Source organism: Mesorhizobium sp. WSM4306 (assembly GCF_007003975.1).
In the GTDB taxonomy this organism is placed as follows: domain Bacteria; phylum Pseudomonadota; class Alphaproteobacteria; order Rhizobiales; family Rhizobiaceae; genus Mesorhizobium.
This window is the reverse complement of record NZ_VFTC01000001.1, coordinates 1-110126: the sequence shown is the minus strand read 5'-3', so window position 1 is coordinate 110126 and position 110126 is coordinate 1. Positions and strand designations below refer to the sequence as shown.

The window sequence follows — 110126 nt, the reverse complement described above, 5'->3', positions numbered from 1 at the left end:
AATCCCTCAAATCTGCCGGCGCCTGATGCGCCCAAGGGAAAACGTCAGAGTACGGCGCTTGGTTCCGGCTCGGCGATGGGCTGCGAACCCCAAGGTCAATTGGCGGCGGTGAAGCCGGCCACCATGGCCTCGACATCCGCGCGTGCCGAATCCAGCGCCTCCTGGCTGCGGGCGCGCACGACCAGCTCCGTCCAGAATTTGCCGTCGCCATATTTCGGGTAGGAACCGATGATCGTGTCGGGATGCGCCTTCTGGATGTCGCCCAAGGGACCGCCGATCAGGCCTTCGCCGAACGGGCACTGGACGGTGGCCGACAGCATCTTGGTGCCGGCCTTGAGCGTCGGCACGACATTGTCGAGCATAGCCTGAAAGATTGCCGGCACGCCGGCCATGACATGGACATTGCCGATGCGAAAGCCGGGCGCGACGGAGACCGGGTTGTCGATATGGTCGGCACCGCGCGGCATGCGCGACATGCGCTTGCGCGCCTCGGTGTATTCGATGCCGCGCGCGGCATAGCTCTCGCCCAGCATGGCATAGGCCTTGGCGTCGTATTCGCAGGGCACGCCAAAGGCCTTGGAGATCGAATCGGCGGTGATGTCGTCATGCGTCGGGCCGATCCCGCCGGTGGTGAAGACGTAGGTGTAGCGCGCGCGCACGGCATTCACCGCCGCGACAATCTCGTCCTCCTCGTCGGGAACGATGCGCACTTCCTTCAGGTCGATGCCGATGGCCGTCATGATGTCAGCGAGATGGCCGATATTCCTGTCCTTGGTGCGGCCGGACAGAAGCTCGTCGCCGATGACGAGCATGGCGGCAGTGACGATTTCGGGCATGGAAGGCTCCGGTGGAAGGTGCCTCAAGGCAGACGGGTCGCCTGGGCAGACAAGATTGCCTGAGATAGCGCGACATGGGACGGGCGGCAATGCCGTCAGAAGCCGGCGGGCTGCCTTGCCGTGCTTCTGGCGGTGGGTGATGGTGCGCGTCGGTCCGCTCCGGGTGAAACATGCTGGTATCGATTCTGTTATGGCTGCTTGGCGGTCTGCTCCTGCTGGCTCTCGTCATCGCCGCCTGTCTGGTCGCAGCGACGCTGTGGATCGCGGCCAAGGCCGAAAGACTGGTGCCGGCCAGCGGACAGTTCGTCGAGATCGACGGCAACCGCATCCACTATGTCGAAACGGGCAAGGGGCGGCCGATCGTGTTCGTGCACGGACTTGGCGCGCAACTCCACCAGTTCCGGCACACGCTGTTTGACCGCTTCGGTCCAGGCTACCGGTTGATCGCGCTCGCTCGGCCGGGATCGGGCCATTCGGTGCGGGCGAGAGGAGCGACAGGCCGTTTGCCTGACCAGGCCGAGATCATCAGGCGCTTCATCGAAACGCTCGGCCTGGAAAGGCCGCTTGTGGTCGGGCACTCACTGGGCGGCGCCGTCGCGCTGACCCTGGCGGTGGAACATCCCGAGGCGATTTCCGGCATCGCCTTGCTGGCGCCGCTGACGCATCTGGAAGCCGGCGTGCGCGAAAAGGCGGGCCTGCTCTACATCCGGTCGCACCTGTGGCGCTCGATCATGGCCTATACGGTCGCGATACCGACGAGCCTCCGATATGAGCGGCCGACAATGGAGTTCATCTTCGCGCCGCAGGCCGTTCCCGCCAATTACATGGTCGATGGAGGCGGATGGCTCGGGCTGAGGCCAAGCCATTTCCATGCGACCTCTACCGATTTCGTGGCGGTCGAAGAGGATCTTGGCCGCATTGAGCAGCGTTACGGCGAGATCGCCATGCCGGCCGGTATTTTCTTCGGGAGCGCCGACCGCGTCATCGCCATGCGCACCCATGGAGAGCCGATGAAGGACAGGATCGGAGGGCTCGATTTCGAGGCCGTCGATGGCCTCGGCCATATGCCGCAATTCGTCGAGCCGGACCGCGTCATCGCCTTCATCAAGCGTGTCGCCGAGCGGGCATTCGCAGGCCCGGATTGATCTTGTCGGACCGCGCTGGCGCGACTAGTCGGAAACTTCGGTCTGTGGCCGGTCGCGGCCATCGGCCAGTTCGTCGTGCCACTTGCCGTCGGCATCCTCATACTGGATGCCGTCCGTGGTGCCGGCGACCTGCTGCTCGGCCGAGGCGATCTCGGCGGCGCGCAGCGCGTCCTGATGGGTGGGGAATGTCTCCGAGTATGTCGAACCGACCTTGTAGGCCCAACCCCCGTCATGCTCGACGATCTGGTACGTCAGCTTCGCCATGGAATCCTCCGGTTCGTCCGTTCGTTCAACGCGGCCCGTTCTTCAATGCAATTTGGCGTCGGGCAGCCGGTCTTCAGGAACCAGCACTTCCGATTCCTTGGCCGCTTCGATCAACGCCCGGCGCGCATCGGCCGTCGAACGATAACCTTCCAGCACTTTGAGGCAAGTGTCGAGAGCATCACGATGGCGCGGGCCCCGATTGAGCGGCCAGACCGTCATCAGGCACTCCGCCGCTTCCTGGGCGCTGCGGATCTGGCGGTATTTGCCGACGTGGCCGAGTTCGACCACGACGGGCGTTTCAAAAGGTTTGCTATCCATGATGGCCGCAACGCAAAGCAGCCAATTTGGTTGCAAAAGTGGCAGTGAGCCTGCGCCCAAACGTCTCAGTAGCCGCAATCGTTGCGCAGCCAGCGTGCATTGGTCCAGCCTGTCCGGCCCTTGAAGTCGATCTGGTACCAGTTGCCGCGGCGGTCGAAGATTTCGGTGTGATCGCCGTTGAACAGCTGGCCGATCATGCGCGACGACGAGTTCGGCCGCACCCGAACGGCGAGAAACCCGCTGCCCGTATCCAGATCGTAGTGCCTGGACAGGCCATGCACCGTACCTTCGCAATATTGCGCGCCAACCGGAGATGACGCAGCGAACGACAGCGCGACCACCAGAGCGGCGGCCGCGGGATAGATTGCCCTTGATGCCATGACTTTGCTCCCAACCCAGCCGCCAAGGCGGCCTTACCCCCAGGGACTATTGCGGGGCGGATTAAAGCGAAGCTGCGGCAACCTGTCCAGCGGATGCGTTTTTGCGCATCCGTCGGTGCAGGCTCTCAGCCTTTCATCCAGTGCTGCATCGTCGTTACCGAGCGGGCAAGCTGCGGCGCCGGATGGATTTTCTGGTCAAAGGTGGCGGCGGCGCGCCAGCCCCAGCGCGGGTCGGCAAGGAAAGCGCGGGCCAGCGCCACCATATCGGCGCGGCCGTCGGCGACGATCGCTTCGGCCTGGGCGGGATCGTCGATCAGGCCGACGGCCCGCGTCGGGATGTCGGCGCCCTTGCGCACCGCTTCCGCCAGATGCACCTGGTAACCGGGGCCGATCGGCAGCTTTTGCAACGGCGAATTGCCGCCGCTCGAGCAGCAGAGATAGGCGATGCTCAGCGCTTTCAGCGCCTTGGCCACTTCGATAGCATCCTCGACGTCGAAGCCGCCATCGACCCATTCTTTCACCGACAGGCGCGTGCCAAGCATCAGGTTTGGAACCGCCTTCCTCACCGATTTGGCGATCTCGAGCAGAAAACGCATGCGGTTTTCCAGCGAGCCGCCCCAGCGGTCGGTGCGTTGGTTGGAGAGCGGCGACAGGAACTGGAAGATCAGATAGCCGTGCGCGGCGTGCAGTTCGAGGAAGTCGAAGCCGGCGCGCTCGGCCCGCTTTGCGGCTTGAGTGAAGCGCTCGACGAGCTGCAGGATTTCATCCTCCTCCAGCGCATGCGGCACGTTCCAGCCGGTGTCATAGGCGATGGCCGAAGCCGAGACGGTCTGCCAGGGATCTTCGCCCGGCTGCAATGGACCGCCGCCTTCCCAGGGCTTTCGGTTCGACGCCTTGCGCCCGGCATGGGCAAGCTGGATGCCGAATTTCGTCTCCGGGGCGGCGACGCGCCTGGCGGCATCCAGCGTGCGGCGGGCGGCCGCCTCGTTGTCGTCGGAATAGAGGCCGTGGCAACCATGGGTGATGCGGCCGCGCCGCTCGACATCGGTCATTTCTACGGTGACCATGCCGGCGCCCGACATCGCCAGGTTCATCCAGTGATAGAGATGCCAGTCGCTGGCCGAGCCATCGTCGGCGGAATATTGGCACATCGGCGCCACTGCGATGCGGTTCGGGAAGGTCAGGCCATCAAGGGTGATCGGCTGGAAAAGCGAGGTGGTCATCAGAAAACTCCGGGAAGGATGCTGTTATCTAGGCAATGGCGACTGCCGGCGCCAGACACGAGGCGGTGAAACCGCTGCTGGACCAATCGCTGGCCGGATTGCGGAAACAGCGGTTCGCGGCTACGCCTTGCCGCCGGCACCAAGGAGTTCATCATGGAAGATCGCATTCGCATCCGTTCGGAGGAAGTCCTGTCCGACGACTGGGCGGTCCTGAAGAAGACCGTGCTGGACTATCGCCGGCGCGACGGGCAGTGGGAGACGCAGATTCGGCAGACCTACGATCGCGGCGACGGCGCCGTGATCCTGCCCTTCGATCCCGAGCGCCAGACGGTGCTTCTGGTGCGGCAGTTCCGCTATCCCGCCTATGTCACCGGCCACCGCGAACCGCTGATCGAGGCCTGCGCCGGTCTGCTCGACGAAAACGATCCGGAAACCGCCATCCTCAAGGAGGCCGAGGAAGAGCTCGGCTATCACTTAGAGAACATCGAGCGGCTGTTTGCGCCCTATATGAGCCCGGGCAGCGTGACCGAACGGCTGTGGTTCTTCGTGGCGCGCTATTCACCTGCCGACCGCATCTCGGCCGGCGGCGGCGCACCGGAAGAGGGCGAGGACATCGAGGTGCTCGAAATGCCGCTCGACGAGGCGCTCGCCGGCATAGCCGACGGCCGCATCATCGACGCCAAGACGATCATCCTGATCCAGCACCTGAAACTGTACCCGCTGAAGGCTTAGCTCCGCGAAGCTCGGCGGGCCTCACTCGGTGGGCTGCGGACAGGGTGGCACGTCTACTTCGCGGATGAAGTTGCGCAATTCCTCCATGTCCCCGGACAGAGGCCGGTCGTCGGAATAGTGCGCGATATTGTCCCGGACCACGCGGTAGATGGCGTCGGTACCAGGTGCACGTGCACCGCGCTCGGCCAGAAAATCATGGGCCTGCGCGGCGGCCATGAGTTCGATTGCCAAAATGTATTCCGCGTTGTCGATAACGGCGAGCAGCTTGTTGGCTGCCACCGTTGGATGCGCCAAAAAATCCTCTTGCAGGCCGGATGTGACGCCGCCGTCGGTCGCCGCCGGAGCGGCCAGGCGCCGGTTGACGTTGCTGAGCGACGTGGCGGTGTATTGGGCAATCATGAAGCCGGAATTGGCTCCGTCCTCATCGGCAAGGAAAGGCGGCAAATTGTTGACCAGGGGATTGACGAGACGGTCGATGCGACGCTCGCTCATTCCAGCCACCTGCGCCAAAGCGATGGTCAGGCCGTCGGCGGCCTGCCCGAGCGCCGGCGCCACCGCATGCGCCTCTGAAACAACCTGAGGATCGTTCAACGACCCGAATACCGCGGGATTGTCAGTGACGGCAGCCAATTCACGGTCGACCAGCTGAGCAGACCGGTCCAACACCTCGCGGGCGGCGCCATGAACATGCGGCACGGCGCGAAGACTGAGTGCGTCCTGCGTGCGACTGCCGTGAGCAAGCGCGATGAGCGCGCTGCCGTGAAGCCAGCCGCGCAGCGCTTTGCCCACATCCTGAATGCCGGGTGAGGGCCGCATCGCCAGGATGGTTTCGCCAAAGGCCGGCATTTGCGCGCCTGCGGCTTCAAGCGTCAAAGCAGCCGCGGCATCAGCCCATCCCAACAAGCGCTCCGCGCGCTGCACGGCGATGCTGGTCAAGCCGGTCGCGCACGCCGTGCCATTGACGAGACTCAAGCCTTCTTTCGCGCCAAGCTCCAGGGGCTCCAGACCCATTTCGGCAAGCGCTTCCAGCCCGCTCATCGAGCGACCTGCCACGGTTGCACTGCCTTCACCGATCAAGACCAGTGCCACATGCGCGTTGTGCGTCAAATACCCGGCCGATCCCCTGGACGGCACGTCGGGAATGCAGTCGCACTCGATAAAGGTGAGCAAGTTGCGGACGATCCGAGGGCTTACACCCGAATGGCCATGCGCGAAATTTGCCACCTGGGCGGCAATGATGGCGCGCACGCCGCGTCTCGGCACCAGGTCACCGACGCCGCATGCGTGGCTGCGAATGATATTGCGCGACAGTTTCTTTTGCAGCGCAGGCGCCACCACCTTGCTTGCCAATGCGCCGACTCCGGTATTGACGCCATAGGCGCGGATGCCTTTTTCGACGATGGAAGCGACGAGCTGGTTCGCAAAAGCGATCCGCTCCCATGCTGCTTTGCTCAGCGCCAGGGATTCGCCTTCGCTCACTTGTGCGATGTCGCGCCAGCTGGCGTTTTTGTCGATCGTTACTGTCATTGGTCGTTCCGAAATAGCGTTGCGGATGCGCAAGCGCTGTTGGGTCGCGCGGAGGTGGCTGAGAAACTTGCTCTCGGCTCCGTACCGCACAACCGCCATGCATAATGGCGATGGAACCGGCGACTGATGCGACTGGAGCGACGTCGTGGGTAATAAAACTCTGATCCAGCATCTGAAGCTCAATCCGCCTTCGGGTTGAACCACGGCTCCATTTCGGCGCTTGCATTATCCGGTTTGACCGGCGAATCCCGGTCGCCTAGTCGTCCGGAAGTTGCAAGGACACCGCAGCCAAGAATACGGGCCACCTGGATCGCGATCGGCGCCCGCTCAACATCGTCCAGGCGCGATCGACTCGAGCCTGGAAATCCCCCTCCGAAGTGCCTCGCCCGGATGATCGAGGCAGCCGAGGCGCTTGGCAGCGAATTCGACATGGTGCGTGTCGATTTCCACGAGGAGGATGGAGAACCGATCTTCGGAGAATTCACGGCTATCCCCACAGCGGGTTGCTGCAATTCGACCCGGCCAGCTTTGATGGCGAACTAGGTGCGCGCCTCCGCCTACCTCTGCCGTGTGCCCAGCCGATTTGCCGGACGATACAAGGCTATGCTTGTCGCTGCCGGCTATCTCGACATTTGAGACAGCTGCCTCGGGTAACCCGCGAGCCGATCTATAGCGGTTGCTATGGACAGCTTGGCCAGCTCGTCCTCGACCTGCCTGGCTGCAGAGTCGGTGCTTTCGAAGTGTTGCATCAACTGATACCGCAGTAGCGCGAGTTGCGCCGGGCGATAGATGGGCCCACTTCTCGCGATTTCGGGGTTCAGGGTCGCGATCATCGGTCAATTTGCCTGATGGGGTCGATCTTCGTGAGCCGCTGCCGAGCCTCGAACACGCGCCGTTGCGCAGAGCGAATTCGGCAACACAAGGCGAGGTTCACGGCGACGCCGCACTCTTCATCGAGCAAGTTTTCAGCGCGTTCGAGATCCAGCTTTGCACGACCGACACGCTGTCGTGCTCTGGCCAGTTCCAAGTTCATCAGGTCCATTATTCCGCTTCCTTTGGGTTGCGGTCCCTTCGGAATACCAACCCTGCCGAAAGCTTTGGTTCCTGCGACGTATTGGCTGACGACCGCTAAGGCCGCCGGCAACCCCTCCCACACCATCCGCAGTGGGTCGCGATCATTGTGCGAATTCTTTCGGGCTTGTTGGGTCGATTGTCGCCAGACGCCCTCCGGGCTTCATGACACGCCGCCTCGCAGATCGTATCCTGCTGCACATGGCGAGGTTCTCAGCCACCATTTCCTCGCTGCGTACAAGCGCGAGCTCGGTCTGTTTGATGCGCTGCAGGGCATCGGCGAGTCGCATCGTCTGAAGATCGGCTGCCATTCCGGGTCCTGGGTCTGCGGGATTCATGGGCGTCTAACACATGGCGGGCGAAATCGTTCCCTATTGTCGGGCGAAACCGGCGCCGCATCAAGGGGGCTGAGGTTGAGTGCCACGAACGCAGACGGCGTTTGGGCCGAGCGCAGAGAGACGACGACGAGCGGGAGCAATCCGATCACTTCTGATTAGGTTGCCAAGTCGGCGACTTGAAGCCCGCCGCCTCACGGTGGCGGGCTGTTTGGAATGGTCAGCCTCGCTACAGCTTTGGCAGGTATCGTCACGGCCTCACCAAGCGGAGGTATCAATGGTCTCGGCGATTGGAAATCAACATCGGCAGGTACCGGAAACGAAACCCGCAAAGACAGAACCGGGCGAAGTATTTGTGCCAGGCAAAAGCGCAGACAGCGTAGGACATCGCGCCAAGGCGATGGTGGCAGAAAGTGGCGACACAGATCCTGGTGCGCAGGGGCGCGCCGCATCGACAATCGCCAGAATGGATATTACCGTTTTGACTCCACCGAGCGAAGAGCCGCCTTTGGAGTAGCTCGGGCGGCCGTGCCGGATGCCTCACGGTGGCGGGCTTCAGTCTTTGTGCAGCACGATGTAGCGACTGCTCACCGCATTCGCGCCCATGCCGCGCGTGACGACAACCGACCTATATCCCGCGGGAAGGGAACCTGTAGCGGATGGGTCGACCGGACTGCATCGCCCGACGATCTCGCCGTTGGGGGCGCCTGCGAGCCTGTTGGCCAACGCAACCTGGCATTCGTCAAGGGATACGAACATCCTGGCCGGTGACGGATCGAGCGGTTTGCAGACAGCCTGGCTTGGGCTGCACGACAGCAGAACCATCATTGCTGCAGTTGCCGGATCCATTTGCGAGTTTCTCCCCTTGTGGACGAAATCCAACGCGGGAGCGGGGACTTTGTTTCGCAGCTGCTAAAATATCGGAGCGTCGGTGGGAACCAGAGAGTGGCTATGTCGGTTCTTTGAGCATGCGAGGCAAAATCAAAGATCCGCCGCCGAAACCCAGCCCGAAGAAGACGCCTGTCCGTCCAGACCAGGACGCATCGCCGGAGCCTCAACATGTCGACCCGCCACCGCGAGATGTGCGCGAGGCGCCGGCGCCAAATCCAAACGGCGATAAAAAATCCTGACGGCCGACCTGCCAACCGACCCCACTTTATCTTCCCCGAAATCTTCGAGAGCCGCCACTATGGCGCCAATCGCTCCGGAGCGCCTTCAGCCATCCACGATGCGGGTGAAAATCTCCAGGCAGTCAATCCCAGATTCCATGGAACGTTACCGCAGAAGATTTCGTTCCCTCGGTCAGCATCGATATGGCGGCGGGCTCGCAACTGACGGAGAAATTGCCATGAAAGTCGGTAACCGCATGACCAGGAATGTTCAGGTCGCCAATCCTGAGCAGTCAATTCGCGACGTAGCGCTGATGATGGGCAAACTAGACGCTGGAGTGATGCCCGTAGGCAATAACGACCGGCTGGTCGGTATGATCACCGATCGCGATATCGCCATCCGCGGCGTGGCGTTGGGCAAGGGACCTGACACCAAGGTGCGTGACGTCATGAGCGCAGAGGTCAAATACTGCTTTGACGATGAAGAAATCGAGGATGTTTTGGAGAACATGGGCGACTTGCAGGTTCGACGGCTCCCTGTTCTCAACCGCGACAAGAGGCTCGTCGGCATCATCTCCCTTGGCGACCTTGCGACAAATGGCGAAGCGACAGAAGCAGCCGTGGCTTTGAGCGGCATCTCGAAGCCGGGTGGCGAACATTCGCAGACCGCTCCTGGCTGAAGGCCGCGGCAAACCTCGGGCCAAAGCCTTGTTTTGCGGAGCGCCGGCCGACGTCGGCGCCCGCCTTCGGTCGCGACGCCTTCACGCCGACGCTTTCTGGCCATAGGGCGTGAATGTCTCGGCAACGCTGATATCGTTGCGACGAACAAGGCAAAAGGAAGCCGAGGCTCCTGCACAATGCGTTCGGCTGTTTGGATAGTGGTCCGCTTGGGGGCAAATGCTTTAGAGCCGCATGACCTTGTCCAGGCCCAAGCGCTTCCGCTGGCCTTCCGCATAGACAAGCGCGAGGGCTTCAAGCTCGAATGAGATGTTGCTTGCCTGATCGCCCTCGACCACATGGACAAACCATTCGCCGCAGGCTTCGACCACCTCAACCGCCTTCTGGCGGGTATCGCTTTCCTGGATTACATCCATGGCAAAATTGCCTCGCCCGTAGATGACAATTTTGGATTTATATGGCCGCCGAAATCGGGCCTTCAATTAAAAAAGATGGTACGGATTCATACCAAGCCATTGCTGGAAAACTGACCGGCCCTAGCTAGCCGACGCGGCTTTCCGAACTCGCCGCAATGACCGACGCGATGGACTCTCCTCATGCACCGCACCGGCCATTTGCTGGCCACGCTCGTCTGGATGCGTGGCCTGTTTTGCCCGGGCAAGACTTGGTAAAACTCTGGCCCGCGCGCCGCAAATCACGCTGTGGTTGCGCTCCTCGCTCCGGCCGCTTCGATGCAAATTTGGGCGACAATCCCTGGGTTCGAGATGTCAGCGCGACGGATCCGAGCCGCCTTCGGATGCGACGCTTGGAACCTCCGACGTATCCGGCGGATTATCTACCGAGGCGAATTACCATGGAAGACAAACCGGCGGCCAAATTTTCAGGAGGAACTCTCGTCACGGTGCTGGTGATTTGCCTGCTCATCATAGGCCTGTTTTTTATTGGCTTCCGATACTCGGAGCGCGATCAAGGGGCGCTGATCATACCTGGCGCCGTGCAGCAAGGAGGCGCTGAACGACCTTAGGGAGGCGGAAACCCAAGGCATTCCGGGGCAGGAGATCGATGAAGAAATTGGCCTGATCTTCGAAGCCATCATGCGGGGGTTGCGCTAGGAACTCGGATTGCAGGGAGCGGCTCGGGAGCCCAACTTTTGATATTGAAAACCGCCGCTGGCCGGTCTTATAAAATTCGACGTTGCCATTGCTTTTCGTAGGGAGGCGGTGATGGATAACGTGGTTCCCTTCCGCAAGGCCTTGCCTTGCATCGAAGTGGTCGAAGCATGCGGCGAATGGTTCGTCCGCGTGGTCGAGGAAGACCAGGAACTTAGCCGCTCATTCGATCTGGAATCGTTGGCGCTGTCATTTGCGGAAGGCCAGCGGATACGCCTGCATCTCGATAAGATCGTTCGGCTCTAGCTTCTCTTCGGTACTGCATGCGTTCTTCCCTCGCGGAATGTCTATCCGCGCGGAACCTAATAAACGTCGTCAGCTTATCTTCTGATGAGCGCCCGCGGCACCGACTTTTTGTATAAGTGGATTTCGGTCAACGTTCCCGAGACCGTCGGCGCCGACATCATCTCAGTTGCCGAGCTCACTCAAAAGCTATTCGCCGACGCCAAGGCGATCGGCATCAGCAGTGTTGAAATTGAGGAAGAAACCGGGAGTGTTTACGAGGCTATCCTAGACGCAATCGTGCACCACGATGCCGGCTTATCTGAGTGAAAGCATCGATGACCAGCGTCTGGGTCGCGTTCTGTTTCGTCGGCATCGTGGTGGCACTGGTGGTGTTATGGTCGATGAGGTTGTAGCGGCTGAGAGAGCCATCGGCAGCGAAAACGTTCTTCCCTGAAACCTTTAAGCTGTCGCCGAATTGTGCCTGATGGCTGACGAAGAAAAAGAAAAACCTTTGGACCCGAAAGTCGAGTTCGTGCGTAAAGTTGCGCGTGAAACCGGTGTTTCTGAAGAACAGGTGCGAGCGCTCGTATCGTTGCTGGGCTACGATCTCTCATCCGTGATGCGCGAAGCCCGAATTCTAAAGAGGGGCCATGAGCACCCGCGGCATTAACTTCCTCGGTCCTCCCAAGCGGGGTGCCCGAGTGTAATCGACCGCAATCGAGGTCGACTGGGCCTACCCTTTGAAGAAAAGAATACAATCACAATAACCACCACCAAACCCACCGGAAGCGCGGGAGCGCCCTGCATATTAGCGATCGGGAACATACGGCTTCTGCGGGCGTTTATCGGGTGATCGGCCTTCTGGGAGGTTGCCATGAGAAAACTGTTACTTGCTTCGGTGATTGCCATCGCCTCCGCCGCAGCCACGGTCGTGCCTGCGGATGCACGATTCTTCGGTCCTGGGATCGGCTTCTTTGGTCCCTTCGGCGGCTTCGGCCCGTTCGGCGGTGGCCCCTTCTACGGCGGCGGCCCCTTCTACGGCGGCGGCCCGTTTTACGACTATGGCGGCCGCTATTACGGCCCCCGGTATCACGATTATTATCCCGGCTACGTGGCCCGCTACCCACATCGCTACTATTACCGGCATCATCGTCATTGCCACGTGAAGTGGGTGAGGCACTGGCACCATCACCACCGGGTGCTGGAACGGGTTCGGGTTTGCCGGTACTGACAAGCCGGACATTGGCTGCCGTTGCGCGGTGGGCGGTGGAAGGTGCTGCGGCCGTTCATAGGAAGAGTCGCTAGCGTTCAAGCACGTACACCCATACCGGCCATTCGCGCTACTGGTAGCACCAGACGCCCATATCATCTCTATTATCCTTCGAACCCGCGCCGGTGGCCTAGAGGTTGCGCCTGGTGGAAAATTAAATGCTACCTAGGTGAGTGAGTGAGTTGCTCGGCGTGGAGCGCGAGCAGGGCAAGCCGGCGTTCGCTCTCATGGCAGAGCGAGGCACGCTATGTCGGCGCGGCCTTCATCACCTTGAACCGGGAAATGCGCGAACGGCTCTGGCCCCGCGTCCAGGAGCACGCAGGGGCCGCCCCCAAGGGGATGAAGAGGCTGGCAACGCAGCCGGGGCTGGTGGGCCGCGTGAAGCATCTTCGCGGCGAGCACGACCTTCGCCATGCCTCGTTGCAGGATTTCCGCGAAGATGGAACCCAAGCGACTTCAGCTCTTTCCGCGGAAGCCGGCGGTAACCTCGTCTTTGTGCGCGGCGAAGGCTGCCAGAACCTCGTCCTTCTCGGGCTTGGGAACCTTAAAGTGGTCCAGGGTACGCCCGAGTTCCGCCGCGACCTCATCGAATTCCGCAGGCGAGATTTTCAGGCGGCGGTGGGCCTCCTCAAGGCCGAGCGGCGTCGTGCCCGGCTTGGTGGCCACAAACTTAAAGGGGCCACCCGAAACGTCGCAGACCCATAGCGTGCGCATGAACTTGAGGCCAGGCAGCCGTTCGAGGTTCTTGGTGTGCCATTCCCGTAGTTGCGGGTTCTTGGACTTCTGGCCGACAATTGGATTCTTCACGACGGCGTCGCTGAAATAGTCCACCACGGCAGCTATGGCGAACACGCCACCCAGCCGCTCATACAGACTTTTCTCAGGCGCGGCTTGCTTGGTCTGCGCAAGTGCATTGTGGACCGGCAATACAGCCGCTGACGCGGCGGCCGCCGCCAACACAGCGACAGCGACGACGCCTCGTCGTGTAAAAGGGGTCGAAACAACCGTTTTCATCTCTGATCTCCTCCCAGCGAAGCTCAGGGCCAGATCGAGCGACAGTCGGATCTGGCCGCTTCAATTGAAGGGACAACTAGGATCCCTTTTGCCTTACCCTCTGTCGGCTAAGATTCTAACGATTCCCCCGCTCGACTTATTCCCCGATGGGAGAAAGCCAATGTGTCGACCCTTGCTCGTAAGGCGGCCAGAACCTTCGACGCACTCTGCCAGGGGCTCGGCGATATCTGCCGCCTGTTCGAGCCAGCCGAATGCAGAAACTTCTTCAAGGCTGCCGGATATGAGGCCAATTAATAGCGACACGCTTTAGGGGCAAGTCATGTTTTCTACAATGATTTCAACGTGGTGCGGACGACGGGAATCGAACCCGTACGATCAGAGATCGAGGGATTTTAAGTCCCTTGCGTCTACCAATTCCGCCACGTCCGCAGGCTGCGATTTCAAGCACTTAAGCGCATAAAGGTCCAGCCATGCTAGCCCAGTTGGGACCGGATTGGCACCGAAAGGCCGGATTACTGTTCTGCGCCCGTTCTCATCGCAGCTTCGATCGCCGCCACAGCGCCTTCGTCCGACCCTTGAACAGGTGGGCGTAACCGACAGCGTGACCACTGGTGACGCATGCCCTAGACGCCGGCTGATTGCAACCACGTCGAGCCCGCTGGCGATGCGGGCCGTGATCGCCGGCCGGCGATCTTCACATGCATTCCAGACTACGAAGGCCAGCAGCAAGCGCGCAACCGTGACTGGAAGCCGACCTTGAGGCGAAGCGATGAAACGCCGGCATGATGCCAAAACCATGAACGACGTCCCAGTGCGGGCATCAGTCAAGCGCTTGCTAATATTCGACTGGAGGCGCAAACTTTCTGACACATGAGGTTCATTTTGATCGCGCTTGCCGTCGCTCACAGCTAGGCGCTCGGAAAGCTCTTAGATCGAATATGTTGGTCAACCGATGGGAGAGCTTCGATGATCAAGAAACTCACTCGGCACGTCCGAGCGGATAGTATGCGCGGTTTGATCCTTGGCCTGGCTGCCCTCGTGGTCACGTCGTCATTTGCGCAGGCAGGCGACAGCACCGCTGGCCGGAAAGTCATGGAGCAATGCCAAATGTGCCACGGCAAGGATGGCCTCGGCAAAATGTCGTATACGCCCAATATCGCCGGGCAGAAGTACGACTATCTCGTCCACGCGCTGATGGCTTACAAAGCCGGAGAGCGCAAGAGTCAAATGATGTCGCTGGTCGTCAAGAAGCTGAACGACGAAGACATTGCCAATGTTGCGGCCTACTATGCCGCAATCAAGATTACCGTCGAAGTTCCGCAGTGACAAGTAACCCAAGGTCGGCGACCCTGCATTGTTGTGTTTGCTGTTCATAGTTCCCTCCACCTGTGCCTGCAAACACGAGAGCATCTTTCCCAGGCTTCCCCAACCCCAGGGCGATGCGCTGCTCAAGCTGGCGCTTCCTGTGCCTTTGGCGCATCGATGACGCTCGTCGGCAACGGTATGGTGCGGATGCCGTCCTTCGACTTTGGAACCTTGAACCTGAGCCGTGTCGCTCTTTCCTCTAAGCTCTGCAAATTCGACGGTTACCGCATCCGGATCATCAAGGACGAAGGCGGCATTCGCTTCTACACCAAGAACGGTTTCTGCGGCTCAGGGCAGACTCGATGCGGTCTTTCACTCACGACGACGGCTTGGCGGCTAACCCAGGCCGCGCTATTCGCAATTTGAATTCGGTCAACTGTGGCGGAAATACAACTGCACGTACCGGCGCGCTCTGCTACGAAAGGGTAGGTTACAAGGGGGTTGTGATGAAGAAGCTGCTTCTTGCTTTGTCGTTCTCGCTGCTGGCGTCTTCGGCCTTTGCTGCCGATGCCATCATTGCAGAAGCCGCGCCGGTGTTTAGCTGGACGGGCGGGTATATCGGCCTTCAGGCAGGCTATGCTTGGGGTGATGGCAACATCGACCAGATCGGTGGACCGGGCTTTGTCGAGACAGACCCTGACGGGTTCCTTGGGGGTGTTTACGCCGGTTACAACTATCAGATGTCGAACAACATCGTGATTGGTGCGGAACTGGACTTCGTGTCTGCGAATGTTGATGGCAGCGGCCAAATATTCCTCGCTCCTGGTGTCCCAGCCCCGGGCGGCGTCACTGCCACCGAAGAACTCAATTGGAGTGGGGCGGCAAGACTCCGTCTAGGCTATGCCGCTGATCGCTTTCTTCCTTATATCGCCGGTGGCGTTGCATTTGGCGACATCGACATAAGCAATAATGGCGGTGGGCCATCGTTCGGAGATACGTTCACAGGATGGACGATAGGCGTGGGCTTGGATTATGCCATGACCGACAATCTGCTGCTGCGCGCCGAGTATCGCTATACTGACTTCGGCAACGAATCATTTGGGGATTTCGGTGCGGAAGTTGACCTGAAAACCAACGAGGTTCGCCTCGGCATCGCCTACAAATTCTAGTCCTCTGAAGTCTCATAAAGAGCCTGTCGCAAACCGCGGCGGGCTTTCTCTTTGCGCAGAAATCAGAAAAATATCCTGGCGATGCGTCGTCGCAAAACAGCAGCCCGGACTTAATCTGACCGCGTCTCGGCCAGCCCTTTTCAGACGCCGGCGAAAACCCGTCAAGCCATCTTTTGCCGAGTGTCGCCACTCGAATTCATAAAGGTGGTTCGTGATTTTAAAGCGCGTCGCGCTGAAACGGATTCAAGCGACGCGCTTTAAGTCTTTGTCTTGATGCGTGTCGTTGTCCCAGAACCGCAGCACACTTCTGGGCGACATGCACTAGAACAATGGGTTGTGGCCAGAATCTCAGTCGCTGAGCACGCTCAGAACTTGTAGCTGAGGTTGATGCCGACCGTGTTCAGCTTCACGTCCTGATCGCGGTCGTTGAAGGGTTCCGGCACGTCATAGTGCTCGGAGCCGAAATCATAGTAGCGATACTGCGCGCCGACGATGAACTTGTCGGTCAGCGCGTAGTCGACGCCGGCACCCACGGTCCAGCCGACGTTCGTGCGCGTGCTGGCGAATGACGCCCCCGCGACTTGCGACGTTTCGATGCCGGCAAAAGCGACGCCGCCAACGCCATAGACCAGCAGGCGGTCCATGGCGAACCCCGCCTTGGCGTTGACCGACCCGAACCACTTGATGTCGGTGCCAAATATGCTTCCAAGGCCAGATTCCGCCTTGCCGTCGATCGAGGAATAGTTGAGCTCCGCCTCGGCGCCGATAACCGCCTGGTCGAACTGCCAGAGGCCAGCGACATGGCCGCCGACGAAACCGCCGTCAATGTCGGGCGTGATGGCAAACGGCGCGTCTTCCGTCACTGATATGTCGGATTGGCCCCAGCCATAGCCGGCCTGCAGGCCGGCGTAGTAGCCGGTCCAGTCGAAGCCCGGTTCGGTCATCGGCACTGCCATAGGGTCGGCGGCAAAAGCCGGCGCGGCCAGAACAATCAGCGCACTTGCGAACGTCAGGCGACGCATTGAGTTCTCCGAAATGGCGGTTCAGAAGACGTCTTGCCGGAAGGTAACCCTATTCGCCGCAAAACGGAACCCATTGTTCAACAATCGAAATACGCCTGTTGCTGCGCGCTATTCTCTATTTGGCGTCGATGAAGTCCAGCGCCGCCTGACTGTATTCGTCCGGCGCCTGCAGCATGGCGAAATGACTGGCATTGGGCAGGATGATGAGCTTGGCGCCCGGAATGACGGAGGCCATGTATTCTGTGTGTTCGCGCTTGATCGCCTCGTCATGATCGCCGGCAACGATCGCGGTCGGCGTGGTGATCTTGCCGAGCTGTTCCTTGGTCCAGGCCGGCTCCGACTCCCACATATGGCTGATCTGCGCCACGAAGGCATCGTACTGGTCGGGAGTCTTCGACATCTTCTTGTAGTCGCGGCCAGAACGGTCGATGTAGGCGGCAAAGGTCTTGTTGGTCATCACGCCGGGATCGACGCCGTCGGTGGTGACATTGGCGGCTTGCGCAAAGAGCCTGGTCAGCCGCTCCGGATGATGCAGCGCGATGTCGATACCGATAATGCCGCCATCGCTCCAGCCGACAAGAGCGGTCTTGTCGATCTTGAGGTAGTCGAGCAGGGCCAGATAGTCGGACGCCATCAGGTCGTAGCCGTAAGGCTGTTCGGTGCGCGTGGATCGGCCGTGGCCGCGGGTGTCGGCGATAATCACCTTGTGGGTCTTGGACATCGTCGCCACCTGGCTTGCCCAGATATCGGCGTGGCCAAGACCGCCATGGATCAGGAGGATCGGATCCCCGGCGCCGAAAACGGCATAGGACATCTGGATGCCGTTGACCGGCGCATAGCCGCTCTGATCCGGTTTGGGCATCGCCGCCGGCTCCGGCAGCGTCAGCCAGCGCTCCTCGGCGGATGCAAAGCCGGCCGAGATCAGGAACAGGGTGACGAAGACGAACGCTTTCAGGAACCGGGCCATGACTTCACCTCAGGAGGTTTCGTCCTCGGGTCGTTTCGGCCTCGGACGATTGCGAAGGTCGATTTAACAGTTTTCCCGTCTGCGGAGTCAACGAACGGGGTTTCGGGCTGGCGGCGTGAATTGAAAATTCAATCCGTGCCGCCCGCCGCAACGCGTCCGGTTCCGCCTGTGACGGCAATCGCAACAAAAAACCCGCCTCGCGGCGGGTCATTGGCGCAAATCAGCACCATGTAAAAAACTATAGCATAAGTGCCGGCACAAATATACCTCGCCGAACGGATTTCGCCCGCAATCGCTGGTCAAAGCCATGCCGGCTTGGCACAGTCGGGCAAACAGGAGTCTCCTATGGCAAAGACCGCGCACGCGACGAAACCCAGGCCTTGGACCGAGATGGCAACGCATCTGGTCGATGTCGCGACCGGCCGCAAGCCGGCCGATCTCGTCATTCGCAACGGCCGCTGGGTAAATGTGCATTCGGGCGAGATCATCGCCGGCACCGACATCGCCATTGCCGGTGGTCGCTTTGCCTATTGCGGGCCGAATGCCAGCCACGCCATCGGCCAGGGCACCAAGGTGGTCGACGCCGGCGGCCGCTATCTCGTACCCGGCCTTTGCGATGCGCATATGCATGTCGAGAGCGGCATGGTGACGGTGACCGAGTTCTGCCGGGCCGTCATCCCGCATGGCACCACCTCGATGTTCATCGACCCGCATGAGATCGCCAATGTGCTGGGGCTTCCCGGTGTGCGGCTGATGCATGACGAAGCTGTCGCCATGCCCATCAACGTGCACGTCCAGATGCCGTCCTGCGTGCCGTCGGCACCCGGGCTGGAACATGCCGGCGCCGAACTGACGGTTGCCGACGTCACTGAAGCGATGACCTGGGAGAACATCATCGGGCTCGGCGAGGTGATGAATTTCCCCGGTGTCGCCGCCAACGATCCGGTGATGTCGGGCGAGATCGCTGCGACGGTCAAGGCCGGCAAGACGGTCGGCGGCCACTATGCCTCGCGCGATCTTGGCCTGCCGTTCCACGGCTATGTCGCCGGCGGTCCGGAGGACGACCATGAGGGTACGCGCGCCGAGGATGCGATCGCGCGCGTGCGCCAGGGCATGAAGGCGATGCTCAGGCTCGGCTCGGCTTGGTATGATGTCGCCTCGCAGATCAAGGCGGTGACGGAGAGCGGGCTCGACCCGCGCAATTTCATCCTGTGCACCGACGACAGCCATTCCGGCACGCTGGTGCATGAAGGCCATATGGACCGGGTGGTGCGCCACGCCATCCAACAGGGGCTGAAGCCGGTGACGGCGATCCAGATGGCGACGCTCAACACCGCCCAGCATTTCAAGCTTGAGCGCGAGATCGGTTCGATCGCGCCGGGACGGCTGGCCGACCTGCTGATCGTCTCCGATCTCGCCGCCATGACCATCGACGAGGTCTATGGCCGCGGCGCCAGGCTGGCCAAGGCCGGCAAGCTCGAGATCGACATTCCGGCCTATGACTATCCGAAGACGGCCAAGAACACGGTCAAGCTCGGCAAGAAGCTCAAGGCAGGCGACTTCGATATTGTAGCGCCCAAGGGCGCCAATGAGGTGAGGGTGCGGGTCATCGGCGTCATCGAGAACCAGGCGCCGACGCGGGCGCTGGAGGCAGACCTGCCGGTCGAGGACGGGCTGGTCGCCATGGACCGCCGCAACGACATCTGCCAGATCGCACTGGTCGAGCGCCACAAGGGTACGGGCGGCGTCACCAACGCCTTCGTCTCCGGCTTCGGCTATATGGGCGACTGCGCCATGGCCTCCAGCGTGGCGCATGACGCCCACCACATCATCTGCGTCGGCACCAACAAGGAAGACATGGCGCTGGCCGTCAACCGGCTGGGCGAGGTCGGTGGCGGCGTGGTGCTGTTTTCAAAGGGCAAGGAACTGGCGCTGGTTGAAATGCCGATCGCCGGGCTGATGTCGGACGAGCGTGCCGAAATCGTCGCCGCCAAGGCCGAGAAGCTGACCGACGCGATGCGCAAGATGGGTTGCTCGCTCAATAACGCCTACATGCAGCACTCGCTGCTGGCGCTGGTGGTCATCCCGGAGCTGAGGATTTCCGATGTCGGGCTGATCGACGTGACGACGTTCCAGAAGGTCGACCTTTTTATCTGACGGATCCGGCTGTCATCCGCCGGTGGCGATGGTCAGCACCTTGAACGGGGTGGTGATGACGACTTCGGCGACAGAGCCAACGGCCTTGCCGAGACCCTGGCCGATATTGTTGAGCTGGGCCGGATCGGGTTCATCAGAGGCGAGGCCGGCCGGCGTGCGCAGGCGGTTGCCGAGCAGTTGCACCAGGATCGGATTGTCGGCGAATTTGGCGTGGTTCAGGCGGTCGCCGCCCTTGGTCTGGCTGAGGTCGACCACCGACACGCCATAGCTGGCGAGGTCGGCGGCGTTGCCATAGTCGCCGACGCGCGGCTTGTCGCCCGAAATGATCGAAGACAGTTTTAACGCGCGATCGTCGGCGGAGAGCAGGATGGCGAACGGCTTGTCGGGTTTGCCGTAGCGGATCATCTGCTTCTTGAAGACGTCGACATCGATGTCGGGTGAGGCGAGGACGACATAGCCGAGCTTGCCGCCGAGATCGCGGTCGCCGGTGATGGCGAGCTGGCGCAGCGCCTCCATCGTCACCCAGGTGCCCATCGAGTGGGCGATGACGTCGATGCTCTTGACCTTTGTCTTGGCCAGCATCCTGAGCGTCGCCTCGAGGTCGTCGCGGGCGGCGTTGGCGCTTTCCTTGTCGTAGATATACCCCGTGGTCTTGCCGCTCGAAGCCCAGGAAAACAGCACCGGCGTGCCCGGATATTTGGTGTCGTGGGCGATCTGCGTCAGCCGGTAGACGCCGTCGTCGAAACCGTTGTTGAAACCGTGCACGAAGACCAGGGCGCGGTCGCCGTTCATAGCGATGTTGGCGCCGACAGCCTTGGCGAATTGCGAGGCGTCGCCATAGTGGACGACGTCGGTGGCGGTGAACTGCCTGGCCGGGTTGGAGTTGGCCGAACCCTTGGCGCGCTCGATGGCGCCGAGCTGGTGAACCTTCGGCACGGTGACGTCGACGCGGGCGTAGTTGGTGGTCAGCGAACGGTCGCCGTCGAACACCTGGCGAGGATCCTTGGTCGCCGGCTGGCGGGTGGTCGCAACGAAGATTTCGTGCGTGGCCGCGATGTCGGAGGCAGGCACCGACACCATTGTCTTGTTCAGGAGGTCATGCGTGTTCTGGCCGGCGCAGCCGGCCACAGCGAGCGCGAACGCAAGGACGAGGACGGTCTTCCAACGCACGTTCACGCGGGCTCCTCCCGCTGGCGCATGGCGCCGATTTCAATGTCGATAGAGGCAGAGACCGGCCCGGTCCAGTTGAAAGTGATCCGGGCGCCCCGCATTTGCGAACTCACGCGGCAACAGTAGCCGCAGGGCAACAGCCTATTGTCCGAGCGCGCTGATGCGGTCGGTCACCGTCTGGTCGCTGGCAAAGCCGTCATCCTCGCGCAGCCGCTGGCCGATCATCTTCACCAGTTCGGGATTGTCGGCGAATTTGGTGTGATTGAAGCTGTCAACTCCCTTCACCTTGGAGAGGTCGACCACGGTGACGCCGTAGGCAGCGAGGTCGGCGGCATCCTTGTAGTCGCCGACGCGCGGCCGCGAGCCGGCGATCAGGCCGGAGAGCCTCAGCGCGCGGTCGTCGTCGGACAAAAGCAGGATGAACGGCTTGTCGGGCTTGCCGTAGCGGCGCATCTGGCTCTTGAACACGTCGACATCGATGTCGGGCGAGGCCAGCACCACATCGCCGAGCTTGCCGCCAAGATCGCGGTCGCCGGTGATGGCGAGCTGGCGCAGCGTTTCCATGGTGACCCAGGTTCCGAGCGAATGGGCGACGATGTCGATGCGCCGCGCGCCGGACTGCTGCAGCATGCGCAACGTCACTTCCAGCTGGTCGCGGGCAGCACTCGCACTTTCCTTGTCATAGACATAGTCGGTGGTCTTGGCGCCCGAGGCCCAAGAAAACAGCACCGGCGTGCCGGGATAGCCGGAATCGTGGACGATCTGGGTCAGGCGGTAGACGGCGTCGTCGAAGCCGGTGTTGTAGCCATGCACGAAGACCATGACGCGGCCGCCGCGCGCGGCGATATCGGCGTTGAGCGCGGCGGAAAATTTCGGCTGCGCATCGTAGCCGATAACCTCGGAAGCCATGAAATACTTCGCCGGGTCGTTGGACTTGCCGCGCGAGCGGCGTTCGATCTGGCCGGTCTGGTGGATGCCGGGAACGGTGACGTTGACGCGCGCATAGTTCAGCGTCGCCGAGCGCTCACCGTCGAAAACCTTGTTGGGATCGTCGGATTTCTTGCGTGTCGTGGTGATGAAGATCGAGTGATTGCCCGAAATTTCGGTCACCGGCGTGGACATGACGGCACTGCCGAGCAGTTCCTCGGCTTTGCGGCCGCCGCAGCCGGCGATCAACAGGGCAAGTGCAAGAATGCAAATCGTCTTCAAACGCACGTCAAAAGTTCCAATCGAGCCCAAAAAGGGCCGTACACCCTCCGCGACACCTCCCGGACAGTGAGAGTGCGGCGGAAGTAAGTCGTGTCCAGCCTAAATGCGTTCAGCGCCGGGTGACGGCCATCGCACTGTTGCGCGAAAGCCAAAATGGCGGCAGGAACGCCGGGATGTTGGAGAAGGGCAGCACTTCGGGCTTCAGCCTGATGCCGAGCACTTCGCCCATGAAGGCGCGGCGCGCCTCGATCCGGCGCCAGGCTTCGGGATAGCGGGCCGCGATTTCCTCGCGTAAGGCCTGGTCGGCGAGCGCAATGCCATCCTCGATGTTGGTGGTGAAATAACTGGTTCCGGTCGCCGGAATGATGTCGACCTGCAGCGCCATGCCCGATCGCAGCTTGATGTCCGAACCGGAAAACACCGGCGAATGCATCCATTCGTCGATATGGACGAGATGGCCGGGATTGAGCGAGACGCCGAAGAATGGATCGCCGATGCGGTCATGCACGGCTTTCCATAGGGCACCGCCGGCAACGCCAATGCCGACAGTCTCGTACCAATCGACGACGGCGGCGAAATAGGGCGCGACCAGTCTGTCGACATAGTCGCTTATTTCCTTGGGAAGCTCCGCCGCACTCTCGACCAGGAAGCCGGCACGAGCGTTGAGCGAGCCCTGGATGCCATAGGCCATGGTGATGGGGTCGCCGCGCTTGATAATGTCGAGGCGGGGGCTCGGCAGTCCATAGGCCGCGCGCTTGCCGGCGGACAGCATCGGGTGGCAGCACAGGGGCAGGCCGTTGATGCCCATCAGTCGGGCCGCCTGCAATTCGCTCATGCCAGGTTCGATGCCGCTGAGCACGTTGCGCAGGCCTTGCGAGGAAAAGGTCGCGGCGAATTCGAAGGATGCCAGCTGGTCGGCCTCGTTGATGGCGCGCAGACCATCCGTCGGGTTCATCAGAAGGTTGGCGGCATTGACCACCGCGCCCTTGTCGCCGGCCAGTGTGCGCAACGTGTCGGCGATGAAGGACGGCAGGTCGAGCGTCGTCTCGCCAAACCCGCCATCGCCGGGGCCGAACGGCTTCCAGCCGATGGCGCCGATCTTCTGGCCGGTCGTCAGGCCGCAGGCGGCAAGCGTGTCGGACAGGGAGGCGGAACGGTCGCGTGGCTGCGCCGGCAAAGAGAAGGTCTGGTAGAGAACGCGCTCATAGGGCCCGTCGCAGATCTCGGCATATCCCCAGCCCTCATTGCCGACGAGAAGTTTTGGCTGTTTTCCGGGAACGATGACCAGCAGCGTCTCTTCGAAACGCGGGTCGTAACCACTGAGATAAGCGACATTGGCCGCATGCTCGCGGTCGCCGTAGACGGCGAAGGCGTCGAGCCCGGCCTCGGCGCCGCGCGCCAGCAGAGCCTCGATGCGCGCCTCGCAGGTTTGCCGCGCTAGCAGCGGCATGGTGGTCGGCTCGCCGAATTCAGGCAGCGCGACGGTCTTCAGGGCGACAGCCAAAACAGGCATGAAGATGGCTCCAATGAATTTCTTTCGGCGCGTCAAAGCGGCCGCGCCGCATCGGTGGCCGCAAACGGCGAATTGTGCAATAGGCTTGGCATTCCAACCACGTGATCACGGGCGCCATGAACAGTTTCTCCTCCCGCGTCGCCATTGCTGCCGCAGCGATCCGCGAAATCTTTCCCGAAACGCCGCTGCAGGAAAACGACTATCTGTCGAAGAAGACCGGGGCGCGAGTGCTTCTGAAGCGCGAGGATCTTTCGCCGGTGCGATCCTACAAGATCCGCGGCGCCTTCAATTTCTTCCGCAAGGCGCTGGCCGCCGGCAACCAGGCCGAGCTGTTCGTCTGCGCCTCGGCCGGCAACCATGCACAGGGCTTTGCTTTCGTGTGCCGCCATTTCGGCAAAAAAGGCGTGGTCTTCATGCCGGTGACGACACCGCAGCAGAAGATCGACAAGACGCGGCTGTTCGGTGGTGATTTTGTCGAAATCCGGCTGGTCGGCGATTTCTTCGACGATTGCTACCGCGCCGCCTTCGAATTCACCGAAAGTTCGGGCGCGCATATGGTGCCGCCCTTCGACCACAAGGATATCATCGAGGGGCAGGCCACCGTTGCCTATGAGATCGCCGACCAGATGCCCGGTGCGCGCATGCCCGACATCATCATGCTGCCGGTCGGCGGCGGTGGTCTCGCCGCCGGGGTGACGCACTATTTCGCCGACCAGCAGCGCGAAGCCCGCTACGTCTTCTGTGAGCCTGCCGGGGCGCCGAGCCTGCATGAGAGCCTGGCCAGCGGCAAGCGTATCAAGCTCGCCAATGTCGACAATTTCGTCGACGGAGCGGCGGTGGCCGAGATCGGCCGCGAGCCGTTGCGCCACCTCAAGGAGTTCGCCGCTGACGCCGTGCGGCTGATCCCGGAAAACCGACTCTGCGCCACCATGATCGAAATGCTCAACATCGAAGGCGTGGTGCTGGAGCCGGCCGGCGCGCTGGCGATCGATGCGCTGAAGGATTTTTCGCGGAAGGAGATCCGCGGCAAGACCATCGTCGCCGTGGTGTCGGGCGGCAATTTCGATTTCGAGCGGCTGCCCGACGTGAAGGAGCGGGCGCTGCGCTTCGAGGGCCTGAAGAAATACTTCATCATCCGTTTCCCGCAGCGGCCCGGCGCGCTGCGCGACTTCTTGGAAATGCTCGGTCCTGACGACGACATTGCCCGCTTCGAATATCTGAAGAAATCGGCGCGCAATTTCGGTTCGGTGCTGATCGGCATCGAAACCAAGGACCGGCGCAATTTCGACCTGCTGAAGGCGAATTTCGAGGCCGAGGGCGTCCACTATCAGGACATCACCGACAACGAGACCCTGGCGGGGTTCATCATATGAGCGCCACGGTCTTTGTTGCGCTGTTTTCCGGCATCAATGTCGGCGGCAACCGCATCGTCAAGATGGCGGAGTTGCGGGCGTTTTTCGAAGAACTCGGCTTCACCGACGTCGCCAGCTACGTGCAGAGCGGCAATGTCGTGTTCCGCGCCAAGAAGGGCGATGCAGCCGCGCTGACGAAGCAGATCGAAGCTGCCTTCGAGAAGAAATGGGGCTTTCATTCGCGCATCATGGTGCGCGACCTCGGCTGGTTCGAACGGCTGGTGAGTGAAAATCCCTATCCGGAAGTTGCCGGCGATCCGACCAAGCTGCACGCCTACACGCTGGAGCGCCAGCCGACGGCGGACGAGATCGCCAGGCTTGCCGAAAAGTGCACCGGGCCTGAAAGCTTCGAGGTCAAGGGCGACGTGCTTTACCTCAAAGCGCCGGACGGACTTGGCAAATCGGTGTTCGCCAACCTTATTCCACGCGTGCTGAAAGTGCCGGGCACCGCGCGCAACTGGCGTTCAGTGCTGGCGCTGCTGGAGATGGCCGGCCAGGCCGGCGCAAAATAGAGTTATGCCGTCGGCGCGTGCTTCCAGTCGAAGATGAGCTCTTCGCGGAAAGCAAAACGCTTGATGTGATCGGCAACCACGCTTTCCAGGCGCTCCAGCGATCCAGCTTCATCCGTCGACACGGTGATATGCAGCGCTGCCGCATCGGCATCGAGAACCGTGCGGCCGAGCGACAGATCGATGGTGCCATGGTTCGGATCGAACTCGACGGGAAATTTGTGTGCCCAGTGCTTGCACAGCTGCTGCAGATAGCGGCTGGCATAGGCGGTGGTGACATCGACACGGCTCGTCGGCATGAATGAATTCTCCCGGACGGAGCGCTGGCTTTGGCTGGCTGGCGCATCAGGCAGGTAAATAGGTGCGGTCGCTCGAAATGGCAAAGGCGGCCGGCTTGGTCGCGCGGCCGCCTCGCTCAAGATGGCGTGATCGCTACCAGGTGCCGGTGTTGGGCATCGAGGCCCACGGCTCGGCCTTGGGCTTGGCCGGTCCCTTCTGCAGCAGCTCGAACGAGATGCCATCCGGCGACTTGACGAAGGCCATGTTGCCGTCGCGCGGCGGCCGATTGATGATGACGCCATTGTCCATCAGATGCTGGCAGGTGGCGTAGATGTCGTCGACCTCATAGGCGAGGTGGCCGAAATTGCGGCCGCCCTTATATTCCTCCGGATCCCAATTGTAGGTCAGCTCGATCAGCGGTGCCTTTTCGGCGATGCCGCTCTCTACGTCCTCGGAGGCGGCGAGGAAGATCAGGGTGAAGCGGCCCTGCTCGTTTTCGTAGCGGCGCACTTCCTTCAGGCCGAGCTTGTTGACATAGAAATCGAGCGAGACATCGACGTCGGCGACACGGACCATTGTGTGGAGGTAGCGCATAGGATTTCCTCGGGGATGTTTGGGTTGCGAGGCAACATAGGGTCCACCCCGCCGAAGGGCAACGAGCATCGGACCGAAAAGGCGGTCGCCGGTTTTGGAAAAGTCAGATTGCTCTGACAAAAGCGTCGGGCGCAAGTGGTTGCCGATTCTGGCCAAATCCTGCGCAAATTGCCGACCGGTTGACGCCTGGACAGATCGTCATTGCGGCCGGCAGCAACGCCGGCAAACAACAAATCAGCTATTCTTGTATCCAACCGTGAAAAAAGGCACGTCAGGTCTTGCACACCCCGGAAGCGGCGGTGTTAATCTGATGTCAAGAATCACTTGCGGTTTTCTTAAAAAAAGGGGGCGTTCTTATGGGGGATAGGGCCTCTTTCACGAGGCGGGATGAGAACCTTGACGACGCCCTGAAGCGCGACAGCGGCGGCGATACCGCCGATCTGGTCGAAATCGCCGGCGCCATCAAATGGTTCGACGTGGCCAAGGGCTACGGATTCATCCTTCCCGATGATGGTTCTTCGGGCGACATCCTCCTCCATGTGACCTGCCTTCGAAAGGACGGTTTCCAGACGGCGTTGGAGGGCGCGCGTGTCGTGTGCCTCGTCAAGCATGGCGACCGCGGCTTGCAGGCGTTCCGGGTGCTGTCCATGGACACCACCACCGCGATCCATCCGGCCGAGATGCAGGAACAGCGCACCCACGTGTCGGTGACGCCGGAAAGCGGTCTCGAACGGGCGCTGGTGAAGTGGTTCAACCGCACCAAGGGCTTCGGCTTCCTGACCAGGGGCGAGGGCACCGAGGATATCTTCGTCCATATGGAGACGCTGCGCCGCTACGGCATCACCGAACTCAGGCCCGGGCAGGTTGTTCTGGTGCGCTTCGGACGCGGTGACAAAGGCCTTATGGCTGCCGAGATTCACCCTGATATGGGCACTTTGCCGGTCGCGCATTAGGACGTTAGCCATCCCGAAGGATTCGGGACGGCTCTCTTTCCTTGTTTTCTTGGTTTCACCACGATCTTATCCGAATACCTGAGACCACTTTTTTGGGATCAGGGTTTCCGGTCGAGGATTTCAGATGGCGCACAGGAACTGGCTGACTGCGGGCGCGCTCTGCGTCATCGTTGCGGTGGCCGCCGGCGCCTATTTCTATTCGGGGCGGCCGACCGCATCCCAGCAGGCTCCCGCCGGCGACAGCCAGGCGATGATCCTTCCCGTCGATCCGACACCCCTGGTGGTGGCGACGAAAGGCGGAGACAAATCCTTCACCATCGAAGTCGCGAACACCGAAGCGGAGCGCGAGGCCGGCCTGATGTATCGCCAGGACATGGCGGACGACCATGGCATGCTGTTCGTCTTCGAGATGCAGAAGCAGGTCGGCTTCTGGATGCGCAACACGCCGATGCCGCTCGACCTGATCTTTGTCGGCCAGGACGGCAAGATCCGGGCGGTCAAGCATGGCGAGCCTCAATCGGACGCGGTCATTTCACCGGGTGTACCGGTGCGCTTCGTGCTTGAGCTCAAGGCCGGCACCGCCGCCAAAAACGGCATCGAATATGGCGATCTGCTGCGCCATCCGGCCGTTGGCACGGTGCCCGGGCCTGGCATGCCGCCAGCGGACAAGGGCGATTCGCCCACGCCCGGCGCCGGCTGAGCGGCGTCGATGCAGTTCTTTTCGCATGACGGGTTCGATCTCGCCTTCCTCGACCGCCAGCCGGCGTCGGGCGAGGGCGATCCGGTGCTGATGATCCACGGCTTCGCCTCCAGCCACTATGTCAACTGGGTTTCACCGGGCTGGTTCAAGACGCTGAACGACGCCGGCTACCGCGCCATCGCTTTCGACAATCGCGGCCATGGCTCGTCGTCGAAGAGCTATGACGAGGCCGATTACACGCCGGCCAAGATGGCCTCGGATGCGGCAGCGCTGCTCGACCATCTCGGCATCGATCGTGCGCATGTCATGGGCTATTCGATGGGCGCGCGCATCTCGGCGTTCCTGGCGCTATCCGATCCGGACAAGGTGGCGACGCTGGTCTTCGGCGGCCTCGGCATCGGCATGGTCGATGGCGTCGGCGACTGGGACCCGATCGCCGAAGCGCTGCTGGCCGATGATCCGGCCGCCACCAGCCATCCACGCGGACGCTCGTTTCGCGCCTTTGCCGATCAGACGCGCAGCGACCGCCGGGCGCTGGCGGCCTGCATCGCAAAGTCGCGTGAATTGCTCAGCGAAGATGACATGACGCGCATCGCCCGACCGACGCTGATTGCGGTGGGGACGACAGACGATATCGGCGGTTCGCCCGACGAGCTTGCCGCGCTGATGCCGAACGCCAGGGCGTTTCACATCGAGGGCCGAGACCATATGCTGGCCGTCGGCGACAAGACCTTCAAGCAGCGCGTGTTGGAGTTTTATGCCGAAAATCCGCTCTGAGGCGGATGGCAAGGGGGAATTTGGTGCAATGGGGAAGGGGCGCGGCCGCCGTTCCAAGCGAGATCGTGCAGACAAAGCTCGGCAAACGTTCAGTCATACTGGCGCTGGCTGCCTTTGCTGCCGGAGCGGTTGCGATCGCCATCATGGTGGCGATGCCGAGCGACGCATCGCAGCTTACGCAGGGCGTTGCGACGGGCTTCTTCATGCTGGTGTTTCTGCTGGCAGCCCCGGTGGCGCATGTCGCCGGCATGGTCTTTGGCGTGATGGCGCTGGCGCGCTCCAACGACAGTCGCGGGCTTGGGCTGCTGGGGATTGTTCTCAACGGGCTTTCGGTGGCGGGTGGGCTGGCGCTGCTGGCGGCAATGGCGTCGACGATCGGCGCTTTCACGTGATAGCGCGCGAACTGCCGCCTTGCTGCTTTTCGCGGTATTGGCGCCGCTTTGGTTGATCTTCTCGTCACCTATATGGAAATGCGCCAGGCCGATCCGGCGCCCGCCCGCGTCAGCCCGGCAGCCTGCGCCTCGGTTGCGCTGGAGAGGCTGGACAGCGCCAGTTACATCAGCCTCTACCGCGCCGTCGGCGAGCCTGTGCAGTGGGACCAGTGGCTACGCATGGCGGCTGAAGACCTCGAGCGCCTTTTGGCGCTACCGTCAACACGCATCCATGTGCTGCGCGTCGAGGGCGTGGCCGCCTGCCTGTGCGAATTCAACGGCGTCGGCCAACCTGACGTCGAGCTGGTTCATTTTGGGTTGGTTCCTGCTTTCCAGGGCCGCAAGCTCGGGCCGTTCCTGCTCGACCAGGCGCTTCGCGCCGTCTGGTCACATGCGCCGCAGAGGGTCTGGTTGCATACCGACACCTATGACCATCCTGCCGCGCAATCGGTCTATGGGCGGGCAGGTTTCAAGCCGTATGAGCAGCGCATGGAAACTTTTCCAGACTAGCCGGGCCTCCCTCCGGAGTTTCTGGTCAGTCAACCGCGAGAGCTTCGATCGAGCGCGCGATGTTCTGCCTTGCCTGCGGTTCGAACCGGCGCCGGAATTCATCGGTGTGGAAGATGTGGTCGCGAGCGAGAAAACTCTTCAGGACGGCGCTGCGGCCGGCGCGCCACATCGGCTCCTCGACCCAGGCATATTCCTGTCGGACCGCGCGCTCGTAGGCGTCGAACGCAGTAGGCGCGGCGCCCAGGATCGACAGATCCATGTCGAGGAAAAGGCTGGCGTCGCGCAGCGCCGCTCTGTCGTCAAACGACGGCAACTGGTGCGTTGATGTGGCGAGGATCATCGCCCTGATACGGCTCAACCGTTCCGGTGCAGTGCGTCCAGCCAGGTCTTTCTCGGCAAGGGCCGCACTTTGCGCCTCATTGTTCTTGGCCTTGCTGTCATAGATGGCGTCGTGGAACCAGATTGCCGCTTCGACGGCTTCGGGGTCATGCAGCAATGCGCGATAGTCCTCGGCCAGCGCCAGCATCGCCTCGATATGTCCGAGGTTGTGGTAGTGGCGGTCTTCGGCCCGATAGAGGCCTGAGAGTTGCCGCTTCAGCGGTTCGTCGATCAAGGGCCGATCTTTCAAGTTTGTCATCCGTCCAGTTAACCGATCTCAACCCCTCGGAGTCAAAACCAATCATTTCGAACCTTGCGCGGGCCGGGGCTCTGGGGAATGTTGCCATTCCACTTCAACTGAGGAGGCTGACATGACGAATACCGTGCCGGGACCGATCGACATGAAGCTGGAGGCCGTCATTATTGCGGTTGCGGACGCGGAACGTTCCAAACGCTTTTATGGTGGCCTGGGTTGGCGGCTCGATGCCGACTTCGTCGTCGGTGATGCGTTTCGGGTGGTGCAGTTCACGCCGCCGGGTTCGCCATGCTCGATCCATTTCGGCAAGGGTCTGACGACAGCCGCGCCAGGCTCGGCCAAGGGGCTTTATCTCGTCGTATCCGATATCGTGGCGGCGCATGCCGAACTCGTGGCGCGCGGCGTCGAGGCGAGCGAGGTGTTCCACCGTACGGGCCCCGGGCAGCCGCCGGTCAGCGGCAGGCATCCGGAAGGGCGCAGCTATTCCTCCTATGTCACGTTCAGCGATCCGGACGGCAACAGCTTCATCCTGCAGGAGATCACCCAGCGCTTGCCGGGGCGCGTGGACGCCGGCGACACGATATTCACCTCGTCGGGCGAACTTGCCGCGGCACTGCGGCGCGCGGCGGCGGCACATGGCGAGCACGAGAAGCGGACCGGCGGGAAACACGATGTGAACTGGCCCGACTGGTATGCCGAATATATGGTGGCGGAACAGGCGGGAAAGCCGCTGCCGACCTGAATAGCGCCCTAGGCTCGCCGCGCCACCAGGTCGCTGCGCCGTCCAGACGGGCAGATGCGGAAGGCCCGTTTTCCGGTCCCCGGCGAGCAAGGGTTCGTTTTCCATGGCGGCTTGAATCCGCGTGAACCAAATCCATTTGATGAAGCACTAAGGAAAATTGAGTTCAATCGTGCTATGATCTGGCCTATATGTGCGGCCGGATAACAAGCCGGCAGGCCGGAGACGTCGATGAACAGCATTACGATTGCCCGCCCCACAATGGTGCAGCCGGTCGATCCGATCTGGCGCTCGATCCGCGACGAAGCGATGGAAGCGGTCAACCGCGACCCGCTTCTGGCGGCGTTCCTCTATTCGACCATCCTCAACCAGGAGAGCCTGGAAGAGGCGGTCATCCACCGGATCGCGGAGCGGCTTGCGCACCAGGACATCGGTTCCGACCTCATCCGCCAGACCTTCAAGTCGATGCTGGCCGACGACAAGGAATGGTCGTCGACCGTGCGCGTCGACATCCAGGCCTATTACGACCGCGATCCGGCCTGCGACCGCTTCATCATGCCGGTGCTCTATTTCAAGGGTTTCCACGCCATCCAGACGCACAGGCTGGCGCATTGGCTGTGGAATCAGGGTCGCAAGGATTTCGCGCTCTATCTGCAGAGCCGCTCTTCCTCGGTGTTCCAGACCGACATCAACCCGGCCGCCCGTATCGGCAAGGGCATCTTCATCGACCACGCCACCGGCCTCGTCGTCGGCGAGACGGCGGTGATCGAGGACGATGTGTCGATCCTGCATGGCGTGACGCTGGGCGGCACCGGCAAGGCCGGCGGCGACCGCCACCCCAAGATCCGTTACGGCGTGCTGATCGGCGCCGGCGCCAAGATCCTCGGCAACATCGAGGTCGGCCATTGCTCGAAGATCGCGGCAGGCTCTGTGGTGCTGTCGCCGGTGCCGCACAACAAGACGGTTGCCGGTGTGCCGGCCCGCGTCGTCGGCGAGACCGGCTGCGACCAGCCTTCGCGCCAGATGGACCAGCTTTTGCCGTCGCAGTCGATGGACCAGGTCGTCAGCTTCGACATCTGATTTGCACGATCCGCTGTGCCGGGCTGAAGTCCGGCTGCCGGCGCTGTTGCCCTTAACTTCGCGTTCTATCCAGCCGGCTTGCCTTTACATCGCCATTGTCGACGTGCCAGAAGCGCGTTCCAACGAGCAAGCCCGACGATCGGAGAAGACTTTTGAAGCCGGACGAAATCAGAAAGCTGGACGCCTATTTCAAGCGCGTCTTCCAGAATCCCAAACTCGAAGTGAAGGCGCGGCCGCGCAAGGAAGATTCGGCCGAGGTCTATGTCGGCGACGAGTTCCTCGGCATCGTCTTCAAGGACGAAGACGACGGCGATTACAATTTCTCGATGGCGATCCTCGACATCGATCTGGCCTGAGCCCAGAAGGCTACAGACTTCGGCGATTGGCGGCAGCAAGCCGCACCATCGTCATCCCAGGGCGAAGCAGCGGCGTTGCGGAGACCCTGGGATCCATGCCGGGGCATCGGCCCAGGACGCGGCGGTCCAGAACTGCCTTTGCACTCCTCATCAGTAAATTCTGCAAACGCTGTGCCGCCTGAAGGGCACGGAATGGATCCTCGGGTCTGCGCGATCGCTTCGCGCCCGCTCCGCCCGTGGATGACGAAGGGTCGCTATCTCGCTGCCTTGAGGACGCGCGTGGCCTCGGCGACGATTGCCGCGTCAAGCGTCGGCCAGTTGCCCAGAAGTTCGCGGGGAAAGCGGTAGGTCAGGCTGAGGCTGTCGCCGACCTGGATGTCGCGCTCGCAGGGCGCCAGCGATTCCTCGGCACTTGGTCCGCTCAGGCAGCGGGCGACGAACGGATCCTTGCCGGCGCGGCCGGCAACCGCAAGCACCTCGTTGAGATAACCTGATTTTTCGCTGAAGCCGTAAATCATCGTGCCGCCGGGGCCGGGCGTTCCGGGCTGGCTGATCAGCGCGCTGTAGATCGGTGCGAAACGGCCGCTCATATCGCGCGACATCATCTGCGGTTCGAACGACAGGAAGATGATGTTTTTGGCTGTTCCCGTGTGGTTGAAGTCGTCGCGGGCGGCTTCGCTGTAACCTTCCATCTGAGGATAGCGCAGATAGAGGTCGAGGCGCGAAGCGATGCCGTCGCGGCGCGCCTGCAGGAAGCGGATGGCGTTGGCCGGCACGGCAATGACATTGTTGCCGATCACCACCCGATGGACCGTGGTGTCGTCGGTATAGCCGGCCATGGCGATCGAGCGGCCGAACCATTTGCCGCCAAGGCTGATCGCCAGCGACAACAAAGCCAGTGCCGCAAAGGCATAAAACACCCGCTTCATCAGCACGGAATCGACGACGTTGAATTCTTCGGCGGTCGCTGCCTGCTTCATCGCAATCCCCATAATCGCCGCTCCTGTCCTTGGACGGCACACATGCCGCGGCATGGCTCTTGCAACGCGGCTGTCGGGTGCGACTGTGCGATTTCATGGTAAACGGAAGGTAAAGATGAGCCTGCTGCTGCCCGTTCTGTTCGCTTTTGCCGTCGGGCTCACCGCCTGCGGGCTTACCGGATCCGTAATGGAACTGGCGGCCGGCCGCCGGCTGGCCTTTGCCGAGCCCTATGTATCGCCGGCACATGTCATGCGCTCGCTGGCCGCGACCGCTTGCGCCGGGCCGTTCATGCTCGCCAACGATGCGCTGGATGCGCGGCGCGAAGGCCGCATTTCGACGCTGATGCTGATGTCCTGCGGCTGCACCGTGATGGCCTGGGCGCTGGCGCTGGGCATCGTTCTGATCGCCATTGCCTCGTGGGGCGTCGGCTCTCCTGGAGCGGGTCAGCTTTTGGTGGAATCGCTGGCCCGGTATTTGTCTTGAACTGAAAACTGTTACGCGGTTTTCCCAGGAGAAACCGCTACGCGATTTTCCCGGGCTTGTTTTAGGGTCCGTAGATTTCCGGCCCAGGACGAATCGGAGACGAAAAATGCCGACCTATGCGATCGACGGAAAGGCGCCTCGTTTCGAGGATGCCGACAGCAACTGGATCGCGCCGGACGCCACGTTGATTGGCGACATCAAGGTCGGCCGCAATGCCGGATTCTGGTTCGGCGTGGTCATCCGCGGTGATAATGAGCCGATCGTCATCGGCGCCGACAGCAATGTTCAGGAACATACGGTGATGCACACAGACCCCGGCTTTCCCCTGACCATCGGCCGGGGCTGCACCATCGGCCACCGCGCTCTGCTGCATGGCTGCACGATCGACGACAACAGCCTGATCGGCATGGGCGCCATCGTCCTCAATGGCGCCAGGATCGGCAAGAACTCACTGGTCGGCGCCGGCGCGCTGGTCACCGAAGGCAAGGAATTCCCCGATAATTCGCTGATCGTCGGCTCGCCCGCGCGGGTGATCAGGACGCTGGACGAAGCCGCGATCGCCAGGCTGCGCGCCTCGGCCGCGCACTATGTCGCCAACGGCAAGCGGTTCAAGGCCGGGCTGAAAGAGACGTAAAGCCCAGCCGGCCAAGCGTTGTCGCCGGCGGTAAATTGCGCCCAACTCACCGTCTGTCGGAGCCGCGCCCGGCCATTGCATCGCGCAGCAATGAAGCGCCGGCCTCAAAGCCGGCATTGTCGGCTTCCTCGAGGGGCGTCGTATAGTCATCAATCCGCGTTTCGAGCGCCGGGTCGGCGCCTGCCGCCAAAAGAAGGCGGATCGCATCGACACTGCGGATGGCCACCGCATAGTGAAGCGGCGTCCAGTCGTTCACGCCCCGCATGTTGGGGTCGGCGCCGCCGTCGATCAGCACCCTGACGATTTCCAGCCTGTCGGTTCGGTCGGTGGACAGCGCGGCAATGATTGCCGGAAACCCGCCGTGATCCTGGTAATTCGGATCCGAGCCGGCATCCAGCAAAGTCGAAATGAACCCGACCGGGCTCCAATAAATCGCATATTCCAGCGGATGCCCGAGGCCGAGCTCGAACGGCATGCGCTCATCGAACCAGCGGTGCGAGCCGCCCAATGCTACGCCGAGCCCCTCGAAATCGCCGGCCTTGAAGGCGTCGTCGATCGCCTTGAACAGGCGGTGCCGCTCGCAGCGGTCTTCCGGGATTTCGAGCATCGCCACGGTCCAGGGGGTGAGACCAACGGGATATAGTGCTTCGATCTTGTGTGCGTGAAAAGCCGTGTCGCGATCGTCAGGTGCGCCTGTGCTTCTGCCTTGCGATGGAAATGGTGGAGCCGGCCCGGGGACGGGGCCGGCTCCTAAAACCCGGTCGTTGGGGACGGGGAGGGTGGGGACTCGACCGGGCTTTCTCGTTGCGCCCTGAGCGGACGTGATTCTTGTTTGGCGTCCTAACGGACGTGATTCTCGTTTCGGCGTCCTAACGGACGCTGGCAACCGCGTCGGCGCGGCCGTCGTTGATCGTCACCCAAACGCCGGAATTCTGGTCGGATTGCCGCTTCAGGTAAGTGTAGTCGGTATCGGTCCAGGACAGCACCTTGGACTCCAGATTGTCGAGGATGAACTCACCGAGGCTGGTGCGCACGGTCAGCACCGCATGGCCGTCGCCGTTCGGCTGGCGCGCTACGGTCATCAACAGGTTGCCGGCTGGAACGCCGAGCGCCATCAATTCGCGGCGCTTCTCAAGTGCATAGTCCTCGCAATCGCCGAAGCCGCTGTCGGGGTAGGACCAGACTTCTTCCTTGCCCCACATTTCCATGTCGGTGCGCGGCACGATCCGGATGTTGACCGAATTGTTGATGCTGACGATCGACGCCCACAGCTTGCGGGTCAGTTCGACCGGCGCCTGCTTGGGTGTGCGCTGCGCGCATTCCTGCGGCAGCTTCTGGCAGAATTCGTAATGACCGACCGGCTGTGTGGTGCGGCCGCCAGTGTGCATGTAGGCCGGCCCCGCTGCTTCCGCCGTTCCCCAAGCGGAAAGCTGCATCGCCATTGCCAAGAGCAACAGCTTGCCCCACGTCTTCGCCATTTGGTCAGTCTCCCCGTTTGAGGAGACAATGACACGGGTCGATTTATTTCACGCAAAAACCCGAAGTAGACATTGAGTAAAACCCCAATAGAATAAGCGTAAAATTTGATCTATTTTAATATAAAATCGTTCAGGTCTCTGCGCAAAAACCACGGTGTCGGGGCGCGGATTTCGGCCGGAGCCGTGGATTTGCGACGTGCCGCACCGCTGCAAGAAAAAGCAGACGGAATGCCAGGTGACAAAAAACCGGCCGCGAAGGGCCGGTTCGTTTTTTACTGCATGTTGCCGATCGTTCAGGCGCGCGGAGCGTTGAACTCGGAATCGAGCGTTTCCGGGCGCTGGATGACAGCGAATTCGATGGCGACGCCGTCCTCGAAATGACGCACCACCTGGCCGCGCATGGTTCCAAGCATCACCTGGATGCCGATCGCCGGCTTGACGTCGATCTCGACCGCCGCGCCCGACAGGGACAGGTCGATAATGCGGCACTGATACTGGCGCCCATCGGTGAGCTGCAGCACGCTGGTCGGGTTGCGCGGCGCCACGCGTTCGTGGCGGCGATCTTCCGGCAGGTCGAGCTCATGCTTGTTGGCAAGCCAGGTCAGCTGAGCGGCAAGCTTGTCCTTCTTGCGGTCCGAGGCAATGACGGTCATGGCAAAGCCGTCCTGCAAGGTGCGCGTCACCACGCCCTCGATGCGGCCGATATGATCGATATAGGCAATGACTTTTTCGCCCGGCATGCCGACGCGCTCGGTGCGCAGCGCGACATTGCCCGGCGACATGTCGACCACCTGGCAAGGGTGTTCGGTGCGGTCCTCCAGCATGAACCGTCCGTAGATCTTGACCCGGACGCGCTGAAAATTACGCCTTTCGGCGCGGGACGGCGCATATTCGACCGCCGCTGACCTCATGACTGCCTACACCCCGTTGGCATTCCCGCGTCGCGCGTGGAACTTCACGCTGAAACGCTACAGCAAATCAGGTTAACAAAGGGGAAAAGCGGGCCGCCGATACTTAAGGTCGGAGCCTGGATTTGAGCCTAAAGCGCGTCGTGTTTGAACGCGTTCAAGCGATATGCATTATTCGCCACGCCCTCCCTCGAAGACGACGAGGTGGCGGATGCGTCGCGACCGACCGAGCGCCGACATGGTCTCCGGCGCTTCGAGCTCGGTAGGAGCCAGCGAAGGAACGGATATTTCCGGCCGGTTTTTCAGGAACATCGGTTCCTTGTCGGGATCGATGACACGGATGGCATCGATCAAGGCGTCGGTAATCGGGTCTGCGCCCAGCCAGAACGGCTTTTCGACGGCGCTGACGACGCCGAGGCAGCGCGGGTTCTCGACACCGCCGTCGAGCGGCAGCGCAAGCAGTTCGAAGCGGTTCGAACGGCCGTTGCGGCTGAACCCCTCATAGGTGATGAGCACGACGGATTTCTGCTCGAAGACGCCGTGAATGAGCCGCGACACCAGCCGCTGGTCCTTTTCGCGCCACAGCGACGGGAAGGAAAAGCCCTTGAGCTCGCGGCCATAGCCGGCGCAAAGCCTGGTGCCGGCAAGCCGGAACACCGCTTCGCCGCGCGTGTCCCTTTCCAGGATGAATGTATCGGCCAAAAGCGCCTTGATGTCGGCCGGTTCGACTTCCGATCGCTTCGGGGCAGGGCGCCTATCACGCAGCCGGTTCCAATATTGGAACAGCGTGATTGATCCGTTCTGGTTCATGATATGCGGCTCCGCGCGATCTGTCTTTTGGTGTCCCATCGGTGAACAGAAAGGGCGCTCTCCGATGACCTACATGCGGTGCCTCGCAGGATGCGTGCCAGCGTCGTTAACACTTGTTCACGGGTCGGGGACGTTAAGGTTAACAAGTGGTTTACGTTGCGTGCGCGAGGCCGCCATGGCACACCAAAACCACTCCAGAAGCGGTCGTTTCGCGACGATCGGCAGCACTTCAGTCAAGAGTTTTAGGGGGAGCAGGGTGCTCGACCGGCCGTTCAAGGGAAACCTTGGACGGCTTCTTTTTGATTCGCGCCCGGTGATTCGCGCGCCTCGAAAACGGTCGAGGATCTCGACGCCAAGCTTCCTGCCGCCGGCGAGCATCGAGCGCGCCGCCACCAGCTGGATCCCTCCAACTGATCCCTCGCTTGCGGCCAGGGATATCGTCGGGAGGGTGGGCTACCTGTTCCCTGGCCTAACCGCCGCTGATTGCCGTTAGGATAAAAACCTCGGTGCCGGGCGCGAGCCTGGTTTCCAGGGTTGCCTTCTCGCCATCGACGAAAACGTTCATATGGCGGCGGATGGCAGGGCGGGAATCGCACATCCGGTCGCGCATGCCGGGCCAGAGCGCGTCCAACCCGTCGATCATTTCCTTCACGCTCGAGGCCGGCAGTTCGACCCGGCGCGGCGCGCCAGGAAACAGGTCGATGAGCACGCCCGGGAGCCGCGCGATGACATGATGCACACTGCGGGCGGGGTCGTTCGACATTTGCACTACTCGCCCACCACCATCGTCTCGACGGACAGAATCGCGGGCAGGTGCTGAGCGATCTCCGACCAGTTTTCGCCTTCGTTGGCACTGGCAAAGAGCGAGCCGCCGCTGGTGCCGAAATAGACTCCGGCCGGCTCGAGGCTGTCGGTCGCCATAGCCTGCCGCAACACGCCCGCATAGCAGTTCTCCTGCGGCAGACCCTTGCGCTCGTCGAGCCATGTGGCTCCCGCATCCTGCGTCTTCCAGACCGCCGCCTTCGCGTCAGGCACGTAACGGCCGGCGCTGTCGCCGTTGAGCGGCAGAAGGAAGAGCGTGTCGGCGTCGCGCGGATGCGTGGCCGCGGGAAAACCGAAGGTCGACGGAAGGCCCTTCTCGATGCTCTGCCAGTTCTTGCCGCCATCGTCGGAGCGGTACATGCCGCAATGGTTCTGCTGGTAGAGCCGGTCGGGCTTGCCGGGCGCCATCACAAGGCAGTGTACGCACTGGCCGAATTCTGGATAGTTCTGTCCTTCGGGCAGGAAGTCGGCGCGGGTGCCACGATTGCGCGGCTCCCACGTCTTGCCGCCGTCCCAGGTGTAGAACACGCCTGCGGACGAGATGCCCACCCAGATTTGCTCCTCGTCTCTGGGGTGCGTGACGATGGAATGGAGGATGAGGCCTGCGCCTCCTGGGTTCCAGTCCTTGCGGCTTGGGTGATGCTGCAGGCCCTCGATGTGGCTCCAGGTGGCCCCGCCGTCGTCGGAGCGAAACAGGCCGGCCGGCTGCACGCCGGCGTAGAGGCTGCCGTTGCGCCTGGCGAGGCTCCACACCGCCTTGATCGGTTCCTCGCCAGGCGCATAGGCCAAGCCCTCGCTGGAATGCGTCCAGGTCTGGCCAAGGTCGTCCGACTTCCAGACCGCCGGACCGAACCATTCGTTGCCGCCGGCGCCGTAGATCGCCCCGGTCTCGGGGTCGCCGACGACATGGTTCATCGGCCAGTGCTCGCAGAACGGACCGCGCAGCTTCCACGACCCGCGCTTGCCATCGCTCTCGGCGATGAAGGCGCCCTTTTTCGTGCCGATGAGCACGAGGATTTTCTCTGGCATTTTCTCCTCCCGATTGCGTCCCTTTCATCAAGGACGGCGGAGCGCGGGCCCAGCCGACAGGGTCAACGATTTTTTCTCAGTCTAAGCCCGTCGAGGCCAAGGTGAGAAGATCTGCCGCCTCCCTGGCCCTGGCATCGGGGACAGTGCGATCTGTGCTGTCATCACCTGACGCCGCGCTGGAGAGGTGTCAGAGGATGCAGGCCAGTTTCAACCGAAGCGTCCTTGCTCTAAAGCTCGCGGAACGAATCCCTGGACCCACGTGAATGAGCGAACCGATAGGCCCCGCCGAAACCGAACAGACCGAAGAGGCGCCGCCGCCGCGCCGCGAGCCGGTGTTCAACCTGCCACCGGTGGTGCTGGCGGTTATTGGCATTTGCGTCGCCGTGTTCCTGCTGCAGCAATATGTGCTGACCGAGGACCAGCAGATAACATTGCTCACCGACGGGGCCTTCATTCCCGTCCTCTACACCGGCCAATACGGCTTCGACTGGTTCCTCTTCACCCGTCCTTTCACCTATGCCTTCATGCATGGCGGCCTTGCCCACATTGCCATCAATATGGTTGCGCTGGCCGCCTTCGGTTCGCCGCTGGCCAACCGTCTCGGCTGGTTCTGGTTCGCATTGTTTTTCGCCGCCTCCGGATTGGCCGCGGTGGTGCTGTTCTGGGCTGTGCATCCATACGGCGAAGCGCCGCTGGTCGGCGCCTCCGGAGCGATATCGGGCATGATGGGTGCGGCGGCGCGTTTCGGGTTCCGTACCGACCGCTCGTCCGGCAGGGCTGCCTTTGCAGGCCCGGTGCTGCCGATCGCAATCATTCTGCGCATGCGCGGCGTCGTCAATTTTCTCGGCGCCTGGATGATCATCAATCTCGCCACCGGCCTTTACGGTCTCGGGCTCGGCGCGCCCGGCCAGATCGCCTGGGAGGCGCATATTGGCGGCCTTGTCGCCGGCTTCTTCGGATTGCGCTGGTTCGACCGGCGCCGGCAGGCGCCTGAATGGGAAATCGCCGACGACCAGCACACCCCCGACTAGCGCACCCCATTGGCACACTTGAAATGCAACCGTTCACGGCGCACGATGTTCACTCTTATGTGAAGCCGGTCAGGGGGAGCTGGCTAGCCAAGCAGGAGGAGGAGGACGCCATGACGGTTAAGGCAATTCTCGAGAAAAAAGGCCATGACGTGTTCACGCTCGGGCCGAATGAAAAGCTGAGCGAAGCCATTCGCCTTCTGACCGAACACAAGATTGGCGCGCTGGTCATAACCAATGGCGATCACAAGATCGTCGGCATTCTTTCCGAGCGGGACGTGGTGAGGGTTCTCGCCAAGGAAGGCGCGGCTGCACTCGATATCGCGGTGCGTTCGGCGATGACGCCGAAGGTGAAGATCTGCAACGAAAACCACACCGTCAACGAAGTCATGGAGATCATGACCAAAGGCCGCTTCCGCCATCTGCCGGTGGAGAAGGATGGGCTGCTCAACGGCATCGTGTCGATCGGCGACGTAGTCAAGCGCCGTATCGAGGATGTCGAGCGCGAGGCTGAAGAGATCCGGGCCTATATCGCAACGGCTTGACCCGACAAAGAAAACCGTCGACCGGAAGGCCGGCCGACGGTATTTTACACTATCGGTTGTCGAGTTCGGAGCGGACGAGTTGCAGTCCGCGCCTTGTGATGCGGTAGGGGCCGCCATCGCAAGACGAAACCGCCTTCCTCCGCCTCAGTTTCCGAAACAGATCGAGGTCGACGCCTGGATAGTGCCAGCCGTCTCGCGTCATGCATTTGACGTTGGCGATGCGTTTCTTATCGTTCTTTTCAATTTCGATGCGCCCGCCCTGCGCGAGCAGGTGCAGGATGCGCTGTTCAGTGCGCGAAATGTCCATTGGAGAAGTTCCCGGGAAAACGAAAAATGCCGCCGCCGCGAACCTTCGCGGCACGGGGTTTCAGGTCTTCTTGCCCTGCCTCGCTACGAGGTCAGGGCCTTACCGGGACTGAGCGTAAGTGGACATCCACTCTCCATTAGGATGGCGTCCTATAGGCGAAAGCGGCTGAAAAGGCCAGACTGCGGCTTTGGCCTTGTCTCTTTTGGCGGTTTGCACTAGCGAAGTTTCACATCCAAATATGCGTTCGCGCATATTCCAAAGTTTCCAATTCGCAGGCCACCATGACCCTCATCGACACCCGCACGCCCGACGCCAAGCGCCTGATCCCCGGCGCCACCGGTGATTGGGAGATCATCATTGGTCTCGAAGTGCACGCGCAGGTCATCTCGGAAGCAAAATTGTTTTCCGGCGCTTCGACCGCTTTCGGTGCGGCCCCCAACGCCAATGTCAGCCTGGTCGATGCGGCCATGCCGGGCATGCTGCCGGTGATCAACGAGGAATGCGTCAAGCAGGCGATCCGCACCGGTCTCGGGCTGAAGGCGCAGATCAACCACAAGTCGGTTTTCGACCGGAAGAACTATTTCTATCCGGATCTGCCGCAGGGCTACCAGATCTCGCAGTTCAAGCAGCCGATCGTCGGCGAGGGCACGGTGATCGTTTCTGTCGGCCCCGACCGCCAGGGCGAATTCGAGGACATCGAGGTCGGGATAGAGCGGCTGCACCTGGAGCAGGATGCCGGCAAGTCGATGCACGACCAGCATCCGACCATGTCCTATGTCGACCTCAACCGATCGGGCGTGGCGCTGATGGAGATCGTCTCCAAGCCTGACCTGCGTTCCGGGGACGAGGCAAAGGCCTATGTCACCAAGCTGCGCACCATCATGCGCTATCTCGGCACCTGCGACGGCAACATGGACGAAGGCTCGATGCGCGCCGACGTCAATGTCTCGGTACGCCGGCCCGGCGGCGAGTTCGGCACGCGCTGCGAGATCAAGAACATGAACTCGATCCGCTTCATCGGCCAGGCCATCGACTATGAGGCGCGCCGCCAGATCGCCATCCTGGAGGACGGCGGCAAGATCGAGCAGGAAACGCGGCTGTACGATGCGGTCAAGGGCGAGACGCGCTCGATGCGTTCGAAGGAAGAGGCGCATGACTACCGCTATTTCCCCGATCCCGATCTTTTGCCGTTGGAATTCGACAAGGCCTATATCGATGCTTTGGCCAAAGGACTGCCGGAACTGCCCGACGACAAGAAGGCGCGGCTGGTCTCTTCGCTCGGGCTGTCGACCTATGACGCCTCGATCCTGGTGTCGGAAAAGCCGATCGCCGATTATTTCGAGCAGGTGGCCTCCGGGCGCGACGGCAAGCTTGCCGCCAACTGGGTGATCAACGATTTGCTCGGCCAGCTCAACAAGGCCGGCAAAGACATTGAAAATGCTCCGGTTTCGCCGGAGCAGCTCGGTGCCGTAATCGACCTGATCAAGGAAGGCACCATCTCCGGCAAGATCGCCAAGGATCTGTTCGAGATCGTCTGGAACGAGGGCGGCGATCCGCGTCAGCTGGTCGAAAACCGCGGCATGAAGCAGGTCACCGACACCGGCGCCATCGAGAAGGCGGTCGACGAGGTGATCGCCGCGAACCCCGACAAGGTTGAACAGGCGCGCGCCAAGCCGACCATGGCCGGCTGGTTCGTCGGCCAGGTGATGAAAGCGACCGGCGGCAAGGCCAACCCGCAGGCGGTCAACGACCTGGTCAAGGCCAAGCTCGGCATCGAGTAGGTCATGTTCGTCCGCACCGCCAGCGAGCGCGACCTTGCCGCCATCCGCGCGCTGCTGGTCGAAACCTGGCATGCGACCTACGACGCTATCTACGGCACTGAGCGGGTGCGAGAAATCACCGACGACTGGCATTCAATCGCCTCGCTCAAGGCGCGGCTGATAAGGCCGAATTCAGAATTCCTGGTCGCCGATGACGGCAAGCGCATCGGCGGCATGGCTTTCGCCGCCGCTACGACGGATGCGAAGATCGTGCTGTTGAATCAGCTCTATGTCCTGCCCGCCTGCCAGCGGCAAGGCATCGGCCAGGCCTTGCTGGACGAGGTCGAGGCCAGCTTTCCCGAGGCAAACACCTTGCGCGTCGAGGTGGAAGAGGCCAACGCGCCGGCCATTGCCTTCTACCGTTCGAAGGGATTCTTGCCGGCCGGCAGCGCCGGCGATTGCGGCGGCGGTTGGGGATTGCCGGCGCTGATCTTTGAGAAGCCGCTGGGATAGATAGCTGACGGCGCGTGTCAGGCCGAGCGCAGCGGCGGTGTCAATTCGCGCATCAAGAGTTGGAGCTCGCGCTGGTCGCCGGTGGAGGTCTTGTCGAAGATCGTCGCCAGTTGCGACTTGATGGTGCCGTCCGAGATGCCGCTGGCGGCGGCGATTTCGCGGCGTGTCAGGCCGGTCGCGACATGGCCGGCGACGCGCTTTTCGGCCGCGGTCAGTCCAAACAGTGCGGCGATCGCCTCCAGCGCCGGCACCGGGGCTGCGCCGGCGGCGGCGATGAAGATGGCGGCGGCGGCGCGTTGCGACATGCGAGCCGAAATGTCGCGCCGCGCCAGCGGCATGACATGCGCCACCGCCGGAACCATCGACCGGACCAGGGGGATGTTTATGCCGGACGGCCCGAGCGCGAACTCGTTGCGCGTGCCGAGCTCGACGGCGCGGCCGATAGCGGCGTCGGCGTTGCCATAGGCGAACGAAAGCTGGCCCCGCACCGAGGTCACGGAGGTGTTTTGCGCGAGCAGCGCTTCGGCTGCCGGATTGGCGAAGATGATCTGCATGTCGTCAGCGACGATTAGCACCGGATGGTCGAGGCTCTCGACGATCGAGGCAAAGATGTCGGCCTTGCGCCGCTCGGCCTCGAACAGGTCGCCGATGGTCACCGCGCGCCGCACATGAGGTGCGAGCGTCGAAATCAGGTCGAGATCCCTGGCCGAAATTTGGGGCCTGTCCTTGTCGGTCACCACCATCATCGTGCCGGTGCGAGTAGGCTGCTTTATCAGCGCCACCCAGAAGAAATCGTCCAGACGGTTGGGTTCCACCCACTCACGTACGATGCGGCTTTCGATCCAGTTCTGCCGCGCGTCGGGGCCTTGCAGCGCATAGATGCTATCGACCGTGAACGGCATGTCGATGTCCATCTTCGGCAGCGCCTTGAAGAACGGCACTTCGGAGGCATAGTCGCGCTGCAGCGGCTCGAGCAGGGCCGGGTCGCCGCAACACATCGAAAACCGCGCCGAATTGCTTGATGTGTCGACGACCGCCAACATGGCAAGCCGGCCGATCGCCAATTTGCAGATAGATTCAAGGGTCGACTGCCACCGGCCGACATCGGCAATCGAATCGTAAATTGCCTCCACGATCTGCGGCAGAGCGCGACCGTTGATGTTGGGCTGGATAGACATAGAGCCTCGTTTGCATCGCAGCGTAGTGCCGGGTCACACATTATCTCTGCCTGAGGTAACACAACATTGCCGGGAACGCCGCGTCTGTGAAACATCTCACAGCGACGTTTTGGTGTGTTATCGCTATCAGACCAGCCGATATAACCCTGAATGACCGCTGTTTATGGGCGCTCGTGCCAAACTGCGATACAAATCAAAGTGAACGGATTTGGAATTTTTCAGGGAATAAATGATGAAACTTCCACATTGTCGATCAACCTGGTCTTGCCAAGCCACGCCGCGGCGAGCAGGCGGCCGTCACGGTCGCGCTGCCACGGGGCGAGCGTCAGGCTCTCGCGCGCCGCGACATAGTCGACGCTGTCGAAGCCTGTCTCGAGAAGCGCGGCGGCAGCCTTGGCGGTAACGCTGCTTTCGTCGCTGCCGGCTGCAAGTGCGGCCGCCGCCTGGCGCAGGATGACGTTGAGCTGGCGTGCCACATCGAGCTCGGCGGCGCCGAGATAGGCATTGCGCGACGACATTGCGAGGCCATGCGCGTCGCGCACGGTTGGCGCGCCGACTATGTCCACCGGCAGGTCGAGATCCCGGCAGAGTTTTCGGACGACGCAAAGCTGCTGGTAGTCCTTTTCGCCGAAGATGGCGCGATCGGGCAAGGCTTGCAGAAACAGCTTGGCCACGACGGTGGCGACGCCCTCGAAGAAGGTGGGCCTGAAATCCGATTCCAGCCCCGACGACGGGCCGGCGACCGAAATCCTGGTCGCGAAACCGGCCGGGTAGATTTCGGAAACCGCCGGCGTGAAGGCAAGATGGGCGCCGGCCTCTGTCAGCCGGTCGAGATCGCGCGCCAGCTGGCGCGGATATTTGTCCAGGTCTTCGGTGGGGGCGAACTGGGCAGGATTGATGAAGATCGAGACGATGCAGCGATCGGCCGTCGAAAGCGCGGCCCTGACCAGCGAGATATGGCCGTCATGCAGCGCGCCCATGGTTGGCACCATGGCAACGCTGAGGCCGTCGCGCCGCCAGTCGCGGATTGCGGCGCGAAGGGCAAGCACAGTGTCGACAACGACAGGCTGGTTCATGCGTTATCCTTGCCCGTTTTGGCTGAAAAGACATGGCCTGGTCCGGGAAAGGTGCGACTGCGCACCTCTGCCGCATAACGCGCGGCGGCATCGGCGACCACGCTGCGCAAATCGGCATATTCCTTGACGAATTTCGGCACCCGGTCGACGGTCAGGCCTACCATGTCATCGATGACCAGGATCTGGCCGTCGCAATCGCTGCTGGCGCCGATGCCGATGGTCGGAATGGCGATGCGCCGGGTCAGGTCGGCGGCGACAGTCTCGACCGTGCCTTCGATGACCAGCGAAAACGCGCCGGCCCTTTCGACCGCATCGGCGTCGTGCATGAGGGCTGCGACATTCTCCGGCGTGCGGCCCTTGATCTTGTAGCCGCCGTCCTTTTCCACGGATTGCGGCTGCAGGCCGATATGCCCCATCACCGGAATGCCGGCGGTAACGATGGCCGCGATCTGGCGGGCCACGTCAACGCCGCCTTCCAGTTTCACCGCCTGGCAGCCAGTTTCCTCAACAATGCGGCGCGCAGAGGCAACGGCTTGTGCAGCCGAAGTCTCATAGCTGCCGGCCGGCATGTCGACCACCACGCAGGTCTTTGCCGAGCCGCGCATCACGGCCTGGCCATGGGCGATCATCATCTCCAGCGAGGCGCCGAGCGTGGTCTTGTGGCCGTGCAGCACCATGGCAACGCTGTCGCCGACCAGGAGAAGGTCGACATGGTCGTCGAGCAGGCGGGCGACGGGATAGGTGTAAGCGGTCAGACAGACGATCGGCACGCCGCCCTTGCGGGCGCGAATCGTCTCCGCGCTGATCCTGACGACAGCTGGGGCCATTCCTCACCTCCCGCAGCCGGCGTTGACTACAGCGCCGCGCGTCCTGTTAGACGCGCAAAGGACGCTGTAGCACTTTGGTTTTGCGCATGATCCTTTGCGAAAATCGATTCCGATTTTCGGGGTCATGCGGCAGCGCTGGCTGCGCAGAGCTTTAGGAAGACGCAGCCGGCTTGGCAAGCGTGGTGCTCGCAGTTGCGAAATGGATCGACCGATGCCCATGCTTTCAGCGTGCCGTCAGTGCCGCAGTCGCCGTAAAACCCTTGCCTTCGCGATGACCTGACGCCATAAGCAGGGAAGCAGGCACCGCCGCGCGCGCCGCGAGGATTTTTGATGAAAACCTTCCTTACGCAGTTTTTCACCTGGTGGAACGGTCAGACGCTCGGGACGCGTTTCAACACTTGGCGTCACGGCAGCAAGGTCGGCCAGGATGCAACCGGCAATGTCTACTATGAGGGCGGCGTCGATTCGGAAGGCCGCACCCGCCGCTGGGTCATCTACGCCAACTACGCGGAAGCCTCGGCTATTCCCCCGGGCTGGCACGGCTGGATCCACCACCGCGTCGATGTCGCGCCGCCGAGCGACGACTATCGTCCGCGCGAATGGGAAAAGGCGCACGAATCGAACCTCACGGGAACACCGGCCGCCTATCGCCCGAAGGGTTCCGTGCTCACCAATCAGCACCGTCCGCAGGTCACGGGCGACTATGATGCGTGGACGCCTGGTTCTTGACCACCGGGCGGTCTTTTGTCGCCACAATTGGCGTTTAGCTGCTTGTTGGTATGACAACGGCGAATAGCCTTGGGCGTGACAGAATCACCCAGGCCCAAACCACCGGTATATCAGCATGAACATTTTCAGCCTGACATCGATGGCCGGACTGACGGCAGTTGCCGCTGTTGCCATCTGGCCGACCGCGTTTGCGGCAGCCCAGGCGCCTGCCGCGGCGCCCGCAATCTCGGATCGTATCACCAACCCGGTCGCCGAATTCGCCGGCATCGACAAGATCACCGGCCGCATCATCACCTTCGATGTCTATATCGACGAGACGGTGCAGTTCGGCGCTTTGCAGGTGACGCCGCGCATCTGCTATTCGCGGCCCGAGAACGAGGAACCGCAGACCGATTCCTTCGTCGAGGTCGATGAGATCACGCTCGACCGCAAGATCCGCCGTATCTTCACCGGCTGGATGTTCGCCGAAAGCCCCGGTCTCAATGCCGTCGAGCATGCCGTCTACGACGTGTGGCTGAAGGGCTGCAAGCAGAAGTCGGATGTGCCGCCGCCGGACGCGGCCAAGGCCGAAACGCCCAAAGTCGATACCTCCAGGCCAAAGCCCGCCGCTGCTCCGGCTGTGGAACAGCCAGACCCCACGGAGCCTGACGCGACCGACACCAACTGATCCTCCGGAACCGTCGTGGCCACCACGCGTTTGGCCATGAACGACCGCGCATTTATGCGCTTGGAGGATTTTGCGATGTCAGACAGCAAGCGGATCACTGCCAGCAAGAAAGAACTGCTCGACCTCGAAAAGGGGTTCTGGACGGGCGACTCGGCCTATTTTGCGGCCAACGCCGACACAGAATGCCTGGTGGCATTTCCTGAGATGGCAAAGGCGATGGACAATGCCGACCTCGCCAAGACCGCGACCAAGCCCAACCGCTGGCGCGATCTGCAGATCGACCTCAAGGGCATCATCGAGCCCGGCAGCGACATTATCATGCTGACTTATGAGGCTCATGCGACACGGGAAAACGGCGAAGCCTACGCGGCTCTGGTCAGCACCGGCTATGTTCATCGGGTCACCGGATGGAAGATGATGTTCCATTCGCAGACGCCGATGGAGACCGCAGCGAAAAGCTGATCACTCAAGGCGTCGACGAGTGAGCCGGGCACGTCCGGTCTCCCGTTCAGGGATAGAAAACGGCTTCCCCCTTCAGGGCGTCGGCCAGCATCTTCTCGTATTTGCCGCGCGGTACGTCGACCGCGCCGAAGCGCTTGAGGTGTTCGGTGGTGAACTGGGTGTCGAGCAGCGCGAAGCCGCGCGCCTTCAGCCGTTCGACGAGATAATAAAGGCAGGTCTTGGAGGCGTCGGTTTCCCGGGCGAACATGCTTTCGCCGAAGAACACCCGGCCGAGCGAGACGCCATAGAGGCCGCCGACAAGCCGTTCCTCGCGCCAGGCCTCGACTGAGTGGCAATGCCCCAGCCGGTGTAACTCGATATAGGCTTCGCGGATCGGCGCGTTGATCCAGGTCGAGCGGCGCTCCTCGCGCTTTTCGGCGCAGCCATCGATCGTCGCCTCGAAATCGAAGTCGAAGCGGATGTCGAACGGGTGCTTGCGGATCGTCTTCTTCAAGCTCTTCGGCGTGTGGAACGCCTCGAGCGGGATGATGCCGCGCGTCTCCGGCCGCACCCAGAACACTTCCGGGTCCGAAGCGCTCTCGGCCATCGGGAAGACGCCCGAGGCATAGGCCTTGAGCAAAAGGTCGGTCGGAATGCGATAGCCGGGCGCGTAGGGGCGGGTCATTGCGGCATCATAGCGGCAATTTGGGCGCTATTCCTCTTCGGCCAGATACTTTTCCAGCCAGTGGATGTCGTAGTCGCCATTGGCGATGTCGGCATTGCCGACCAAGTCGCGAAACAGCGGCAGCGTCGTCTTGATGCCGTCGACGACGAATTCGTCGAGCGCCCGGCGCAGCCGCATCATGCATTCGACGCGGTTGCGGCCATGCACGATCAGCTTGCCGATCAGGCTGTCATAATAGGGCGGGATCTTGTAGCCGGAATAGACGCCGGAATCGACGCGAATGCCGAGGCCGCCCGGCGTGTGGAAATGCGTGATCGTGCCGGGCGAGGGCGTGAAGGTGCGCGGATCCTCGGCATTGATGCGGCATTCGATGGCGTGGCCGTTGAACTTGATGTCTTCCTGGCGCACCGAAAGCCCGCCGCCGGAGGCGACGCGGATCTGCTCATGCACGAGATCGATGCCGGTGATGGCTTCCGTCACCGGATGCTCGACCTGCAGGCGCGTGTTCATCTCGATGAAGTAGAACTCGCCGTTCTCGTAGAGGAATTCGATGGTGCCGGCGCCGGAATAGCCGAGGTCGGCGATGGCCTTGGCGCAGATACCGCCGATGCGGGCGCGCTCCTCGGCGTTGAGGGCCGGCGAGGGCGCCTCTTCCCAGACCTTCTGGTGGCGGCGCTGCAGCGAACAGTCGCGCTCGCCGAAATGCACGCCGCGGCCGGCGCCGTCGCCGAACACCTGCACCTCGATGTGGCGCGGCTTTTGCAAGTATTTCTCGATGTAGACGGCGTCGTCGCCGAAGGCGGCGCCGGCTTCCGTGCTCGCTGTCTGCAAGGCGATCTCAAGGTCAGCCTCGGTAAGAGCGACCTTCATGCCGCGCCCGCCACCGCCCGCCGACGCCTTGATGATCACGGGATAGCCGATCTCGGCGGCAATGCGCCTGGCTTCCTTCTGATCGGTGACGGCGCCGTCCGAACCCGGCACGACCGGGATGCCGAGACGCTTCGCGGTGCGCTTGGCCTCGATCTTGTCGCCCATGATGCGGATATGGTCGCCGGACGGGCCGATGAAGGTGATGTTGTGGGCGGCCAGGATGTCGGCGAACTTGGCGTTCTCCGACAGGAAGCCATAGCCAGGATGCACGGCGTCGGCGCCGGTGATCTCGCAGGCGGCGACGATCTGGTGGATGTTGAGATAGCTGTCGCGCGACGGCGGCGGGCCAATGCAGACGCTCTCGTCGGCAAGCCTGACATGCATGGCGTCCGCATCGGCGGTCGAATGCACCACCACGGTCTGGATACCGAGTTCCTTGCAGGCGCGCAGCACCCGAAGCGCGATTTCGCCGCGATTGGCGATGAGGATCTTCTGGAACATCCGGCCCGCTCTACTCGATCACGACGAGCGGCATGCCGTATTCGACCGGCTGGCCGTCCTCGAACAGGATAGCCGTCACCGTGCCGGGGCGCGGCGACGGGATCTGGTTCATTGTCTTCATCGCCTCGATGATCAGCAGCGTCTGGCCTTCCTTGACCTTCTGGCCGATCTCGATGAAGGCCTTGGCGTCGGGCGAGGGGGCGAGATAGGCGGTTCCGACCATCGGCGAGGGGACCGCGTTCTTGGACGGATCGGCCACTGCTGGTGCGGCAGCAGCACTTGCCGCGGGCTGCGCTGCCGGCGCATAGCCTGCTTGAGGTGCTGCAATGGCGTGGACGGCGGCCGGCGCCTGGCGCGATACGCGCACCTTCAGGTCGCCCAGCTCGACCTCGATCTCGGTGAGGTTGGTGTCGTTCAGTATGCCCGCCAGATCGCGGATCAGTTGCTGGTCAACACCGGTCTTCTTTATCGACATTTTCGAGCCTTCTGTTTGTGGGTCGGTCATAGGCGTGCCGCCAGCGCCTGCAGCGCCAGCGAGTAGCCAAGCGGCCCGAACCCGCAGATCATGCCGACAGCGACCGGCGCAACCATGGAGACGTGGCGGAATGGTTCCCGCGCGTGGATGTTGGAGAGGTGAACTTCGGCGACGGGCAGCGGCGCGATGGCGCGGATGGCGTCGTGAATGGCTATCGATGTGTGGCTATAGGCACCCGGATTGATGACAATGCCGGCAGCCTTGTCGCCGGCTTCCTGGATCCAGTCGACGAGGTCGCCCTCATGGTTCGACTGGCGAAAATCGATTTCGAGGCCAAGTGCGGCGCCCGCCTGCTTGCAGTCGTCAGCGATCGCGGCAAGCGTCTTGCCGCCATAGATGCCGGGCTCGCGTTTGCCGAGCGCGTTGAGGTTGGGACCGTTCAGGACGAAAATCGTTTTCAAAAATGCCGACCTTTTCCCAGCACCTGCCTCAAGCCGGCGCGCAGGGCCTTCTATAATGGGCATAGTCGCCCGCGGAAAGAGCGCAAGTGCGATCTTTCACTGTCCACAACAGGCCGAAATGTGCCCGTGAGAGGTAGGCTCGCGCACAAGATCAGAGCGCGGCTTTCGCCGCCTCGATCTTTTCGGCCAGCACTTCCTGGCCAAGCGCACCGAACACTACCTCGTTGCCGACCACATAGGACGGCGTTCCGGTGATGGCCAGCTTGTTGGCGAGGTCGAAGGTCTTGGAGAAAGCCTCGGTGATGGTCGGGTCCTTCATCTTCTCGCGCAACTCCGCCTCATCGGCGCCGAGCGACAGCGCCACCTTGATGGCCGCCGCCTCGGTCGCGCGGCCCTGGCCGCCGAGCAGCGCATTGTGGAACTCGCCGTACTTCTCCGGCTTCATCAGGTGGAAGGCCATCGAGACGACGCTGGCCTTCTGCGAATCCGGGCCGAGGATCGGGAACTCCTTGAGCACGAAGCGCAGGTCCGGGTCGGACTTGGTCAGCGCCCGCATGTCCTCGATGGCGCGTTTGCAGAAGCCGCAATTGTAATCGTAGAACTCGACGATGGTGACCTTGCCCTTCGGATTGCCGACGACGCCGTCGAAGGCCGAGTTGAAGATCTCATCCTTGGCCTTGGTAATGACGCCGAGTGCGGCAATGCGCTGCTCTTCCTTCTGCTTGGCCTCCAGCGCGTCCTGAACTTCGAGCAGCACTTCCGGGTTTTTCAACAGATAGTCGCGGATGATGCCCTCGACCTCGGCCCGATCGATCTTGGTGTCCGAGGATGCGGTCTGGACGATCGCGGTATCGGCCTTTGCCACCTGCGGACTGCCGGCGACGAACCCGAAAGCCAGCATGGCAAGAGCAGCCGCCACTCCCGTCGTGCCTAGCAATATTGTCTTGTTCATCGTCTGATCCTCTTACCGGTTCCGGTCTATCTTAGTCGCTGCAAGCGACCGGAAGGTTCACTTCTTGAGTTTGCCTGAAGGGTTGTAGTTTATGATGTCCTGCGCGCGAATCCAGCCGGGCTCGCCGCGCTTCAAGTCCTTTTGTGCGCGCATGGCGAAGATTTTCGCATTCTTGTAGTCGCCGGAATAGAAATGGCCTTCTGCAGTCGCAAGCTCCGCCGAAGGGATGTTGCCGAGCTCGCCATAGGCCTGGGCCAGATAGCGGTACCCGGCGGTGTTTTCCTTGTCGCGCCCAAGACCGCTGTTGATCTGCACCACCGCCTTCTTCAGTGAATCGGGCGTGCCGATGGCCATCAGCGCCTGGCCGAGGGACACGGGCAACAGGCCCGACTTCACCGGATCGAGGCTGACCGCCTTGGTATAGGCATCCGCCGCGTCCTTCGGCTTGTTGGCCTTCATCAGGATGTCGCCACGCAATTCCTGGAAATAGGGGTTCTTCGGCTGTTCCTTGATCAATGCGTTGGTCTTGGTGAGTGCCGCACCCAGATTGCCGTAGAGATAGGCCATCTGCGCCTCGCCATAGCGCGATGGGAGGCTGCCCGGGGCCTTGCGCATCAGCCGCGTCGCGGCGGCCTGGCCGCCCATATAGGCGGCGATCTTGATGCGCATCATGTCGTGGCGCTGCTGCAGCGCGGGCGGATCGACCTTGTCGACATTGGGGCTTTGCTTGACCAGCACTTCGAGATTGGCGATGCGCTCCTGTGGCATGGGATGGCTGATCCGGTAGGGATCGACCTGCGTGCCGGACAGAGACAGCGCGTTCTGGAAGCGGGCGAAGGTCTTCAGCATGCCCATGCCGGACTGGCCGGTGGCGTTGAGATAGGTGATGGCCGAGCGGTCGGCGGTCGACTCTTCGGTGCGCTGGTAGGCAAGAATGCTGCGCTGCGCCATCTCGCCGCCGCCGGCGGCGACACCCATGCCGGCACCGGCAAGGCCGCGGCTGTTGGTGGTGGCGCCGGCAACGATGGCGCCGGCGCCGAGCAGGGTAGCGATAATCGCCATCGTCTTGGCGCGCTCGAGCTGGTCGCGCAATTTCTGCTGATGGCCGCCGGCGATGTGGCCGGCTTCGTGGGCGATCACGCCGATGATCTCGTTGGGCGTTTCGGCCTGCATCAGCGCGCCGGTGTTGATGAACAGCCGGCGCCCGGTGACGAAGGCGTTAAAACTCTGATCGTTGACCAAGACGATATCGACGCCGTCATTGGCAAGACCGGCCGCCTTGAAGATCGGCCGCGCATAGTCGCGCACCAGCGCCTCGATCTCGGCATCGCGCACCACCGGCACCGCCTGCGCGAATGCTGTCACCGTGCCGGAGATCGCAACAGTGGCGGCAAGCAAAAGCGTCGCGAAGCCGCGCGCTGTCTTCCCGATGGAATATTTTGAAATCGTCGATTTGGGTCGGCTCAGCATGAGGTCCACTGGTAAACGAGCGGGCGAACGATGAAAAGAGTCGGCACCGAAACTAGGCTAACTTGTGATCCTCACATCAATCGGGCATTTGTGCGGCGCTGCCATCGGGGGTTGCTGGCCTGGAGCGGCAGGATTGGACGGAAGAGGTGAGGTCAAATGGTTGTTTCGCTGTCGCGCCGCGGTGAAGTCGAGCCGTTTCACGCCATGGACATCCTGGCCGAGGCCAACCGGCTGAAGGCGACAGGCGTGCCTGTCGTGTCCATGGCCGTCGGCCAGCCATCCGATCCGGCGCCGGTGGGGGTCAGGGAGGCCGCCGCAAATGCGCTGAAGATCGGCCGCATCGGCTATACCGATGCGCTCGGCCTGGTGGATCTGCGCAAGGCAATCGCCGCGCACTATGGCGATCATTACGGGATCGATGTCGCGCCGAACCGGATTGCCGTGACGACGGGATCATCGGCAGCCTTCAATCTGGCCTTCCTGGCGATGTTCGATCCGGGGGACCGCGTCGCCATCGCCGCGCCTGGCTATCCCGCCTATCGCAATATCATGGCGGCGCTCGGCATCGAGATCGTCGAGATCGAGCTCGGCCTGGACGCCTATCTGCATGCCGACCATTTGAAATCCGCGCATCGCGAAAAACCGTTGAAGGGCGTGCTGTTTGCGAGCCCCGCCAATCCGACCGGCGCGGTCATTCCCGCCGACGAGCTGTCGGCACTGGTGAGGACTGCCGAAGAACTTGGCATCGCGGTGATATCGGACGAAATCTATCACCGGCTGGCCTATGCGGCGCCCGACACCACGGCGCTGGCCTACGGCTCAGGTGTGACGGTGATCAACTCGTTCTCGAAATACTATTGCATGACCGGCTGGCGTATCGGCTGGATGGTGCTGCCGGACGCCCTGGTGCGGCCAATCGAGCGGATTGCCCAGAGCCTCTATATCTCGCCGCCCGAACTGTCGCAGATCGCGGCGATCGAGGCCTTCAAGGCAACGGAAGAGCTGGAAGCGGTGAAGGCGCGCTACGCCTGGAACCGCGAGCTGTTGATGCAGCGCCTGCCGGAGCTCGGATTTCCGCTGGCAGCCCCCATGGACGGCGCCTTCTACGCCTTTTGCGATGTCACCCGGCACACCAATGACAGCATGGCCTTTGCGCGCAAAATGCTGGCCGAGGCGCATGTGGCGGCGACGCCGGGCCGTGATTTCGATCCGCTGGCCGGACACCGAACGATGCGTTTTTCCTATGCCGGCAGCCATGACGACATGGTCGAGGCGATGGCGCGCATCGAGCGCTGGCTGAAATAGCGGGAACGACAATGCCGGAACTCGAACAAGCGCTGGCCGATGTCGCCGCCGAGATGGCGGAACGCACCGATCGTGGCGAGGTCGCCACCTACATCCCGCAGCTCGGCAAAGTCGATCCGAAGAAATTCGGCATTGCGGCGGTGACCAATGACGGCCGCGTGCTTGTCGCCGGCGATGCCGACCAGGCGTTCTCGATCCAGAGCATTTCGAAGGTGTTTACCCTGACGCTGGCGCTCGGCAATGTCGGCGATGCGCTGTGGCAGCGTGTCGGACGTGAGCCGTCGGGCAATCCGTTCAACTCGATCGTCCAGCTCGAGCATGAGAACGGCATTCCGCGCAATCCCTTCATCAATGCCGGCGCTATCGTCGTTTCCGACATCCTGCTCGCCGGCCACCAGCCGCGTGAAGCGATCGGCGAGATCCTGCGCTTCATCCAGTTCCTCGCCGACGATGAGACCATCATCATCGACCGCGAGGTCGCGGCGTCCGAACGCGCCACCGGCTACCGCAACTTTGCGCTTGCCAACTACATGAAATCCTTCGGCAATCTTCACCATGCGCCGGAGCTGGCGCTGGGCGTCTACTTCCATCATTGCGCCATCGCCATGAGCTGTCGGCAACTGGCGCTGGCCGGCCGCTTCCTCGCCAATGGCGGCAAGAACCCAGCGACCGGCCATTCCGTGGTGTCGGCCGAGCGCGCACGCCGCATCGGCGCCATGATGCTGACCTGCGGCCACTATGACGGCTCCGGCGATTTTGCTTTCCGCGTCGGCATTCCCGGCAAAAGCGGCGTCGGCGGCGGCATATTGGGGATCGTGCCGGGCGTCGCCTCGCTCGCCGTGTGGTCGCCGGGTCTCAACGCCAACGGCAATTCGAAGCTGGGGTCGATCGCGCTGGAAAAGCTGGCCAGGATGATGAACTGGTCGATCTTCGCTCCTTAAAGGCCCACCATTCCCCAGATAGGAAAATCCCGCGCCCTCTTTTCGAGGAACGCGGGATTTTTATTGTTCAAGAAGTCAGTTCAACTGTCTGAAATTCTTAGAAAAAGCCCTTCCGCTGCCACCAGCCGGCACGCTTCGGCTTTTCTTCGGCCTTTGCCTCGTCGGCAACGCTGGAGGAAACCACCGGAACCACCGGGGTATCCGCCGCCACGGCCTTGCGCCGGGTCGGTCGAGCAGGCGCTTCCTCCTCGACTGGAGCGGCAGGCGCAGGCGTCTCGACCTTGGACGATGCGACTTCCTCGACCGGGGCAGTAGCCGGCACTTCGGCCACCGTCTCGGCGGAGACTTCGGTTACGGCTTTCTTCGCCCTTGAGGCGCGCTTCTTCTTCGGCTTTTCGGCTGGCGCGTCGTCGTTCGCCGCGGCAGGAGCCGCAGCTTCTTCAACCGCTACCGCAGCGACCGGTTCGCTTGCGACCGTTTCGGCTTCAGCGGCATCGGCCACCGAAACGTCAGCCGTTTCGCCTGCCTCGGCCTCAGTGCCTTCACCGTCCTCGCGCCGATTGCGCTTGCCACCGCGCTTGCCGCGCCGGCGCTTCTTGCCCTGGGCGTCATCCGACGCTTCCACGGTTTCGACGGCGCCAACCGGGGCGTCGCTCTGCGGTGCCGCATCGTCATCGCCTGGTTCAGAGGCAAAGTCGTCGCTTGCCGCGGGGACCGAAGCGCCCTCGACGGTTTGGCCATGCTCGCGCTCGCCGCCGTGCTCGCGGTCGCGATCCTTGCCGCCACGCCGCCTGCGGCGCTTGCGGCGCTTGCGGTCGCGGCCTTCGCCGTCCTCAGCCGATCGCGGCTGCTGCTGCGACTGCGGCTGCGCCTGGCGCGGCTGCTCGGCCTGCACCACAACCTCGTCGCCTTCCTCCTCGATGACGATTTCGTCCTCGGGCTCTTCCGGCTCGACATAGGCGGGCAGGCTGCGCTGCTCGACAAAGCCTTCCGGCTTTTCGGCAATAGCGCCGCGGAAGATGGCATAGTGCTGCACACCGACCGTGTCATCGGCTTCGATGGTGATGGTCAGGCCGAAGCGGCTTTCGAGTTCCACCAAGGTGCCGCGCTTGTGGTTGAGCACATAGAGCGCGGTTGCAGCCGGCGTCCGCACCGTGATGTGGCTGCGCGAGTCCTTGAGCAGGAATTCCTCGATCGCCCGCACCACCATCAGCGCCACCGACGAGTCGGAGCGGACATGGCCGGTGCCGCCGCAATGCGGGCAGGGCTTCATGGTCGATTCCAGCACGCTGGCGCGGATGCGCTGGCGCGACATCTCCATCAGGCCGAAATGCGAGATACGGCCGACCTGGATGCGAGCCCGGTCGTTCTTGAGGTGATCCTTCAGCCGCTTCTCGACGGAGCGGTTGTTGCGATTCTCCTCCATGTCGATGAAGTCGATGACGATCAGGCCGGCGAGATCGCGCAGCCTCAACTGCCGGGCGACTTCCTCGGCGGCTTCAAGGTTGGTGTGGAGCGCGGTGTCCTCGATCGAGTGCTCCTTGGTGGAGCGGCCCGAATTGACGTCGATGGCGACCAGCGCTTCGGTCTGGTTGATGATGATGTAGCCGCCGCTCTTCAGCGTCACCTGCGGCTGCAGCATGCGGTCAAGCTGTGCCTCGATGCCGTTGCGCACGAAGATCGGCGTCGTGTCGCGGAACGGCTGAACCACCTTGGCGTGGCTCGGCATCAGCATGCGCATGAAATCCTTGGCCTCGCGATAGCCTTCCTCGCCGGAGACAAGAATCTCGTCGATATCCTTGTTGTAGAGATCGCGCACTGAGCGCTTGATCAGGCTGCCTTCCTCGTAAACGAGGGCAGGGGCGGTGGATTGCAGCGTCAGACTGCGGACGTTTTCCCAAAGCCGCATCAGATATTCGTAGTCGCGCTTGATCTCGGCCTTGGTGCGGCTTTCGCCGGCGGTGCGCAGGATCACGCCCATGCCCTGAGGCACTTCGAGATCGGCAACGACTTCCTTGAGGCGCTTGCGGTCGACCGCGCTGGTGATCTTGCGCGAAATACCGCCGCCGCGCGCCGTGTTGGGCATCAGCACCGAATAGCGGCCGGCAAGCGACAGATAGGTAGTGAGCGCCGCGCCCTTGTTGCCGCGCTCTTCCTTGACCACCTGCACCAGCAGGATCTGCCGGCGCTTGATGACTTCCTGGATCTTGTACTGGCGGCGCACCGGCTTGCGGCGGTTGCGCACCTCTTCCAGCGCATCCTCGGCGCCCACCGATTCAATCTCGTGGTCGTCGGGATGCGAGGACTGCACCTCTTCCAGCATGCCGCGATCATTGTCGGAGGAGGTGGCTTCGCCGCTGTGATCGGCCGAAACAGCTTCACCGCTTGCCTCGCTGGACGCGGTGTCGTCGCCGGCCTCAGCCGGCGGGACGGCTTCGGAGATCACATCCGCTTCGACGCTTGCCGCGATCGATGTCGGGCCGCCTTCTGACGGTTCGGTCTCGGATGTCTCGGTCTCGGAGGTTTCGCTGTCGCCATGCGCGGCGTGATCTTCATGCCCGGCGGTATCAGCCGCGGCATGCTCGGAAGCAGGCTCTTCGGCAACGGCATCGCCGCCGGTGTCGCCATGTTCGCCGCTTTCATCATCAGTGCCGGCGTCGCGCTTGTGTTCGCCACGCTCGCGGCCTTTGCCGCCGCGCCGACGGCCGCGCCGGCCGCGATCACGGCTCTGGCGGTCGTCCCCGTCATTGTCCTCGTTCTCCTCGTCCTCGGCTTCCTGAGCTTCGGCGCGCAGCAGAGCCTGACGATCGGCGACCGGGATCTGGTAATAGTCGGGGTGTATTTCACTGAAGGCGAGGAAACCGTGACGGTTGCCGCCATATTCGACAAAGGCTGCCTGAAGGGAAGGTTCGACGCGCGTTACGCGGGCGAGATAGATGTTTCCTTTGAGCTGCTTCTTGTCCTGGGATTCAAAGTCGAATTCTTCAATACGGTTACCGCGGATAACGACAACGCGTGTTTCCTCCGGGTGGGAGGCGTCTATCAGCATTTTGTTGGGCATTATTACGTTTCCTCCCGGCAGCCGCCAGCCGCAGCTTGCGAGGCAAAGCTCGCTGCTGCGTGTCTGTCACGTGGGTGCCGGATGTCTGGATGGTTGCTGGCCGCCGCTTGAGCGCCATGGCGGTGCCGCCCGCAGCCATAATGGCGCGGTTTGATGCGGACCTTTCCATGATTGCGCTTGAAGCCATCGTCACCAGCAGAACCTTTTGAACCAAAGCCCGGGCGAACCGGACCAGCTTGTTTGCTCATACAGAGCCGGCACGGGAACAATCCCGGCCGTTTTCCTCACGCAGGCGATTCCCCCGCCACGGGCGCACACCTGCGAAATTCGTCGCGATCACCTGAAGCCTTTTCGCTGGAAGCGAAAGGAGCCGCCTTTCATCTGACCTGTAGCAGGAAGCTGCGGGAGAAGCGGTTCCAGGATTGCAGTGATCCACCATCGCTTTTATGATTTGACGGGGTGGAAGGCAACCCCGATTTCGGATGCCGGCAAAAAGCAGTGCCGTAACGGAAGCACAGGCCTTGATCCTCAATGAAAAGGCTTGGTTAACCTTCTCTGGATACCAATCGTTAATCGAGTCTGCGGCCTGACCGGCATTTCGACCAACCACGCGGGCGCGAGGCGCCAAACCGGGAGCGACTGCAAAGAGATGGGACTGGCGGGCACCACAGACAAGGGCCATGGCCGTGCAGGCCTTTTGCTGCGCGCTGCGATTGTGCTTTTGCTGCTGGCGCTCTGCTTTGGTTTTGCGCCGGGTTCACACGCGGCTGATGCGCCGCTCGGCGCCACCGCCTACAAGATGGCGGGCGACGCCACCAAGATGCGCATCGTCATCGATTTCGACCGCGAACCCGATATCAAATGGTTCCTGTTGCGCGGCCCCAACCGGCTGGTCGTCGACCTGCCGCGCACACGATTCGCCATTAGCGCGAAGGACGCCAAGGCGCGCGGCCTTGTCAAGGCGGTGCGCTATGGCGATCAGGGCGAGGGATCGCGGCTGATCCTGACCGGCAAGGGGCCGTTCTCGGTCGACAAGCTCGACGTGCTCAAGAATGATGACGGAACCGGCTACCGCATCGCCATCGACATGTCGGCGGCCTCCGACCGCGAGTTCGACGAAGCCCTTGCCAACCAGGCGCTGACCACCGGTTCGACCGTCTCCACCGACAAGGGCGCCAGGGTCGGCACCGGGCCGGTCTCCAATCCGGGGCATCGCTTCACCGTCGTCATCGATCCCGGCCATGGCGGCATCGACGGCGGCGCCGAAGGCCTCAACGGCACCATCGAGAAGAACGTCACGCTGGCCTTCGCCACCGAATTGCGCGACAAGCTCGCCGCCGTCGGCAACTACGACGTGTTCATGACGCGCGAGACCGACGAATTCCTGCGGCTTGACGACCGCGTGCGCATCGCCCGTCAGCACGAGGCGGACCTGTTGATCTCGATCCATGCCGATACGATCAGCGTCAAGGGCATCAGAGGCGCCACCGTCTACACCGTCTCCGACAAGGCATCCGACCCGGAAGCGCAGGCGCTGGCCGATCGCGAAAACCTCTCCGACCAGTTCGCCGGCATGGTGATCAAGGACGACAACAAGGAAGTCACCGACATACTGATCGACCTGATCCGCCGCGAGACGCATAATTTCTCGATGAGCTTTGCCCACACTCTAGTCGGCCAGCTGTCCACCAGCGTCGGCCTGATCAACAATCCGCAGCGCTCGGCCGGCTTCAAGGTGCTGAAGGCGCCCGATGTTCCGTCGGTGCTGGTCGAACTCGGCTATCTCTCCAACGCCAAGGACGAAGCGCAGCTGCTCGACGCCGACTGGCGTGGCAAGGCGGCGCAGAGCATCACCAACGCCGTCGCTTTGTTTGCCTCCGCCAAGATGGGAACGGGAACCGGAGGCTGAGATGGCAGACGCCGCCCACAACCAGAGGCAGCGTTGCACGACGACAACACCGGGCGCTTTTATTTCCGGTGGGGGATGCAGAAATCGGACGCTGCCCCATTTTGTCCACATGGTGGCGACATGGGTTTTCCATCACGGATCGGGACCGTAGCGAAGGCTTGCGCGAAAGGCGGCTTCGTCTAGGAAACTCCCCGAACCACGGACTGGAGCGGGCATGATTCGTCTTATTGGCTATTTCTTTGGTATCGGCACGACGCTGGCGCTTCTGGTCGCCGCGGGCGTGGCGATATACATCAGCCACCTGTCGAAGGACCTGCCCGACTACGAAGTGCTGGCCAAGTACGAGCCGCCGGTGACGACCCGCATCCATGCCTCCGACGGCTCGCTGATGGCAGAATATGCGCGCGAACGGCGGCTCTATCTGCCGATCCAGGCGGTTCCGGACCGGGTCAAGGCGGCGTTCCTGTCGGCCGAGGACAAGAATTTCTACAACCATCCCGGCATCGACATCACCGGGCTTGGCCGCGCCATCTACGTCAACCTGCAGAACGTGGGCTCGGGCAGGCGCCAGGTCGGCGCCTCGACCATCACCCAGCAGGTGGCAAAGAACTTCCTGTTGTCCTCGGACCAGACCTACGAGCGCAAGATCAAGGAGATGATCCTGGCCTTCCGCATCGAGCAGGCCTATTCGAAGGACCGCATCCTCGAGCTCTACCTCAACGAGATCTTCTTCGGCTTCGGCGCCTATGGCGTCGCGGGCGCGGCGCTGACCTATTTCGACAAGTCGGTCAACGAACTCACCGTCGCGGAAGCCGCCTATCTGGCGTCGCTGCCGAAAGGTCCCAACAACTACCATCCCTTCAAGCATGCCGACCGCGCCATCGAGCGCCGCAACTGGGTCATCGACCAGATGGTCGAGAACGGCTACGTGACGCGTGAGGAGGGCGACAAGGCCAAGGCCGAGCCACTCGGCGTCACACCGCGCCGCAACGGCTCATACCTGTTCGCGGGCGAATACTTCACCGAGGAAGTGCGCCGTCAGATCATCTCCCGCTATGGCGAGAACGCGCTCTATGAGGGCGGCCTGTCGGTGCGCACGACGCTCGATCCGAAGATCCAGCTCATCGCCCGCAAGTCGATGCAGAACGGCTTGCTCAAATACGATACGCTGCGCGGCTATCGCGGACCGGTGAAGCACATCGATGCTTCCGGCGACTGGGGCGTGGCGCTGGGCGCCGTCAAGGGGCTGGAGGACGTGCCGGAATGGTCGCTTGCCGTCGTGCTCGACAGCTCGGATACCGGCCTTTCCATCGGCCTGCAGCCGACGCGGCAGATTTCAGGCGATATCGTCAAGGAACGCGTCGAAGGTACCGTCAGCAAGGAAGACATGAGCTTTGCCATGCGCCATGTGGTCGACGGCAAGACGGTCAAGGCGAAGTCGCCGGCCGACGTGCTGCAGCCGGGCGATGTCATCTTCGTGCAGAAAAATGAAGGTTCGGAAGGCGCCTATACGCTGCGCCAGGCGCCGGAAGTGGAGGGCGGCCTGATCGCCATGGATCCGCATACCGGCCGCGTGCTGGCCATGGTCGGCGGCTTCTCCTATGCGCAGTCGGAATTCAACCGCGCCACGCAGGCGATGCGCCAGCCGGGCTCGTCATTCAAGCCGATCGTCTATTCGGCAGCGCTCGACAATGGCTATACGCCGGCCTCGGTGATCATGGACGGACCGATCACCATCCAGAGCGGCAACACGACCTGGACGCCGAAGAACTATGACGGCACGGTCGCCGGCCCCGCGACCTTGCGCTCCGGCATCGAAAAGTCGCGCAATTTGATGACGGTGCGGCTGGCCAACGACATGGGCATGAAGCTGGTGGTGGAATATGCCGAGCGTTTTGGCGTCTACGACCATCTGGCGCCGTATCTGCCGATGGCGCTAGGCTCCGGCGAGACGACCGTCATGCGCATGGTGTCGGCCTATTCGATCATGGCCAATGGCGGCAAGTCGATCAAACCCTCGCTCATCGACCGCATCCAGGACCGCTATGGCAAGACTGTGTTCAAGCAGGACGAGCGCGGCTGCGAAGGCTGCAATGCGTCCGAATGGAACAACCAGTCCGAACCGGAACTGGTTGACAATTCCGAGCAGGTGCTCGACCCGATGACTGCCTACCAGATCACCTCGATGATGGAAGGCGTCGTCCAGCGCGGTACCGGCGCCACCATCGCGGAACTTGGCCGTCACATTGCCGGCAAGACCGGCACGACCAATGACGAGAAGGACGCCTGGTTCATCGGCTATACGCCGAACCTCGTCGTCGGCCTTTACATGGGCTACGACACACCGCGCGGCCTCGGCCATGGCGCGACCGGTGGCGGTCTGGCGGCGCCTATCTTCAAGGACTTCATGCGCGTGGCGCTGGACGGCACGCCCAATGTCGACTTCAAGGTGCCGGAAGGCATGAACCTGGTCGCCATCAACCGCAAGACCGGCATGCGTGCCGCGTCGGGTGATCCCGGCACCATCATCGAAGCCTTCAAGCCGGGCACCGGCCCCGCCGACAGCTATTGGGTTATCGGCATGGGCGCCGACGGCTCCAATGGCGCCGGCGGACCGCTGTCGCCGGAGGCTTCGCAAGCCATCCAGGCGCCCGGCGGCGGGCTTTACTGAGATCTGATTTCTCATGTTGAGTGGGCTGGCTTGTTGAGCCGGCCCATTTCGCTTTACAGGCAGCAATGCCGTCCCTATGTATCGCGCCGACCCAAGCGCCACTTCAAAAACAGGACAGAACAACCAGCCATGCGCGCGGAAACGCAGAACATTGTCGACGAGATCAGGCAGGCGATAACCCTGCTGAGGAGGCATCTTTGACTGGGATCAGGCCATAAAGCGGCTTGAATACCTGAATGTGCGGGCTGAAGACGCCAGCCTCTGGAACGAACCGCTGGAAGCGCAAAAGCTGATGCGAGAACGCCAGGGCCTCGAAGAAGGCATCGCGGCGGTCAAGGGCCTGACCCAGGCGCTGGAAGACAATATCGGCCTGATCGAGCTTGGCGAGGAAGAGGGCGACGAAGGCGTCATTGCCGAAGCCGAAGCTGCCATCCGCTCGATGCAAGGGGAGGCCAAGGCCCGCCAGGTCGAGACGCTGCTGTCGGGCGAAGCCGACGCCAACGACACCTATCTCGAAGTTCATGCCGGCGCCGGCGGCACCGAGAGCCAGGACTGGGCCTCGATGCTGTTGCGCATGTATACGCGCTGGGCCGAACGGCGCCGGTTCAAGGTCGAGGTGTTGGAAGTGCATGACGGCGAAGAGGCCGGCATCAAGTCCGCCACGCTGCTGATCAAGGGCCATAATGCCTATGGCTGGCTGAAGACCGAATCCGGCGTCCATCGCCTGGTGCGCATTTCGCCCTATGACAGCAATGCGCGCCGCCATACCTCCTTCTCCAGCATCTGGGTCTATCCGGTTGTCGATGACAGGATCGAGATCGACGTCTCTGAATCCGACGTGCGCATCGACACCTATCGCTCGTCCGGTTCGGGCGGCCAGCACGTCAACACGACGGACTCGGCGGTCCGCATCACCCATATCGCCACGGGCATTGCGGTCGCCTGCCAGGCCGAACGCTCGCAGCACAAGAACAAGGCCAAGGCTTGGGAAATGCTGCGCTCGCGGCTCTACGAAGAAGAGCTGAAGAAGCGTGAAGCGGTGGCCAATGCCACCGAGGCGTCGAAGAGCGACATCGGCTGGGGCCACCAGATCCGCTCCTACGTGCTGCAGCCCTACCAGCTGGTGAAGGACCTGCGCACCGGTGTCGAAAGCACCAGCCCGTCGAGCGTGCTCGACGGCGATCTCGACGACTTCATGGAAGCCTCGCTGTCGCAGCGCATCGAAGGCGGCGCCGGCGAAGCGGTTGCGGATCTAGACTAGGATATGTCCCATATTCAGGTGAGGCCGGCCTGACCTGAATCTGAATATATCCTTGGGTGGGGAGCGAAGGAGAAATTATGTCTCGCAAGCTCACTGGAAAATGCTTCTGCGGCGCGGTCCACTATGAGGTGGCGGACGAATTCGTCTATGCCGCGAACTGCCATTGTTCGAACTGCCGGCGCACCACGGGTTCGGCTTTCAAGCCGTTCGCCGGCATCGAACGCGACAAGTTCGCCCTTGCCGAAGGGCATCACGGGCTCATCCATTTCGGCGACGACAGCGGCTACGATGCGCATTGCAGCCGCTGCGGCTCGCTGCTCTATTCGCTGGTCCGCGACGGCGCCTATGTCCATGTCGCCATGGGCACGTTGGTCGACGATCCCACCATCCGGCCGACCGCGCATATTTTCGTCGGCTCCAAGGCGCCGTGGTTCACCATCGCCGACGACCTGCCGCAATATGAAGGACACGCCTCCGACGGCTAACGCCTCTTGGACGCCGCGTCGTTAACCTCTCATTAACCAAGCCGGCGCACCCTTTTGGACGGCAGATGTCGGCGCGCGGGGTGCGGCACTGTAGTACCTGTGCACTTCTTGCGCCGACCAAGGAATCAGCTCAGCATCCCGGGCTGAGGAAAAGCATTTATGGCCGGACGCGGCGTATCTGCGAGCTGACGATTCGGCCACTGGGAAGACACGTTCCAAGAACGGGCAAGCAAACGCTTGATGCTCGCTTGAAAGGAACGTTTCCATGTCTGCTGCCATAGTCCGATCGGCCAGAGCCGTTCAACCGGCTGGCCGACTTCTGTTTTCCCTGTTCGTGATCGGCGCGATCGCGGTGCTGACAGCACCCGGCTTCGCCCATGACGCCAAGCCGACCGCGGCGAAGCCGCAAGGCTGGAGTTATCCCTTCGCCTGCTGCGCCAACTATGACTGCCGCACCACCCATACGGGCGAGGTGCTGGAAAAACCCGAGGGCTATGTCATCGCCGGAACGGGGGAGGTCGTTCCGATGAGCGACAAGCGGGTCAAGGACTCACCCGACGGCGATTTCCACTGGTGCGCGCACCAGGCTGGTCTCGACGCCGGCAAGACGATCTGTCTGTTCGTACCGCCGCGTTCCTACTGACGGCTGTTGACAAAGTTCATCGGAAGGCAGGCCGTAGTTCCAGAACATTTTTGCTGAGAAGGCTGGCATGTGACGTGAGGCCATCCATGGCACTGGCAAGCGCTTCTCAGCCTTAGGTGTTTTTGTGCTTGCGTCACACGGGAGCAGCGACTGCTGAGGCGAAGTCGCGATATGAGCGCAGTGGACGGCCCAGAAGCGCCGTCAGGCGCTCGACGTCGCCGGCCTCAGGCAGCATCCCGTCGGTGGAGAAGCGTTCGCCCATCAGGCGCATGTCGTAGGCCATCCAGGCGGGCAAGAACTGCTTGAGATTTTGCTCAAAGCCCTCTGTATTGTCGCCGCTGTAGCTGATCGGGCGGGCAAGCACGTCTGACCAGATTGCGGCAATATCCGTCCCGGTCAGTCTCTGCGGACCGACGAGGTTGATCCGGTCGAGCGCAAGCGGCTCCTCGGACTGTTCGCGGCGCAGCAGCTCAAGAGCGGCGATCTCGGCGATATCACGGGCGTCGATCATGGCGAGACCCTTGGCGCCGATCGGCATTGGGTAGGTGCCATAGCCGGTGATGATGTCTTCGACCATCAGATCGTTCTGGATGAAGTAAGCCGGGCGCAAGATCGTAGCCTTGAAGTCCATCTGCTCGATCATTCGCTCGACGCCGAACTTGCCCGCGAAATGCGGCACGTTCACATAGACGTCGGCGTGGATCACCGACAGATAGACGATCCGCTCGATGCCGGCCGATCGGGCGACGTTCAGCGCGATCAAAGCTTGGGTGAATTCATCCGGTACCACGGCGTTCAAGAGGAACAGCGTGGAAACCCCAGACATGGCTTTGCGCAGCGAGTCGACGTCGAGAAAGTCCCCTTGCACGACGGATACGCCTGCCGGGAAGCTGGCCTTCGACGGATCGCGCACGAGAGCACGGACGTCGGCGCCGCGCTTGACGAGGTGTTCGACGACTTGGCGGCCAATATTGCCCGTGGCGCCGGTAACGAGAATGGTCATGAAATTTCTCCTGTTGGATTGCTTGACACCTCCAATATGAGTGGCTCACAAAGCCCCCGGTAGACGGAAATTTTAGACACATCGTCTCACTAGCGGGACACTTCATGGATCTTCTTGCCCTCACCGATTTCAATCTCGTTGCCCGCCATGGTGGCTTCGGCAAAGCGGCAAGGGCCACCGGCCGGCCCAAGGCAACGCTGTCCCGGCGCGTTGGAGACTTGGAAAGCAGTCTTGATCTGCGTCTGTTTGAACGGGGTGCCCGTAACCTGAAGCTTACCGAGGAAGGACGGGCGCTCTTCGAGCGGACGGGGGCGTTGCTTGCCGAGCTGGACGAGACGGCTTCGGCGATTGCCTCGGGCGGTCAGAGACCCAGGGGCAGATTACGGATCAGCGCGCCTTTGCATTTTTCGCAGACCGCAATGGGGAGGATCGCTGCCGGGTTTGCCCTCAAGTATCCGGAGGTGAGGCTTGAAGTGACGACTGAGGACCGGCATGTGGACATGATCGAGGAAGGCTACGATCTGGTAATCCGGGTCAATCCAGATCCCGACGAAAGCCTGGTCGGGCGAGCGTTTCTCCGCGACCGCCTGGTCGTTGTGGCGAGCCCCAACCTTCCTCGTACGACCGCTGGGCTCGCCGCTCCTGGCGTTGCGCGCGGGACAGCTGAGCCGCAAACTTGGCAGGTGAAGACACCAGGTGGCCGGTCAACAATTAGAATCGAACCTGTCCTCGCTTTATCAACGCTCATCATGGTCCGGGATGCGGTGCGAGCCGGCGTCGGCGCAGGACGGCTTCCCATTTCGTTGGTGGCCCACGACCTGGCTGACGGCACATTGGTGAATTGGGGGGATATTGACGGCCCCGAGATCTCTCTATGGACGCTCTACCCATCTCGGCGGCTGCTCAGCGCGCGAGTGTCGGCATTCCTGGATTTTCTAAAGCAGGCTTTCCCAAATGGGACGCCGGACGAACTAGCCGCCTATATTGGCAGGTGACGACGGACCCGCTTCAGCCAGAACGCCGCTCGGCTCTGTCGATCAGAGCCTGCTGACAGACAGTTGTCAGGAGCCTTCCTTTATGGTGCCTTTGCCACATAGGGGGCAACGCAGAGGAAAGCTTTTCATGACCATCAAGGCCAGCTGTCACTGCAGGGCGACGACATTCGAGGTTTCGCAGGCGCCCGAGACAGTAACGCAATGCACCTGCTCGTTCTGCTCCAAGCGCGGCTCGCTGTGGGCCTACTACGTTCCGTCGCAATTCAAGCTCACCAGCCCGGCAAAGAATGTCTCCGTCTATCAATGGGGATCGAAGACCGTCAAACACGGGTTTTGCGCCATTTGCGGCTGCGGCACCTTCACCGAAACGCCGGACTGGTCGACCGGCAAACCCGACTTCGACAACCCCAAGATATCGGTCAATTCGCGGCTGTTCGACGATTTCGACCTCGACAAGGTTGAGGTGGTCGTCATCGACGGCAAGAATCTCTGGTAGTCGGCCCCATCCACCGAAGCCGAAGAGCGGCGCAAGCGGGGGAAAAGCCGCTTTCGCCGTTCCGCTTTTCGCCGTATTTCATGGTACAAGACCCATGGAAGGGCTGATGATATGCGCGGGCCGCAAAGGCCGCGGTTTGGAGAGGGACGTTATCTCATGAAAAAGACTGTGCTCGTCGCCGTTGCGACGGCTGTGCTGGTGAGCGCCTGCACGACCACTGATCCGTATACCGGCGATCAGAAGATTTCCAACACCGCCGCGGGTGCAGGCCTTGGTGCCTTGGCCGGCGCCAGCCTTGGTCTGCTTGCCGGCGGCAATGACCGCCGCAATGCGCTGATCGGGGCCGGTATCGGCGCGCTGGCCGGCGGCGCCATCGGCGCCACGATGGACCAGAACGAGGCTGAATTGCGCCGCCAACTGCAGGGCACCGGTGTCAGCGTCACCCGCACCGGTGACCAGATCATCCTCAACATGCCGTCCGACATCACCTTCAACGTCGACCAGGATGCGGTGAAGCCCGGCTTCTACCAGGTGCTGAATTCGGTGGCGCTGGTGCTGAACAAGTTCCGCCAGACCACGGTCGACGTGTTCGGCCACACCGATTCGACCGGTGGCGACGAGCACAATTTCGATCTGTCGCAGCGCCGCGCTCTGGCTGTCGCCAACTATCTGTCGGGACAGGGCGTCGATTCGCGCCGTTTCGCCGTCACCGGCTTCGGCAAGACCCGCCCGATCGCATCCAATGCGACGACGGCCGGCCGAGCGCAGAACCGGCGCGTCGAGATCCAGCTTTCGCCGCTTACCTGATCAGGTCAGCATCGAAATGCGAAGACGGTCCCGCAAGGGGCCGTTTTCATTTTGGCTCCTGTGATCCGCCAAACGATCTAAAGCATTAGATTTTTCTAATATTGTCTTCCCGCAGACCTTGGAAAGGACTAGCATCAGCGCTGTTCCAAAGGGGATGGGGCGGTACAATCGGCCGCGCAGTCAGCATTCTTTCCGCCCCGGTCCTGCACGGCCAGATTATGAATCTGGGAGGAATGCATGACAAGAACAGCTCGCCTCGGGCGTTGCGGCGCCGTCGTTTTGACAGGTCTAGTCTCTGTTTGGTGCGCGGCCGCCACGGCTCGCGCCGAAGATGCCAACAAGGCCGACATCGAAGCCTTGAAGAAATCGCTCGCCAAATATGAGGACTACACGGTCGCCATCCGCGACCTTTATCTGTCGACCGTCGGGTGCGTCTACTACTCCGGGGAAAAGATCGCCGGCGCAATGGACTATCCGAAGGGCGCTATGGGCATCCATTTCGTCAACGTCCCGAGTGTCGGTCAGAAACTCGATCCGATGCGTCCCAACGTGCTGATCTACGAGCCGACCAAGAAAGGCTTGAAGTTGGTTGGCGTGGAATGGCTGGTGCCCCTGACGCCAGACACCAAGGAAGCTCCAAAACTCTTTGGCCAGACCTTCATGGGACCGATGGAAGGGCACTATCCGCTCATTCCGAGGGAGTTTGTCCACTACGACCTTCATGCCTGGCTGTTCAGGGACAATCCGAACGGCATGTTCAGCCCGACGAATTCGAACGTGAAATGCAGCAAGGCCGAGTTTCCGATGCTGGAAAAACCGACCAAGATGATGCCCGGCCCGATGTGACGGCACAGATGTGATCGCGGCAGGCAAGCCGGGTGATCGGCTTGCCTTGCGAAAACGAAACCGGAAATCAGACCTTGGCGACGATCTTCATGAAGGCCGGCATGTCATCGCCGAAGCCGACGGTGCCGTCATTGTCGTCGCCGCCGCGGTTGTTGCGGGCAGGGCGGCTGTTGTTGGCACGCTGCGGCCTGGTGTCGCCGCGTTCGGGAGCACGGTTCTCGTTGTTGCGATCGGAGACCTTGCGCTCGCTGTTTTCGGAGCGGATCGCTTCCTTGCGCTGACGCCGTTCGCCAATGTCGGCGACTGCGGCTTCGGCTACGACCGGCTGTTCCTCGCGCGCGGCATCCGCCGGGGCGTCATCGTTGCGCTTCGCGTGGTGCTCGCGTGGTTTGCGTTCGCCGCTGTCTTTGCGATCGTGGGCCTTGCGGTCTTCATCCTTGCGACCGGCGCGGCGCGGGGCGCCACGGCCACGGCGGGGCGCTTCGTCCTCGCTGCCTTCGCTGGCGACCACCGTCGACAGGTCGCCGTCATGCCACTCGATCTTGTTGCCGATCAGCCGCTCGATGGCGTCGATGTATTTGGTGTCCGACTTGGTGGCGATGGTGAAGGATTTGCCCGAGCGTCCGGCGCGGCCGGTGCGGCCAATGCGGTGGACATAGTCTTCGGCGTGGATCGGCACGTCGTAATTGAAGACGTGGCTGACATCGGGGATGTCGAGGCCACGCGCGGCGACGTCGGACGCTACGAGATAGCGCAGCTTGCCGTCGCGGAAATTGGCCAGCATCTGCATGCGGGCGCGCTGATCCATGTCGCCATGCAGGGCCCCGGCATCGAAATCATACTTCAGAAGCGAGCGGAACAGTTCCGACACTTCTACCTTGCGGTTGCAGAAGATGATGGCGTTCTTCAACTCGGCGTCTTCGGCCTTCATCAGATTGCGCAGCGTCTCGCGCTTGTCCCACGGCTTCGAGCCGGACTTGACAAGGCGCTGGATGATGCTGGTGGCGGTCGACGCGGCCTTGGAGACCTCGACGCGCACCGGCGCATGCAGAAACTTTTCGGTGAGCTTGGTGATCTCCGGCGGCATCGTCGCCGAGAAGAACAGCGTCTGCCTTGTGAACGGGATCATTTCGCAGATGCGCTCGATGTCGGGGATGAAGCCCATGTCGAGCATGCGGTCGGCCTCGTCGATGACGAGGATCTCGACGCCGTTGAGCAACAGCTTGCCGCGTTCGCGGTGGTCGAGCAGGCGGCCGGGCGTGGCGATCAGCACGTCGGCGCCGCGCTCCAGCTTCTTGTCCTGCTCGTCGAAGGAGACGCCGCCGATCAGGAGCGCAATGTTGAGCTTGTGGTTCTTGCCGTATCGGATGAAATTCTCTTCGACCTGCGCGGCGAGCTCGCGCGTCGGCTCGAGGATCAGCGTGCGCGGCATACGGGCGCGGGCCCGGCCTTTTTCGAGGCGGGTCAGCATCGGCAGGACGAAGGAGGCGGTTTTGCCGGTGCCGGTCTGGGCGATGCCCAGAATATCCTTGCCGAGCAGCGCATGCGGGATGGCGCCGGCCTGGATCGGCGTCGGCTGGGTGTAGCCGGCATCGGTGACTGCGGAAAGGACCTTGGGCGACAGGCCGAGGTCTGAAAAGGTCAACGCTTCTGGAGCGGTCGTGGTGTCTGAGGACAAGTGTTGTTGTCTTTGGCTGGTTCGGGGAAGCGCAACGGCATTCGTCGCGGCAAGCACAGCGTGCCTGCAAGATTGGTATTGCGATTAGGCGCAAGCCCGCGATTTGTCAACAGAAACGGGCGGGATTGGTGCGATTGTGAAACGTAAGCTTAATCGCGATGCTTAATCAGGTAGTGTCTTTTTGCGCCGGCTCAATAGCGAAACTGCTCGGCGAGAATGCGTTCGTTCCACGAATGGTTGGGGTCAAACAGCAGCGTCGCCGTCGCGGTCGGCGATTCCCGAACCGTAACGGAAGTCACCGCCTTGACCTCGGTGTGGTCGGCGGCGGCGTTCACCGGCCGCTTTTCCGGCTCCAGAATATCGAAGCGAACGGTCGCCTTGTTGGACAACAAGGCACCCCGCCAACGGCGCGGCCGGAACGGGCTCACCGGGGTCAGCGCCAGCAGCGGCGCGTCGAGCGGCAGGATCGGCCCGTGCGCCGACAGATTGTAGGCGGTGGAGCCGGCCGGCGTCGCGATCATCACGCCGTCGCAGTTCAGTTCCTCGATCCGGACCTGTTCGTCGACGGTGATGCGGATTTTTGCGGTCTGATAGGATTGGCGCCACAGCGCCACTTCGTTGATGGCAAGTGCTGAAACCGTCTCGCCCTCATGCGTCACCGCCAGCATCTCCAGCGGCCGGATGGTTTCGGCGACGGCGGTAGCGATGCGTTCGGTGAGGCCGCCGACGCGGTATTCGTTCATCAGGAAACCGATGGTGCCACGGTTCATGCCGTAGACCTTCTTTCCCGTGCTCATCGTGTCGCGCAAGGTCTGCAGCAGGAAGCCGTCGCCACCCAGCGCCACCACCACCTCGGCGTCCTCGAACGAGGCCTGGCCATAGCGGGCCGACAGGCTTTCCATCGCCGCCCTGGCATCGGCGGTGTCGGACGAGACGAAGGCGAGACTGGGGTTGCTCATGATTTCCCGATGGCGCTCGGCGGCGGTTGCGTGGGGTAGCATGGGCAGGCGCATCTGCAAAGGGAGGCAGCGTCCAGTCCTGCCCGGCTGCGCCGGAGCAAAAAATCAGCTTCTCTCGCTTCATGTCGCCGGAGAGGCGAATGTGATGGTTAAGAGCGAGCTTAAACACTCGTAAAGCCCGATCGATCATGTTAGCCGGCAGAGGATGGGTGGCTGGGGGGCTAGCCAGTTGAGACCTGTCTATTGCCGGTGACACGCCTGATTATCGTCTTCCTCGTGCTGGGAAGTTTCGCGCTTCTCTTCGCCGAACTTGTGCGGCAGTCCGAGGACATGAGTTCCAGGCCGAGGCCGACAGCCTCACGCTGCGGCGACGCCGGCATGCCATGCCCGCAAAACGCATTGTAGGCTGAAGCCGCGCAAGCAACCTCGCGACGACGATCCATCATCACTGCCTGACAATGGAGTTCGGCGGCATCGACAACGGTCGTCGATGCCCGAGCAGATGCTGTCATCGTGTCGGCAAAAAGATATTGACTGTATGTTTAGTAATTAATACCGTTGTGGACATACCGAGTTGGTCAGCCGGCATAAGCCGGTGAATGACCACCAGGACGAAGGGAACATACGGACTCGAGGCGGCAATCCCGCCGGTCCCGACAATGGGAGACAATAAGCATGCAGCTGAAATCCACCGCGACGGCGCTCGGCCTGTCGCTGCTGGCGATGACCGGCTTTGCCCGGGCCGACGGCGAACTCCAAATCTACAATTGGGGCAACTACACAAGCCCGGACCTGATCAAGAAGTTCGAGGAGACCTACAAGGTCAAGGTCACCGTGACCGACTACGATTCCAATGACACTGCCTTGGCCAAGGTCCGCCAGGGCGCTTCCGGCTATGACATCGTCGTGCCCTCGGCCAGTGTCATGCCGATCTGGATCAGCGAAGGCCTGCTGCTGGAAACCGATCCCAACACGATGGAGAATTTCAAGAATGTCGATCCGAGATGGGTCGATGTGCCTTTCGATCCCGGCCGCAAATACTCAGTGCCGTGGCAATGGGGCACAACCGGCGTCTCGGTCAACAAATCGGTCTATGCGGGCGACCCGAACACCTCGGCGATTTTCCTCGATCCGCCGCCGGAACTCGTCGGCAAGATCAACGTGGTGCCCGAAATGGGGGACATCATGTTCCTGGCCATTGCCTATGAGGGCGGCAAGTATTGCACCGACGACAAGGCGCTGCTGAAGAAGGTGCACGACAAGCTTGTCGAGGCGAAGGGCAAATGGCTGTCGCTCGATTACGCTGCCGTCGATGGCCTCGGCCGAGGCGACATTGCCGCCGGCGTTAACTGGAACGGCATATCGCTGCGCGAGCGGCTTGAGAACGACAAGATCGTCTACGGCTATCCCAAAGAAGGCTTTCCGATCTGGATGGACAATGTCGCGGTGCTCAAGGACGCAAAGAACGTCGAGAACGCCAAGCTTTTCCAGAATTTCATCATGGACCCGAAGAACGCCGCGCTGATCTCGGCCTTCGCGCACTACGCCAACGGCATCAAGGGCTCCGAGCCCTTCCTGCCGGACGACATGAAGGGGGCGCCCGAGGTGGACGTTCCGGCCGAATTTGCCGACAAGGGCCAGTTCATGCCGGCCTGTCCGACCGACGTCCAGGCGCTCTACACCAAGATCTGGACCGATCTGCAGAAATAGCAGCGCCGCCAACCGAACCTGACCAACATCATCCTTCGGGCCGCACCCTGCGGCCCGGCCATTCTTCATGCCAGATGCGGTCCGGCCGCCGCGGGAGATTTTTGATGTCCGATCTCGACCTTTGCTACATGCCCGCCAGCGAGGCGTTGCGGCTGTTCAAGGCGAAGAAGCTTTCGCCTGTCGACCTGATGCAGGCGACGATCGACCGCGCGGAGGCGACCAAGGCGACGATCAACTGCTTCACTTTCGAGCATTTCGACGAGGCGATGGCTCTCGCCAGGAAGGCGGAAGCCAAATACGCCAAGGGCGCCAAAACCGGGGCGCTGGAAGGCCTGCCGATCGGCATAAAGGATGAGAGTTACATCAAGGGCAAGCCGACCTCGCATGGCTCGCTGCTTTCGAAGGACGCTATCGGCGGCCATACATCGACGATGAACGAGCGCGTCATGAAAGCGGGCGGCATCGTCCACGCCCGCACGGCGACGCCCGAATTCAGCTGCGCCGGTTACACCTGGTCGAAGCGCTGGGGCGTGACGCGCAACCCCTGGAACCCGGACTTTACCCCAGGCGGCTCCTCGGGAGGTTCGGCGGCGACGCTGGCCTCGGGCACATCCGCGATCGCCACCGGCTCGGACATTGCCGGGTCGATCCGCATTCCTGCCTCGGCCTGTGGTCTTGTCGGTTTCAAGCCGCCTTACGGCCGCAACCCCGACGAGCCGCCCTTCAACCTCGACTTCTATTGCCACACCGGGCCGCTCGCCCGAAATGTCGGGGACGCGATCCTGCTGCAGAATGTCATGGCCGGACCGAGCCCGCTCGACATCGCCACGCTGCGCCCAAAACTGCGCCTGCCCAACGACTACAAGCCGATCAAAGGCTGGAAGATCGCTTTCTCCATGGATCTCGGGTCGTTCGAGATCGACCCTGAGGTGCGCAAGAACACGCTCGCTGCCTGCGACGTGTTCCGCTCGCTCGGCGCTACCGTCGAGGAGGTCGACCTTGGCTGGGGCGACGAGGTGCTCAAGTCGGGCATGGCTTATCTCGAACATCTCTTCGGCGCCTCGCTGGCGCCCCTGCTCGCCAAGCACGGCAAGGACATGACCAGCTATGCCAGGCAATTCGCGCAGGATGGGCAGAAGTCGAAGGCGACGGATTTTGTCGCGACCCTGGACGTGGCGGCCAGGATGTACCAGACGCTGGGGCCGTTGCTGGAAAAATACGATGTGCTGATCTGCCCGACCAATGCGCTTCCCGCGGTGCCGGCGGAATTCGATCAGACCAAAGGCAAGGTCGAGATCAACGGGAAGCAGGTGAACCCGTCGCTGGGCTGGGTGATGACGACGCCGTTCAACATGCTGAGCCGCTGCCCGGTTCTGTCCGTGCCGTCGGGCCGCGCCGCGAACGGCGTGCCGACCGGCATCCAGATTGTCGGTCGCACCTATAGCGATGCCGATGTCTTCCGGGCGGCGATGGCCTATGAGACGGCTCAGGGTCAATGGTACATGAATGCCGGAACACGCCCGTCGCTCTGAGTCCGCGAAGAGCCGGCGTGCCAAAGCAGCGGCGGATGTTTTCGCCGGGGAAAGGCCTGACGACAATGGCGCAACGCAAAGCCACCGCTGAGACGGAAAAAAGCAAGGCGACCAAGGGTGCAGCGAACGACGCCGCGCCTAAGGACCGCCGGCGCGAGCGCGGCGAAGCGAGCATCCAGCGCATCCTCGATGCCACCATCGAGCTCATCGCGGAGGAGGGCTTGGCCAGCGTCACCATGCAGCGCATTGCCGAGCATGTCGGCTCGTCCAACGCGCTGGTGGTCTTTCATTTTCGCAGCAAGGAGAACCTGTTCCGGGCCGTCCTGCAGTATCTCAGCGATCAATATGACGCGCTGTGGATCACGCTGGTGCGGGCACCCGGCCTGTCGCCGGTGGAACGGGCCTTGGGCGCGGTCGATTGCGCGCAGCGCTTTGCCCGCCTGCATCCGAAATGGGTTTCGGTGTTCGTCGTCTTCTCCAGCGACCGCAAGAGCATGCAGATCTACAATGAAATCGGCTTGCCCAGCGATCTCGCCTACACCGCCGAAGCCCGCGATCTGCTGATAGAAATCGCCCGTGACGGCGGCTACACCGGCGTCGACATAGACACGCTGTCAGAGAGCCTGAACTATCTGGTTCACGGCGCCTGGTATTGGGATCATCTCAACCCGTCCAGCCGCGACACCGACGTGCTGCGCAAGACGATGCTACTCCTGCTGCACCAGGCGTTCCCGCGGCATTTTGTTGGGTGAGGATGAGCCAAATTTGCGAGCGGCGGAAAGGGTCGTCCGCGATTTAAACTCAAAAGTCTCCGGGATGCCTTGATCCCTGCAGAAATGCCTGTACAATCCAGAGGTGTATGTTAAACAACCCAGAGATGCATTCAAAGGGACAGGCAAATGTGGCATTGGGCGATACTTCTCTTGCTGATTGGCGTGCCCGTTTTCTTCGCCGTCCGGTCGTCACGCAAATCCCCACAGAGCCCGGAAGACCTGGTGGGATTTGGCGGCTGGTTGATCCTGCTGGCGATCAGTCTGTCCCTTTCGCCGCTACGCACACTTGTCGACATGGCCAGTATGGTCAAAACCTACCAACAGCTTGCTACCGTGCCTAACGGAGCCTTGGCTGTTTATGGCGAGGCCGCCCTCAATCTGGCATTTCTGGTGCTTCAGCTGGTCGTGCTTGTTTCGATGCTTCGGCGAAGCCATCGCTTCCCGCAACTGTTTATATGTCTTTGGTTTGCGATACCTCTCTTATTCGTACTGGACACCGCTTGGATATCGACTGTGCTTGGTGTTCCGGTAAACCGTTTGCTTGCCGGAGGGGCGCTGGTTGCACCTTTGGCATCCTTCATAGTCACCGGGGTCTGGGCCGCTTATGTCTACAGATCGGTGAGGGTGAGAAACACGTTCAGTGGCGATACGGCAGCCACTCAGGCTGCGACGTTCTCTTAGAAGGTCGGCTGGGTCGAAGGTTGCGAGTTGGCCTGCTGTGGTGCCGATCATCCTCCTTCGCCGAGGCTTCGGAGGACGGCTAACGAGCTTCGGGTGGCCCGCCATCCGAAGCTCGAAGGGCGAAGGATGGTGCCCCCGGACGGAATCGAACCGCCGACCTTCGGTTTACAAAACCGCTGCTCTACCAGCTGAGCTACAAGGGCACGGCGCTCCGGTTAGCATATTTGCCGCGCCAGTAAAGATAAAACTCCGTTTTCGATTGCTAATGGACCCGCCGGGCCGGCTGGCGCCGCCATGCTGAAAACCGCCAATTCCGTTCCTACATCTCATCAAGGTGCAATCGCCTGTTAGGGGGCTCGCATGATCAGACTTGTCATCATTCTCCCGCTCGTCGTCATCGCCTGGTTTCTCGTGGTGAAGCTCATCAAGGACGTGAAGAGCGCCAATATCGACTGGACCGGCATCGCCACCATCGTCGGTTTTATCGCTATGGCGTTCTGGCTGCGACATGTCACGGGGATGGGGTGACAGAGAGTGAGTAGGGAATAGTCAGTAGTGAGTAGTGAGTAGGGCTAGGACAGGGTCCAACCTAATCCCTACCGCCTACTCACTAATCGCAAAACCCTCGAACCTTTCGCTGTGGCGCCAAGGTCCACCGAGCGACGAGATCCTTGCCTCAACAGCATTTTTGCCGGCCGAGAAAAAAATCAAAAACCCTTCGAACCTTTTTCGGCGCCGCAACGACAGATGATCAAGAGGCGGATGGATCGCCTCTAGCAACGAAACAAGGAGATCATCATGTTCACGCGCAAAATCGCTTCGGCACTCATTGCCAGCACCGTCGCCGCCACCTCGCTGGTCGGCACCGTCCAGCCCTCGGCCGCCCACAGCCATCACCACAACCGCGAAATCGGCATCGGCATCGCCGCCGGCGTTGGCGGCTTCGTGCTCGGCAGCCTGCTCAGCCAGCAGCCGCACACCGTCTATGTCGACGACGAAGGTGGCTCCTGGCACGTCCGCCGCTGCGCGAACCGCTACGCCAGCTACGATCCGTACTCCGACACCTATGTCGGCTACGACGGCTATCGCCACTACTGCCGCCTCTAACAGGTCGGTTTCAGGCAATGAAGAAGGGGCTCCACAGCCCCTTTTTTCATTCACGCTAGGATTTCTGTGCGTCGATCGGCAACCCTGCCGCGCGGCAGGCATCCGCGATCGCCCCTTGCGGCGTGTTGCCCATTGCAGCGAGTTGGAAGCTGTCGTCGGCATCCGGGTAAATCCTGCCAAGGAAAGGCTCGTAGTCAGCAGAGCCGCCGGCAGCGTTCCTGTCATCTACAGAGCCGCATACCACGATCTCTTTGCGGCCGTTCACCGTGCGCTCACCGGCAAGTATGGGTCCGAACCTCGCCGTCACCGGGTTTTTCAAGTGCTGGCGCACGCCGATGGTGATGGTCTCCTCCAGGGCGAGCGAGACCGCAATCGGATCGGCGCGCTGGCTCGCGGCGGGTTCAGGTGATGGCGGTTTCGTCGCCACGCAACCGCAAAGGCAAGCGAAGAGCAAAAGCTGGATCGTTTTTTGCATGCTCGCCCTTTTGCATGCCTGCGAAAGCCGCGGCAAGGCGGGCAACGTCCATGCGGCCGGCGATGTACAGCGATTTTGCGAAAGTCTAGTCTGCCACCCGAGCGCCAATTGAGGGGAGGGTGGCTTGGACGAGCAGGACCCGAAGGAAGATCTGGTCGAAACGGCTTTTCGCAACGGCACCGTCACCACCGTCGGGCTCCTGCTCGCCTTTTCGCTGGGTTTCATCACCCACTGGGCCGCCAATCCCATTCCGTGGCGGGCCTACCACCTGGTCGCGGTCGTGCCGATCCTGGCGGGCATCGCCTTGCAGATGCGGGCGCTTGCCATATTGCTCGACATCGCGTCGCTGCAACGACGCATTTTTGAGCGCGCCAATCGCATCTTCATCACCGGTCTCATCTTCACCGCCTGCGGCGTCGGCGCGGCGATCCTGCTCGATTTCTTCGAGATTTCGGTGCGAAGCGCGGTGCCGGGCGCATGACAGCGAGAACCGGGAACCGATTTCCCGGGTCATGTCCAAATCGAAAATGCTGTTGATCAGGCTGCGTCGACGCCGCCGATCATCTTGGTCACTTCCGCGGCGGCATCACGCACCAGCGGGCCGATCTCGTCCAGCCGCTCCGGTGTCACCCGCACGGTCGGGCCGGACACCGAAACACCGCCGATCGGTTCGCCGAATTCGTTGAAGATTGCGGCGGCCACGCAGCGCATGCCGGGATGGCGCTCTTCGTCGTCGACCGACCAGCCGCGATGTTTGATGACAGCCAGATCATGGGCGAGCGCCGAAATGTCGGACAGTGTCTTGTCGGTGAAGCGCTGGAGGCCCGATTTTCGCAGAATGGCGGCGACGCGTTCCGGCTCGAGTTGCGCCAGCACCGCCTTGCCGATGCCGGAGGCATGGAAGGAGCTGCGTGTGCCCGGACGGAAGAAGGCGCGGATTGCCTGATGCGTCTCGACCTGGCTGACGAAAACGACGCAATCGTCCTCGGCGACGCCGAGATTGGCGGTTTCGCCGGTCTTTTCCATGAGCTCCTGCATGACAATGCGGGCGCGGTCGACCAGCTTGCGGCGGCGCAGGAAGGCCGCACCCATGCGGTAGGTCTCGACGCCAATCGACCATAGCTGGTCCGACGTATCGAACTCGACCATGCCGTGGTTCTGCAGCGTCGTCAGCATGCGGTAGGCGGTGGAAGCGGCAAGGCCGCTTTGCGCAGCAATCTCGCTGAGAGACAAGCCACTGCCGTCAGCGACAATCGCCAGAATGCGCAAGGCGCGGTCGAGCGACTGCACCGAGCCGGCCTCGGCCGGCCCATTGAAGGCGCGCGGCCGGCCGCGCTGGCGTTTTTCGCTGGTTTCCATCGCTGTAGTGTCGCCGATTTCTCCAAAAGCACAATGAAAAAGTTTTTCACTGATTTTGAAGCGGATTCATGGAAAACGAAAAATCCAGTGAAATCAGTCAATAGGAGCTGTTTTCTAGAAATGAAAAATTATTTTGAAAAAATTGAAAAATGGCCGGCACACTGGCATTGTCAGCCAACCAACAATCTTGCGGAGGCTGGACATGGCCAGGATGCGCGCTGTCGACGCAGCGGTTCTCGTTCTCGAAAAGGAAGGCATTTCCTGCGGCTTCGGCGTGCCGGGCGCGGCGATCAATCCGTTCTATTCGGCGCTGAAGGCGAGGGGCTCGATCCGCCACATCCTGGCGCGCCATGTCGAGGCGGCGTCGCACATGGCCGAAGGCTACACGCGGGCCAAGGCGGGCAATATCGGGCTGTGCATCGGCACCTCCGGTCCGGCCGGCACCGACATGATCACCGGGCTCTATTCGGCGGCGGCCGATTCCATCCCGATTCTGTGCATCACCGGGCAGGCGCCACGCGCGCGGCTGAACAAGGAGGATTTCCAGGCCGTCGACATCGCCGCTATCGCAGCCCCGGTCGCCAAATGGGCGGTCACCGTCATGGAGCCCTACCTGGTGCCGATGGCGTTGCAGAAGGCGTTTCACCTGATGCGCTCGTCGCGGCCGGGTCCGGTGCTGATCGACCTGCCGGTCGATGTGCAACTGGCCGAGATCGAGTTCGACATCGACGCCTATGAGCCGCTCGTCCCGTTCAAGCCGGCCATGTCGCGCGCCCAGGCCGAAAAGGCGCTGGCGATGCTCAACGCGGCGGACAAGCCTTTGATCGTCGCGGGTGGCGGCATCATCAATGCCGACGCGTCCGATCTTTTGATCGAATTCGCCGAGATCACAGGCGTGCCGGTTATCCCGACGCTGATGGGTTGGGGAGCGATCCCCGACGACCACCGGCTGATGGCCGGGATGTGCGGGCTGCAGACCTCGCACCGCTACGGCAATGCCACCATGCTGGAAGCCGATTTCGTCTTCGGCATAGGCAACCGCTGGGCCAACCGCCACACCGGTTCGGTCGATGTCTACACCAAGGGCAAGAAGTTCATCCATGTCGATATCGAGCCGACGCAGATCGGCCGTGTCTTCGCGCCGGACCTTGGCGTGGTCTCGGATGCGGGTGCGGCGCTGAAGATGCTGCTCGACGTCGCCACCGAGTGGAAGACGGCGGGAAAACTGAGCGACTGGTCGGGCTGGGCGAAGGAGTGCCAGAGCCGCAAGAAGACGATGAAGCGCAAGACGCATTTCGACCAGGTGCCGCTGAAGCCGCAGCGCGTCTATGAGGAGATGAACAAGGCGTTCGGCCGCGACACCACCTATGTCACCACGATCGGCCTGTCGCAGATCGCAGGGGCGCAGTTCCTGCATGTCTACAAGCCGCGCAACTGGATCAATTGCGGCCAGGCAGGCCCGCTCGGCTGGACGCTGCCGGCAGCGCTTGGCGTTCGCGCCGCCGATCCGGACCGCACCATCGTGGCGCTGTCGGGCGATTATGATTTCCAGTTCATGATCGAGGAGCTGGCGGCCGGCGCGCAGCACAGATTGCCTTACATCCACGTCGTCGTGAACAACGCCTATCTCGGCCTGATCCGCCAGGCGCAGCGCGGTTTTTCGATGGATTTCGAGGTTAGCCTGGCCTTCGAGAACGTCAACCGCACCAACGATCCCGAGGCCGGCTATGGCGTCGACCATGTCGCGGTCGCCGAAGCGATGGGCTGCAGGGCGGTGCGGGTGCGCAAGCCGGAAGAGTTCGCCGGCGCGTTCAAGGAAGCGCAGCGGCTGATGAAGGAGCACCAGGTGCCGGTTGTGCTCGAATTCATCCTCGAACGCGTCACCAACATTTCCATGGGCACGGAAATCGACAAGATCACCGAATTCGAGGACCTTGCCGAAAGCCATGAGGATGCGCCGACGGCCATCGTCCTCCTGGATTAAGCTTTGGCGGGAAGAAGGAGAAAAGAATGCCGCGTTTTTCTGCCAATCTGTCGATGCTGTTTGGCGAGCATGAATTCCTGGATCGTTTTGACGCCGCCGCCCGGGTCGGCTTCAAGGGCGTCGAATATATCGGCCCGTATGATCATGCGCCCGACGTGGTCGCGGCGCGGCTGAAGAAGACCGGCCTCAGCCAGGTGCTGTTCAACCTGCCCGTAGGCGACTGGGCAAAGGGCGAGCGGGGCATTGCGGTGCTGCCGGACCGGGTGCCTGAGTTCCGGCAAGGCATCGCCAAGGCGATCTCTTACGCTCACGCACTAGGCTGCGAGCAGGTCAATTGCCTCGCCGGTGTCGCGCCGCAAGGGGTGGATCGCTCGGTGCTGGAAAATACCTTCGCCGAGAACCTGGCGTTTGCCGCCGAGAAACTGGAGCAGGCCGGCATCCGGCTGCTGATCGAGCCGATCAACACGCGCGATATCCCGGGGTTCTTCCTCAACTATTCGGACCAGGCGCTGGCGCTGATCGACCGCGTCGGCTCGAAGAACCTGTTCCTGCAATACGACATCTATCACATGCAGATCATGGAGGGGGATCTCGCCCGTACCATCGAGGCAAACCTTGGCCGCATCGCGCATATCCAGCTTGCGGACAATCCCGGCCGTCACGAGCCGGGGACGGGCGAGATCAATTATCCCTTCCTCTACGAGCACATTGACCGCATCGGCTATTCCGGCTGGATTGGGGCGGAATACAAGCCGAAGGCGGGCACGGAGGCTGGGCTGGGGTGGTTCCGGGAGCTTAACGGGCAGGGGAGTGCCGCGGCTTAGCGGTCGAAAATTTCTCAGCGTTGGCGCTGCCCCTCACCCTTACCCTCTCCCCGTATAGAGACGGGGAGAGGGGGTCGCCAGCGTTGCGGCCATCTCCCTTCTCCCCGTCACTATACGGGGAGAAGGTGCCGGCAGGCGGATGAGGGGCAGCGCCAACGTTGCCGATCAGCGTAGACAACGACTTTCAGGAGAAACCAAAATGGAAACCATCGGCTTTATCGGCCTCGGCATCATGGGCGCGCCGATGGCGGGGCACCTCTTGGATGCCGGCTACGCCGTCATCGCCAGCGACCACCGCTCGAAACCGCCGGCAGATCTCGCCGCCAAGGGGCTGAAGTCAGTTACCGGCCATGCCGCCGTGGCGAAAGCCGCTGACATCATCATCACAATGGTGCCTGACACGCCTCAAGTCGCAGAGGTTCTGTTCAGCGACAATGGCGTTGCAGCCGGCCTCTCCAAGGGCAAACTGGTCATCGACATGAGTTCGATCTCGCCGATCGAGACCAAGGTTTTCGCCCAGAAGATAAACGACCTCGGCTGCGACTATCTCGATGCGCCTGTGTCGGGTGGCGAGGTCGGCGCCAAGGCGGCGTCGCTGACCATCATGGTTGGCGGTGAGGAGAAATCCTTCGAGCGCGCAAAACCCGTGTTCGAAAAGATGGGCAAGAACATCACGCTTGTCGGGCCGAACGGCGTCGGCCAGACCACCAAGGTCGCCAACCAGATCGTCGTTGCGCTGACCATCGAAGCCGTTGCCGAGGCGCTGGTCTTTGCCTCAAAGGCCGGCGCCGATCCGGCCAAGGTCAGGCAAGCGCTGATGGGCGGACTGGCGGCATCGCGCATTCTCGAAGTGCATGGCGAGCGCATGGTCAAGCGCACCTTCGCGCCGGGCTTCCGCATCGAACTGCACCAGAAGGATCTCAACCTGGCGCTGGAAGGCGCCAAGGCGCTGGGTGTTTCGCTGCCGAATACGTCGACCACGCAGCAGCTGTTCAACTCATGTGCGGCCAATGGCGGGGCGAAGGAGGATCACTCGGCGCTGGTTCGCGCGCTGGAGCGGATGGCAGGACATGAAGTGGGTGAATGGTGAATGGCAAGCCGCTCAACCATTCGCAATTGACTATTCACCATTCACTTTCCCAGGAATTTTCGCGCTGCATACAAACTCACCGCCGCCGCGTTCGACACGTTGAGCGAACGAATGGCGCCGGGCATGTCGAGGCGGGCAAGTGTCGTCACCGTCTCGCGCGTCTTCTGGCGCAGGCCTTTGCCTTCGGCGCCGAGTACCAGCGCGATCTTTTCGCCTGAAAAGCTCTTTTCAAGTTCCGCAGGCCCGTCTGAATCGAGGCCGATGGTCTGGAAGCCGGCTTCGTGCAGTAAGCCCAGCGCGTCGGCAAGGTTCTTCACCTCGATCTGGTCGATATGCTCCAGCGCGCCCGACGCGGATTTCGCCAGCACGCCTGATTCCTGCGGGCTATGGCGGGCGGTGGTGATCAGCGCGCCGGCGCCGAAGGCGACGGCCGAACGCAGGATGGCGCCGACATTGTGCGGGTCGGTGACCTGGTCGAGCACCAGCACCAGTTTTGTATCGCCAAGTGCGTCGAGGCGTTTCGGCTTCAGCGGCTCGGCCTCGATCAGCACGCCCTGGTGGACGGCGTCCGAACCGGTGACCTTGTCGATCTCCTTCGGCTCGACCAGCTCCGCCTTGAACGGCAGCGCGGCCAGGTCGGCAATCGCAAGCCGCTCGGCGGCGTTGCGCGTCACCAGCATTTTTTTGATCCGCCGGCGCGGATTGTCGAGCGCGGCCCGCACCGTGTGCAGGCCATAGAGTCGCACCAGTCCGTCTGCGGCGTTCTCGCCCGGGGGCACCGGCTGGCGCGGCCGGAAGGCAGGCGCGCCGCCGGCCTTCTCGTCGCGGTGGGCGCGGCGCAGCTTGGCGTAATGGGTGTCCTTGGCGGTCTTGGGCGTGTTGTCATTGCTCATGGCCGGCTTCTATAGCTGCGTCGCTGGGCCGTGGATACAGGCAGAAAGCCTGCTTGCCGGGCAGGCTGTCAAATTCCGCGCATTTTGCCCAGACGTGCGGTTGACACCCACTGGCCTTGCCGCCATAAGGCGCTTCGCTGATTTCGGACAAAACCTTGGTTTCGACCGGATCGGCGAGAATGCCTCGTTGCAAGGCTTCGACGGCAGGCTGGAGAGGTGCCCGAGTGGTTAAAGGGGACGGACTGTAAATCCGTTGGCTTAGCCTACGTTGGTTCGAATCCAACCCTCTCCACCACTGCCGGCCCGTCAGCCCTGAAGCGAAGCGGGTATAGCTCAGTGGTAGAGCAGCAGCCTTCCAAGCTGAATATGCGGGTTCGATTCCCGCTACCCGCTCCAAATAACCTATTGATAGATTTGCGAAATATCGGCTCGGCTCGATCTTGCCGTGTCACCGCCGTGTCATTGAAGCCCGATTCTTGCGCCTATCACTCACTCGATTTGGCGTGGAGATATTCAGCTAGTCAGGCTGAAAAGGTGTCGGAAGCGTGTTCGCCTTCAACCGCCATTTGGTTGCCGCCCGAACCTATCTGCCTAAATATCGCAAACGAATGCTCGCCGCATGTCTTCCATGTCGACTTAGTAGATACTTCAAGCTACACAACGCACGATAGAAATTCCCTAAGACGCGGGATGAGGAGCTGTCTCGTGGTTGTGTTACTCTTTTCTCGTGAGTGGACGGCGTGATTTCCGACGCCGACCTCAAAGAGATCGAAACAAAACCGCCGACCTGTGCGCCTTCGCCGGAGCACGTTCATACCGGTGTGCCGATTCCTAAGGTTATGCGTGTCAGGCTTTTTAGCCCAGATGCATGGGAGGAGTTCATCGAAGAGTGGGCAAATTCCCTCAAAAGTAACTACGTCAAGGTCCGGCGCTTCGGTGGCTCAGGCGATCTTGGCGTCGATATCGCCGGGTTTTGCTCAAACAAAGGTTTCGAAGGCGAGTGGGACAACTACCAGTGCAAACGGTACGACCATCCATTACGGCCCAATGATATCTGGGTCGAGATCGGCAAGATCATCTACTACTCCCATATAGGCGAGTACGCTCCTCCACGACGGCACTATTTCGTCTGTTCGCAGGATATCGGAACCAGCCTTGAAAAGCTGCTGAACAAGCCCACCGACCTACAGGCTAAGGCGGCGGAGAACTGGGACAAACATTGCCTCAACGGCATTACTTCAACTATGTCGATTCCCCTGGTAGGTGCGCTGGCAGACCACTTTAACTCCTTTGATTTTTCGGTCTTTTCTTCGCGCTCTCTCGTCGAGCTGATCGAAGGCCATAGCAAGACCGGCTTTCACGCAGTTCGTTTCGGGGGTGGGTTGCCGCCGCGCCCCGGTTCTGCACTTCCGCCTGAGACGCCTGCCGACAACGAAAGTCGCTACATCCGCCAACTTCTCGACGCCTATGGCGATCATCTCGGCATAGGTTTGGCAGATCCCCTAGCGCTTGATCCGCACACCAAACTCAAGCGTGACTACCTCCGCCAACGCGAACGGTTTTATCATGCTGAATCCCTGAGGAACTTTGCGCGGGACACTGTCCCTGAGGGGACATTTGACGCACTGCAAGACGAAATCCATTCCGGCGTAATCGATGTCTGTGAGGGCAGCTATGCCGATGGCTTCGAGCGCATGAAAGCAACAGTTGCGCAGGCATCGAGTGTCGCCGCAACCTCGAATCCACTGGTGTCCGCTGTAAAAGCGCAGGACCGCCAGGGCATCTGCCATCAGCTTGCCAACGACGACCGCTTGAATTGGATGCCCCAAGGATGACTACCGTGCCGCGTCTAAGCCCTTTCAACAGCACACTCGAAACGGGCATGCGTTCGCTGGCTATTCTTGTCGCGGCGTTCCCAGCTATGTTCGATTTGCACCGCCTCGTGGAGATGGACTACCTTGTCGTTCACTCGGGAGACGCGGACGGGCCTGAAAGTCTGCACACACCGCTACCACTTCGGGCAGGAGAGCTTCTTGTCAGGCGTGGGCTGATTGAAAAGGGCCTGTTACTGATGATGAGCCGGGGGCTTGTGAAGCGCATTCCTTCGAATGACGGTTTCAGCTTTGTCGCGACGGAAACGGCGTGGCCGTTCATCTCTTCCCTGACGGCGGATTACTCCCGCCGGCTCAGCGAGCGGGCCGAATGGGCGGTTGATCGGTTTCAGGATGTTGCGACAGAAGACATCCGGCGGATCACGCATCGCCTGTTCGAGCGGTGGTCGAGTCAGTTTCAACCTATTCAGTCGCCTGGAGGAAGCCAATGAGTGACGGCTACCTCCAGATTCGCAGGCTTATGTTTAGGGGGCCGAAATCAAGTTCCGGCCTTGATTTCACTTCGGGCGTAAATGTCATTTGCGGCGCGTCCGATACCGGAAAATCATTCCTAGCCGAATCTATCGATTTCATGCTGGGCGGCACGGAGCTTCGGGAAATACCGGAGCGGACGAAATACGGGGAAATCGAACTCGATCTAAACGTCAGTGACGGTGGAGACTGGCGTTTGCGTCGGTCTACGGCGGGCGGGAATTTTAAGCTCATCGACTTGGACGATGTTGATGTCAGCGAGAGCGTTCTGAAGCAGAATCATGCTCACGGGAAGACTGACAATCTGTCTGGTTTTCTGCTTGAGAAGGTAGGCTTGCTTGGCAAGCGAATTTTGAAAAGCAGCACGAAGGGCACCACTCAGAGTCTGAGCTTCCGCAATCTTGCGCGCCTCATAATCGTCCAAGAAGGCGAAATCCAGCAACGGGGCTCACCATTCTGGAGCGGACAATACACGACCAAGACCGCAGAGCTTGCAACGATCAAGCTCTTACTGACGGGGATAGATGATTCTGCCGTCGTACCAACCGTCGAGGAAGGCCCTGACAACGCGAAACAGATTGCACTTATCGATGAATTGCTTGCCGACATCGCCAGCGAAATCGAGGACATCGGTGAGGAGCGGAGTGACCTTGTTTCCCGGCTCGAACGCCTGGAAGCCTCGATTGGGGAACGCCGCGAGTCATTGAGCGCAGCACAACGTCAGCTGGACGATCTGCTCACACGTAGGCGCGAAGCGCTCGATGAACGGGCGGCCATACTTAGCCGCCTTGATGACATTTCTGACTTACTCGCACGGTTCAATCTGCTTCGCGATCACTATGCGGTAGACATCGAGCGGCTTGCAGCCATTCGCGAAAGCGGCTCCATGTTTGCGCATGTTGACGCCGTGCCATGCCCTCTGTGCGGCGCACTACCCGAAGCCCAACATCTGGAAAAGACTTGCGAGGGCGACGTTGATGCGATCATTTCGGCAGCCTCAGCAGAAATCGACAAGATCGAGAGACTTCGGAGCGAGCTAGACGGTACCGTAGCTGATCTACAATCTGAGGAAGAGGGGCTGAAGATCTCGCTCGTAGAGAAGAGCACTGCATGTGATCAGCTCGACAGGACAATTCAGGAGACCGTCGCCCCGAATGTCAGCGACGTCCGCGCATCATTCTCGGAGCTTGTGGAGGAGCGCGCCAGCGTCCAAAAGGCAATGGAGCTTTTCGCAAGACGTGAGAAGCTAGAGGCCCGCAGGCACTCGCTGCTCGACGAAGACGAAGAAAGTACGGAAGGGGGGACCGTAGCAGCCGGTATCCCGGAATCCGTCGCCCATTCGTTCTCTCAGAAAGTCTCCTCAATCCTCAAGGCATGGAACTTTCCGGGCGACTGTCTCGTCCATTTCGACAAGCAATCCACTGACTTCGTCATTGACGGCAAACCGCGCGGGAGCCGGGGCAAGGGATTGCGCGCTATTACGCATGCGGCAGTGACCATCGCGCTACTCGAGTATTGCCAGGAAAATGGCCTCTCGCATCCGGGCTTTGTGGTACTCGACTCACCCTTGCTCGCCTATTTCAAACCGGAAGGCGACGACGACCTTGAGCTTAAGGGGACCGATCTCAAGGAAAAGTTCTACGACTATCTGATCACCCACCACGGCGCGGAGAGCCAAGTGATTGTTATTGAGAACCAGCATCCTCCGAAGGACATTGAGGACCGGCTCGAGATGACCGTTTTCACAGGAAATCCTAACGAAGGACGTTTCGGATTACTCTAGAGATCGCAACCGCGGATCACCTTACTCCACAGCCGTCAACAGTCTGGCGCTCTCGGACCCGCTGCAGTGCGGTATTTCCAATCGACAAAGAGAGGCGCTGAGTGACACGCATCTTTGAAATCATTTAGTTTTTATGTCGTCCAAGCTGAATATGCGGGTTCGCTACCCGCTCCAGATTTCCCATCCGCACGATCAGAATGATGTAGCAATGCGCGCCCATGGGCGCGCATGCTCAGTTCGTCCTAGCCTTACCGCCCCTAGCTGTTGAAAGCAGACGCGACCTGGTGCTGCTGCGGCACCTGGCCGTTCGGCGTCAGCTTGTCGACAATGCCGGGCAGGGCGGTGGACAATTGCTTGAGCAGTTCCTGCTCGTCCAGCCCGGTCCTTTGCGCGATCTCGCGAATGACCTGAGGACCGATCGCCTTGCCAAGATCATTGGCGTTGATCGGCTGGTTCTGCCCGGTGCCGACCCATGAATCGGCAACATTGCCGTGGCCGGCGTCTTTCAACTTGTCGAGCAATCCGCCCAGTCCGCCGAGCAGGCCGCCGTCGCCGGAAGCGGTGGTCCCGGTGGGGGCGGGCGTTTGAGGCTGGGCGGCGGGCTCGTCGGTCTGTTCGGCACTTCTGCCGCTCAGCATCTTTCCGACCAGCAGCGCGCCAAGCGCGATCATCAGCGGTTTGGTGATGTTGCCGCCGGGTACGGCGTTGTCAAAAAGTCCCATAGGTCCAATCCTCCATAGCGACCAAGCCCCGTCCCATTGGCTAGAATGGAGCGCGGGGGCCGAATTTCAAGTTGGCTTGAGCTTTTGACAATCATGTGACCATGATCGGCCAGCGGGAGGAATGGAGAGGAAAAATGGGCATCATCAGCTGGATCATCCTCGGCGTCATCGCCGGCTTCATCGGCAGCAAGATCGTCAACAAGACCGGCCAGGGCCTGATCATGGATATCGTGCTCGGCATTGTCGGCGCCATTGTCGGCGGTGTGATCTTCAGCGCCTTCGGCGCTTCCGGCGTGACCGGCCTCAACATCTGGAGCCTGATCGTCGCCGTGATCGGCGCGGTGGTCGTGCTGTGGGCCTATCATCAGATCAGCGGCAGGCGGGCGCTTTAAGCGCCAGTTCTGTCGATCTGACTGGCTGCCGAGACGTTGCCATAAGGGTCAGGCGACGACGGTCAGCCTGCGTTTGCGTTCATCCAGCGAGACGATGGTCAGTCCGCTCGCGACCACCAGCAGGATCCCGCAAACCGCCAGGGCGTTCGGGAACTGCCCGAACACCAGCACGCCTGAAATGACTGCCCAGACGGTGAAGCAGTAGTAGAACGGCGCCACGACGCCGGTCGGGCCGACGCGATAGGCCATGAAGATGAAGAAATGGCCGAAGATCAGGAAGAACCCGGCGCCGGCCATCAAAAGCAGATGACGGGCTTCCGGCATCACCCAGCGCTCGGAAACGAGATGCGCGGCACCCGCGCCGATCAGCACCACCACGACGGCGGAAATGGCGACGATCATTCCCGGCACCTCCGCCGGGACCCGCCTGCCGGCGAGATCCCGCGCCGCCGCCAATGCCGCGTTGCCAAGCGCCAGCAAGGCATAGACCGAGATGCCCTCCATGGTCGGCTGGGCAACCATGACTGCGCCGACGAAGCCGAGCCCGATCAGCGCCATGCGCACGCCGCCGATCCGCTCGCTAAACAGAATAGAGGAGCCGACCAGCATCAAGAGCGGGGTAATCTGTCCGAGCGCGGTTGAATCGGCGATCGGCATGTTTGCCAGCGCCACCACGTAGCAAAGGATCGCGGCCAGCTCGAGCAGGTTGCGGCGCAGCACGCGCTTGTCGAAGATCAGCGGGATCTGCCTGCCATAGCCCAGCACGAACAGCAGCGGCACGCCCCACAGCGTGGCCGCGACCCCGCGCAGGAACAGCACCTCATAGGACGGCAAGCCTGCGGTGGCGAGCTTCATCATCGTGTCGTTGACGAGGTAGGACCCCGTCGAAACGATCATGAACAGCGGGCCGCGTATGGAGGTGGGGATGAAATGCATCGGACGAGCAAATCAGACCGGCGCCGCAGCGGCAATGGGCCACGCGCTGGCTGCCAATCCGGCAGGGAAGGGCCAGAGAGTGTTCCGGTATATCGAAGCCGGCTGCCCCATTTCATTTCCCGTGGGGCGTTCCTATATCAGCGCCATATCCCCGCAATCGGATCATCGGTTCGGACCGAGTGGACAGCGCACCCGGCCACAAGGCACTTGTGTTTTTCGGCCGTAGTCGCTAATCGCCCCGCATTCGACTGAACTGAAGGTCAAGGCCGTCCAAGGAAAGAGACTATGGCAAAAGGTAAATTCGAGCGCACTAAGCCTCATGTGAACATCGGCACGATTGGTCACGTTGACCATGGCAAGACGTCGCTGACGGCGGCGATCACGAAGTATTTTGGCGAATACAAGCGCTACGACCAGATCGATGCGGCGCCCGAAGAGAAGGCCCGCGGCATCACCATTTCGACGGCTCACGTCGAATACGAGACGGCCAACCGCCACTACGCCCACGTCGACTGCCCCGGCCACGCCGACTACGTGAAGAACATGATCACCGGTGCCGCGCAGATGGACGGCGCGATCCTGGTGGTTTCGGCCGCCGACGGCCCGATGCCGCAGACCCGCGAGCACATCCTGCTTGCCCGTCAGGTCGGCGTGCCGTCGATCGTTGTGTTCCTCAACAAGGTCGACCAGGTCGACGACGCCGAGCTGCTCGAACTGGTCGAGCTCGAGGTTCGCGAGCTTCTGTCGAAGAACGAGTTCCCCGGCGACGACATTCCGATCGTCAAGGGCTCGGCGCTGGCTGCTCTGGAAGATTCGAACAAGACCATCGGCGAGGACGCGATCCGCGAGCTGATGGCTCAGGTCGACGCCTACATCCCGACGCCGGTTCGTCCGCTGGACAAGCCGTTCCTGATGCCGATCGAGGACGTGTTCTCGATCTCGGGTCGTGGCACGGTGGTGACCGGCCGCGTCGAGCGTGGCGTGGTCAAGGTCGGCGAGGAACTGGAAATCATCGGCATCCGTCCGACGACCAAGACGACCTGCACGGGCGTTGAAATGTTCCGCAAGCTGCTCGATCAGGGCCAGGCTGGCGACAACATCGGCGCGCTGCTGCGCGGCGTTGACCGTGAAGGTGTCGAGCGCGGCCAGGTTCTGGCCAAGCCGGGTACGGTGAAGCCGCACAAGAAGTTCGTGGCCGAAGCCTACATCCTGACCAAGGACGAAGGTGGCCGTCACACGCCGTTCTTCACCAACTACCGTCCGCAGTTCTACTTCCGCACGACCGACGTGACGGGCATCGTGTCGCTGCCGGAAGGCACCGAAATGGTGATGCCCGGCGACAACATCACGGTCGATGTCGAGCTGATCGTGCCGATCGCCATGGAAGAGAAGCTGCGCTTCGCCATCCGTGAAGGCGGCCGCACCGTCGGTGCCGGCATCGTCGTCACCATCAAAGAATGATCGAGCCCGGCATCCGCCGGATCGACACAGACAAGGGCGGCCCTCGGGCCGCCCTTTTTCTTTGGCTCACGGCCGGATGTCCCTGTTTTGGTGTCTCAATCTCTGTTGCAAGTCTCAGAGCCTATACTAGTATAGATTGCAATTGAGGGGCTTGGTCGGATGGTTCCACGGCACCGTTTTCAGGATTGGGCGTGCTGGGCACTGGGGCTGACCTGCCTGGTGTCGCTGCTTGCCGTGGGCAGTGCCGCCTTTGCTGCCGAAACAAAAAACTCCGAGCCGGACTCGGATGCGCCGATGCGGTTCGTCGTCGTGCGCAGCAACGCGCCGGGTTGCGAGCCGACCTGTCCGGAATGGATATCGGCCGAGGGGGCGATAACGGCCAAGTCGCCGGCACTGCTCAAGGCCGCCCTGAAAACACTTGGCCGCCGCAAATTGCCGATCGTCGTCAACTCTCCCGGCGGCGATGTCGATGCGGCCATCGCCATGGGCCGTATGATACGCAAGAACAAGCTCGACATTGCGGTCGGCCGGACGTGGTTTGTCGGCTGCGACCCGGGGGTGAAAAACTGCAAGGAGAATGACGCCAAAGGCTCGCACTATATAGGCAACCCCTATGTGCTCGGCAGCTATTGCGCGTCCGCTTGCCCGATGATGCTGGCCGGCGGCACCAGTCGCCTGGTCGGGCCGCTGGCCTTTCTTGGCGTCCATCAGATCACGACCACGGTCGTGCAAATGAACGTGCAATATGAAGTCCGCTATCGCGTCGTGAAAGGCAAGAAGCGGGTCATCAGCAAGAAGGTCGTCAGCCGCAAGAATGCCGGCAGCTACAAGACCTACGAAATGAGCAAGAAGGTCGAGCGCAAGCTGGCCACCTATTTCCAGGAGATGGGTGTCGACCTCAGCGTGCTCGAAACGATGAAGAGCACGCCGGCCAGCGACATCCAGCAGATCGACCTCAGCGACATGCTGGCGATGAAGCTGGTCACCAGCGAAGACTCTGTAAGTTTGCTCACCAATGCGAGCCTGTGCACGCTGGTGCCATTGGCCTCGAATTGCCGGGAAATACCGGCGAACAAGCCAGCCGGCGACCAACCGGCCGTGGCAAAGGCAGCGCCGCTGGTGAAGCCCCAGATCGCACAGCCCGATGACGGCATGCGCTTTGTCGTGGTTCGCGGCAGCAACCCGCTCTGCAACCCTGACTGCCCGGAATGGATTGCGGCACAAGGCGCGATTACGCCTCAGACGCCGCAGAAGCTCAGCCAATTGCTCGCCACACTTGGCAACCGACGGCTGCCCGTGGTGATCAGCTCGCGCGGCGGTGACCTCTTCGGCGCCCTGGCGGCTGGCCGGATCATTCATGAAAAGAAGCTCGACGTTGCCGTTGCCCGCACCGATTTCGTCAGCTGCGACCCGGCAGAGTGGAACTGCCTGGCCAAGGACGGCGCCTATGCCGGATTGAGCATCGACGGGGAAGGCGACTGCGATTCGGCCTGTGCGCTCATGCTGGCCGGTGGCGCCAGGCGGCTTGTCGGGTCAGAGGCAAGGCTCAGCCTCTATCTGATGGGGCAGAAACAGACGGTCAAAGCCTATCTCGACGAGATGGCCATAAGCCCGGCTCTGTTCACTGCGCTTCAACGCAGTTCGGTCGAGCGCCAGCTTGAGCCCGACATGATGCTGAAAGTCGGGCTGACGACGGGGCGTCAATCGGTGGATGCGCTGACGGGTTCCAGCATCTGCAAGTCGGCGCCGAAACCCGGGAATTGCCGCGTGGTGGCGTCGTCCAACGGGCAGGCCGAAGCGCCCGCCAAATTGTAGGCGCTCGGTTTCGGGAACTCGCCATCGAGGCAGGTTGAGTGAGACACGATTTCCGCTATCGTCACCGCCGGCGCTGGGGGGCTGGCGGAGGATCGAGCATGAGCCAGGATATCCCGACGCTCTACGAATGGGCCGGCGGCATCGAGGCCCTCAACCGGCTGACGGAACACTTTTACGACAAGGTATCTCGCGACCCGGTCGTCGGACCGGTGTTCAAGCACATGTCGCCTGATCATCCCGCCCATGTCGCGGCGTTCATCGGCGAGGTTTTCGGTGGACCGAAAACCTATAGCGAAAAGCATGGCGGCCATCGCGAGATGGTCATGCACCATCTCGGCAAGCATTTGACGGAAGAACAGCGCCGCCGCTGGATCGGCCTGCTTGCCGACGCCGCCGACGCGGTCGGCCTGCCCGACGATCCCGAATTCCGCTCCGCCTTCATGGGTTATGTCGAATGGGGATCGCGGCTGGCCAAGATGAACTCCGTCCTCGGCGAGACCTGCGACCCGCAGACCGAACCGATGCCGGCCTGGGGCTGGGGCGTGCCGGGCGGGCCGTACAAGCCGCCGGCCGGGGGGTGAGCGCCGGCAAGCGGCGTCAGGCGGAAAATCGCGATCGACAGGGAAGGCCTGGCGACTACCCAGCCGGATTTCCGGCAAAGGATATGAAAGCGCGACAGACCACTCTTTACAGCGCGCCCGGAAGCTTTTAGGAAGCGCCTGCGCCGACAAGCGCATCGTACGGGCATAGCTCAGTTGGTAGAGCGGCGGTCTCCAAAACCGCAGGTCGTAGGTTCGAGCCCTGCTGCCCGTGCCATTTTCTCAAATGGCGATTCACGAACGAACTCGGTCCCGTCCCCCGCATTGAAAAATGGCAGGTGGCTTGCCATATTAGGGAAACTGAGGCATAAGGCCCCGATAGCCGGGACGGAACGACTGGATGGTTCCGAGGCGGCGTTTGGTCATAAAGCGGACACTTGCCACTTGCGTGGATCAAGAATCGGTTTTATGTAGACACAACAGACACGCGACGCGTGGAGCTGGGAAGCCGGCTTTACGCGTCCGATTTGCATGGGCGAAATGGTTGCGCTGATTCGGCGCCGACTTGAAACCCAGGCGGCACGTCCCGGCCAGCGGGATCATCCAGGAGACCCGGCCAACGGGTCTTGAAGACAGAGCGGCATATGGCTTCGAAAACCACAAATCCTTTCGTCTTTCTCCAGCAGGTCCGCGCGGAGACCGCCAAGGTGACTTGGCCCTCGCGCCGGGAGACGATGATCTCGACGGTGATGGTGCTCGTGTTTGCGGTCATCGCGATGATCTTTTTCTTCACCGCCGACGTGGCCATGGGCTACGCGATCGAGCGGTTATTGAGCCTCGGCCATTAAGTCCGGCGATTACGGAGAAGTCTTGAAATGACCGCGCGGTGGTACATCGTCCACGCCTATTCGAACTTTGAAAAAAAGGTCGCCGAGGACATTGAGAACAAGGCCAAGCAGAAGGGCCTGTCCGCCGATATCGAGCAGATCGTGGTGCCGACCGAGAAGGTCGTCGAGATCCGCCGCGGCCGCAAGGTCGATGCCGAGCGCAAGTTCTTTCCGGGCTATGTGCTGCTGAAGGCCAACCTGACTGACGCGGTGTTTTCGCTGGTCAAGAACACGCCGAAGGTTACCGGCTTCCTCGGTGACTCCAAGCCGGTGCCGATCACGGAAGCCGAGGCGCAGCGGATTCTGAACCAGGTCCAGGAAGGCGTCGAGCGGCCCAAGCCCTCGGTCACCTTCGAGATCGGCGAGGCGATCCGCGTTTCGGACGGGCCGTTCGCGTCGTTCAACGGTTTCGTCCAGGAAGTGGACGAGGAGCGCGCGCGGCTCAAGGTGGAAGTTTCGATCTTCGGGCGCGCCGTGCCCGTCGATCTGGAATTCGGACAGGTCGAAAAGGGCTGATCCGAAAAACCCCACGCCGGTTCGCCGGCAAGGGGAGGCGGCGCGAAAACGCGTGGCCGGAACGGGTGGGAGGCGAATGTGGCTTTAGCCGGCCGCGCGAACCGCACCACCAGACTGCAACCGCCGGCATTCCCCGATAGTGGGGCCGGCATGAGACAAAGGCAGGAAAGAGATGGCTAAGAAAATTGCAGGCCAGCTCAAGCTCCAGGTTGCCGCGGGCTCGGCTACGCCGTCGCCCCCGATCGGCCCGGCGCTTGGTCAGCGCGGCATCAACATCATGGAATTCTGCAAGGCGTTCAACGCGCAGACCCAGGAAATGGAAAAGGGATCGCCGATTCCGGTCGTCATCACCTACTACCAGGACAAGTCGTTCACCTTCGTCATGAAGACGCCGCCGGTGAGCTACTTCCTGAAGAAGGCTGCGAACCTGAAGTCGGGCTCCAAGGAGCCGGGCAAGGTCAAGGTCGGCACGATCGGCCGCGACAAGGTGCGCGCCATCGCCGAGCAGAAGATGAAGGATCTGAACGCAAACGACGTCGAAGCGGCCATGCGCATGGTCGAGGGCTCCGCCCGTTCGATGGGTCTGGAAGTGGTGGGCTGAGATCATGGCAAAACTTGCAAAGCGTGTATCGAAGACCCGCGAAGGCATTGACCCCAACAAGGCTTATGCCCTGGGTGAAGCGCTGAAGCTGCTCAAGGACCGTTCGACGGTGAAGTTCGACGAGACCATCGAAGTCGCGATGAACCTCGGCGTCGACCCGCGTCACGCCGACCAGATGGTCCGCGGCGTGGTCAACCTGCCGAACGGCACCGGCCGCTCGGTCCGTGTCGCCGTGTTCGCACGTGGCGACAAGGCTGAGGAAGCCAAGGCCGCCGGCGCCGACATCGTCGGTGCCGAGGATCTGGTCGAGATCGTCCAGAAGGGCACGATCGACTTCGATCGCTGCATCGCCACGCCGGACATGATGCCGCTGGTCGGCCGTCTGGGCAAGGTGCTCGGCCCGCGCGGCATGATGCCGAACCCGAAGGTCGGCACCGTCACCACCGACGTCGCAGCCGCCGTCAAGGCATCGAAGGGCGGCGCTGTCGAGTTCCGTGTCGAGAAGGCCGGCATCGTGCAGGCCGGCGTCGGCAAGGTCTCGTTCGACGTCAAGGCGCTGGAAGAAAACATCCGCGCCTTCGCCGATGCGGTGACCAAGGCAAAGCCGGCTGGCGCCAAGGGCAACTACGTCAAGAAGGTGTCGGTCACCTCGACGATGGGCCCGGGCCTCAAGCTCGACGTCTCGACGCTCGCAGCGTCCTGATACGAACATCTGGATCGGCCGCTAAAGCGCTGATCCGCAAGTGAATTCCGGGCCTCCGACTTGTCGGCGGCCCGGTACCGGAAACCGAGAGGTTTCCGGACATCCTGTCCGAGATTGCAGGCGGCCCAGAAGCCTTAATTCAATTGGGCCTGCATGAGACGGGTGAAAACCTGACAACGGAGCGACAGGCTCCAATGAAAGGTTCGAACCGTGTTTGCCTTTTGTCTGCGCATCGCCGGCTTGCCGTCGATGTGGCGAAAGGGGGCAGGATCCTCGAGCGTCGTTCGGGAGATCCGTTACTGGATGGCCCGGCCGGCAAAAAGGCAACCCGACGCCTGTCCTATTAGTGGGGCAGGGGTCAACTGGAGATAGGCAGTGGACAGAGCGGAAAAACGCGAACTCGTCACGGGCCTGAATGGTGCTTTCGCAGGCGCTGGTTCAGTCGTCGTGGCCCACTACGCCGGTATCACCGTCGCGCAAATGAACGACCTTCGGTCGAAAATGCGCGCTGCCGGTGGCACCGTCAAAGTCGCGAAGAACCGTCTCGCCAAAATCGCTCTTCAGGGCACGGACTCCGCATCGATCATCGACCTGTTCAAGGGACAGACGCTGATCGCCTATTCGGAGGATCCGATTGCGGCGCCGAAGGTCGCGTCCGATTTCGCCAAGGGAAATGACAAGCTTGTCATTCTCGGCGGCGCAATGGGCACCACCTCGCTCAACGCCGACGGTGTGAAGGCACTCGCCACACTTCCGTCGCTCGATGAGCTGCGCGCCAGGCTGGTTGGCATGATCGCCACGCCGGCAACCCGGATCGCCCAGATCGTCAATGCGCCAGCGGCCTCGGTCGCGCGCGTCATCGGCGCTTACGCCCGGAAGGACGAGGCGGCATGAGGCCGTTCCTCGCTATCACAAACACACGTTCGAACCTGATGAAGGAATACAACAATGGCTGATCTGGCAAAGATCGTAGACGACCTTTCGAAGCTGACCGTTCTCGAGGCGGCCGAGCTGTCGAAGCTTCTTGAAGAAAAGTGGGGCGTTTCGGCTGCTGCTCCGGTGGCGGTTGCCGCTGCCGGGGGCGCTGCCGCGGCTGCTGCTCCGGCCGAGGAAAAGACGGAATTCGACGTCGTCCTCACCGAGGCAGGCGCTCAGAAGATCAACGTCATCAAGGAAGTCCGCGCCATCACCGGCCTGGGCCTCAAGGAAGCCAAGGATCTGGTCGAAGCAGCTCCGAAGCCGGTCAAGGAAGGCGTTTCCAAGGCTGACGCTGAGAAGTTCAAGGCCCAGCTGGAAGCAGCCGGCGCCAAGGTCGACCTGAAGTAAGCGTAAAAGTGGCGGGCGGCCTCGCGCCGTCCGCCACTCCCTTCGTGTCAAGGGAGAACGCGTAGCGCGAGATGTACGGGAACCTCTTTCCTGAGGGCCGAAACCGGCCTTCAGGAAACGGGTTTTCTCCCGTTTTAGCCGGCAGGCTGCCGGAGAAACAGACAGAGGGCCGCTGCCCAGGCGGCTCAGTATGCAAGGCGAGCCGCGGCGAGGCTCGTCCCGAGTTTAGAGCTAAGGAGCGACGATGGCCCAGACCCAGACTTTCAATGGCCGCAGACGCGTACGCAAGTTCTTCGGAAAGATCCCGGAAGTTGCGGAGATGCCGAACCTGATCGAGGTTCAAAAGGCATCCTATGACCAGTTCCTGATGGTGGACGAGCCCAAGGGCGGCCGTCCGGACGAAGGGCTGCAGGCTGTTTTCAAGTCGGTCTTCCCGATCTCCGATTTTTCCGGCTCCTCGATGCTGGAGTTCGTGAAGTACGAGTTCGAAGGACCGAAATTCGACGTTGACGAATGCCGTCAGCGCGACCTGACCTATGCCGCGCCGCTGAAGGTGACGCTGCGCCTCATCGTGTTCGATATTGACGAGGATACCGGCGCCAAGTCGATCAAGGACATCAAGGAGCAGGACGTCTACATGGGCGACATGCCGCTCATGACCTTGAACGGCACCTTCATCGTCAATGGCACCGAGCGCGTCATCGTCTCGCAGATGCACCGTTCGCCGGGCGTCTTCTTCGACCATGACAAGGGCAAGTCGCACTCGTCGGGCAAGCTTTTGTTTGCCGCACGCGTCATCCCCTATCGCGGTTCGTGGCTCGACATCGAGTTCGATTCCAAGGACGTCGTGCACGCCCGCATCGACCGCCGCCGCAAGATCCCGGTGACGTCGCTGTTGATGGCGCTTGGCATGGACGGCGAAGAGATCCTGTCGACCTTCTACAACAAGATCACCTACAAGCGCGCCGGCGATCACTGGCGCATTCCGTTCAACGTGGAGCGTTTCCGCGGCCTCAAGGCTGTCGGCGACCTGGTCGATGCCGACACCGGCGAGATCGTCGTCGAGCAGGGCAAGAAGATCACCGCCCGCCAGGCAAGGGCGCTTGGCGAAAAGGGTCTGAAGGCGATCAAGGCGACCGACGAGGATCTGCTCGGCAATTACCTGGCCGAGGACATCGTCAACTACGGCACCGGCGAGATCTTCCTCGAAGCCGGCGACGAGATCGACGAGAAGACGCTGAAGGTGCTGCTCGGCACCGGCGAGCAGGAGATCAAGGTTCTCGACATCGACCACGTCAATGTCGGCGCCTATATTCGCAATACGCTCAACGTCGACAAGAACGAGAGCCGCCAGGACGCGCTGTTCGACATCTATCGTGTCATGCGCCCGGGCGAGCCGCCGACGCTGGAAACCGCCGAAGCCATGTTCAACTCGCTGTTCTTCGACAGCGAGCGCTACGATCTTTCGGCCGTCGGCCGCGTCAAGATGAACATGCGCCTTGAGCTCAAGGCCGAGGACACCGTGCGCGTGCTGCGCAAGGACGACATCCTGGCCGTGGTCAAGACGCTGGTCGAACTGCGCGACGGCAAGGGCGAGATTGACGACATCGACAATCTCGGCAACCGCCGCGTGCGTTCTGTCGGCGAGCTGATGGAGAACCAGTACCGCGTCGGCCTGCTGCGCATGGAGCGCGCGATCAAGGAACGCATGTCCTCGATCGAGATCGACACGGTGATGCCGCAGGACCTGATCAACGCCAAGCCGGCGGCTGCCGCCGTGCGCGAGTTCTTCGGTTCCTCGCAGCTGTCGCAGTTCATGGACCAGACCAACCCGCTGTCGGAGATCACCCACAAGCGCCGCCTGTCGGCGCTTGGACCGGGCGGTCTGACCCGCGAGCGCGCCGGCTTCGAGGTGCGCGACGTGCACCCGACGCATTACGGCCGCATCTGCCCGATCGAGACGCCGGAAGGCCCGAATATCGGTCTGATCAACTCGCTGGCGACGTTTGCGCGCGTCAACAAGTACGGGTTCATCGAGAGCCCGTACCGCAAGATCGTCAATGGCAAGCTGACCAATGAGGTCGTCTATCTCTCCGCTATGGAAGAGTCCAAGCACCACGTTGCGCAGGCCAATGCCGAGCTCGACAAGAATGGTGGTTTCGTCGACGAATTCGTCATTTGCCGCAGCGCCGGCGAAGTGATGATGGCGCCGCGCGAAAATGTCGATCTGATGGATGTGTCGCCCAAGCAGATGGTCTCTGTGGCCGCGGCGCTGATCCCGTTCCTCGAGAACGACGACGCCAACCGCGCGCTGATGGGCTCCAACATGCAGCGTCAGGCCGTGCCGCTGGTGCGCGCCGAAGCGCCGTTCGTCGGCACTGGCATGGAGCCGGTCGTCGCCCGTGACTCGGGCGCCGCCATCGGTGCCCGCCGCGGCGGCATCGTCGACCAGGTGGACGCAACGCGTATCGTCATCCGCGCAACGGAAGATCTCGATCCCGGCAAGTCGGGCGTCGACATCTACCGGCTGATGAAGTTCCAGCGTTCGAACCAGAACACCTGCATCAATCAGCGTCCGCTGGTGCGCATGGGCGACCGCGTCAACAAGGGCGACATCATTGCCGACGGTCCGTCGACCGAGCTCGGCGATCTGGCGCTCGGCCGCAACGTGCTGGTCGCGTTCATGCCATGGAACGGCTACAACTACGAGGACTCGATCCTGCTCTCCGAGCGTATCGTGGCCGACGACGTCTTCACCTCGATCCACATCGAGGAGTTCGAGGTCATGGCCCGCGACACCAAGCTCGGCCCGGAGGAAATCACGCGCGACATCCCGAACGTTTCGGAAGAAGCGCTGAAGAACCTCGACGAAGCCGGCATCGTCTATATCGGCGCGGAAGTGCAGCCGGGCGACATCCTGGTCGGCAAGATCACGCCGAAGGGCGAAAGCCCGATGACGCCGGAAGAAAAGCTCCTGCGCGCCATCTTCGGTGAAAAGGCGTCCGACGTTCGCGACACCTCGATGCGCATGCCTCCGGGCACCTTCGGCACCGTCGTCGAAGTGCGCGTCTTCAACCGTCACGGCGTCGAGAAGGACGAGCGCGCCATGGCGATCGAACGCGAGGAGATCGAACGCCTCGCCAAGGACCGCGACGACGAGCAGGCGATCCTCGACCGCAACGTCTATTCGCGCCTTTCCGACGTTCTCGTCGGCAAGGAAGCGATTGCCGGGCCGAAGGGCTTCAAGAAGGGCTCGAAGCTGTCGAAGGACACGCTGGATGAGTATCCGCGTTCGCAGTGGTGGCAGTTTGCGGTAGAGAACGAAAAGCTCCAGAGCGAACTGGAAGCCCTGCGTGGCCAGTACGACGACTCCAAGAAGGCGCTCGAGCAGCGCTTCATGGACAAGGTCGAGAAGGTGCAGCGCGGCGACGAAATGCCTCCGGGCGTCATGAAGATGGTCAAGGTCTTCGTGGCTGTGAAGCGCAAGATGCAGCCGGGCGACAAGATGGCCGGCCGTCACGGCAACAAGGGTGTCGTGTCGCGCATCGTTCCGGTCGAGGACATGCCTTTCCTCGAGGACGGCACGCATGCCGATATCGTGCTCAACCCGCTGGGTGTGCCGAGTCGCATGAATGTCGGCCAGATCCTGGAAACGCATCTGGGCTGGGCATGTGCGGGCATGGGCAGGAAGATCGGCGAGCTGATCGACGCGTACAAGACGGCCGGAGACATCAAGCCGCTGCGCAAGACGCTCGAGAGCTTCATCCCTGCCAACGACCGCAACGAGCCGGTCCGCGAGTATGACGACGAGAGCATCGTTCGCCTCAGCGAACAGATGCGCCGCGGCGTCTCCATCGCGACACCGGTGTTCGACGGCGCGCATGAGCTCGACATCAACATCATGCTGGAGCAGGCGGGCCTGCACACCAGCGGTCAGTCGCAGCTCTATGACGGACGCACCGGCGAGCCGTTCGATCGCAAGGTGACGATGGGCTATATCTATATGCTCAAGCTTCACCACCTGGTGGACGACAAGATCCACGCGCGTTCGATCGGTCCGTACTCGCTCGTTACCCAGCAGCCGCTGGGTGGCAAGGCGCAGTTCGGCGGCCAGCGCTTCGGCGAAATGGAGGTCTGGGCTCTGGAAGCCTACGGCGCCGCCTACACGCTGCAGGAAATGCTGACGGTCAAGTCGGACGACGTCGCCGGCCGCACCAAGGTCTACGAAGCGATCGTGCGCGGCGACGACACGTTCGAGGCCGGCATTCCCGAGAGCTTCAACGTTCTCGTCAAGGAAATGCGGTCTCTCGGCCTCAATGTCGAGCTGGAGAACACCAAGCTGGACGACAATCCGGTACGTCTGCCCGACGCTGCCGAATAACAAAGACATCCGGTCGCGGGAGAAGGCTCTCGCGACCGGATGCACCAAATTCTTCGGCCGGTGGGCCGACCACTCAGCGGGCGTTTGGCCCGCGTTAGATGCAAGGGGTTTTCGAGGACCCCGAAAAGGAGAACGGCATGAACCAAGAGGTCATGAATCTCTTCAATCCGCAGGCGCCGGCGCAGGTGTTCGATTCCATCCGGATATCGCTCGCCAGCCCTGAGAAGATTCTGTCCTGGTCGTTCGGCGAGATCAAGAAGCCGGAGACCATCAACTACCGCACCTTCAAGCCGGAGCGTGACGGTCTGTTCTGCGCGCGCATTTTTGGCCCGATCAAGGACTATGAATGCCTGTGCGGCAAGTACAAGCGCATGAAGTACAAGGGCGTCATCTGCGAAAAGTGCGGCGTCGAAGTCACGCTGTCGCGCGTTCGCCGCGAGCGCATGGGCCATATCGAGCTGGCAGCACCTGTCGCTCACATCTGGTTCCTGAAGTCGCTGCCATCGCGCATCGGCACGCTGCTCGACATGACGCTCAAGGACATCGAGCGCGTCCTCTACTTCGAGAACTACATCGTCACCGAGCCTGGCCTGACCGCGCTGAAGGAGCACCAGCTGCTCAGCGAGGAAGAGTACATGATCGCCGTCGACGAGTATGGCGAGGACTCGTTCACCGCCATGATCGGCGCCGAGGCCATTCATGACCTCCTGGCCGGCATGGATCTTGAGAAGATCGCCGGCGACCTGCGTTCGGAACTGGCTTCGACCACGTCCGAGCTGAAGCAGAAGAAGTATCTGAAGCGGCTCAAGGTCGTGGAAAACTTCATGGAATCCGGCAACCGTCCGGAATGGATGATCATGAAGGTGGTTCCGGTGATCCCGCCGGACCTGCGCCCGCTCGTCCCGCTGGACGGCGGCCGTTTCGCGACGTCGGATCTGAACGATCTCTATCGCCGCGTCATCAACCGCAACAACCGCCTGAAGCGGCTGATCGAGCTGCGCGCGCCCGGCATCATCGTGCGCAATGAAAAGCGCATGCTGCAGGAAGCGGTCGACGCTCTGTTCGACAACGGCCGCCGCGGCCGCGTCATCACCGGCGCCAACAAGCGTCCGCTGAAGTCGCTGTCCGATATGTTGAAGGGCAAGCAGGGCCGGTTCCGTCAGAACCTGCTCGGCAAGCGCGTCGACTATTCGGGCCGTTCGGTCATCGTCACCGGCCCGGAGCTCAAGCTGCATCAGTGCGGCCTGCCCAAGAAGATGGCGCTCGAACTGTTCAAGCCCTTCATCTACGCCCGCCTCGACGCCAAGGGTTTCTCCTCGACCGTCAAGCAGGCCAAGAAGCTGGTCGAGAAGGAGCGTCCGGAAGTCTGGGATATCCTGGACGAGGTCATCCGCGAGCATCCGGTGCTGTTGAACCGCGCCCCGACGCTGCACCGCCTGGGCATCCAGGCGTTCGAGCCGATCCTGATCGAAGGCAAGGCGATCCAGCTGCATCCGCTGGTCTGCACGGCCTTCAACGCCGACTTCGACGGCGATCAGATGGCCGTTCACGTGCCGCTGTCGCTCGAGGCTCAGCTTGAAGCCCGCGTGCTGATGATGTCGACCAACAACATCCTGCACCCGGCTTCCGGCGCACCGATCATCGTGCCGTCGCAGGACATGGTTCTGGGTCTCTACTATCTCTCGATCGTCAACCAGAACGAGCCGGGCGAAGGCATGGTGTTTGCCGACATGGGCGAACTCCAGCATGCGCTCGAGACCAAGGCCGTCACCCTGCACGCCAAGATCAAGGGTCGTTTCCGCTCGGTCGACGCCGAAGGCAAGGTCGTGTCGAAGATCTACGACACCACGCCTGGCCGCATGATCATCGGCGAACTTCTGCCGAAGAACGTCAACGTGCCTTACGAGACCGCCAACCAGGAGATGACCAAGAAGAACATCTCCAAGATGATCGACACCGTCTACCGCCATTGCGGTCAGAAGGAGACGGTCATTTTCTGCGACCGCATCATGGCTCTCGGCTTCGGCCATGCCTGCCGCGCCGGCATTTCGTTCGGCAAGGACGACATGCTGATCCCCGACGCCAAGATCAAGCTGGTCTCCGACACCGAAGCTTTGGCCAAGGAATACGAGCAGCAGTACAATGACGGTCTGATCACGCAGGGCGAGAAGTACAACAAGGTCGTCGACGCCTGGGCCAAGTGCTCGGAAAAGGTCGCCGACGAGATGATGGCCCGCATCAAGGCCGTGGAGTTCGAGGACAATGGCCGTCAGAAGCCGATGAACTCGATCTACATGATGTCGCATTCGGGTGCGCGTGGTTCGCCCACCCAGATGCGCCAGCTCGCCGGCATGCGTGGCCTGATGGCCAAGCCGTCGGGTGAAATCATCGAGACGCCGATCATCTCGAACTTCAAGGAAGGCCTGACCGTGCTCGAGTACTTCAACTCGACCCACGGCGCCCGCAAGGGTCTGGCCGATACCGCCTTGAAGACGGCGAACTCGGGTTACCTCACCCGTCGTCTGGTCGACGTGGCGCAGGACTGCATCGTCAACTCCGTGGATTGCGGCACCGACAAGGGCCTCACCATGCAGCCGATCGTCGATGCCGGTCAGGTCGTCGCTTCGGTCGGCCAGCGCGTGCTGGGCCGTACCGCGCTCGACGATATCAACCATCCGGTGACCGGCGAGCTGCTGGTCAAGGCCGGAACGCTGATGGACGAGCGTGACGTGGAGCAGATCGAAAAGGCCGGCGTGCAGTCGGTCCGTATCCGTTCGGCACTGACCTGCGAAGTCAGGGTCGGCGTCTGCGCGGTCTGCTATGGACGCGATCTGGCCCGCGGCACCCCGGTCAACCAGGGCGAAGCTGTCGGCGTCATCGCGGCGCAGTCGATCGGCGAGCCGGGCACCCAGCTCACCATGCGTACCTTCCACATGGGCGGTACGGCGCAGGTGGTGGACAGCTCGTTCCTTGAAGCCTCGTATGAGGGCAAGGTCGAGATCCGCAACCGCAACGTGGTGCGCAACTCGGACGGCCAGCAGATGGTCATGGGCCGCAACATGGCGGTGCTGATCCTCGACGAGGCCGGCAAGGAACGCGCCACGCACCGTGTCACCTATGGTTCGCGCATCTTCGTGGACGATGGCGACAAGGTGAAGCGCGGCCAGCGTATCGCCGAGTGGGATCCCTATACCCGCCCGGTCCTCACCGAAATCGAGGGCAAGGTGGCGTATGAGGATCTGGTCGACGGCATTTCCGTTCAGGAAACGGCTGACGAATCGACCGGCATCACCAAGCGTGAGGTCATCGACTGGCGCTCGACGCCGCGCGGCAACGACCTCAAGCCGGCAATCGCCATCCTGGACGGCAAGGGCAAGGTCGGCAAGCTGTCGAAGGGCGGCGACGCCCGCTTCCTGCTCTCGGTCGAGGCCATCCTCTCGGTCGAGCCGGGTTCGCAGGTTCGCCCCGGTGACGTGCTGGCGCGTATCCCGATGGAAAGCGCCAAGACCAAGGACATCACCGGCGGTCTGCCGCGTGTTGCCGAACTGTTCGAGGCACGCCGTCCGAAGGATCACGCCATCATCGCCGAGATCGATGGCACGATCCGCTTCGGCCGCGACTACAAGAACAAGCGCCGCATCATCATCGAGCCGCATGACTCGACGCTTGAGCCTGTCGAATACCTGATCCCGAAGGGCAAGCCGTTCCATCTCCAGGACGGCGACGTCATCGAGAAGGGCGACTACATCCTCGACGGCAATCCGGCGCCGCACGACATCCTGGCGATCAAGGGCGTGGAAGCACTTGCTTCCTACCTCGTGAACGAAATCCAGGAGGTCTACCGCCTGCAGGGCGTGTCGATCAACGACAAGCACATCGAGGTGATCGTTCGCCAGATGCTGCAAAAGGTCGAGATCACCACGCAGGGCGACTCGACCTACATTCCGGGCGACCACGTCGACGTGATCGAACTGGAAGAGGTCAACGAGCGCCTGATCGAGGACGGCAAGAAGCCGGCCGAAGGTCAGCCGGTGCTGCTCGGCATCACCAAGGCCTCGTTGCAGACGCCGTCCTTCATCTCGGCCGCCTCCTTCCAGGAGACGACCAGGGTGCTTACGGAAGCTGCGGTTGCCGGCAAGACCGACATGCTGCAGGGCCTGAAGGAAAACGTCATTGTCGGCCGGCTGATCCCGGCCGGTACGGGCGGCACGATGAGCCAGATCCGGCGCATCGCCACCTCGCGCGACGAGTTGATCATCGACGAGCGCCGCAAGGCCTCCGGTGTCGAAATCGCCGAGCCGATGCTGACCGACATGGTCAACGCCGCGCAGTAAGCGCGGTCGGACGAGAAGAAGAAAAGGGGCCCAAGCGGCCCCTTTTCGCGTTTTGGCCCCCAATCGGATCGAGGAAAACATGAGCAAGAAGGTTTGGACTGAAGTCGACGACTACATCGTTTCCTCTCTCTTCGAAGCGGATCCCGTGCTCGACGCGGTGCTCGCGACCAATCGTGACAGGGGCTGCCGGCCATCGACGTGTCGGCCGCGCAAGGCAAGCTGTTGTCGCTTCTGGTGCGCATCCGCGGCGCGAAGCGGGTGCTGGAGGTCGGCACGCTTGGCGGCTACTCGACCATCTGGATGGCAAGGGGATTGCCGGCCGACGGCAAGGTCGTGACGCTTGAACTGGATCCGCACCACGCCAAGGTCGCGCGCTCGAATTTCGAGCGGGCAGGGGTGTCGGACAAGGTGGACCTGCGGGTTGGGCCGGCGCTGCAGTCGCTCGAAACACTTGGCAGAGAAAATGCCGGTCCGTTCGACCTGATCTTCATCGACGCCGACAAGCCGAACAATCCGAACTATCTGTCATGGGCGATGCGGCTGTCGCGGCCAGGCACGGTTATCATCTGCGACAACGTCGTCCGTGACGGAACAGTGCTCAACGACGATGGCCGTGACGCCTATGTCGAAGGCGCACGCGCCGCGTTCTCCTTCATCGGCGGCGAGAAGCGCCTGGACGGCACCGCCATCCAGACCGTGGGCGCCAAAGGCTATGACGGGTTTGCCATTGCGATTGTCGAGTGAAACCGGGACAGTGTACGCAGCGAACGAAAAGGGTGTCCGAGGGTGGCACCACTCCAACAAGGTGTGCCGATGGCCGAGACATTCATCGAACGGCATTTCGAGCTCGGCTCAACCGATGAGGTGACGGCGCGCTTCTTTCGTCCGGTGAAGAGGGAGTTGGATTTCTGCTGCGACTACGAAATTGCCTGGCCGGATAAGACGCGTAGGTTCCATGCCTATGGTATCGATGAAGTACAGGCTCTTACCCTCGCATTGAGGATGGCCCACGCCAATTTGCTCAGTTCGCCTGAAGCAAAGCGAGGCGAAATTCGCTGGCTAGGCTCTAAAGCCTGTCGCCTTTTAAAGGATTCAGGATTCCCCTTGGTTTGAGTTCGTGATTCATTGCGGTTGAAAGGAGACCGCAATGGGCAAGCCGCTACCGCTTGAGTTGCGTCAGCGTGTTGTTGCGTATGTCGATGAAGGCCATGGTCACCGCGAGGCTGCGCGCCATTTCCGTGTTTCGCCTCGCTTTGTGAACAATCTGATCAAGCTGCGCCGGCAGACCGGTTCGCTTGAGGCGCGCCGGCAGGGCCATGTGGGCGGCGGGAAGCTTGAGCCACATGCCGAGTTTGTCCGCTTGCGGTTGGCCGAGACCGGCGAACTGACGCTGGATGAGCTTTGCGTCGAACTGGAGGGGCGTGGGGTGAGCGTGCACCGCTCCAATGTCGGGCGCCTGCTCAATCG

Annotated in this window: 117 protein-coding genes, 5 tRNA genes and 2 pseudogenes; 76 read left to right on the top strand and 48 right to left on the bottom strand. The window is 61.8% G+C overall.

Features of this window, described 5'->3' with window-relative positions; genetic code table 11:
• Window positions 1-95: 95 nt before the first annotated feature.
• A complete protein-coding gene (locus FJV77_RS00635) occupies window positions 96-836 on the bottom strand; it encodes a competence/damage-inducible protein A (RefSeq protein ID WP_142864948.1) in 741 nt (246 codons plus the stop codon).
• A gap of 170 nt (window positions 837-1006) precedes the next feature.
• On the opposite strand from FJV77_RS00635, the gene FJV77_RS00630 reads away from it, so the two are divergent.
• Complete coding sequence (locus FJV77_RS00630; RefSeq protein WP_142864947.1) at window positions 1007-1981, top strand: alpha/beta fold hydrolase; 975 nt, start codon at window positions 1007-1009, stop codon at window positions 1979-1981.
• Window positions 1982-2005: 24 nt separating this feature from the next.
• Here the strand turns inward: FJV77_RS00630 and FJV77_RS00625 are convergent, their stop codons facing one another.
• The 4 genes from FJV77_RS00625 to FJV77_RS00610 all read right to left on the bottom strand — a co-directional run bounded on the left by FJV77_RS00625 (window position 2006) and on the right by FJV77_RS00610 (window position 4166).
• Entirely contained in the window at window positions 2006-2245 is a 240-nt protein-coding gene (locus FJV77_RS00625; protein ID WP_142864946.1) for a DUF2188 domain-containing protein, read from the bottom strand.
• 42 nt (window positions 2246-2287) lie between these two features.
• Complete coding sequence (locus FJV77_RS00620; protein ID WP_142865493.1) at window positions 2288-2566, bottom strand: DUF982 domain-containing protein; 279 nt, start codon at window positions 2564-2566, stop codon at window positions 2288-2290.
• Window positions 2567-2628: 62 nt separating this feature from the next.
• Complete coding sequence (locus FJV77_RS00615; RefSeq protein WP_142864945.1) at window positions 2629-2943, bottom strand: SH3 domain-containing protein; 315 nt, start codon at window positions 2941-2943, stop codon at window positions 2629-2631.
• Between the two features lie 125 nt (window positions 2944-3068).
• Window positions 3069-4166 (bottom strand): NADH:flavin oxidoreductase/NADH oxidase, encoded by a 1098-nt coding sequence (locus tag FJV77_RS00610; RefSeq protein ID WP_142864944.1) that lies wholly within the window; start codon window positions 4164-4166, stop codon window positions 3069-3071.
• 153 nt (window positions 4167-4319) lie between these two features.
• Between FJV77_RS00610 and FJV77_RS00605 the strand changes: the two genes are divergently transcribed.
• A complete protein-coding gene (locus FJV77_RS00605) occupies window positions 4320-4898 on the top strand; it encodes an NUDIX domain-containing protein (RefSeq protein ID WP_112567320.1) in 579 nt (192 codons plus the stop codon).
• Between the two features lie 21 nt (window positions 4899-4919).
• Here the strand turns inward: FJV77_RS00605 and hutH are convergent, their stop codons facing one another.
• Window positions 4920-6425 carry a histidine ammonia-lyase gene (gene hutH, locus FJV77_RS00600; RefSeq protein WP_142864943.1) on the bottom strand — a complete coding sequence of 502 codons (1506 nt, stop codon included), beginning with the start codon at window positions 6423-6425 and terminating at the stop codon, window positions 4920-4922.
• Window positions 6426-6815: 390 nt separating this feature from the next.
• Between hutH and FJV77_RS32740 the strand changes: the two genes are divergently transcribed.
• Window positions 6816-6968: an ATP-grasp fold amidoligase family protein gene (locus FJV77_RS32740; protein WP_246691099.1), complete on the top strand. Its 153-nt coding sequence runs from the start codon at window positions 6816-6818 to the stop codon at window positions 6966-6968.
• Window positions 6969-7254: 286 nt separating this feature from the next.
• Here FJV77_RS32740 and FJV77_RS00585 read toward each other — a convergent pair whose 3' ends face one another.
• Complete coding sequence (locus FJV77_RS00585) at window positions 7255-7467, bottom strand: hypothetical protein (protein ID WP_142864941.1); 213 nt, start codon at window positions 7465-7467, stop codon at window positions 7255-7257.
• Window positions 7468-7600: 133 nt separating this feature from the next.
• On the bottom strand, window positions 7601-7807 hold the full coding sequence (locus FJV77_RS00580; RefSeq protein ID WP_142864940.1) for a hypothetical protein: 207 nt from the start codon (window positions 7805-7807) through the stop codon (window positions 7601-7603).
• A gap of 301 nt (window positions 7808-8108) precedes the next feature.
• Between FJV77_RS00580 and FJV77_RS00575 the strand changes: the two genes are divergently transcribed.
• Window positions 8109-8348, top strand: coding sequence for a hypothetical protein (locus FJV77_RS00575; RefSeq protein WP_142864939.1), 240 nt, complete (start codon window positions 8109-8111; stop codon window positions 8346-8348).
• A 38-nt stretch (window positions 8349-8386) separates the two neighbouring features.
• Here FJV77_RS00575 and FJV77_RS00570 read toward each other — a convergent pair whose 3' ends face one another.
• The gene (locus FJV77_RS00570) at window positions 8387-8680 is read right to left on the bottom strand and encodes a hypothetical protein (RefSeq protein WP_142864938.1); all 294 of its coding nucleotides are present in this window, start codon (window positions 8678-8680) and stop codon (window positions 8387-8389) included.
• A 499-nt stretch (window positions 8681-9179) separates the two neighbouring features.
• Between FJV77_RS00570 and FJV77_RS00565 the strand changes: the two genes are divergently transcribed.
• Window positions 9180-9620, top strand: coding sequence for a CBS domain-containing protein (locus FJV77_RS00565; protein WP_142864937.1), 441 nt, complete (start codon window positions 9180-9182; stop codon window positions 9618-9620).
• A 222-nt stretch (window positions 9621-9842) separates the two neighbouring features.
• Here the strand turns inward: FJV77_RS00565 and FJV77_RS00560 are convergent, their stop codons facing one another.
• Window positions 9843-10034, bottom strand: a complete 192-nt coding sequence (locus FJV77_RS00560) for a hypothetical protein (protein ID WP_142864936.1) — start codon at window positions 10032-10034, stop codon at window positions 9843-9845.
• A gap of 437 nt (window positions 10035-10471) precedes the next feature.
• Here FJV77_RS00560 and FJV77_RS32185 point away from each other — a divergent pair, with 437 nt between their 5' ends.
• The 5 genes from FJV77_RS32185 (at window position 10472) to FJV77_RS00535 (ending at window position 12243) form a co-directional block, all read left to right on the top strand.
• Window positions 10472-10642 (top strand): hypothetical protein, encoded by a 171-nt coding sequence (locus tag FJV77_RS32185; RefSeq protein WP_185970159.1) that lies wholly within the window; start codon window positions 10472-10474, stop codon window positions 10640-10642.
• 199 nt (window positions 10643-10841) lie between these two features.
• The gene (locus FJV77_RS00550; RefSeq protein ID WP_142864935.1) at window positions 10842-11033 is read left to right on the top strand and encodes a hypothetical protein; all 192 of its coding nucleotides are present in this window, start codon (window positions 10842-10844) and stop codon (window positions 11031-11033) included.
• An 84-nt stretch (window positions 11034-11117) separates the two neighbouring features.
• Complete coding sequence (locus tag FJV77_RS00545; RefSeq protein ID WP_142864934.1) at window positions 11118-11339, top strand: DUF768 domain-containing protein; 222 nt, start codon at window positions 11118-11120, stop codon at window positions 11337-11339.
• A gap of 157 nt (window positions 11340-11496) precedes the next feature.
• Window positions 11497-11682: a potassium-transporting ATPase subunit C gene (locus FJV77_RS00540; RefSeq protein ID WP_142864933.1), complete on the top strand. Its 186-nt coding sequence runs from the start codon at window positions 11497-11499 to the stop codon at window positions 11680-11682.
• Between the two features lie 204 nt (window positions 11683-11886).
• Window positions 11887-12243: a hypothetical protein gene (locus tag FJV77_RS00535; protein WP_142864932.1), complete on the top strand. Its 357-nt coding sequence runs from the start codon at window positions 11887-11889 to the stop codon at window positions 12241-12243.
• A 495-nt stretch (window positions 12244-12738) separates the two neighbouring features.
• On the opposite strand, the gene FJV77_RS00525 is transcribed toward FJV77_RS00535, so the two are convergent.
• Window positions 12739-13296 carry a group 1 truncated hemoglobin gene (locus FJV77_RS00525; protein ID WP_142864931.1) on the bottom strand — a complete coding sequence of 186 codons (558 nt, stop codon included), beginning with the start codon at window positions 13294-13296 and terminating at the stop codon, window positions 12739-12741.
• A 153-nt stretch (window positions 13297-13449) separates the two neighbouring features.
• Here FJV77_RS00525 and FJV77_RS32735 point away from each other — a divergent pair.
• Window positions 13450-13590, top strand: a pseudogene (locus FJV77_RS32735) (IS630 family transposase); the annotation flags it as partial.
• 49 nt (window positions 13591-13639) lie between these two features.
• Here the strand turns inward: FJV77_RS32735 and FJV77_RS00515 are convergent.
• Window positions 13640-13725: transfer RNA gene (locus FJV77_RS00515), tRNA-Leu, on the bottom strand.
• A gap of 537 nt (window positions 13726-14262) precedes the next feature.
• Between FJV77_RS00515 and FJV77_RS00510 the strand changes: the two genes are divergently transcribed.
• The 3 genes from FJV77_RS00510 to FJV77_RS00500 all read left to right on the top strand — a co-directional run bounded on the left by FJV77_RS00510 (window position 14263) and on the right by FJV77_RS00500 (window position 15770).
• Window positions 14263-14622, top strand: a complete 360-nt coding sequence (locus FJV77_RS00510; protein ID WP_246691098.1) for a cytochrome c — start codon at window positions 14263-14265, stop codon at window positions 14620-14622.
• 156 nt (window positions 14623-14778) lie between these two features.
• On the top strand, window positions 14779-15027 hold the full coding sequence (locus tag FJV77_RS32180) for a hypothetical protein (RefSeq protein ID WP_185970158.1): 249 nt from the start codon (window positions 14779-14781) through the stop codon (window positions 15025-15027).
• A gap of 80 nt (window positions 15028-15107) precedes the next feature.
• A complete protein-coding gene (locus tag FJV77_RS00500; RefSeq protein WP_142864930.1) occupies window positions 15108-15770 on the top strand; it encodes an outer membrane protein in 663 nt (220 codons plus the stop codon).
• Between the two features lie 365 nt (window positions 15771-16135).
• Here the strand turns inward: FJV77_RS00500 and FJV77_RS00495 are convergent, their stop codons facing one another.
• Together FJV77_RS00495 and FJV77_RS00490 are read right to left on the bottom strand one after the other, a co-directional pair.
• Complete coding sequence (locus FJV77_RS00495; protein ID WP_142864929.1) at window positions 16136-16792, bottom strand: outer membrane protein; 657 nt, start codon at window positions 16790-16792, stop codon at window positions 16136-16138.
• A 115-nt stretch (window positions 16793-16907) separates the two neighbouring features.
• Window positions 16908-17759: an alpha/beta hydrolase gene (locus FJV77_RS00490; protein WP_142864928.1), complete on the bottom strand. Its 852-nt coding sequence runs from the start codon at window positions 17757-17759 to the stop codon at window positions 16908-16910.
• 345 nt (window positions 17760-18104) lie between these two features.
• Between FJV77_RS00490 and ade the strand changes: the two genes are divergently transcribed.
• Entirely contained in the window at window positions 18105-19916 is a 1812-nt protein-coding gene (gene ade, locus FJV77_RS00485) for an adenine deaminase (protein ID WP_142864927.1), read from the top strand.
• A 12-nt stretch (window positions 19917-19928) separates the two neighbouring features.
• Here ade and FJV77_RS00480 read toward each other — a convergent pair whose 3' ends face one another.
• The 3 genes from FJV77_RS00480 to FJV77_RS00470 form a co-directional block, all read right to left on the bottom strand.
• Window positions 19929-21092, bottom strand: a complete 1164-nt coding sequence (locus tag FJV77_RS00480; protein ID WP_142864926.1) for an alpha/beta hydrolase — start codon at window positions 21090-21092, stop codon at window positions 19929-19931.
• Between the two features lie 135 nt (window positions 21093-21227).
• Window positions 21228-22301: an alpha/beta hydrolase gene (locus FJV77_RS00475; protein ID WP_142864925.1), complete on the bottom strand. Its 1074-nt coding sequence runs from the start codon at window positions 22299-22301 to the stop codon at window positions 21228-21230.
• 103 nt (window positions 22302-22404) lie between these two features.
• The gene (locus FJV77_RS00470; protein ID WP_142864924.1) at window positions 22405-23808 is read right to left on the bottom strand and encodes an aminopeptidase P family N-terminal domain-containing protein; all 1404 of its coding nucleotides are present in this window, start codon (window positions 23806-23808) and stop codon (window positions 22405-22407) included.
• A 116-nt stretch (window positions 23809-23924) separates the two neighbouring features.
• On the opposite strand from FJV77_RS00470, the gene ilvA reads away from it, so the two are divergent.
• On the top strand, window positions 23925-25181 hold the full coding sequence (ilvA, locus tag FJV77_RS00465; RefSeq protein WP_142864923.1) for a threonine ammonia-lyase IlvA: 1257 nt from the start codon (window positions 23925-23927) through the stop codon (window positions 25179-25181).
• Entirely contained in the window at window positions 25178-25732 is a 555-nt protein-coding gene (locus tag FJV77_RS00460) for a DUF1697 domain-containing protein (protein WP_142864922.1), read from the top strand. The genes ilvA and FJV77_RS00460 overlap by 4 nt, the downstream gene beginning before the upstream one ends.
• Window positions 25733-25734: 2 nt before the next feature.
• On the opposite strand, the gene FJV77_RS00455 is transcribed toward FJV77_RS00460, so the two are convergent.
• Both FJV77_RS00455 and FJV77_RS00450 read right to left on the bottom strand, forming a co-directional pair.
• Window positions 25735-26028, bottom strand: coding sequence for a DUF2218 domain-containing protein (locus FJV77_RS00455; RefSeq protein WP_142864921.1), 294 nt, complete (start codon window positions 26026-26028; stop codon window positions 25735-25737).
• Between the two features lie 133 nt (window positions 26029-26161).
• Entirely contained in the window at window positions 26162-26602 is a 441-nt protein-coding gene (locus FJV77_RS00450) for a VOC family protein (RefSeq protein ID WP_142864920.1), read from the bottom strand.
• Window positions 26603-26958: 356 nt separating this feature from the next.
• Between FJV77_RS00450 and FJV77_RS00445 the strand changes: the two genes are divergently transcribed.
• The 5 genes from FJV77_RS00445 to FJV77_RS00425 all read left to right on the top strand — a co-directional run bounded on the left by FJV77_RS00445 (window position 26959) and on the right by FJV77_RS00425 (window position 29973).
• On the top strand, window positions 26959-27555 hold the full coding sequence (locus tag FJV77_RS00445) for a cold-shock protein (RefSeq protein WP_112563409.1): 597 nt from the start codon (window positions 26959-26961) through the stop codon (window positions 27553-27555).
• Window positions 27556-27679: 124 nt separating this feature from the next.
• Window positions 27680-28255: a DUF192 domain-containing protein gene (locus FJV77_RS00440; protein ID WP_142864919.1), complete on the top strand. Its 576-nt coding sequence runs from the start codon at window positions 27680-27682 to the stop codon at window positions 28253-28255.
• 9 nt (window positions 28256-28264) lie between these two features.
• Window positions 28265-29032, top strand: a complete 768-nt coding sequence (locus FJV77_RS00435; protein ID WP_142864918.1) for an alpha/beta hydrolase — start codon at window positions 28265-28267, stop codon at window positions 29030-29032.
• Window positions 29033-29055: 23 nt separating this feature from the next.
• Entirely contained in the window at window positions 29056-29424 is a 369-nt protein-coding gene (locus tag FJV77_RS00430) for a hypothetical protein (protein ID WP_142864917.1), read from the top strand.
• Between the two features lie 48 nt (window positions 29425-29472).
• On the top strand, window positions 29473-29973 hold the full coding sequence (locus FJV77_RS00425; protein WP_142864916.1) for a GNAT family N-acetyltransferase: 501 nt from the start codon (window positions 29473-29475) through the stop codon (window positions 29971-29973).
• A gap of 25 nt (window positions 29974-29998) precedes the next feature.
• Here FJV77_RS00425 and FJV77_RS00420 read toward each other — a convergent pair whose 3' ends face one another.
• Complete coding sequence (locus FJV77_RS00420) at window positions 29999-30610, bottom strand: hypothetical protein (RefSeq protein ID WP_185970157.1); 612 nt, start codon at window positions 30608-30610, stop codon at window positions 29999-30001.
• Between the two features lie 112 nt (window positions 30611-30722).
• On the opposite strand from FJV77_RS00420, the gene FJV77_RS00415 reads away from it, so the two are divergent.
• The 3 genes from FJV77_RS00415 to FJV77_RS00405 all read left to right on the top strand — a co-directional run bounded on the left by FJV77_RS00415 (window position 30723) and on the right by FJV77_RS00405 (window position 32782).
• On the top strand, window positions 30723-31349 hold the full coding sequence (locus tag FJV77_RS00415; protein ID WP_142864914.1) for a VOC family protein: 627 nt from the start codon (window positions 30723-30725) through the stop codon (window positions 31347-31349).
• Window positions 31350-31577: 228 nt separating this feature from the next.
• Entirely contained in the window at window positions 31578-32426 is an 849-nt protein-coding gene (cysE, locus tag FJV77_RS00410; RefSeq protein ID WP_142864913.1) for a serine O-acetyltransferase, read from the top strand.
• Between the two features lie 152 nt (window positions 32427-32578).
• Window positions 32579-32782: a DUF3126 family protein gene (locus FJV77_RS00405; protein WP_006200852.1), complete on the top strand. Its 204-nt coding sequence runs from the start codon at window positions 32579-32581 to the stop codon at window positions 32780-32782.
• A 254-nt stretch (window positions 32783-33036) separates the two neighbouring features.
• On the opposite strand, the gene FJV77_RS00400 is transcribed toward FJV77_RS00405, so the two are convergent.
• On the bottom strand, window positions 33037-33762 hold the full coding sequence (locus FJV77_RS00400) for a hypothetical protein (protein ID WP_142864912.1): 726 nt from the start codon (window positions 33760-33762) through the stop codon (window positions 33037-33039).
• A gap of 115 nt (window positions 33763-33877) precedes the next feature.
• On the opposite strand from FJV77_RS00400, the gene FJV77_RS00395 reads away from it, so the two are divergent.
• Window positions 33878-34246 carry a hypothetical protein gene (locus FJV77_RS00395; RefSeq protein WP_142864911.1) on the top strand — a complete coding sequence of 123 codons (369 nt, stop codon included), beginning with the start codon at window positions 33878-33880 and terminating at the stop codon, window positions 34244-34246.
• A gap of 106 nt (window positions 34247-34352) precedes the next feature.
• Window positions 34353-34880 (top strand): gamma carbonic anhydrase family protein, encoded by a 528-nt coding sequence (locus tag FJV77_RS00390; protein ID WP_142864910.1) that lies wholly within the window; start codon window positions 34353-34355, stop codon window positions 34878-34880.
• A gap of 46 nt (window positions 34881-34926) precedes the next feature.
• Here FJV77_RS00390 and FJV77_RS00385 read toward each other — a convergent pair whose 3' ends face one another.
• The 7 genes from FJV77_RS00385 to FJV77_RS00355 form a co-directional block, all read right to left on the bottom strand.
• Entirely contained in the window at window positions 34927-35487 is a 561-nt protein-coding gene (locus FJV77_RS00385; RefSeq protein WP_142864909.1) for an ankyrin repeat domain-containing protein, read from the bottom strand.
• A 262-nt stretch (window positions 35488-35749) separates the two neighbouring features.
• A complete protein-coding gene (locus tag FJV77_RS00380) occupies window positions 35750-36358 on the bottom strand; it encodes a transglutaminase-like cysteine peptidase (protein ID WP_142864908.1) in 609 nt (202 codons plus the stop codon).
• Between the two features lie 293 nt (window positions 36359-36651).
• Window positions 36652-37269, bottom strand: a complete 618-nt coding sequence (locus FJV77_RS00375; RefSeq protein ID WP_142864907.1) for a PilZ domain-containing protein — start codon at window positions 37267-37269, stop codon at window positions 36652-36654.
• A 168-nt stretch (window positions 37270-37437) separates the two neighbouring features.
• A complete protein-coding gene (locus FJV77_RS00370; protein ID WP_142864906.1) occupies window positions 37438-38076 on the bottom strand; it encodes a PAS domain-containing protein in 639 nt (212 codons plus the stop codon).
• Window positions 38077-38193: 117 nt separating this feature from the next.
• Window positions 38194-38469, bottom strand: coding sequence for a hypothetical protein (locus FJV77_RS00365; RefSeq protein ID WP_142864905.1), 276 nt, complete (start codon window positions 38467-38469; stop codon window positions 38194-38196).
• Between the two features lie 76 nt (window positions 38470-38545).
• Window positions 38546-38839: a MoaD/ThiS family protein gene (locus FJV77_RS00360; RefSeq protein WP_142864904.1), complete on the bottom strand. Its 294-nt coding sequence runs from the start codon at window positions 38837-38839 to the stop codon at window positions 38546-38548.
• Window positions 38840-38844: 5 nt separating this feature from the next.
• Window positions 38845-39927, bottom strand: a complete 1083-nt coding sequence (locus FJV77_RS00355) for an exo-alpha-sialidase (RefSeq protein WP_142864903.1) — start codon at window positions 39925-39927, stop codon at window positions 38845-38847.
• A 263-nt stretch (window positions 39928-40190) separates the two neighbouring features.
• Here FJV77_RS00355 and FJV77_RS00350 point away from each other — a divergent pair, with 263 nt between their 5' ends.
• A complete protein-coding gene (locus tag FJV77_RS00350) occupies window positions 40191-40958 on the top strand; it encodes a rhomboid family intramembrane serine protease (RefSeq protein WP_142864902.1) in 768 nt (255 codons plus the stop codon).
• A 110-nt stretch (window positions 40959-41068) separates the two neighbouring features.
• Window positions 41069-41500: a CBS domain-containing protein gene (locus tag FJV77_RS00345; RefSeq protein WP_142864901.1), complete on the top strand. Its 432-nt coding sequence runs from the start codon at window positions 41069-41071 to the stop codon at window positions 41498-41500.
• Window positions 41501-41549: 49 nt separating this feature from the next.
• Here FJV77_RS00345 and FJV77_RS00340 read toward each other — a convergent pair whose 3' ends face one another.
• A complete protein-coding gene (locus FJV77_RS00340) occupies window positions 41550-41807 on the bottom strand; it encodes a YjhX family toxin (protein WP_142864900.1) in 258 nt (85 codons plus the stop codon).
• 281 nt (window positions 41808-42088) lie between these two features.
• On the opposite strand from FJV77_RS00340, the gene gatB reads away from it, so the two are divergent.
• On the top strand, window positions 42089-43588 hold the full coding sequence (gene gatB, locus FJV77_RS00330) for an Asp-tRNA(Asn)/Glu-tRNA(Gln) amidotransferase subunit GatB (protein WP_142864899.1): 1500 nt from the start codon (window positions 42089-42091) through the stop codon (window positions 43586-43588).
• A 3-nt stretch (window positions 43589-43591) separates the two neighbouring features.
• Window positions 43592-44080 (top strand): GNAT family N-acetyltransferase, encoded by a 489-nt coding sequence (locus FJV77_RS00325; RefSeq protein WP_142864898.1) that lies wholly within the window; start codon window positions 43592-43594, stop codon window positions 44078-44080.
• Between the two features lie 17 nt (window positions 44081-44097).
• On the opposite strand, the gene FJV77_RS00320 is transcribed toward FJV77_RS00325, so the two are convergent.
• The 3 genes from FJV77_RS00320 to panB all read right to left on the bottom strand — a co-directional run bounded on the left by FJV77_RS00320 (window position 44098) and on the right by panB (window position 47161).
• Window positions 44098-45258 (bottom strand): LuxR C-terminal-related transcriptional regulator, encoded by a 1161-nt coding sequence (locus FJV77_RS00320; protein ID WP_142864897.1) that lies wholly within the window; start codon window positions 45256-45258, stop codon window positions 44098-44100.
• Between the two features lie 218 nt (window positions 45259-45476).
• A complete protein-coding gene (gene panC / locus FJV77_RS00315; RefSeq protein WP_142864896.1) occupies window positions 45477-46334 on the bottom strand; it encodes a pantoate--beta-alanine ligase in 858 nt (285 codons plus the stop codon).
• The gene (gene panB, locus FJV77_RS00310; RefSeq protein WP_142864895.1) at window positions 46331-47161 is read right to left on the bottom strand and encodes a 3-methyl-2-oxobutanoate hydroxymethyltransferase; all 831 of its coding nucleotides are present in this window, start codon (window positions 47159-47161) and stop codon (window positions 46331-46333) included. The genes panC and panB overlap by 4 nt, the downstream gene beginning before the upstream one ends.
• Before the next feature lie 330 nt (window positions 47162-47491).
• Between panB and FJV77_RS00305 the strand changes: the two genes are divergently transcribed.
• From FJV77_RS00305 to FJV77_RS00295, 3 genes are all read left to right on the top strand, one after another.
• Window positions 47492-47890 carry an NADH:ubiquinone oxidoreductase subunit NDUFA12 gene (locus tag FJV77_RS00305; RefSeq protein ID WP_142864894.1) on the top strand — a complete coding sequence of 133 codons (399 nt, stop codon included), beginning with the start codon at window positions 47492-47494 and terminating at the stop codon, window positions 47888-47890.
• Between the two features lie 115 nt (window positions 47891-48005).
• Complete coding sequence (locus tag FJV77_RS00300) at window positions 48006-48557, top strand: DUF2155 domain-containing protein (protein WP_185970156.1); 552 nt, start codon at window positions 48006-48008, stop codon at window positions 48555-48557.
• Between the two features lie 75 nt (window positions 48558-48632).
• On the top strand, window positions 48633-49019 hold the full coding sequence (locus tag FJV77_RS00295) for a hypothetical protein (protein WP_142865489.1): 387 nt from the start codon (window positions 48633-48635) through the stop codon (window positions 49017-49019).
• A gap of 46 nt (window positions 49020-49065) precedes the next feature.
• Here the strand turns inward: FJV77_RS00295 and aat are convergent, their stop codons facing one another.
• From aat to FJV77_RS00265, 6 genes are all read right to left on the bottom strand, one after another.
• Window positions 49066-49683 carry a leucyl/phenylalanyl-tRNA--protein transferase gene (aat, locus tag FJV77_RS00290; RefSeq protein WP_142864893.1) on the bottom strand — a complete coding sequence of 206 codons (618 nt, stop codon included), beginning with the start codon at window positions 49681-49683 and terminating at the stop codon, window positions 49066-49068.
• Between the two features lie 27 nt (window positions 49684-49710).
• Window positions 49711-51054 carry an acetyl-CoA carboxylase biotin carboxylase subunit gene (gene accC, locus FJV77_RS00285; protein WP_142864892.1) on the bottom strand — a complete coding sequence of 448 codons (1344 nt, stop codon included), beginning with the start codon at window positions 51052-51054 and terminating at the stop codon, window positions 49711-49713.
• Window positions 51055-51064: 10 nt separating this feature from the next.
• The gene (accB, locus tag FJV77_RS00280; RefSeq protein WP_142864891.1) at window positions 51065-51529 is read right to left on the bottom strand and encodes an acetyl-CoA carboxylase biotin carboxyl carrier protein; all 465 of its coding nucleotides are present in this window, start codon (window positions 51527-51529) and stop codon (window positions 51065-51067) included.
• A 26-nt stretch (window positions 51530-51555) separates the two neighbouring features.
• Entirely contained in the window at window positions 51556-51990 is a 435-nt protein-coding gene (aroQ, locus tag FJV77_RS00275) for a type II 3-dehydroquinate dehydratase (protein WP_112564337.1), read from the bottom strand.
• A gap of 151 nt (window positions 51991-52141) precedes the next feature.
• Window positions 52142-52942: a DsbA family protein gene (locus FJV77_RS00270; RefSeq protein WP_142864890.1), complete on the bottom strand. Its 801-nt coding sequence runs from the start codon at window positions 52940-52942 to the stop codon at window positions 52142-52144.
• 57 nt (window positions 52943-52999) lie between these two features.
• Window positions 53000-54412: a M48 family metalloprotease gene (locus FJV77_RS00265; RefSeq protein ID WP_142864889.1), complete on the bottom strand. Its 1413-nt coding sequence runs from the start codon at window positions 54410-54412 to the stop codon at window positions 53000-53002.
• A gap of 156 nt (window positions 54413-54568) precedes the next feature.
• Here FJV77_RS00265 and FJV77_RS00260 point away from each other — a divergent pair, with 156 nt between their 5' ends.
• Together FJV77_RS00260 and FJV77_RS00255 are read left to right on the top strand one after the other, a co-directional pair.
• The gene (locus tag FJV77_RS00260) at window positions 54569-55717 is read left to right on the top strand and encodes an aminotransferase class I/II-fold pyridoxal phosphate-dependent enzyme (protein ID WP_142864888.1); all 1149 of its coding nucleotides are present in this window, start codon (window positions 54569-54571) and stop codon (window positions 55715-55717) included.
• Between the two features lie 11 nt (window positions 55718-55728).
• A complete protein-coding gene (locus FJV77_RS00255) occupies window positions 55729-56658 on the top strand; it encodes a glutaminase (protein ID WP_142864887.1) in 930 nt (309 codons plus the stop codon).
• Window positions 56659-56755: 97 nt separating this feature from the next.
• Here the strand turns inward: FJV77_RS00255 and FJV77_RS00250 are convergent, their stop codons facing one another.
• A complete protein-coding gene (locus FJV77_RS00250) occupies window positions 56756-59719 on the bottom strand; it encodes a ribonuclease E/G (RefSeq protein ID WP_142864886.1) in 2964 nt (987 codons plus the stop codon).
• Between the two features lie 649 nt (window positions 59720-60368).
• Here FJV77_RS00250 and FJV77_RS00245 point away from each other — a divergent pair.
• The 5 genes from FJV77_RS00245 (at window position 60369) to FJV77_RS00225 (ending at window position 66688) form a co-directional block, all read left to right on the top strand.
• The gene (locus FJV77_RS00245) at window positions 60369-61628 is read left to right on the top strand and encodes an N-acetylmuramoyl-L-alanine amidase (protein WP_142864885.1); all 1260 of its coding nucleotides are present in this window, start codon (window positions 60369-60371) and stop codon (window positions 61626-61628) included.
• A gap of 214 nt (window positions 61629-61842) precedes the next feature.
• Window positions 61843-64299 carry a penicillin-binding protein 1A gene (locus tag FJV77_RS00240; protein WP_142864884.1) on the top strand — a complete coding sequence of 819 codons (2457 nt, stop codon included), beginning with the start codon at window positions 61843-61845 and terminating at the stop codon, window positions 64297-64299.
• 129 nt (window positions 64300-64428) lie between these two features.
• Window positions 64429-65560 (top strand): peptide chain release factor 2 gene (gene prfB, locus FJV77_RS00235; protein ID WP_096445560.1). Its coding sequence is split into 2 segments (ribosomal slippage): window positions 64429-64494 and window positions 64496-65560, totalling 1131 coding nucleotides; the frame shifts between segments, so codons are not numbered across the junction.
• Window positions 65561-65637: 77 nt separating this feature from the next.
• Window positions 65638-66045, top strand: coding sequence for a GFA family protein (locus FJV77_RS00230; RefSeq protein WP_142864883.1), 408 nt, complete (start codon window positions 65638-65640; stop codon window positions 66043-66045).
• Between the two features lie 265 nt (window positions 66046-66310).
• Complete coding sequence (locus FJV77_RS00225; protein ID WP_112564358.1) at window positions 66311-66688, top strand: hypothetical protein; 378 nt, start codon at window positions 66311-66313, stop codon at window positions 66686-66688.
• A gap of 133 nt (window positions 66689-66821) precedes the next feature.
• Here FJV77_RS00225 and FJV77_RS00220 read toward each other — a convergent pair whose 3' ends face one another.
• On the bottom strand, window positions 66822-67691 hold the full coding sequence (locus FJV77_RS00220; RefSeq protein WP_142864882.1) for an NmrA/HSCARG family protein: 870 nt from the start codon (window positions 67689-67691) through the stop codon (window positions 66822-66824).
• A 104-nt stretch (window positions 67692-67795) separates the two neighbouring features.
• Between FJV77_RS00220 and FJV77_RS00215 the strand changes: the two genes are divergently transcribed.
• The 4 genes from FJV77_RS00215 to FJV77_RS00200 all read left to right on the top strand — a co-directional run bounded on the left by FJV77_RS00215 (window position 67796) and on the right by FJV77_RS00200 (window position 70835).
• Window positions 67796-68686, top strand: a complete 891-nt coding sequence (locus FJV77_RS00215; protein WP_142864881.1) for a LysR family transcriptional regulator — start codon at window positions 67796-67798, stop codon at window positions 68684-68686.
• 127 nt (window positions 68687-68813) lie between these two features.
• Window positions 68814-69182 carry a GFA family protein gene (locus FJV77_RS00210; protein WP_142864880.1) on the top strand — a complete coding sequence of 123 codons (369 nt, stop codon included), beginning with the start codon at window positions 68814-68816 and terminating at the stop codon, window positions 69180-69182.
• Window positions 69183-69338: 156 nt separating this feature from the next.
• Window positions 69339-69989 carry an OmpA family protein gene (locus FJV77_RS00205; RefSeq protein ID WP_142864879.1) on the top strand — a complete coding sequence of 217 codons (651 nt, stop codon included), beginning with the start codon at window positions 69339-69341 and terminating at the stop codon, window positions 69987-69989.
• Between the two features lie 237 nt (window positions 69990-70226).
• On the top strand, window positions 70227-70835 hold the full coding sequence (locus FJV77_RS00200) for a hypothetical protein (RefSeq protein WP_142864878.1): 609 nt from the start codon (window positions 70227-70229) through the stop codon (window positions 70833-70835).
• 67 nt (window positions 70836-70902) lie between these two features.
• Here FJV77_RS00200 and FJV77_RS00195 read toward each other — a convergent pair whose 3' ends face one another.
• Together FJV77_RS00195 and FJV77_RS00190 are read right to left on the bottom strand one after the other, a co-directional pair.
• Complete coding sequence (locus FJV77_RS00195; RefSeq protein WP_185970155.1) at window positions 70903-72513, bottom strand: DEAD/DEAH box helicase; 1611 nt, start codon at window positions 72511-72513, stop codon at window positions 70903-70905.
• A gap of 191 nt (window positions 72514-72704) precedes the next feature.
• Entirely contained in the window at window positions 72705-73472 is a 768-nt protein-coding gene (locus FJV77_RS00190; RefSeq protein ID WP_142864877.1) for an NAD kinase, read from the bottom strand.
• 675 nt (window positions 73473-74147) lie between these two features.
• Between FJV77_RS00190 and FJV77_RS00185 the strand changes: the two genes are divergently transcribed.
• From FJV77_RS00185 to FJV77_RS00170, 4 genes are all read left to right on the top strand, one after another.
• The gene (locus FJV77_RS00185; RefSeq protein ID WP_142864876.1) at window positions 74148-75182 is read left to right on the top strand and encodes an extracellular solute-binding protein; all 1035 of its coding nucleotides are present in this window, start codon (window positions 74148-74150) and stop codon (window positions 75180-75182) included.
• A 104-nt stretch (window positions 75183-75286) separates the two neighbouring features.
• Window positions 75287-76714, top strand: a complete 1428-nt coding sequence (locus FJV77_RS00180; protein WP_142864875.1) for an amidase — start codon at window positions 75287-75289, stop codon at window positions 76712-76714.
• A gap of 65 nt (window positions 76715-76779) precedes the next feature.
• Window positions 76780-77466 carry a TetR/AcrR family transcriptional regulator gene (locus FJV77_RS00175; protein ID WP_142864874.1) on the top strand — a complete coding sequence of 229 codons (687 nt, stop codon included), beginning with the start codon at window positions 76780-76782 and terminating at the stop codon, window positions 77464-77466.
• Between the two features lie 147 nt (window positions 77467-77613).
• Window positions 77614-78168: a DUF2569 family protein gene (locus FJV77_RS00170; protein WP_142864873.1), complete on the top strand. Its 555-nt coding sequence runs from the start codon at window positions 77614-77616 to the stop codon at window positions 78166-78168.
• A gap of 127 nt (window positions 78169-78295) precedes the next feature.
• Here FJV77_RS00170 and FJV77_RS00165 read toward each other — a convergent pair.
• Window positions 78296-78371 (bottom strand) — tRNA-Thr (locus FJV77_RS00165).
• Window positions 78372-78528: 157 nt separating this feature from the next.
• Between FJV77_RS00165 and FJV77_RS00160 the strand changes: the two genes are divergently transcribed.
• Both FJV77_RS00160 and FJV77_RS00155 read left to right on the top strand, forming a co-directional pair.
• Window positions 78529-78696 (top strand): hypothetical protein, encoded by a 168-nt coding sequence (locus FJV77_RS00160; RefSeq protein WP_142864872.1) that lies wholly within the window; start codon window positions 78529-78531, stop codon window positions 78694-78696.
• A gap of 270 nt (window positions 78697-78966) precedes the next feature.
• Complete coding sequence (locus FJV77_RS00155) at window positions 78967-79275, top strand: BA14K family protein (protein ID WP_142864871.1); 309 nt, start codon at window positions 78967-78969, stop codon at window positions 79273-79275.
• A gap of 55 nt (window positions 79276-79330) precedes the next feature.
• On the opposite strand, the gene FJV77_RS00150 is transcribed toward FJV77_RS00155, so the two are convergent.
• The gene (locus FJV77_RS00150) at window positions 79331-79750 is read right to left on the bottom strand and encodes a hypothetical protein (RefSeq protein ID WP_142864870.1); all 420 of its coding nucleotides are present in this window, start codon (window positions 79748-79750) and stop codon (window positions 79331-79333) included.
• A 124-nt stretch (window positions 79751-79874) separates the two neighbouring features.
• On the opposite strand from FJV77_RS00150, the gene FJV77_RS00145 reads away from it, so the two are divergent.
• Entirely contained in the window at window positions 79875-80231 is a 357-nt protein-coding gene (locus FJV77_RS00145) for a hypothetical protein (protein ID WP_142864869.1), read from the top strand.
• A 56-nt stretch (window positions 80232-80287) separates the two neighbouring features.
• Here the strand turns inward: FJV77_RS00145 and bhcR are convergent, their stop codons facing one another.
• Window positions 80288-81109: an HTH-type transcriptional regulator BhcR gene (gene bhcR, locus FJV77_RS00140; protein ID WP_142864868.1), complete on the bottom strand. Its 822-nt coding sequence runs from the start codon at window positions 81107-81109 to the stop codon at window positions 80288-80290.
• Window positions 81110-81311: 202 nt separating this feature from the next.
• Between bhcR and gcl the strand changes: the two genes are divergently transcribed.
• From gcl to FJV77_RS00125, 3 genes are all read left to right on the top strand, one after another.
• Window positions 81312-83093 carry a glyoxylate carboligase gene (gcl, locus tag FJV77_RS00135; RefSeq protein ID WP_142864867.1) on the top strand — a complete coding sequence of 594 codons (1782 nt, stop codon included), beginning with the start codon at window positions 81312-81314 and terminating at the stop codon, window positions 83091-83093.
• Between the two features lie 26 nt (window positions 83094-83119).
• Window positions 83120-83917: a 2-oxo-tetronate isomerase gene (otnI, locus tag FJV77_RS00130; RefSeq protein ID WP_142864866.1), complete on the top strand. Its 798-nt coding sequence runs from the start codon at window positions 83120-83122 to the stop codon at window positions 83915-83917.
• Between the two features lie 199 nt (window positions 83918-84116).
• Complete coding sequence (locus FJV77_RS00125) at window positions 84117-85007, top strand: 2-hydroxy-3-oxopropionate reductase (protein WP_246691097.1); 891 nt, start codon at window positions 84117-84119, stop codon at window positions 85005-85007.
• A 41-nt stretch (window positions 85008-85048) separates the two neighbouring features.
• Here FJV77_RS00125 and FJV77_RS00120 read toward each other — a convergent pair whose 3' ends face one another.
• Complete coding sequence (locus FJV77_RS00120) at window positions 85049-85900, bottom strand: RNA methyltransferase (RefSeq protein ID WP_142864864.1); 852 nt, start codon at window positions 85898-85900, stop codon at window positions 85049-85051.
• Between the two features lie 210 nt (window positions 85901-86110).
• Here FJV77_RS00120 and FJV77_RS00115 point away from each other — a divergent pair.
• The 5 genes from FJV77_RS00115 (at window position 86111) to FJV77_RS00095 (ending at window position 90046) form a co-directional block, all read left to right on the top strand.
• Window positions 86111-86195: transfer RNA gene (locus FJV77_RS00115), tRNA-Tyr, on the top strand.
• Window positions 86196-86222: 27 nt separating this feature from the next.
• Window positions 86223-86296 (top strand) — tRNA-Gly (locus FJV77_RS00110).
• A gap of 344 nt (window positions 86297-86640) precedes the next feature.
• Complete coding sequence (locus tag FJV77_RS00105) at window positions 86641-87735, top strand: ABC-three component system protein (RefSeq protein WP_142864863.1); 1095 nt, start codon at window positions 86641-86643, stop codon at window positions 87733-87735.
• A complete protein-coding gene (locus FJV77_RS00100; RefSeq protein WP_142864862.1) occupies window positions 87732-88223 on the top strand; it encodes an ABC-three component system middle component 2 in 492 nt (163 codons plus the stop codon). The genes FJV77_RS00105 and FJV77_RS00100 overlap by 4 nt, the downstream gene beginning before the upstream one ends.
• A complete protein-coding gene (locus tag FJV77_RS00095; RefSeq protein ID WP_142864861.1) occupies window positions 88220-90046 on the top strand; it encodes an ATP-binding protein in 1827 nt (608 codons plus the stop codon). Before FJV77_RS00100 ends, FJV77_RS00095 begins: the two co-directional genes overlap by 4 nt.
• A gap of 257 nt (window positions 90047-90303) precedes the next feature.
• Here FJV77_RS00095 and FJV77_RS00090 read toward each other — a convergent pair whose 3' ends face one another.
• On the bottom strand, window positions 90304-90768 hold the full coding sequence (locus tag FJV77_RS00090; RefSeq protein ID WP_142864860.1) for a YidB family protein: 465 nt from the start codon (window positions 90766-90768) through the stop codon (window positions 90304-90306).
• A gap of 134 nt (window positions 90769-90902) precedes the next feature.
• On the opposite strand from FJV77_RS00090, the gene FJV77_RS00085 reads away from it, so the two are divergent.
• Entirely contained in the window at window positions 90903-91160 is a 258-nt protein-coding gene (locus tag FJV77_RS00085) for a GlsB/YeaQ/YmgE family stress response membrane protein (RefSeq protein ID WP_142864859.1), read from the top strand.
• A gap of 48 nt (window positions 91161-91208) precedes the next feature.
• Here the strand turns inward: FJV77_RS00085 and FJV77_RS00080 are convergent, their stop codons facing one another.
• The gene (locus FJV77_RS00080) at window positions 91209-92096 is read right to left on the bottom strand and encodes a DMT family transporter (protein ID WP_142864858.1); all 888 of its coding nucleotides are present in this window, start codon (window positions 92094-92096) and stop codon (window positions 91209-91211) included.
• A 285-nt stretch (window positions 92097-92381) separates the two neighbouring features.
• Between FJV77_RS00080 and tuf the strand changes: the two genes are divergently transcribed.
• From tuf to FJV77_RS00005, 15 genes and pseudogenes are all read left to right on the top strand, one after another.
• Window positions 92382-93557 (top strand): elongation factor Tu, encoded by a 1176-nt coding sequence (tuf, locus tag FJV77_RS00075; protein WP_013895701.1) that lies wholly within the window; start codon window positions 92382-92384, stop codon window positions 93555-93557.
• A 159-nt stretch (window positions 93558-93716) separates the two neighbouring features.
• Window positions 93717-95372, top strand: a complete 1656-nt coding sequence (locus FJV77_RS00070) for a hypothetical protein (protein WP_142864857.1) — start codon at window positions 93717-93719, stop codon at window positions 95370-95372.
• Between the two features lie 98 nt (window positions 95373-95470).
• Complete coding sequence (locus FJV77_RS00065) at window positions 95471-95953, top strand: group II truncated hemoglobin (protein WP_142864856.1); 483 nt, start codon at window positions 95471-95473, stop codon at window positions 95951-95953.
• Window positions 95954-96112: 159 nt separating this feature from the next.
• Window positions 96113-96188: transfer RNA gene (locus FJV77_RS00060), tRNA-Trp, on the top strand.
• Between the two features lie 367 nt (window positions 96189-96555).
• Window positions 96556-96759 carry a preprotein translocase subunit SecE gene (gene secE / locus FJV77_RS00055; protein ID WP_023667439.1) on the top strand — a complete coding sequence of 68 codons (204 nt, stop codon included), beginning with the start codon at window positions 96556-96558 and terminating at the stop codon, window positions 96757-96759.
• A gap of 27 nt (window positions 96760-96786) precedes the next feature.
• Window positions 96787-97314, top strand: coding sequence for a transcription termination/antitermination protein NusG (nusG, locus tag FJV77_RS00050; protein ID WP_006333333.1), 528 nt, complete (start codon window positions 96787-96789; stop codon window positions 97312-97314).
• Window positions 97315-97486: 172 nt separating this feature from the next.
• Window positions 97487-97915 carry a 50S ribosomal protein L11 gene (rplK, locus tag FJV77_RS00045; RefSeq protein ID WP_112566731.1) on the top strand — a complete coding sequence of 143 codons (429 nt, stop codon included), beginning with the start codon at window positions 97487-97489 and terminating at the stop codon, window positions 97913-97915.
• 4 nt (window positions 97916-97919) lie between these two features.
• Entirely contained in the window at window positions 97920-98618 is a 699-nt protein-coding gene (gene rplA / locus FJV77_RS00040; RefSeq protein ID WP_112566728.1) for a 50S ribosomal protein L1, read from the top strand.
• A 375-nt stretch (window positions 98619-98993) separates the two neighbouring features.
• Window positions 98994-99512: a 50S ribosomal protein L10 gene (rplJ, locus tag FJV77_RS00035; RefSeq protein WP_023667437.1), complete on the top strand. Its 519-nt coding sequence runs from the start codon at window positions 98994-98996 to the stop codon at window positions 99510-99512.
• A gap of 54 nt (window positions 99513-99566) precedes the next feature.
• Window positions 99567-99944 (top strand): 50S ribosomal protein L7/L12, encoded by a 378-nt coding sequence (gene rplL, locus FJV77_RS00030; protein ID WP_142864855.1) that lies wholly within the window; start codon window positions 99567-99569, stop codon window positions 99942-99944.
• A gap of 244 nt (window positions 99945-100188) precedes the next feature.
• Window positions 100189-104325 (top strand): DNA-directed RNA polymerase subunit beta, encoded by a 4137-nt coding sequence (rpoB, locus tag FJV77_RS00025; RefSeq protein ID WP_142864854.1) that lies wholly within the window; start codon window positions 100189-100191, stop codon window positions 104323-104325.
• Window positions 104326-104462: 137 nt separating this feature from the next.
• Complete coding sequence (rpoC, locus tag FJV77_RS00020; protein WP_142864853.1) at window positions 104463-108659, top strand: DNA-directed RNA polymerase subunit beta'; 4197 nt, start codon at window positions 104463-104465, stop codon at window positions 108657-108659.
• Between the two features lie 79 nt (window positions 108660-108738).
• Window positions 108739-109403, top strand: a pseudogene (locus tag FJV77_RS00015) (O-methyltransferase).
• Window positions 109404-109472: 69 nt separating this feature from the next.
• Complete coding sequence (locus FJV77_RS00010; RefSeq protein WP_142864852.1) at window positions 109473-109772, top strand: hypothetical protein; 300 nt, start codon at window positions 109473-109475, stop codon at window positions 109770-109772.
• Between the two features lie 34 nt (window positions 109773-109806).
• A partial coding sequence (locus FJV77_RS00005) for a helix-turn-helix domain-containing protein (RefSeq protein ID WP_142864851.1) occupies window positions 109807-110126 on the top strand: 320 nt, incomplete at its 3' end.

Excerpts from the sequence above, each read along its gene's own strand:
- FJV77_RS00385 (WP_142864909.1), bottom strand. The coding sequence starts at position 35,487 with ATGCTCGAAATCCCGGAAGACCGCTGCGAGCGGCACCGCCTGTTCAAG.
- FJV77_RS00490 (WP_142864928.1), bottom strand. The coding sequence starts at position 17,759 with ATGGCCCGGTTCCTGAAAGCGTTCGTCTTCGTCACCCTGTTCCTGATC.
- FJV77_RS00495 (WP_142864929.1), bottom strand. The coding sequence starts at position 16,792 with ATGCGTCGCCTGACGTTCGCAAGTGCGCTGATTGTTCTGGCCGCGCCG.
- FJV77_RS00380 (WP_142864908.1), bottom strand. The coding sequence starts at position 36,358 with ATGGCGAAGACGTGGGGCAAGCTGTTGCTCTTGGCAATGGCGATGCAG.
- FJV77_RS00560 (WP_142864936.1), bottom strand. The coding sequence starts at position 10,034 with ATGGATGTAATCCAGGAAAGCGATACCCGCCAGAAGGCGGTTGAGGTG.
- FJV77_RS00585 (WP_142864941.1), bottom strand. The coding sequence starts at position 7,467 with ATGGACCTGATGAACTTGGAACTGGCCAGAGCACGACAGCGTGTCGGT.
- FJV77_RS00065 (WP_142864856.1), top strand. The coding sequence starts at position 95,471 with ATGAGCCAGGATATCCCGACGCTCTACGAATGGGCCGGCGGCATCGAG.
- FJV77_RS00440 (WP_142864919.1), top strand. The coding sequence starts at position 27,680 with ATGGCGCACAGGAACTGGCTGACTGCGGGCGCGCTCTGCGTCATCGTT.
- FJV77_RS00540 (WP_142864933.1), top strand. The coding sequence starts at position 11,497 with ATGGCTGACGAAGAAAAAGAAAAACCTTTGGACCCGAAAGTCGAGTTC.
- nusG (WP_006333333.1), top strand. The coding sequence starts at position 96,787 with ATGACCGCGCGGTGGTACATCGTCCACGCCTATTCGAACTTTGAAAAA.
- rplA (WP_112566728.1), top strand. The coding sequence starts at position 97,920 with ATGGCAAAACTTGCAAAGCGTGTATCGAAGACCCGCGAAGGCATTGAC.
- secE (WP_023667439.1), top strand. The coding sequence starts at position 96,556 with ATGGCTTCGAAAACCACAAATCCTTTCGTCTTTCTCCAGCAGGTCCGC.
- FJV77_RS00420 (WP_185970157.1), bottom strand. The coding sequence starts at position 30,610 with ATGACAAACTTGAAAGATCGGCCCTTGATCGACGAACCGCTGAAGCGG.
- FJV77_RS00565 (WP_142864937.1), top strand. The coding sequence starts at position 9,180 with ATGAAAGTCGGTAACCGCATGACCAGGAATGTTCAGGTCGCCAATCCT.
- FJV77_RS00575 (WP_142864939.1), top strand. The coding sequence starts at position 8,109 with ATGGTCTCGGCGATTGGAAATCAACATCGGCAGGTACCGGAAACGAAA.
- FJV77_RS00255 (WP_142864887.1), top strand. The coding sequence starts at position 55,729 with ATGCCGGAACTCGAACAAGCGCTGGCCGATGTCGCCGCCGAGATGGCG.
- FJV77_RS00250 (WP_142864886.1), bottom strand. The coding sequence starts at position 59,719 with ATGCCCAACAAAATGCTGATAGACGCCTCCCACCCGGAGGAAACACGC.
- FJV77_RS00220 (WP_142864882.1), bottom strand. The coding sequence starts at position 67,691 with ATGACCATTCTCGTTACCGGCGCCACGGGCAATATTGGCCGCCAAGTC.
- rplL (WP_142864855.1), top strand. The coding sequence starts at position 99,567 with ATGGCTGATCTGGCAAAGATCGTAGACGACCTTTCGAAGCTGACCGTT.
- FJV77_RS00215 (WP_142864881.1), top strand. The coding sequence starts at position 67,796 with ATGGATCTTCTTGCCCTCACCGATTTCAATCTCGTTGCCCGCCATGGT.
- FJV77_RS00230 (WP_142864883.1), top strand. The coding sequence starts at position 65,638 with ATGTCTCGCAAGCTCACTGGAAAATGCTTCTGCGGCGCGGTCCACTAT.
- FJV77_RS00525 (WP_142864931.1), bottom strand. The coding sequence starts at position 13,296 with ATGAAAACGGTTGTTTCGACCCCTTTTACACGACGAGGCGTCGTCGCT.
- FJV77_RS00240 (WP_142864884.1), top strand. The coding sequence starts at position 61,843 with ATGATTCGTCTTATTGGCTATTTCTTTGGTATCGGCACGACGCTGGCG.
- FJV77_RS00100 (WP_142864862.1), top strand. The coding sequence starts at position 87,732 with ATGACTACCGTGCCGCGTCTAAGCCCTTTCAACAGCACACTCGAAACG.
- FJV77_RS00095 (WP_142864861.1), top strand. The coding sequence starts at position 88,220 with ATGAGTGACGGCTACCTCCAGATTCGCAGGCTTATGTTTAGGGGGCCG.
- accC (WP_142864892.1), bottom strand. The coding sequence starts at position 51,054 with ATGTTCCAGAAGATCCTCATCGCCAATCGCGGCGAAATCGCGCTTCGG.
- FJV77_RS00455 (WP_142864921.1), bottom strand. The coding sequence starts at position 26,028 with ATGCCGACGAGCCGTGTCGATGTCACCACCGCCTATGCCAGCCGCTAT.
- FJV77_RS00270 (WP_142864890.1), bottom strand. The coding sequence starts at position 52,942 with ATGAACAAGACAATATTGCTAGGCACGACGGGAGTGGCGGCTGCTCTT.
- gatB (WP_142864899.1), top strand. The coding sequence starts at position 42,089 with ATGACCCTCATCGACACCCGCACGCCCGACGCCAAGCGCCTGATCCCC.
- bhcR (WP_142864868.1), bottom strand. The coding sequence starts at position 81,109 with ATGGAAACCAGCGAAAAACGCCAGCGCGGCCGGCCGCGCGCCTTCAAT.
- FJV77_RS00450 (WP_142864920.1), bottom strand. The coding sequence starts at position 26,602 with ATGCGCTACCTCCACACAATGGTCCGTGTCGCCGACGTCGATGTCTCG.
- FJV77_RS32740 (WP_246691099.1), top strand. The coding sequence starts at position 6,816 with ATGATCGAGGCAGCCGAGGCGCTTGGCAGCGAATTCGACATGGTGCGT.
- rpoC (WP_142864853.1), top strand. The coding sequence starts at position 104,463 with ATGAACCAAGAGGTCATGAATCTCTTCAATCCGCAGGCGCCGGCGCAG.
- FJV77_RS00125 (WP_246691097.1), top strand. The coding sequence starts at position 84,117 with ATGGAAACCATCGGCTTTATCGGCCTCGGCATCATGGGCGCGCCGATG.
- FJV77_RS00160 (WP_142864872.1), top strand. The coding sequence starts at position 78,529 with ATGATCAGACTTGTCATCATTCTCCCGCTCGTCGTCATCGCCTGGTTT.
- FJV77_RS00360 (WP_142864904.1), bottom strand. The coding sequence starts at position 38,839 with ATGTCGAACGACCCCGCCCGCAGTGTGCATCATGTCATCGCGCGGCTC.
- rpoB (WP_142864854.1), top strand. The coding sequence starts at position 100,189 with ATGGCCCAGACCCAGACTTTCAATGGCCGCAGACGCGTACGCAAGTTC.
- panC (WP_142864896.1), bottom strand. The coding sequence starts at position 46,334 with ATGAACCAGCCTGTCGTTGTCGACACTGTGCTTGCCCTTCGCGCCGCA.
- FJV77_RS00610 (WP_142864944.1), bottom strand. The coding sequence starts at position 4,166 with ATGACCACCTCGCTTTTCCAGCCGATCACCCTTGATGGCCTGACCTTC.
- FJV77_RS00510 (WP_246691098.1), top strand. The coding sequence starts at position 14,263 with ATGATCAAGAAACTCACTCGGCACGTCCGAGCGGATAGTATGCGCGGT.
- FJV77_RS00630 (WP_142864947.1), top strand. The coding sequence starts at position 1,007 with ATGCTGGTATCGATTCTGTTATGGCTGCTTGGCGGTCTGCTCCTGCTG.
- FJV77_RS00445 (WP_112563409.1), top strand. The coding sequence starts at position 26,959 with ATGGGGGATAGGGCCTCTTTCACGAGGCGGGATGAGAACCTTGACGAC.
- FJV77_RS00350 (WP_142864902.1), top strand. The coding sequence starts at position 40,191 with ATGAGCGAACCGATAGGCCCCGCCGAAACCGAACAGACCGAAGAGGCG.
- ade (WP_142864927.1), top strand. The coding sequence starts at position 18,105 with ATGGCAAAGACCGCGCACGCGACGAAACCCAGGCCTTGGACCGAGATG.
- FJV77_RS00635 (WP_142864948.1), bottom strand. The coding sequence starts at position 836 with ATGCCCGAAATCGTCACTGCCGCCATGCTCGTCATCGGCGACGAGCTT.
- panB (WP_142864895.1), bottom strand. The coding sequence starts at position 47,161 with ATGGCCCCAGCTGTCGTCAGGATCAGCGCGGAGACGATTCGCGCCCGC.
- FJV77_RS00415 (WP_142864914.1), top strand. The coding sequence starts at position 30,723 with ATGACGAATACCGTGCCGGGACCGATCGACATGAAGCTGGAGGCCGTC.
- FJV77_RS00460 (WP_142864922.1), top strand. The coding sequence starts at position 25,178 with ATGAGCGCCACGGTCTTTGTTGCGCTGTTTTCCGGCATCAATGTCGGC.
- FJV77_RS32185 (WP_185970159.1), top strand. The coding sequence starts at position 10,472 with ATGGAAGACAAACCGGCGGCCAAATTTTCAGGAGGAACTCTCGTCACG.
- FJV77_RS00570 (WP_142864938.1), bottom strand. The coding sequence starts at position 8,680 with ATGGATCCGGCAACTGCAGCAATGATGGTTCTGCTGTCGTGCAGCCCA.
- FJV77_RS00155 (WP_142864871.1), top strand. The coding sequence starts at position 78,967 with ATGTTCACGCGCAAAATCGCTTCGGCACTCATTGCCAGCACCGTCGCC.
- FJV77_RS00295 (WP_142865489.1), top strand. The coding sequence starts at position 48,633 with ATGTCAGACAGCAAGCGGATCACTGCCAGCAAGAAAGAACTGCTCGAC.
- FJV77_RS32180 (WP_185970158.1), top strand. The coding sequence starts at position 14,779 with ATGACGCTCGTCGGCAACGGTATGGTGCGGATGCCGTCCTTCGACTTT.
- FJV77_RS00545 (WP_142864934.1), top strand. The coding sequence starts at position 11,118 with ATGAGCGCCCGCGGCACCGACTTTTTGTATAAGTGGATTTCGGTCAAC.
- FJV77_RS00355 (WP_142864903.1), bottom strand. The coding sequence starts at position 39,927 with ATGCCAGAGAAAATCCTCGTGCTCATCGGCACGAAAAAGGGCGCCTTC.
- aat (WP_142864893.1), bottom strand. The coding sequence starts at position 49,683 with ATGACCCGCCCCTACGCGCCCGGCTATCGCATTCCGACCGACCTTTTG.
- FJV77_RS00435 (WP_142864918.1), top strand. The coding sequence starts at position 28,265 with ATGCAGTTCTTTTCGCATGACGGGTTCGATCTCGCCTTCCTCGACCGC.
- FJV77_RS00340 (WP_142864900.1), bottom strand. The coding sequence starts at position 41,807 with ATGGACATTTCGCGCACTGAACAGCGCATCCTGCACCTGCTCGCGCAG.
- FJV77_RS00200 (WP_142864878.1), top strand. The coding sequence starts at position 70,227 with ATGACAAGAACAGCTCGCCTCGGGCGTTGCGGCGCCGTCGTTTTGACA.
- FJV77_RS00070 (WP_142864857.1), top strand. The coding sequence starts at position 93,717 with ATGGTTCCACGGCACCGTTTTCAGGATTGGGCGTGCTGGGCACTGGGG.
- FJV77_RS00260 (WP_142864888.1), top strand. The coding sequence starts at position 54,569 with ATGGTTGTTTCGCTGTCGCGCCGCGGTGAAGTCGAGCCGTTTCACGCC.
- FJV77_RS00325 (WP_142864898.1), top strand. The coding sequence starts at position 43,592 with ATGTTCGTCCGCACCGCCAGCGAGCGCGACCTTGCCGCCATCCGCGCG.
- ilvA (WP_142864923.1), top strand. The coding sequence starts at position 23,925 with ATGAACAGTTTCTCCTCCCGCGTCGCCATTGCTGCCGCAGCGATCCGC.
- FJV77_RS00180 (WP_142864875.1), top strand. The coding sequence starts at position 75,287 with ATGTCCGATCTCGACCTTTGCTACATGCCCGCCAGCGAGGCGTTGCGG.
- FJV77_RS00580 (WP_142864940.1), bottom strand. The coding sequence starts at position 7,807 with ATGGCAGCCGATCTTCAGACGATGCGACTCGCCGATGCCCTGCAGCGC.
- FJV77_RS00205 (WP_142864879.1), top strand. The coding sequence starts at position 69,339 with ATGAAAAAGACTGTGCTCGTCGCCGTTGCGACGGCTGTGCTGGTGAGC.
- accB (WP_142864891.1), bottom strand. The coding sequence starts at position 51,529 with ATGTCGATAAAGAAGACCGGTGTTGACCAGCAACTGATCCGCGATCTG.
- cysE (WP_142864913.1), top strand. The coding sequence starts at position 31,578 with ATGAACAGCATTACGATTGCCCGCCCCACAATGGTGCAGCCGGTCGAT.
- FJV77_RS00390 (WP_142864910.1), top strand. The coding sequence starts at position 34,353 with ATGCCGACCTATGCGATCGACGGAAAGGCGCCTCGTTTCGAGGATGCC.
- FJV77_RS00080 (WP_142864858.1), bottom strand. The coding sequence starts at position 92,096 with ATGCATTTCATCCCCACCTCCATACGCGGCCCGCTGTTCATGATCGTT.
- otnI (WP_142864866.1), top strand. The coding sequence starts at position 83,120 with ATGCCGCGTTTTTCTGCCAATCTGTCGATGCTGTTTGGCGAGCATGAA.
- FJV77_RS00605 (WP_112567320.1), top strand. The coding sequence starts at position 4,320 with ATGGAAGATCGCATTCGCATCCGTTCGGAGGAAGTCCTGTCCGACGAC.
- FJV77_RS00625 (WP_142864946.1), bottom strand. The coding sequence starts at position 2,245 with ATGGCGAAGCTGACGTACCAGATCGTCGAGCATGACGGGGGTTGGGCC.
- FJV77_RS00090 (WP_142864860.1), bottom strand. The coding sequence starts at position 90,768 with ATGGGACTTTTTGACAACGCCGTACCCGGCGGCAACATCACCAAACCG.
- FJV77_RS00225 (WP_112564358.1), top strand. The coding sequence starts at position 66,311 with ATGTCTGCTGCCATAGTCCGATCGGCCAGAGCCGTTCAACCGGCTGGC.
- FJV77_RS00150 (WP_142864870.1), bottom strand. The coding sequence starts at position 79,750 with ATGCAAAAAACGATCCAGCTTTTGCTCTTCGCTTGCCTTTGCGGTTGC.
- FJV77_RS00305 (WP_142864894.1), top strand. The coding sequence starts at position 47,492 with ATGAAAACCTTCCTTACGCAGTTTTTCACCTGGTGGAACGGTCAGACG.
- FJV77_RS00185 (WP_142864876.1), top strand. The coding sequence starts at position 74,148 with ATGCAGCTGAAATCCACCGCGACGGCGCTCGGCCTGTCGCTGCTGGCG.
- FJV77_RS00265 (WP_142864889.1), bottom strand. The coding sequence starts at position 54,412 with ATGCTGAGCCGACCCAAATCGACGATTTCAAAATATTCCATCGGGAAG.
- hutH (WP_142864943.1), bottom strand. The coding sequence starts at position 6,425 with ATGACAGTAACGATCGACAAAAACGCCAGCTGGCGCGACATCGCACAA.
- FJV77_RS00245 (WP_142864885.1), top strand. The coding sequence starts at position 60,369 with ATGGGACTGGCGGGCACCACAGACAAGGGCCATGGCCGTGCAGGCCTT.
- FJV77_RS00085 (WP_142864859.1), top strand. The coding sequence starts at position 90,903 with ATGGGCATCATCAGCTGGATCATCCTCGGCGTCATCGCCGGCTTCATC.
- FJV77_RS00175 (WP_142864874.1), top strand. The coding sequence starts at position 76,780 with ATGGCGCAACGCAAAGCCACCGCTGAGACGGAAAAAAGCAAGGCGACC.
- FJV77_RS00210 (WP_142864880.1), top strand. The coding sequence starts at position 68,814 with ATGACCATCAAGGCCAGCTGTCACTGCAGGGCGACGACATTCGAGGTT.
- tuf (WP_013895701.1), top strand. The coding sequence starts at position 92,382 with ATGGCAAAAGGTAAATTCGAGCGCACTAAGCCTCATGTGAACATCGGC.
- gcl (WP_142864867.1), top strand. The coding sequence starts at position 81,312 with ATGGCCAGGATGCGCGCTGTCGACGCAGCGGTTCTCGTTCTCGAAAAG.
- FJV77_RS00500 (WP_142864930.1), top strand. The coding sequence starts at position 15,108 with ATGAAGAAGCTGCTTCTTGCTTTGTCGTTCTCGCTGCTGGCGTCTTCG.
- FJV77_RS00615 (WP_142864945.1), bottom strand. The coding sequence starts at position 2,943 with ATGGCATCAAGGGCAATCTATCCCGCGGCCGCCGCTCTGGTGGTCGCG.
- FJV77_RS00400 (WP_142864912.1), bottom strand. The coding sequence starts at position 33,762 with ATGAAGCAGGCAGCGACCGCCGAAGAATTCAACGTCGTCGATTCCGTG.
- FJV77_RS00190 (WP_142864877.1), bottom strand. The coding sequence starts at position 73,472 with ATGAGCAACCCCAGTCTCGCCTTCGTCTCGTCCGACACCGCCGATGCC.
- FJV77_RS00395 (WP_142864911.1), top strand. The coding sequence starts at position 33,878 with ATGAGCCTGCTGCTGCCCGTTCTGTTCGCTTTTGCCGTCGGGCTCACC.
- FJV77_RS00010 (WP_142864852.1), top strand. The coding sequence starts at position 109,473 with ATGGCCGAGACATTCATCGAACGGCATTTCGAGCTCGGCTCAACCGAT.
- FJV77_RS00375 (WP_142864907.1), bottom strand. The coding sequence starts at position 37,269 with ATGAGGTCAGCGGCGGTCGAATATGCGCCGTCCCGCGCCGAAAGGCGT.
- FJV77_RS00345 (WP_142864901.1), top strand. The coding sequence starts at position 41,069 with ATGACGGTTAAGGCAATTCTCGAGAAAAAAGGCCATGACGTGTTCACG.
- FJV77_RS00300 (WP_185970156.1), top strand. The coding sequence starts at position 48,006 with ATGAACATTTTCAGCCTGACATCGATGGCCGGACTGACGGCAGTTGCC.
- rplK (WP_112566731.1), top strand. The coding sequence starts at position 97,487 with ATGGCTAAGAAAATTGCAGGCCAGCTCAAGCTCCAGGTTGCCGCGGGC.
- FJV77_RS00170 (WP_142864873.1), top strand. The coding sequence starts at position 77,614 with ATGTGGCATTGGGCGATACTTCTCTTGCTGATTGGCGTGCCCGTTTTC.
- FJV77_RS00470 (WP_142864924.1), bottom strand. The coding sequence starts at position 23,808 with ATGCCTGTTTTGGCTGTCGCCCTGAAGACCGTCGCGCTGCCTGAATTC.
- FJV77_RS00535 (WP_142864932.1), top strand. The coding sequence starts at position 11,887 with ATGAGAAAACTGTTACTTGCTTCGGTGATTGCCATCGCCTCCGCCGCA.
- FJV77_RS00370 (WP_142864906.1), bottom strand. The coding sequence starts at position 38,076 with ATGAACCAGAACGGATCAATCACGCTGTTCCAATATTGGAACCGGCTG.
- FJV77_RS00550 (WP_142864935.1), top strand. The coding sequence starts at position 10,842 with ATGGATAACGTGGTTCCCTTCCGCAAGGCCTTGCCTTGCATCGAAGTG.
- FJV77_RS00320 (WP_142864897.1), bottom strand. The coding sequence starts at position 45,258 with ATGTCTATCCAGCCCAACATCAACGGTCGCGCTCTGCCGCAGATCGTG.
- FJV77_RS00120 (WP_142864864.1), bottom strand. The coding sequence starts at position 85,900 with ATGAGCAATGACAACACGCCCAAGACCGCCAAGGACACCCATTACGCC.